Consider the following 114,429-nt stretch of genomic DNA (forward strand, 5'->3'; position numbering starts at 1 on the left):
ACCGCCTGGCACGAAACGTCATGATGTTTTTTGACCGGGGCATGCGCGATCCAGATCTCATTGCAGCCGTCGCCGCCAACCGGGAAATCAGCCTCGAATTCAGGGACATCACCGAGGACAGCTCCAGACCAACAATGCGCGAAAGGGTGACCGCCGGACAGATTGCGGCGGCCTTGAGCGAGAACGACGGCAATTCCGGAAAAGAGGACGACCAACCGGAAAGTGTCAAGTAAATGGCCAGACCTGCAGCCACATGCGGGAACAAACCCACGCTCATTTGGATCGTCGTTTGGTTGCCACTATAATGAGATCACCGCCGCAAATGAACGATAATGCCGATGTTCTCGATGCTGCCGTCGTTGGCGCTGGCTGGGCTGGCCTTGGAGTCAGTTATTGGCTGGCACGAAAGGGCCTGCGTCACACCGTTCTGGAGCGGGGTCACATAGGTGAGACCTGGCGTACGCAGCGGTGGGATGCCTTCCACATGAATTCGCCCAACGTGCAGACCGTCATGCCCGGCGACCGCTACGAGGGCAAGGATCCAGAAGGTGTCCTCACGCGCGACCGGTTCGTCGCTCTCCTTGAGGACTTTGCCGGGAGAAATGGGCTGCCAGTAGAAACGGATACTGCAGTGAGCGAACTCGTGCAGGAGAATGGCACCTATCGGCTGAATACCTCGCACGGCGCGCTTCGAGCACGCAACGTGATCCTCGCAAGTGGCAACTTGAATCGTGCAGTACGCCCGGTCTCGTCAGATGCGTTGCCGCCTGACATTCACCAGATCGACGCTTCGGGCTATCGCTGTGCTGCCGATCTTCCCGGGGGGCGGTGTTGGTTGTCGGAAGCGGTCAATCAGGCGCGCAGATCGCGGAGGAACTGGGGCAAGCGGGCCGAACGGTCTTCCTCGCGACCAGCCGCGTCGGGCGGCTCCCAAGGCGTTATCGCGGGCGCGACATCATGATCTGGCTTGAGGAAAGCGGATTTCTCGACGTGCGGCGAGAGGAGGTCATTCGGCTTGCCGGTCGCATCCCGGCGCGTGGTGTGCTCGGGTCGGAGCACACGATAAGCCTTCAGTCGCTCGGCGCCCAAGGTATCGTGCTTCTTGGGCGATTGACCGGCGTTGCGGATGGCGGCCGCCTCTCGTTCGCAGACGATGCCGAAGCAAATGTTCGCTTTGGGGACGAAGCCTCCAACAATGCCAAACGCTGTATTGATGATTATATCAGCCGAGCCGGCATTGATGCACCTATTTCGGACACCGACCCGGCGGAGACTGTCGCCTGGCGTCAGCCGGATCCCGCCGTCCGTTCGCTCGATCTTTCCCTGTCCGGCGTCACGAGCGTGGTGTGGTGCACGGGCTTCAAGGGCGATTTCAGTTATGTGAAACTTCCCGGTGCGCTCGACGCTGCCGGACAGCCCGTTCACACGGATGGCGTGGGCGTCCTTCCCGGTCTCTACTTCGCCGGGCTGGATTTCGCCTCCACACGCAAATCGGGCATCATATTGGCGATTGCCGAGGAAGCACCTCGCCTTGTCGAACACATCGTCGCCACGCGACAGCCTGCAGCAACTATTGAGTGATGTTCTAACCTGCCTTGGTGACCGTCGGGATTTGCCTCAGATATTGGTGTATGGCCTGAACAACCACAGATCCCTCGCCCACACCGGATGCAACGCGTTTGACAGAGCCCGCTCGGACGTCGCCCACGGCGAATATACCAGAAGCTGAAGTCTCGAATGGCGATCCGCTCGAAACCACACCGGCCATGATACCGGTCTCGATGAAACCGGACTTGTCCAGTTTGATGCAGCCGTCCAGCCACTCCGTGTTCGGGGCAGCACCAATCATCATGAAGATATTCGAAATAGACCGGGTCTCATTCACTCCCGTCGATCGATTTGTCCACGTTACCTTGTTTAAGTATCGATCGCCGTCGATTGCAGAAATTTCGGTATAGGGATGCAACGAGATCTTGTGTGATTTTTCGATGCGTCGGACAAGATAGTCAGACATCGTCTCCTTCAAACTTGGACCCCGGACCAGAATGTGCAAATGCTTGACTGAATGAGACAGGAACATCGCCGCTTGTCCTGCTGAATTGCCGCCACCAACGACAATGACTTCCTGTTCCTGGCAAAGCTGTGCTTCCATGGCCGTCGCCGCATAGTGAATGCCCTGACCCTCGAAACGTTCGTAATTCAACAGCTCCGGCTTGCGGTAACGGGCTCCGGTGGCGACAACAATCGCTCGGGCCGAAACAGTCTGCCCGTCGTCGAGCACAACCCGATAGGGCAGCTTGCCGCAATCGATGGAGACGGCCATACGCGAGATGGCGAGACGCGCCCCGAACTTCTGTGCCTGAACCTGAGCACGACCGGCCAATGCCTGTCCCGATATTCCCGTTGGAAATCCCAGATAGTTTTCGATCTTCGAACTCGTACCGGCTTGCCCGCCGGGCGCTACCCCTTCGATAACGATCGTCTTTAGTCCTTCGGATGCGGCATAGACCGCGGATGCGAGACCTGCAGGGCCGGCGCCAACAACCAGCACATCATAGACATCGTTCGGGTCGATGCGTTCCGTCAGCCCTAAAACGTCAGCGAGTTGGCCTGTCGTCGGATTTTGCAGGACGGCTTTTCCTGGAGGAACAATGACGGGTAGCGACAGCGAGCAAATCTTGAGCGCCGTGACCATTTCCTTTGCATGCGGATCAACATCAGAGTCCACCAGCCTGTGCGGATAGCTGTTGCGCGTGAGAAATCGTTGCAACCTCAATGTGTCCGCTGCGTGGCTCGGCCCTATCAGGACAACGCCAGCCTGACCGTGCTTGATAAACCCGACGCGGCGAAGGATCAGCGCTCGTGTGATGATTTCACCGATATCAGGCTCGGCCGACATCATCCGCAGGAATGAACTGCGCTCAACGCGCACAAGCTGCGAATCCTCGCCCGCCCGAGCCGAGACAAGATTCTCGCGACTGTTGAACAGATCGAGTTCCCCGGTGAACTCCCGTTCTCCCTGCACGTTCAGAACCCTTGGTACACCGTCGTCGCCGAGATCGAGTATTTCGATCGAGCCTGACTTTATCAAAAAGAAATCAGTCTGACGTTCGCCCCGGCTGTACAAAATAGTGCCTTTGGCCACCTCGAAGTCAAACCCAAACGACGAAACGCGGTCCACCATGTCTTCGTCGAGACGCGGGAAGGTCTGGGCTCTGCGCGCGTAGGGATCGCTCGCGTCGGATGAAATGTCTCCGCTGAATTCTATCTGACTCATAACGGTACACTCTCGCTGATTTGCTATTTGCCAAGATGGCTGACGGGCATTATGGCCGTTTTCTTCTGCAGGGCAACGCAGCGCAGTGTTGTTTGGTGTCCGGATTCTCAGCCTGCAAACCGCGGCTCGGGTATACCTTTGATGCCAAGCCCTGTGATCGCGAAAAGGCTGCCGCGCAAGACGCCATCTCCCGGAAATCTTGGCAAGGGCGGCTTTGCCATAGATGTCACGTAGATGATGTCCAGATCCGGGCCGCCGAACATGATGCTCGTGACCTTTTTCACCGGCATATCGATGACGCGGTCCACGGTGCCATCGGGCCGATAGCGGACAACTTTGCCATCATAGACCTGAGCGTTCCAAAGACAGCCTTCCGCATCGACCGTCGAGCCATCGGCGGCACCACCTCTCGATGTGTCGATCTTGGTAAAGGTCCGGCGATTGGACACGTTTCCCGTCGTCTGGTCATAGTCATAAACCCATATCTCGCCCGACCACGAATCCGCAAAATAGAACAGGCTTCCATCGGGGCTCCAGCATGGACCGTTCGAAACGATGATACCATCGTCGAGCTTGTGCACGCTGAGGTCGGGATCGACACGGTAGAGCGCGCCGTTCGGACCGCTTTCCATCGTGTCCATGGAACCGGCGATAAACCTCCCCTGCTTATCGACCTTGCCGTCATTGATACGGTTTTCCAACTTATCCGGTTCGGGATCATGGATGAGCTCGACGTCGCCCGTCTTGAAATCGAGCAGATGGAATCCGCGCGCCAGTGAGACTATGGCGCCATTTCCATCCTTGCGCAGCGCCATCGAGCCGATTTTCATGGGTACATCCCACGAGCGGATTTCCCGGCCATCGGCTGTGGCGCGAAATATGCGGCCGTCGAAGCTGTCGATCCAGTAAAGCCGCTGTTGTTCGACGTCCCACAGCGGGCCTTCACCCAGCGTGGTCTTTACGTCCACCACCACATCGATTTTCATGTTTCCTCCCTCATCCCTTGAAACGCGGTTCCGGCAGACCGCGCACGCCAAGTCCATGGACTGCAAACATGCAGCCGGCCTCAAGTTCGCGGTGGTATTGATTGTTGAACGGCCGGGCCATCGACGTGACGTACGCGATGTCAAGCTCTGGGCCGCCGAACGTGATGCTCGTGGTTGATTGCACAGGCAGGCCGACAATACGGTCGATTACGCCACTCGGATCAAACCGGATGAGCCGTCCGGAATAAACCTCTACGCTCCAGACATATCCTTCCGCATCGACAGTCGCACCGTCGGGATAGCCGCGCAGACTGTCAAAGCTCGTAAACACGCGCCGCGACCCGACTGTACCCGATGATGTGTCATAGCTATAGGCGTAGATCGCTTTCTTGTGGCTGTCGGCGAAGTAAAGTGTCTTTCCATCCGGGCTGAAACACGGCCCATTCGAACAGATGATGCCCGTATCGAGCGTGTGCAGAGATAGATCGGGGTCGAGGCGAAACAGCGTACCCACCGGGTCACGTTCCTCGAAATCCATTGAACCCGCAACAAAACGTCCCTGGCGGTCAACCTTTCCATCGTTGAGGCGCGGCCGAAGCTCGCCCGGATGGGTCTCATGCAACAGCTCGACGGCACCCGTTTCAAAATCGAGTGTATGAAATCCATTGCGCAGCGAAACGATAGCGCCACCCTTTTCGCGCAATGCCAGCGAGCCGACCGGTTCCGGCAGGTTCCAGCCCTTGCGATCGGTACCCTTGGCATTGCAGGAGTAGACCGCAGGTGCGTAGGAATCGATCCAGTATAAGCGTTGTTCCTCGACGTCCCATAGCGGGCCTTCGCCCAGCTGATTGCGATCTTCGCTGAAAACTTCGATCCGCAGCATCCTGTCCTCCTAGAACGCGACCTTGTCGCCGCCCTTGAGTTGCAGGATCGCACGCGCATCGTCGGGCGTCGCCACTTCCATGCCGAGCCCTTCGATGATCTTGCGCGCGAGCAGAACCTGATCGGCATTGGACTTTGCCAGCTTGCCCTTGCCGGCCCAGAGACTGTCTTCAAGGCCGACCCGGATATTGCCGCCCAGCGCCGCCGCCTGAGCAGCAATGCGAAGCTGGCTCGATCCTGCACCGAGCACCGACCAGCGATAATTGTCACCGAAAAGCCGGTCAGCAGTACGTTTCATATGCGCGACGTCTTCCGGATGCGTGCCGATGGCGCCCAGCAGTCCAAAAACCGACTGCACGAAGAAGGGCGGCTTTACCAATCCACGATCGGCGAAATGCGCGAGATTATAGAGATGGGCGATGTCGTAGCACTCGAACTCGAACCGCGTACCGTTGTCGTAGCAGGTCGCAAGAATATACTCGATGTCCTTGAAACTGTTGCGGAATACCAGATCGCGGGTGGCCTCCAGATGCGGCTTTTCCCAATCGAACTTGAACTCCTTATATTTGTCGACGAGGTGATAAAGTCCGAAATTGATCGAACCCATATTGAGCGAAGCCACCTCCGGTTTGAAGGTTGCAGCCGGTTTCACCCGCTCTTCAACCTTCATGTAAGGACTGCCGCCGGTGGTGATATTGATGGCGGCATTGGTGTTCTGCTTGATACGCGGCAGGAATTTGGCGAATGCTTCCGGAGTTTGGTCGGGCTTGCCGGTTTCCGGATCGCGCGCGTGAAGGTGCAGGATCGCAGCACCCGCCTCTGCAGCCGCGAGCGCTTCCTTGGCTATCTCATCGGGCGTGATCGGCAGATAAGGCGACATTGTCGGCGTATGGATCGCACCGGTTATCGCACAGGTTATAATGACCTTGCCCTTCGTGCTCGAACCGCTTGTCACTCGTGTCGTCTCGCTCATTGTCCGAACTCCTGCGTTGATTTCTTCTTGTGCGCCGCAAGTGCCATGAGGCGCCGGTCACGCCAGACTTGACGATCGACCAGCTTTTCCTGCGGCAGCTTTTCGCGCCGGCCGGCCTCTACGGTTTCGAGCACATCGCCCGCCCAGTCGACGCGGCGTTGCATCTGGGGAAACAGCCGCTCGTAGATTATCTGGTAGCGCTCGACATAGTCGCGCACGCCCCCCGGTGCGTTGAGATCGATGGTCTCGAATGGGCCCATGAACGACCAGCGCAGGGCAAGTCCGTCACGAATACCGATATCGACATCCTCGACTGTCGCATATCCATCGGCCACGAGGCGAAAGGCCTCCTCGAGAAGTGCGCCCTGCATGCGGTTCATGATGAACCCGTCAAGCTCACGTTTCATGACCAGTGGTGCATGACCCGCCGCAATCAAGAAGGCGCGGGTCCGTTCCACGACCTCGCCCGAGGTCCACGGCGCCGGAACAACTTCGGCCGCAGGAATGAGATATGGCGGGTTGATCGGGTGAACGACGAGACAGCGCTGGCGGTTTTTCAGATGCTCAGTGAATTTCGATGGCAGCAAGGCCGACGTCGAACTCGCGATAACGGCCGACGCATCGGCATTCTCATCGAGGAGCGAAAACACCTTGATCTTTGTTTCGAGATTTTCCGGGGTATTTTCCTGAATGTGGATTGCGCCTTCCAGCGCCTTCACCAGATCCGTTTCAGCCACGATGCGCAACAGCACGGCTTCCGGTGAATGCCCGTTCAGCAGGTCGTTCCGCTCAAGATCGGCGAGCACATCTGCAATATAGCCGCGAGCCTTGGCCACGGCGTCCGGCGCTTGATCCCACAGGCTCACCTGATAGCCGGCGCGGGCAAAACTGATGGCCCAAGCTCTGCCGATGAAACCGCTGCCGATGATCGCTGTCTTTTGCATCGCTACCTCACAGAGTTTCGACATTGCCATCAACGCCGAGCGATTGGCCCGAAATGTTGATACCGGCATTGGAAAGCAGAAAGGCGACCATCGTTGCGACATCGTAGGGACTGACCATCCGCCGCAGCGAAACATTCTCAAGATAGCGCTCGGTCATTTCCTCATGCGAGATACCGAGCTGCTTCGCCCGGTTGCTGATGACGTTTTCAATGCGCGGTCCCTCGACAATGCCAGGCAGGATTGCATTGACGCGGATCGCATGCGGCCCGAGCTCCTTGGCGAGACTTTGGGTAAAACCGATCACCCCGAACTTGGCTGCCGAATATGGCGTACGAAAAGCATAACCGTGCTTGCCGGCGGCAGATGACATATTGACGATCGATCCGCCTCCGGATGCCTTGAGCATCGGTACGGCGCGCCGCGCACAAAGGAACTGTCCGGTCAGGCAGATGTCGATGCACCGGCGCCAGTCCTCCGTGCTGATCTCATCGACACCGCCAGTCGGACCGGCGATGCCCGCATTGTTGATGAGCGCGTCGAGACCACCCAGTGAAGAGGACACCTCCTCGAACATCCGGTCGACATCTTCTTCGCGGGAGACGTCAGCGAGCGTTGCGTGTGCAGGGGCGATGCTTTTCTGCGCCTCGCTCAGCAGCGATTCGGATATGTCGCAGATCGCGACGCGGGCACCGAGCCGTGAAAGGGTTGCGGCAATTGCGTAGCCAATACCGGAGCCCCCCGCCGTGACCAGCACCCTCTGATCGCGCAAACCACCCAAGAATTCTTCCGCAGATGCCGGTGCAATTTTATTCATCGTTCATCCTTTCCTAAGACCGCTTCTCGCGAAGCGCCATAACCGCACCAAGCACCACAAGGCCAAACAGGATCGCTCGCGTTGCATAGGGCAACGTCGTTCCCGCGAGAAACATTTGCAGTGCGGTGAGCAGCAACACCCCACCCAGCATGCCGAGATAATGACCACGTCCGCCGGTAATCAGTGCTCCACCAACCACCACCACCGCGATCGACGGCAGCAGATAGTCGTCGCCCATGCCAAGACTTGCTTGCCCCGAGAAGCCTGTGAGCAATACCCCAACAAGCCCGGCGCAAAGGCCGGAGAGCACATAGACAAGAATGAGTGTGCGACCGACGGCGATGCCCGAGAGCTGCGCCGCACGCAATCCGTTGCCGATGCCGTAAACCCTGCGTCCGAAGGCTGTTCGTCCGAGCAAGAATACGGCGGCAACGACAAAAAGCACCATGAACGGGACGACCGGCGTGACAGTCCAGATTTTTCCCGTCATGAACCAGCGAAGCATCGGCGATGAAAATCCCGCCGGCGTTCCTTGCGAATAGACCAGTGCGAAGCCCTGCAGGATGCCGTTCATAGCCAGGGTCATGACGATGGGTGATATGCCAAGCACGACGATACCGACGCCGTTGATAAATCCAATAAGGCAAGCGATGAGAAGAACCGCGGGCAGTGCGTAGACGAGAGCCGCGTCGGAACCATTGACGATACCCGCCAACAGGATACCCGCTATGCCGATAGTCCAGGGAACCGAGAGGTCGAGGCCGCCAGTCAGGATCACCGTCCCCTGCCCCAATGCCAGAATGGCGAGGAAAGTGGACAGAACTGCCAGCGAGTTCCAGTAGGTCGGGTTCAGGATTGCTCGGCCAAGCCAGAGTTGGGTCACGATGACTACGGCGAGCAGACACAAATATGCTGGCAGCGCATAGCGGATCGTCTCGCTGTTACGGGACAGGAAAGACGACACCACGGGTTTACCCTCGGCGGACGATGGCATTTTCATCCGCCGGTCAGTGCGATCGAGCTGCGAGGGCAGCAGGCCCTGACGCCATGCGCTGAACTGCGCTTGCGCACTGCGCAATTGCTTGGCAAGGGTCGAACTGTACGAGATCGATCCTGCCAGCACTGCAAGGATCAGGATGGTTCCTTCAGCAATGGTCGAATAGTAGGCCGACACATTCAAAACGAGGAGAATATTCACCACCATCATGAGGATATAGGCGCCGAAGACGGTGCCAAGTGGCCCGCCGCGTCCGCCGCCGAGACGAGTGCCACCAACGACCACGGCCGCAAACATCGACAGGAGCAGCGGATTGCCAACCAGTGGATCGGCGCTGCCCGTCTGTGCGCTGATGAAAACGCCAGCCAGGCCATAGCAGCCGCCGGCGATGACATAGACCAGGAATTTGGTGAGCTTGACCCTCACCCCGATTGCCGCAGCAGCGTCCGGATCGCTGCCGACCGCATAGATCGCGGTACCGAACCGCGTGTTCTTCAGCCAGAGCCATGCAAGCAGAACGACACCGATCACCACGAGAGGCATCGGCAGCCAGCCGGGTATGGCGTCACCAAGATAAAAGGTCCCAAGGTCAGGCGCGACGAAGCCGCCGGGCTTGTCCATTACCAGGAGCGTCAGACCCTGGATGATGAACATGGTCGACAGCGTGACCACGATGGGTTGCAACCGGAAGAACGCGATGAAAATGCCGTTGAAAGCGCCGGTCAGCATCCCAACGCCGATGCCGACGCAGGTCCAATACACCACGCTTGTCTGTGCCGCCGCCGGGTCCATGCCTTGCGCCAACACCACATTGACCAGCGAAATCACCGCCCCGGCCGACAGATCGAAACCGCCGGAAAGAACGACGATCGTTTGTCCGATTGCAGCAATCGCCGACGTTGCTCCGCCGCTTGAAAGGAACGAAATGTCGAAATAGCTGAGGGGGCCGCTGCTGACAAAATCTACCAAACCAAGCAGGCCGAGAAACACGGCGATGGCGATGAGTACGCTGCGTCGCTCAGGCGACATGCTGAACAGCGAAGTCCAGTTACGGCTCGTGGCAGTCGAGGTCGTTATCGTCATTCGGCGGCCTCTTTTGCTGCGCTGTCATGGCCCAGAGCTGGCCGCATGATCGAGGCTTCGGTCAATTGATCGCGTGAAAGCGATGCCGCAATTCGCCCATCATAAAGGACAAGAACCCGGTCGCATAAATGCACGAGCTCGGGAATCTCGGTCGAATGCAGGAGGATCGAACCTCCGGCGTCGGTGAAATTGCGCATCATGACGTAAAGTTCGTGCTTGGTGCCGACATCGATACCGCGGGTCGGATCGAACAGCAGCAGGATACGGCTTTGGGCGACAAGCCATTTGGCGATTGCGATCTTCTGCTGGTTGCCTCCGGAGAAAGCGCCCGCCCTGGTCCAAAGCGCGCGCTGGTCAACCTCGACAGTTCCGAAGGCAGAACGCACGGCCTGGCGTTCAAGATCACGTTGTATCAGTCCAAATCGTGAGAACCTGTCGATCACCGGCAAGGACGCGTTGAGCGTTCCGCTGAGCTTCAGGAACAGGCCTTCCGTCTTTCGGTCTTCAGGCACCAGCCCAATGGCAACGTTGGGCTTGAGCGCATCTGCAGGCGAACCAAACCGAACCCTGCGCCCATCGACGAGGATATCTCCGTGCGTCACCTGCGTCATGCCAAAGCAAGTCAGGAAAAGGTCGAGTTGGCCCATACCCTGCAAGCCGGCAACGCCGAGTATCTCGCCTTTCCGCAAATCGAAACTCGCATCGTGCAACTTGTGGCCGGCCCGCAAGTTGCGGACACCCAACACGGGAGCACCAAATGCGGCATCGCTTTTAGGCCGCGCCGGGAAAGTCTGGGCAATCGATCGCCCGACAATGCTCTCGATAACTTGGCCGTCGGTAATGGAGGCAACCGCGCACGTGGTTATGTGGCGGCCGTTGCGCAAAATCGTCAGCGTGTCACAGAAAGCGCGCACCTCGCGCATGCGATGCGTGATGAAAACGATGGTCGTCCCTGCCGCCTTCAGCTTGGCGATGATCCGGCCCAGCCATTCGACGTCACTGCCAGCAAGCGTCGATGTGGGTTCGTCCAGGAGAAGAATTCGCGGCCTGCGATAAAGCGCACGGGCAATCTCTATCTTTTGCTGGATGGCAAGATCGAGTGTGCCGACTTCAGCGTCGAGATCGACCGCAAATTCGAGCTCCTGCAAATGCCGGGCTATGGCGTGACGCGCTGCAGAGCGGCGGATCATGCCTGTTATCCCCATCGGCGCATAGGGCATCAACATATTGTCGAGCACCGTCAAATCCTTGACGAGCGTCATTTCCTGAAACGCGGTCTGGACGCCGAGCGCATGCGCCGCCCTTGGGGCATTGAGCGCTGCTCTATCGCCAAAGACCGATATGTGTCCCTCGTCGGGACGAAGCAATCCCGACAGCAATTTGACAATTGTCGACTTGCCCGCACCGTTTTCGCCGAGCAAAGCATGGGTACTTCCAGGCTCGATGCGGAAGGATACGCCATCGACGGCAACCGTGGCGCCAAAGGCCTTGCGAATATCGGTCACTTCAATGGCGGATTGTTCGAATGGAGAAGTCATTCCACCGGTCCTGCTCAATTCATCGGATCAGAGACGTTGCGCGGAACGATTGACATTCCGCGCAAGCATATCCTCAGTTTTCAGGCTGACCGACCAATGCTGCGTTGAGACCGATTTCAGGCGTCTTTTCCGAGAAGATCGAAGCAAACCAGCCTGGATTGGAAACGATTGATGGTTTGAACGCGTTGCAACCGTCTTTCATTTCCTGCCACGTACCTTCCTGGCAGAGCTTGATGGTCTCGTTGGTGACCAGAGGCAGCGGCAGTACAGTCTTCTTCGGCACTTCCTTGCCTTCGATCGCATCGACGGCAAGCTTCAGCGCCAGAGCGCCAGAATATGGCGGAGATGCATAGGAAATGCGTGGCGCGCCCATGGGTGCATAGGGAGGTGTCGCACCCTCTGCTTCGGTTCCTGCCGGCAGCATCTGGATACGGCCGCCATTCGACCCCTCGCCTGCACATGGAAGAAGCTGCTCGGGCTTCTTGCCTGCTTCGAGTTGCATCGAATTTGCGGTAAAGCAGCCGACCTGCATCCAAAGCCCGTTGATGTCGTCCCAGTTGCGGGTTGCGAGGATCTTCGAGAGTTCGGTGCGTGCGACGGCCTGGCTCCACATGCCAACCGCTTCACCGACGATCTTGATATCAGGATGTTTGGCGAAGACTTCCTTGGCTGCCTTGGTACGAAGATTGTCGACCGATGTTCCGGGCACGCCGGTAATCGCGATGATATTGCCCTTGCCATTTAGCTTCTTGACCAGCCATTCCGCTGTGACGCGGCCGGCCTCTTCCTGATCGATCGCTATATTATATGCGCAGGGCTCGGTGATCTCGCCATCATAGGCGAATACCTTGACGCCCTTATCGCAGGCATTTTTGACAACTTGATTGAGTGCGGTCGGTGAAATAGGGAAGATAACGATGGCTTCTGCACCGGCCTGGACCATGGCGTTGATTTGCTGAATCTGCCGCTGCGCATTGGGGCCGGCAACCTGGACCTGCAAATCCACCTTGTCAGCGTAGTTCTTGTGGGCAGCCATGGCCTTGACCATGTTGGCGGCCTCGGCCTGCCAGTCATTGCCGATAAAGCTCATGCTCAGAAAAATCTTGTGTTTTTCAGCAGCGTCGGCATGCCCGATCATAGCCATGCTAGACACGAGACAGGCGCAAGCGGCTGCGCGCCGGATGATTGATCCAATTCCCATTATAATTCCTCCCTGACACAGGAAAACATCTCCGAGCGGGCTCCTCTTCCCTCTCGTCGTTCCTGCAACCAATCGTAGCACCATTTGATCAAAGATCAATGATGAAATACCATTGATCGTGCATAAGATTTGTTAGATAAGGAGAAACGCTTGACGCGCTGTGGTGGACACTGCATTCCACGTAAAGGGGCACCCGCCGCGAAAAAGGTGATGAATGGCTGAAGCCGGTTACAGGAGACCAGGTGTCGAGATTCTCCCGCTTTCCAAGGAGACGCTGCAGGACCGCGTCTATCGCCAGATTGCTAGCCTGATACTTGAAGGCGGCATCGTACCGGGCGAAATGGTTCCTGTGCAGAGCCTTGCCGATGCCTTCGGCGTCAGCGCCATGCCTGTACGGGAAGCTCTGCGACGGCTGACGGCGGCCAATGCGCTGACCGTGGTTTCCGGGCGCTCCATCGGCATACCGCGGTTGAGCCGGGCCAAGCTCACGGATCTGCGCAATGTTCGTATCGAGATCGAAGCGCTCGCGGGCAAATGGGCTGCCGAGCGCATCGAAGACAGTGAGCTCGCGACACTCCGCTCGCTGTTGAAAGCACTGGAAAAAGCCAACGCCTCCGGCGATATCAAATCATACCTGCGGGCGAACTACGCGTTCCATTTCTCGATTTACCGGGCGGCCGGGTCGGAGAGCATTCTCAACATCATCGAGAATCTTTGGCTGCAGGTCAGCCCGTACTTCAACATGCTCCACGATTCCGGCAATTACACCAAAGCCAACGAGCACCATCAGTCGATGTTCACCGCGCTATGCGCTCACGATGGCGAGGCGGTTAAAACAGCCATTCAGGCCGATATCGATGCCGCCTATGATGTGCTCGTGGATTTGGTGAGCTGAGCCGGCATCGCATCTTGTAACTGTTACGTACTTCTTGGCATCACCGCCGTAGCTAATATCTCGCCCATAACCGGGAGAATAGCGATGGCCAAGGTACCAAAATCCAGCAAGCCCAATATTCTTTTCATAATGGCCGATGATATCGGCTGGTTCAATGTCAGCTGCTACAACCACGGCATCATGGGGTATCGAACCCCAAACATCGATCGCATTGCTCGCGATGGTGCCATGTTCACGGACTTCTACGGCCAGCAGAGTTGCACTGCTGGACGGGCTGCCTTCGTCACGGGACAAGCACCAATCAGGACCGGTCTGACGAAGGTTGGTATGCCTGGAGCGACGCTGGGCCTTAGTGCCGAGGATCCGTCGATTGCACAATTCCTGAAGAACCTCGGCTACGCCACCGGCCAGTTTGGCAAGAACCATCTTGGCGACCGCAACGAGCATTTGCCGACAGTGCATGGTTTCGATGAGTTCTTCGGCAATCTCTATCACCTCAACGCCGAGGAAGAGCCCGAATATACGGACTATCCGAAGGACCCAAAGTTTCGCGAGAAGTTTGGCCCGCGCGGTGTCCTCCGGTGCAAGGCGTCCGACAAAGACGACAAGACCGTCGATCCAAAATACGGCAAGGTCGGCAAACAGGTTATTGAAAACACTGGTCCGCTTACGCGCAAGCGTATGGAAACAGTGGACGAGGAGTTTATGGGGGCGGCCCTCAACTTCATGGAGCGAAAGACCAAGGAAGGTGGACCCTGGTTCTGTTACATGAACACCACGCGCATGCACGTCTTCACGCATCTCAAGCCATCGTCGGTCGGCAAGACGGGGCACGGCCTCTATCCGGACGGCATGGTGGAATTGGACGGCTACGTCGGCCAGTTGCTGGACAAACTCGAGAAGCTTGGTGTCGCTGACAATACCATCGTCGTCTTCACAACTGACAATGGCGCCGAGGTCCTGTCGTGGCCGGATGGCGGCGCGACACCCTTCCGGGGTGAGAAAGACACCAATTGGGAAGGTGGCTGGCGGGTTCCGTGCGTTATGCGCTGGCCAGGAGTCATCAAGCCTGGCCGTGTCATCAATGACATTTGCTCGCTACAGGATTTCATACCGACTTTTGCCGCTGCCGCGGGTGAGCCCGATCTCGTCGCAAAAGTGAAGAAGGGATACAAAATCGGCACCAAGACCTTCAAGGTTCATCTCGACGGCTTCAACCTTCAGCCCTTCCTGTCCGGAAAAGAAAAGGAATCCCCGCGCAAGGGCTTCCTCTATTGGAGCGACGACGGTGACCTGATGGCGCTGCGGATCAACCAGTACAAAGTGGTGTTTAGCGAGCAGCGAAGCACAGGGCTCGATGTCTGGCGCGAACCATTGTCAAAGATGCGCATTCCAAAGCTCTTCGATCTTCGTTCCGATCCCTTTGAACGAGGCGAAGAGAGCAATTTTTATTATGCGCAGTGGTTCGCCGAGCACGTCCCCCTACAATATGCCGCACAGGCAGTCGTTGCCGAATGGCTTGAAAGCTTCAAGGAGTTCCCGCCACGCGCTAAGCCGGCGAGCTTCACAGTGGACCAAATCGTGGAGTCGCTGATGCCGAGAGGTTGAACGACAAGGCGGAGGAGGAAAACCAGCATCTTTAACAAAATCGACTAAGATGCTGGTTTTAAATGGTGGGCACAGTAGGGATCGAACCTACGACCCGCTGATTAAGAGTCAGCTGCTCTACCAACTGAGCTATGTGCCCGTCAGCCGTTTGGCGGCGACAAGTGAGGGCTCTATAACGGGGCAAATCTTGCCTGTCCAGCCCTTCTTGAAAACTTTATGACGGCTTTGCACCGGAACAACGTCCGGTTGAGGACTATACAAACAGCCGGCCTTCCGCGACCCTGATTGCCGAGCCCCCAATGCGTCCCCCGGTCAGCTTCTGGTCGACGATATCCAGCTCGAGCTGCAGGCGCGATGGCCTTCCCATTTCGTATCCCTGTTCTATCGACAGGCGCAGGACGCCATCCAGCGGTTCGTCGAACGCATGAATCGCACCGGCAAACGCCGCCGTAGCAGAACCCGTCGCCGGATCTTCATAGGTGCCCTCATCGCTCACGAACATGCGCGAGTGAAAATGGCTGTCATGCAGCATTGTTTGGCGGCAATAGGCATAGACCGGCAGCTGGCGATGGCCGATGGTCGGCGCCACGTCCTTCATCGCGATCTGGTTGATAACGATGCGCCCGGCCGCCTCGAGTCCATGCACCGGCACCAGCATGAAAGGTACGCCCGCGTCCCAGATACTCGGAACATGATTCTCGAAGCCGATTTCCTTTGGCTCGAGCCGCAACGCGTTGGCGATGGCGATCTTGTCGTACTTGTAGGGAATCTCCTGCGGCAGCTTCGGCAGATCGAACTCGGCAAACGCGCCGTTTTCATTTAGTTTGACGCCGCAGCGGACAGGTCCCACCTGCTCCTCCAGGATGATCAAAGCATCCTGGGTACCCTTGACTTCGCCAAATCGATTCTGAGCCAGGGCAACTGCGGTCCCGACGGTCGGGTGTCCTGCAAACGGCATTTCATAATCGGGCGTAAAAATACGCGCCCACGCCGTATGCGCCGGGTTCTTTGCGGGCAGCACGAAAACAGTTTCGGAAAGATTGAACTCGCGCGCGATCCGCTGCATGGCAGTATCGTCGAGGCCGTCGGCATCGTGCACGATCGCCAGCGGATTGCCCGCCAGCACCTTGTCGGTGAAGACATCATAGACCTCGTAGCGGCGACCGGCCATTTGCTTTCTCCTGACTAGAGCCCGTTTGGAAAGTCGCTGCGGTGAGGCATATGACGTGGTTTTTGAGAACCGGGCGGAGCGTACTTTAATGTACGTGAGCACCGGAAGCGCAGAAAACCATGTCAGATGACCGCCGCAGTAGAGTTAACGTTCGGAGAAAAATAGAGTAAGGGAGTGTCCGTACAAGTCAAACCTTGTGACGGTGACATTCAGCCTTGGCGAAAATGCCAGTCGGCAAATGTGCGAAACGTCCAGGGCGTCGCCTCGCCCATTTGTCCCGCAGCGGAAATCGCCGTGATGTCGTCGAGCTCGGAATCCTCTTCGGCGGCGATGTGGCCGCGAATATGCTTCAGCAGCTCCTCTCCACTGGCATCGAAATAGTGACGCCGGAACAAAGCGATGCTGCGGCTGGCAGTGACAAGGTATAGCTGATCGTCGCGCCTTCCGGCCCCTGAGAGCTTGACGCCGGTTTCCTCTTCGACTTCCCGGTGCATGTTGCCGTCAATATCGATGAAGTCGCCCGCCACATCCTCTTCGTCGAACGAACCCGCCGGAAAATAGATGCGGCCGGCTGCCGATGTCGAAGCGGCCATACGCCCGGCGATCAGCTTGTTATCCCCTGAAACGATCACACCGACGGCGAAAATATGCCAAGGCTTCACGTTTCTTGCATCGGCCTTCCAGTGCATCATCGTCGCAAATCGCGTGCGATGATAACGCGCCTGAAACGCATCGTCCGCCACTCCCGCCTCTTCAGCCATGAAGAACGGCCCATTGAAGATGGCAGGATTGGCTGCCGTCGCGCTGACCCAGCCAGCAGCAATTGCCGTCTCATTTGAAATTCCATATTCAAGTGGTGCGCTGTCAATGCGGATCACCGCGTTATGGAGCGGGATGACGGTCTTCTCTGGAATATCATGCATTAGGTCGCGACCCACTCAAACCATACTCAAAGTTACGGAAACCGGGCAATGGTCGCTGGCCTTCGGGCGATCCCAGCCGATACGCGGAAAAAGCTCCACCTTCTGATCGGGCGGAAAGATCGTCCGGTAAGGCTGACCACGGCGGATAATATCGGGTATCGCATCTGCATTGCTGCGCACGAGTGCCGGTGAGGCGAGAATATAGTCGAGCTGACACAGATGCCGCTCGTCTGGTCCCCGTGTGTGATAGAGCGTCCAACGGTCCATCACCGGCCGCCGTTCCACCAGATTCTCGCAAAATCCGTCGTTCAGCAGAATGTCGAGACTGCTGATTGGCTCACTCACTGGCGCAAAGGTATATCCAACCAACGAATCCCCGCCGATGACCACTCTTTCGCGATAATCGTTGAAGTCGCCGCAGATCACCCAGCGCTTGCTCGCCGCGCCGCCGCTTGTCGCAAACTTGTTCTCGATGATCCGCCGGACCGCTGTCGCTTCCGCCACCCGTACAGGCATGGTGGATGCGCGCCCGTCCATGCCATTGCGCGGTGAGCCCATCGACTTGAAATGACTAACGAAAAGCGTCAGCGGCTTGCCGCCGATGCGCACGTCGATTTCCAGGCAATCACGCTTGAAGATACGTTCATGCGGCTCGATGCCAAGCAAGGCAAGTTCAGGATTGTGAATACCGAGATCGTTGTAGGTGAGATGCGCGTGACTGGTCATGGCGACAAATTCGATGGGCTCGCCGTAACGGGTCTGATCCCGCATTAACACCGCGACGTCGATGCCACGGCTGTCATTGCCTTCGACCATATATTTGTGGCGGTAGCCCTCACCGACCATCTTGAACAGATAGCCGAACTCGAAGGCGTTCAACGCGCCGATATTATCCACCTCCTGCAGGCAGAGAATATCCGCATGGGTTTCGGCGATCGCCAGCGCGGTCAATTGCCGCGTGTCGTCTGCGTAGGCAATCGCCCGCCCCTGTTCAAGCTGCCGGTATTGTTCCTCATCCTCTATCTGGAACAACTGCAACGTCCGGTCCTTGTTGAGATTGTTCTTGAATCCCGAAAAATCGAAACGATTCATGAGGTTTTCGACATTGAAGGTGGCAATACGAACGGACATGCGGAAACTCGAATGTTTGAACCATGTGACGGGAACGACGTTCCGATTGACGAGAACCTAGCCGTATTGACTGGCTGCCACCAGTGGCGATCCGCCCAACAAAACCTTATATAGAGGTTATCAAAGCGGGACGAACAACAAATGAAAGCCTTGAAGATCATACTTGCGGCCCTGGGCTTTATTCTGACAACCCAGCTTGTCAGCGTATCCGCACAGGAAATCCGGGGCTACCGCCCGACACCGCGCGGGCTCGATACGGTCCCGAGAAAGCCCTACATTCCGGGCAGCGGCACCCCGTCCAATCCTGCTTTGCGCGACTGCACCGGATCGGCCCGCTGCTATGATTTTCGCGTTCATCGCCCCATCGGCCCATCCGGCCGAACACAGGTTCAACGCTGCCGCGATCAATACCAATCCTATCGGGCTTTCGACAATACGTATCAGCCTTTCACCGGCCCGCGCCGTCGCTGCGACTTGTGAGCAAAGGGCAGGCTCGCAAAACAAAAGGCCGGTGGATCGCTCCACGGGCCTTTTGTTCCAATGCGGGTTAAGACCGTTTGAGAATTCGTCCCGGTGAGTCAGCTGATGTGGTTTTCGAGAACCGGCGCGCAGCGGACTTTTGGGTCCGTGAGCACCGGAAGTCGAGATAATTGCATCAGATGGCCATCGGGGCGGATTGGCATAGGTCTTTTTAGTTTTTGGCCTTGTCGACGAGCTTGTTGCTGCCGATCCACGGCATCATGCCGCGCAGCTTTTCACCAACTTCTTCGATCTGGTGCTTGTCGTTGTTGCGACGGATGGCCTTGAAGCGCGATGCGCCGGCCTTGTATTCCTGCATCCAGTCGGAAGTGAACTTGCCCGTCTGGATATCGGTCAGGATGCGCTTCATCTCGGCCTTGGTTTCGGCAGTGATGATGCGTGGACCGGAAACATATTCGCCCCACTCCGCGGTGTTGGAGATCGAGTAGTTCATGTTGGCGATGCCGCCTTCATAGATGAGATCAACGATCAGCTTCACTTCGTGCAGGCATTCGAAATAGGCCATTTCCGGCGCGTAGCCAGCTTCAACGAGCGTCTCGAAACCGGCGCGGATCAGTTCGACCAGACCGCCGCACAGAACGACCTGCTCGCCGAAAAGATCGGTTTCGCACTCTTCGCGGAAATTGGTTTCGATGACGCCGGAACGGCCGCCGCCAACGCCGCATGCGTAGGACAGAGCGAGGTCATGTGCGTTACCTGACGCATCCTGATGGATGGCGATGAGGCAAGGAACGCCGCCGCCCTTCTGGTATTCGCCGCGAACCGTGTGGCCTGGGCCCTTTGGCGCGATCATGACCACGTCAACCGACTTCTTCGGCTCGATAAGACCGAAGTGCACATTGAGACCGTGGGCAAAAGCGATCGCTGCGCCGTCGCGGATATTGTCGGCAATGTGATCCTTGTAAATGTCTGCCTGCAGTTCGTCCGGGGTCGCCATCATCATGAGATCGGCCCATTTCGCGGCATCCGCCACGCTGACGACCTGGAAGCCATCGGCTTCCGCTTTCTTGGCAGTCGCCGAACCTTGGCGAAGCGCGATGCGCACGTCCTTGGCGCCGCTGTCCTTCAGGTTGAGTGCGTGGGCACGGCCCTGCGAGCCATAGCCGATGATGGCAACCTTCTTCGATTTGATAAGGTTGATGTCCGCATCGCGGTCATAATATACGCGCATCGATTTATTCCTTCCAATGTGAGGACTTAGTGGCCACCTTCGGCCGCTTCCGTTTGAGCTCCGTAAAGAGCCAGAAACTGTTGTGTCGCTCGAAGCGAATCCCGTTCGATCGACGCATCAGTCAATTCCAGCCGGTCGCCAAGCAGCAACCGGATTTGCACGTCCCGGACAACCAGTCCGAAAAAGGTGCGAAACGCTTCATCTGTTTCGTAAAAATGCAGCAGACCGGTATCGCGACCAAGCTCCAGTAATGGCTTGAGCCGGCGAGCCATTGCAAAGGGGCCGTTCTCTAGAACGATGACACCGAGATCGTGCTTGTCGCTGCCGGCATGACCAACGGCCACGCGGTTAAGCGCCACGGAGATGGTCCCGGAGAGGACATGCAGCCAATCTGAGGCAAAACGCTGGAGACCGGCGGTCAGCGAGGCAAGGTCGAACGCCTCAGGATTAACCGGGACAGCCCTTACCTTCGAAGCCTGCCATTGAACAGTCGCCGTGAGCAGCCCATCACGGTCGCCGAACCACTTGTAGAGGCTTTCCTTGGAACAGCTGGCGCGACGCGCGACGCTGGTCATCGTCAGCGTGTCACCCGCTTCGACCAGCAATGCAAGCGCAGCATCGAGAACGTCCTTCTGACGCTCCGTCAATGCGTTCTCGCCAACGTCGACCGCTAATTGCACCTTCAGCTCCCTTGCCGTACCGTACCGTACGTTACGGCAGCGGTTCTAATACGGCGTGAGGTATTTGACAAGGCCAAAACGGGACAATTTCTCGCTCTACCCAAATCAATTCTTTCATAAGAAAGTTCGGAACCCGCACAAGAATACCCCAAAATGGAACAAGAAAGTGCGAATCCGGAACAAGAATCTCAACCATCAATTGATATTTTGGTGTGCCGGGTAGAATGGATGCCCGTACTAGATGTTGACCTGCGTACCGATCTCCACAACGCGGCCGGTGGGGATCTGGAAGTATTCGGTCGCATCGCTGGCTGTCCGGGCGAGCGCAATGAACAGCCGGTCCTGCCAGCGCGGCATTTCCGATCGGGCTGAAGCTTTCAAGGATCGACGCGACAGGAAGAAAGAAGTCGTCATGATATCGAACTTCCATCCCTGCTTCCGGCAGATCGCAAGTGTGCGCGGAATATTGGGGCGTTCCATGTAACCAAAGGTCAGAGTAACGCGCATGAAGAGGTCATTTATAGGCTCGATACGCACCCGTTCGCTCTTTTTTACCAAAGGGGTCGGAGCGGTAATCACCGTAAGAATAACGTTATTCTGATGCAACACTTTGTAATGTTTGAGACTGTGCATCAGCGCTGTTGGCGTGCTCTTTGGATCACCCGTCAGAAAAACAGCAGTACCTGGTACGAGCGTTGGCGGGTTCTCGGCCATTTTCCTCGAAATGAGATCGAGCGGCACTTCGCCCTTACGGGTTTTTTCGAACAGCTGACGGCTGCCCCGCACCCACGTGAACATGATCAGGACGACCAGCAATGCGACCACCAGCGACGCCCAACCGCCATCTACAACCTTGATGAGATTGGCGCTAACAAAGGTTAGATCGATGATGAGGAAGCAAAGGGTCACCGATATTGCCACCCACAAGCGCCACTTCCAAATTCTGCTCATGACGATGAAAAGCAAGATGGTAGTGACCAGCATGTTCCCGGTTACGGCTATACCATATGCGGACGCGAGATTGGACGACCGCTCGAAACCAAGCACCAAAAGGACCACGACCAAGCCAAGCAGAACATTGATGCGCGGCAGATAGACTTGGCCGGATAATTTCTCTGACGTGTGCTCGATGTTGAGGCGCGGCAAAAGATTGAGTTGCACAGCCTGCCGCGACAGCGAGTAGGCACCGGAAATAACCGCCTGACTGGCAATGACAGTTGCCATCGTGGCGAGTAGCACCATCGGCAAAAGTGCCCAGTGCGGAAACATTTCGAAAAATGGATTCTTTGCTGAGTCACCGTTCGCCAGAATAAATGCGCCTTGCCCAAAATAGTTCAGCAGAAGACAAGGGAAGACAATCCACATCCAGGCCGTCGCGATCGGTTTGCGACCGAAATGGCCAAGATCGGCATAGAGGGCCTCTGCCCCCGTAACAGCAAGAAACACCGTGCCGATTGTAGGGAATGCCGTAACCGGATTATCTATAATGTATTCAACGGCATAGACAGGATTGACGGCAGCAAAAACACTCCAGTCATCGGCAAGGTGCCATAACCCAAAGAACCCGATAGCGAGAAACCACAGTAGCGTGATCGGGCCAAAAATGGTCGCGACACGCGCAGTACCAAAGCGCTGAACGGAAAAAAGGGTTAGAAGGATCACCAGAGTGATCGGCACGATGAACGGCGTCAGCCGCGGTGTGACGATCTCAAGGCCTTCAACGGCCGAAAGCACCGAAATTGCCGGCGTAATCACCGCATCGCCATAAAACAGCGATGCGCCAACGATTCCAAGGGCCAGAATAAGCTGCGGGCGAGTCTTGAAGCTCGCCCGTGCCAAAGCCATCAGAGACAGGATACCGCCCTCGCCGTCATTGTCGGCGCGCAGAACAAATAGGATATACTTGACGGTTACTATGAGGGCCAGCGCCCAGAAGATCATTGAAACAACGCCAAGAACGTCAGTGCGGCTCAACGTTCCGTCGAGCGAGGCCGCATGCAACGCTTCGCGAAAGGCGTAGATCGGACTTGTGCCGATATCACCATAGACGACGCCGAGGGCACCAAGAACAAGAACCGGAAAGGCCTCTTTATGATGCGGTTCCGATTCATGAACGACGGGACCGTTATCACAGTTCTCGTCATCCAATTGTTGTTCACTCATACAGGTTTTCCCTCGCTCTGACAGCGTGGGCGGACGAGTTAGTCGTGTTGCACCGCAATATCAATCGCCATTTTTTCATATCTGTTCGCCCGTGATATGCAAAAATGCATAGCAAAGCAAATCCTGCACCCGAATCAAAGGGCTAGGCTTGAAGCGCATTGAGAAATCTTTCCACAGCACCAGACATCCCGTGCACCAAAGCGTCTGCTGTAAGCCCATGACCGATAGAAACCTCAACAAGATTTGGCATTTTTTTGACCAAAGCCGGTAGATTGACGACCGTCAGATCATGCCCTGCATTCACTGCAATCCCTGCTTTTGCCGCCGCCGCGGCGGTCGATTCCAGCTTTGCGAGTTCGCTGGCCTCTAGGCGCGGATCATCGTACGCGCCTCCATAGGGGCCAGTATAAAGCTCAACCCGGTCAGCGCCAAGCGCCTTGGCCATGGCAGGCATATCGGGGTCGGGATCGATGAACAATGAAACGCGAATACCTTCAGCTTTGAGGCCGGAGATGATTGGCCGGAGGAATTCCGCATCGCGTTCCAAATTCCAGCCATGATCGGATGTCGATTGCGCCGGATCGTCTGGTACCAGCGTCACCTGCTCTGGTTCATTCGCGGCGACAAGGCCCAGGAACTCCCGCGTAGGATATCCTTCGATATTGAACTCCGCCTGCGGAAACTCATCGTCGATAAGCGCTCGAATTGCCGGCAAATCGGAAAAACGGATATGTCTCTCGTCGGGGCGCGGATGCACCGTCAAACCGGATGCGCCCGCCGCCAAGGCGATGCGTCCAAGACTAATGATGTTGGGCCAAGGCAGATCGCGTCTGTTGCGCAGCATCGCGATCGCATTGAGGTTGACGGAGAGTGATGCGGTCATGATTTAACCCATACGCGGAAGCACTGGTGTCTTCTTTACAGCAGAAACGCGACATAAAATAATGCTATTTCATCTAAACTCAAAGATTGAGTCCTCTGGTTCATCGCACGACGGTCAAGCGTTCTGCGGCCCGGGTAATTGCGGTATAGAGCCAGCGTTCACGTGTATCGCGAAAAGCATAGCTTTCGTCGAAGAGCACGACCTCATCCCATTGTGATCCTTGCGCCTTGTGGGTCGTCAGCGCATAGCCGTAGTCGAAATCGTCAAACCGCTTCTTCGTCTGCCACGGTATTTCGGCGTCCGGATCATCGAATTGAGATTTCAGCAGTTTGATCTTTGCGACGCCCCTCCCCGGCTCCTCATCCTCTGGAGCGACCAAAAGATTGATCCCCGGTTTCACGGTTTCCCGCGACGAGGTCATGACCTTCCATAGCGAACCATTGAGCAGGCCCTTTGCGGGGTCGTTGCGCAGACACACCAATTTGTCGCCAGCCTGTGGAAAAGACGCGGAAAAACCCTTCAACTCTCGCAAGCGCTGATTGTAGCGCCGGCGCGTGCGGTTGGTACCGACGAGCACCTGGTCGGCACCGAGCACCAATTCCTGTGTGACGTCCGTCTTTGAAATTACCTTCGCGGCGCCAAAATCGCCGAATGTGAACTCTCGGCCCTCGCGTACATCAAGCGCCAGACGAATGATGGGATTGTCACGCGCTTGCCGGTGAATTTCGCTCAGGAGATAATCCGGCTCGTGTTCGGTGAAAAAACCGCCGCCGGAAATCGGCGGCAACTGACCGGGGTCACCCAACACAAGGATTGGCGTGCCAAAGCTCATGAGATCCCGTCCCAATTGCTCATCAACCATGGAGCATTCGTCGACGACGATAAGCTTGGCCTTGGACACCGGACTTTGACGATTCAAGGAAAATGTCGGAGCAATGCTGGTTTTGCCAGTGGCCTCATTCTCGACCGCCTCCTCACCCCGCGGTCGATAGATCAACGAATGCAGCGTGCGAGCATTGGCGGCGCCTTTGGAACGGAGCACCTGTGCTGCCTTGCCAGTAAAAGCTGCAAACTGAACGTCACCCTCGATATGCTCGGCAAAATAACGGGCAAGCGTCGTTTTACCAGTACCGGCATAACCGAAAAGCCGAAAAATCGGGCTGCGCCCGTCTTTCAGCCATTTTGAAACCGCCCGGAGCGCTTCATCCTGTTGTGGTGATAATTGCATAATCCTGAGTGACAGGATTCGCCGTCAAAGGGCAAGGAAAATGGACGCGAGGAGCATTAGACTTAAGGTCAGGACCTATAGGTTATCCGGGTTTCCCGGCCGTATCTGTCCCTCGCCAATGCGGCCGAATTGTTGATTCGTCATACGAAAACGATCGCCATTGACCTGCAACGTCCAGCAGATCTTTTGATCCTCGCCCTCATAGGACAAGCAAAGATTGTCATTCTCAAGGGCCCACTCGCCGGCATAGGGCATGCCCTTCGTTGCAACCTCTTCCGGCTTGCAGCATTGGATCATCTTACCGCGAGACTTGCCATCCGGGCCGAGGAATTCAGTGAAATTGAAGGGCGGCTCAGCTTTGACTTCGCCGGTAAGGGTTGCCCCGGTGATGACTTTGCGTAGATCGTCTTCGTTCGGCGTCGACCACGAAGTGTCTTGTGCCGAAGCGCGGCTGGTAAACAACATGAATGTGGAGACCAGTAGTGTAGCGAGTGAGCGTATATGCATCTCAGGATCGGTCCGGATCATTTTCGAGGCGGATGGGTTGGCCATGCGGTGTCGCGTGAGCAGCGCGCTGCCAAGCCCCGGCCAATTGATCGATATCATGGCTATCCGCAACATTCTTGGAGGCAATGAGCGACTCCAACGCCTCAAGCCAGCAACTATAGTAGTCACTAGCATCATCCAGCGCGCCAGGGTGTTTCAGTTTGCCGGAAAGCGTGGCCGCCCACTCCTCCCAGGTGAACAACCCGCGGTCGTGGAGGGCAACCGCCATTGCAAAGGCTTCCGCCTGCCAAGGTTCGGCAAATACCGGACCGTCACCGCTCGCGGGGAGTCCGCGCGAGTGAGTGATCAGCTCACGCAGGCTCAAGATAACTCTCCCAGGCATCAATACTGACGGTCAAAATAGGATCGGCTCCATCGCCCCATATCTCAGGCGCGGTAAAGACCACTGTATAAACATATTGGGGGTTCTCACCCTTGCCGTGAGCATTGGAATCCGGAAAAACAAAGCCACCACGGACAGCTTCGATTACCCCCAACTTGCCATGCGCATAGCGCGGCAGTCGCGTATGCGTTTCCGGATTGAAATTATGGGTACGGATGCGATCGCTTGGCTGGAAGCGCGGCTCACCTGCCACGGGGCGATCGCAAGGGCCACCTTTCGCAAGGGCTGCCGCGACATTTTCCGCTTTCAAAACACGTTTTGGCTGAGTTCCTTTGCCAAGCGAGCGACCTTCATCGAGTTCCTGTGGCTGGACAAATCCGTGGCGCTTAAGCAGGATCTCCAGCGCCTTGGCCCATATTTCATAATAGCTGGAAGTGTAATAATCCGCGGGGTGCAGGCTCTCGCGCGCATGACGGCTCTCGTCGATATTCCAGTGCCCCATCGCGCCAGCGGCGATTGTCATGCCCATTGCCCGTTTTTCCCAATCGGCATGAAACAACGGCTCATTTTTTTCGGGCGCAACAGGGCCAAAACCCATCTGCCCGCCAAGATCCTGCGGCCCGTTCATGCTGCCTCCGGTGCGAGCGCCAGCCCCGTTCCGATCATTGAGTCGCGTGTGACGAGCCGGGCAAGCTGTTCTTCACTCAGGCCTTCGCTACCTTCCGGGCGCATGGGCACGACCAGGTAACGCAATTCGGCAGTCGAATCCCAGACACGAATTCTGGTCGTTTCAGGAAGGATCACATCAAACTCGACCAGTACGCCACGCGGATCAATAACGGCCTTCGACCGATAAGGTGGCGATTTATACCACACGGGAGGCAAGCCGAGCACCGACCATGGGTAGCACGAGCACAGCGTGCATACGACGAGATTGTGCGTGTCCGGCGTATTGAATACTGCCTGCATATGCTCGCCCTGCCGCCCGGTATAACTCAGGGACTCAATTGCTGCTGTTGCGTCGCGCTTCAGCCAATCCGCATACTCTGGATCCGACCAAGCTTTTGCGACAACCTTCGCTCCGTTGCGTGGACCAACCTTCGTTTCGTACGTATCGACGATCACATCGATCGCTTGCGGGTCGATCAGGCCCTTCTCCGTCAAAATCGTTTCCAAGGCGCGCACGCGCGCAGCCATGGGATCAAGCTCATTATCGTGATGGTGGTCGTCATGGTCGTGTGGCATGGAGAAAATCCTATGCGCCAACAGCGGTCGGCGCAAGCTTACTTCAACATTGGCCACAAGGTGGCCACGAGCAGAACCGCCATTGTGATGTTGAACCATTTAAGTCTCACTGGATCAGCAAGCCAGCCGCGCATGATCTGCCCAAAGGCTGCCCAGCTCGAAACGGATGGAATATTCACGATCGCAAACGCGATCCCCACGATTAAAACCGTCGTAAAATAAGCTTGCGGCGACGTATAGGTTGCCATAGCGGTCACAGCCATCACCCACGCTTTCGGGTTGATCCACTGGAATGCGGCAGCTTCCAGGAACGTCATCGGTCGTGCCTTGCCGTCAACGGCCTTCAGAGAGCGGGACATGGCGATCTTGTAGGCGAGATAGATCAGATAGGCACCGCCCGCAAATTTCAGCGCCGTATAAAGAAGCGGAAACGTCTGCAGCAAAGCGCCAAGTCCCAAACCCACCCCAATAAGCAAAGTAAAGAAACCCGAGCCAATACCGAACATGTGGGGAATCGTGCGTTTGAAGCCGAAATTGACGCCCGATGTCAGCAGCATGAAGTTATTTGGTCCCGGCGTTATCGACGTGACGAAAGCGAACACCAGTAGGGTCAGAAAAATCTCGAGTGTCACTACGATACCCACCCCTGTGAAAAGAGGCACTCATAGGGTCTGGCGATACTTGGCTCAAGGGCGGACTTGTCAGGGATACAATTGAGTATCCCTGACAAGAGCACTAAAGCTACATTCCCATGGGACCGCGGTTCATGGCGGCAACCCCTGTCCGGCAAATCTCGACGAGGCCAAGCGGCTTCATGATCGCGATAAACTGGTCAATCTTCGAACCTTTGCCAGTGATCTCGAAGATGAAATGCTCCGTCGTTGCGTCTGTCACCTTGGCATGAAACGCATCGGCCAGACGCAATGCTTCATTGCGATGCTCGCCAAGGCCGGCGACCTTGACCAACGCCAGTTCGCGCTGGATTGGCCCGCTCTGGCCAAGTTCATCTGCACGCACAGACAAATCCACCACACGGTGCACAGGCACAATGCGTTCCAGCTGGTGGCGAATCTGGTCCAGAATGTGCGGTGTGCCGCGCGTCACGATCGTGATGCGCGACAGATGCTGTTCATGCTCGGTCTCGGAAACCGTAAGGCTTTCAATGTTATAGCCCCGTCCGGAGAATAGGCCAATCACGCGTGCAAGGACGCCGGGCTCATTATCGACCAGGACCGATAGAACTGTCGTGACAGGTAGTTCAGTCTCCTTGGCAATGAAATATGCCGAACCGGAGGCTAGGTTTTGAGCGTTCATTTGTTATTTTCTCCGGTTTGCTTAAACGAGCTGCCTGCCCTTGGCATCAATGGCGTTGGCGACTGCATCATCCGTAGCCTCGTCGGGCAAAAGCATCTCATTGTGAGCCTTGCCGGAAGGGATCATCGGGAAGCAGTTGGCGAGATTAGCCACGCGGCAATCGAAAAGTACCGGCTTTTTGACGTCGATCATTTCCTGAATGGCATCGTCGAGATCGCCAGGCTTTTCGCAGCGAACACCATGACCGCCATAGGCCTCCGCCAGTTTGACGAAATCGGGCAAGGCTTCCGTATAGGAATGCGACAGGCGATTGCCATGCAGCAGTTGCTGCCACTGGCGGACCATTCCCATGTACTGGTTGTTCAGGATAAAGATCTTGATCGGCGCTTCATACTGAACAGCAGCACTCATCTCCTGCATAGTCATCTGCACCGAAGCGTCCCCAGCGATGTCGATAACCAGCGAGTCAGGATGCGCGATCTGCACACCCAACGCTGCTGGCAGGCCATAGCCCATCGTTCCGAGACCGCCTGATGTCATCCAGCGATTGGGCTTTTCGAAATGATAGAACTGCGCCGCCCACATCTGGTGCTGGCCGACTTCGGTCGTGATATAGGTGTCGCGATCCTTGGTCAGTGCGTACAGCCGCTCCAGCGCATATTGCGGCATGATCACGTCCTTGTTGCGCGTATAGGACAGAGATTTCCGTGAGCGCCATCTGTCGATCTGCGACCACCATGCATCGATCGCCTTTTCGTCAGGCTTTGTCGAAGAGGCACGCAGAAGGCGAATCATGTCTTCGAGCACGTGGGCAACATCGCCGATGACCGGAACGTCAACCCGAACCGCCTTGTTGATGGAAGACGGATCGATATCGATGTGAATCTTCCGGGAATTTGGCGAGAAACCGCTGATGCGGCCGGTAATACGATCGTCGAAGCGCGCACCAATATTCAGCATGACGTCGCAATCATGCATCGTCATATTCGCTTCGTAGGTTCCGTGCATGCCCAGCATGCCAAGCCAATTCTTGCCGGATGCTGGATAAGCGCCAAGCCCCATCAATGTCGAGGTGATCGGAAAATTGGTGAGCTCGACGAGTTCCCGCAGCAATTTACTTGCTTCGTTGCCGGAGTTGATGACACCGCCCCCCGAGTAGATAACAGGGCGTTTTGCCGTCAGCATCAGAGCAACAGCCTGCTTGATCGCCTCGATATCACCTTGGATCTTGGGATGATAGCTGGTGCGCGGTGAGACTTCCGGCGGCGTATACATGCCGGTTGCAAACTGAACATCCTTCGGAACGTCAACGAGAACTGGACCGGGACGCCCTGTTTTGGCAACGTGGAATGCCTCATGCAGAACACGCGCAAGATCGTTGACATCTTTCACCAGCCAATTGTGCTTGGTACAAGGGCGGGTGATACCGACAGTGTCGCACTCCTGGAAGGCATCCGAACCGATCAGGCTCGTCGGGACCTGTCCACTGATACAAACCAGCGGAATGGAGTCCATCAGTGCATCCTGTAGCGGCGTAACCGCATTGGTTGCGCCGGGCCCTGATGTGACCAGCATTACGCCGACTTTACCGGTGGACCGGGCATAACCCTCCGCGGCATGACCCGCACCCTGTTCGTGCCGGACCAGAATGTGGTTGATCTTGTCCTGTTGGAAGAGTTCATCATAGATCGGAAGCACGGCGCCACCCGGATATCCGAAAATATCGGTTACCCCCTGATCAATGAGTGCCTGGACGACCATCTCGGCACCAGTCATTTCACGTCGTTGCGATGGTCGGCTGTCACTATCCTGCTTGTCTGCTTTCATCGGTCTCTTCCCGTCTATTCTGCGGCTCTTGGCCCTTCAGAAGGTGTCTGCTCTAACTGAAATGTTGGAAATAAAAAAGGCCCCCGAAGGAGCCTGTGTATCGCGCATGGGAGCTTTCGCCGGGTGCTTACTACACCCTGCCCATGCGCGATCCCACGACGATAAGAACTGTTTTCATGGTCGCGGACGATAGTTAAGCAAATTCCATACGTCAACGGCAAAAATGCAAATCAAATCGAATGACCAGCACTGAACCTGAAACCAGTCGAAACAATTGTCACAATCACGCTAAGATAATCTCAATGCCTTCGAATTAGGGTGACCCGACAAGTCTTGTCAACACACTGTCATCAGTTCACGGAATGGTCGCCAACGATGAACGCTGAAGCCTTGCCGGCTGAACAACCCAGACCCTTCGTTCGCAATCGAACCGATGGGCACGTCATCGAATGCAACGGTGAAAAGGCCGTCATTTACGCGTTGACCGGGCCGTCTATCGCAGCATCGGATGACTACTGGACAGTCGGTCAATTGATTTCCATTCAAGTCGGAAACAGCCGCGTGGTTGGACTCGTCTATGAAGTCAACGCCCATGAAGCGCAATGGGTCGTTGAAGCCGACCAGAGCATTCGCATCCATGTCGAGCTTATCGGACAGGTCAATGAGCATGGTGATGGTTCGTTGACCTTTTCATCCGGCATCGCGAATTATCCGCACATGGGCGCCGTAGCACATCGGATTCGCGCGACAGATCTGGCAATTATTTACACAGCGAGCCTGAAGAACACCGTATCAGTCGGGCATCTGTCGCAAAATGCATCGATCCCGGCATTGATATCCATCGATAGTCTGGTTTCGCGACACTTTGCCGTCCTTGGCAGCACAGGCGTGGGTAAATCGAGCGCTGTTTCCCTGCTTTTGCGCAAGATCATAGCGCAGCGACCCGATCTCCGCGTACTGATCCTCGATCCTCACAACGAATTTGCAAGCGCCTTTCCTGATCATGCGATCTCGATCGATTACAATACTTTGGAATTGCCCTATTGGCTGTTCAGGCTGGAAGAGTTTGCAGAAGCTGTCTTCCGCGGGAGGCCGACGGTGCCAGCCGAAGTTGATGCCTTGCGCGATCTGATTCCGATTGCGCGGGAGCGCTTTGCCAGTTCCGAAGCGGCAACTGCCGCGTCGCTCCTCAAAAAAGACCGCGATTATTCGTCGTTAACCGCCGATACGCCGACACCATATCGGATGGCTGATCTCATCAAGCTGATCGATGAACGCATCGGCCAATTGGAAGGCAAGACGGATCGGCCGATCATGAAGGCGCTTCGGCAGCGTTTGCAGGCGCTGGTTGCTGATCCCAGATACCGCTTCATGTTCTCGGCCCCGACGACGATGGACACGATGCGCCAGACGATTGGCCACATTTTCCGCATACCCAAGAACGATCGTCCGATTTGCGTCTTTCAATTGGCTGGACTGCCATCGGAAGTGGTGAATTCCGTTGCCTCGGTACTCTGCCGTATGGCTTTCGACCTCGCGGTGTCGAGCGACGGCCGCGCACAGACGCTCGTCGTCTGCGAGGAAGCGCATCGTTACATTCCCGCGGATGCCAATGCGGGCTTCTGGCCAACGCGCCAGGCAATTGCCCGCATTGCCAAGGAAGGCCGCAAATATGGCGTCTATCTAGCTGTCATTTCGCAGCGTCCGGGCGAGCTTGATGCAACCATTCTTTCCCAATGCAGCACCGTGTTTGCCATGCGCCTCGGAAATGAGCGCGATCAGGAGATCATTCGGGGCGCCATTACTGGCGCATCGCAAAGCACGATTGGATTTCTGTCATCGATTGCCAATCGAGAAGCGATCGCTTTTGGAGAGGCGGTTCCGACGCCGATGCGCATGATGTTCGAGACAATTGCGCCCGACCAACTGCCGGCCGCACATATGACCAAAAGCCAGCAATCCATGCGACTGGGAGATTCTTACCTATCTCTCGACACGATCTTGATGCGAATGCGTCAGCTCAATGCGGCAGAAAGCACAAGCAGTCAGGATGATGCATTCGATGTGGTCGAAACTATTGGCCAGCCTGTCGCGAGCCAGAGGCACACAGTTCCCTTGGCTCAGGAGCCTGTCAGAACCCAGTGGCGCAATATCGATGCTGCAATCCGCAGAGAGGAACCGCCCAGGTCACAACCGGAAGCTACCGATCGGTTCCGTGCTAGCGACCTGATCCGCACATTCCGCAACGACAAGACCTGAGTCACGGATAAGGCAATCTTTCCCAGTCATCGCCGAGCTGGTTGCGGAACCATGTCATCTGGCGCTTTGCATATTGACGGGTAGCGATCGTCGCGAGTTCTGCGGCTTCCTCTGGATCCAGCCGATCGGCAAGAACCTCGGCAATTTCGCGCACTCCGATCGCCCTCATGGCAGGGAGTTCACTCGAAAGCCCTAATGATAGCAATGCCTTAACCTCGTCGAGGGCGCCGGTTTTCATCATGTTTTCAAAGCGTGATGCGATACGCGCTCCCAGCCATTTCCTATCGGGCTCGATAACAATTTTGCGCGCGGCTCCAGAGTCAATCAGCGATCTGCCGGTTGCCTTCTGCCATTCGACGATGGATCGACCCGACGCATCGATGACTTCGAGCGCTCTTACAATCCGCTGGCTATCGGTCGGACGCAATCTAGACGCCGCCAACGGGTCTTTCTCAGTGAGAATCGCGTGCAATTCCCCGGAGCCGAGCTCAGCATCCTGCTGACGCCAATGCGCCCGGATATCCGCAGCAATATCGGGCATTGCCGATAGCCCTCCGAGAAGAGCACGAAAATACAGCCCGGTACCGCCAACGAAAATCATAGTCTTTTCAGTTAGTTCTGGTCTGTTCAGTACATGTTCGGCATCCGTGAGCCAGCGTCCGGTCGAGTAGGCGATGCTCGGCGAAACATGCCCGTAGAGATAATGGGGCGCGGCTTTGAGATCGTCCGGACCTGGCCGCGCGGTCAGGAGGTTGAGGACATCATAGACCTGCATTGAATCCGTATTGACGATCACACCGCCTGTTTCGTCCGCCAAACGAAGCGCAAGCGCCGACTTGCCGCTTGCCGTCGGTCCAGCTATCAGGATTATCTGTCTTGTCACATCAACCGCCCAACCGGAAATTGCCCTATGCCCTTGATGGCCACGCTCATCGCCAATCCCGCCACTTCGGACCTTGTACCATCGCTCGGGATTAAAGCCTCGGCGGCGGTCAATGCAACAGGTCTTTATTGGCTGGCCGACGGTATTGCCTGTGACCTGTCCCTGAGGGACGGTACCGATGCTGCTGAAGCGCATCTTGAACTGGTCCGGGCTATCGACAGCGCGCCAATCGATATTGTCGTTCAAAATCAAGATACTAGGCGCAAGAAGATTTTGATTGCCGACATGGATTCGACCATGATCCAGCAAGAATGTATCGATGAACTGGCCGAAGAAGCGGGCCTCCGGGAAAAAGTTGCGGCGATCACGGCACGGGCGATGAATGGCGAAATCGCGTTCGAACCTGCGCTGCGTGAACGCGTCGCGCTGCTCAAGGGCCTGCCCTATACGGTAATCGACAAGGTGATCGCCAGCCGCATCACGCTCATGCCGGGTGGGCCGGAACTGGTGCGCACAATGAAAAAGCACGGGGCTTATACGTCGCTTGTTTCAGGCGGATTTACCGTGTTCACCCAGCGTATTGCCGAGATGATCGGCTTCAATGAAAACAGCGCCAACACCTTGATAGATAATGGAAAAGTCTTGACGGGAGAAGTCAAGGAACCGATCCTCGGACGTGAGGCGAAGGTTGCTGCGCTGACCTCCATCTGCCAGCGTTTTGGCCTTTCACCGCAAGATGCGATCGCGGTTGGAGATGGCGCCAATGACCTTGGCATGCTGCAACTGGCAGGCACAGGCGTAGCGCTCCACGCCAAACCGATCGTTGCCGAACAGGCAAAGGTGCGGATCGACCATGGTGATCTGACCGCCCTTCTCTATATCCAGGGCTATCGACAAACCGATTTTGTGGTCTGAATTCGCGTCGCCACAACCATTTTTCTCGCAATGGTGGAAAATCTTGCGCCAGAATCGACAACTCTTGCATCAGATTCGCACGTTCTTGTGCAAGATCAGGTAATTCTTGCGCAAACTTGCATGCGATCCTCAATCCGCTGAATGAAAAATGCCGCGGTTGAACCCAGCCCTTCAAATCAGTCCATTTGAAGCGTGACAAACCGCAGCTCGCCGGTTTTTGACGCCAGCATGAGCAGTGCATTCTTGCGACCCTCGTCGCGAAGTTTTTCGATCCGCGCCGCCACATCCTCCGGCGTTGAGACGGTCTCCTGCGCAATATCGACGATGACGTCGCCTGCCGCGATCCGCTTGTTGGCGGCGATCGAGCCGTTCTGCACTTCAGTCACAACCACGCCCTCGACCTCCTTGGCAATGCCGAAGGTCTTGCGGGTGGCATCGTCGAGTTTTCCAAGGCTCATGCCCAGCACGTCCACGTTCTGGGCGGCTCCGTCCTCGCCGGTTGTCTGGTCGTCCTTCTTTGCGTCCGCCTGATCACCGTCTTCCAGACGTCCGAGCGTGACCTTGACAGTCTGCTCCTTGCCCTTGCGGACAACGACGACATCGACTTCCTTGCCGATAGGGCTCTCGGCAACGACGCGCGGGAGGTCCTTGACGTTGTTGACGTCCCTGCCATCGAAACGCGTGATCACATCGCCGGGCAGAATGGCACCACCGGCGACCGGGCCGCCTTCGATGATCCCGGCAACCAGCGCGCCCTTGCTGGATGTCATGCCGAGGCTTTCCGCGATATCGTCAGTCACAGGCTGGATGCGCACGCCAAGCCAGCCACGACGCGCCTCGCCAAACTGGCGCAGCTGCGCGATGACGCCGGACGCAAGCTCGGCCGGAATGGCGAAACCGATACCGATCGATCCGCCGGTCGGCGAAATGATGGCGGTATTGATACCGATGACCTGGCCATACATGTCGAACAGCGGCCCGCCGGAATTGCCGCGGTTGATCGCAGCGTCGGTCTGGATGAAATTGTCGTAAGGACCGGAATTGATATCGCGGTTGCGCGCCGAGACGATGCCGACTGTCACGGTGCCACCGAGACCAAAGGGATTGCCGATGGCCATGACCCAATCGCCGATACGCGTCTTCGATGAATCGCCGAACTTGACCGCAACCAGCTTGTGCTTTTTCGGATCGACCTTGAGCACGGCTAGATCGGTCTTGGTATCCTTGCCGACAAGCGTCGCCTTCAGCTTTGAACCATCATTGAAATTGACTTCGATCTCGTCGGCATCGGCAATCACGTGATTGTTCGTGACGACGATGCCTTCGGCCGCATCGACCACGAAACCCGAACCGAGCGACTGGACCTTGTGCGAAGGATTGCTCTCACCAGGATTCTGCTTGCCGAAATATTCGTCGAAGAATTCCTGGAAAGGCGAGCCGTCGGGCACCTTCGGCATTGGCACCGGCCCCGATTCCCCATCCTGTCCCTTTACGGTCTGCGAGGTCGAGATGTTGACCACGGCATCGAGCAGGCCTTGCGCAAGATCGGCAACCGAGGCCGGCCCCTGTGCTCGCGGCTGCTGACTGTTCGGCACAATCGGAGCTTGCATCTGCGCCCGTGCGGCACCGACAAATGCAGGGTTGAGGCTTGTCGCGGTCAGCGCAATCAGCGCGGTAGCCGCGGTTGCGGAACGGAGAACGAGGCGACCAGTCTTGAAAAACATACGTTCGGGCCCTTATCGGAAACAGAATGATACAACAGAACGGCGAGAGGCGACATAAATATGACCGAGCGGCTATTGCAGCACTTATTTCAGATCAGTCAATTCAAGAGTTGATGAATTGGCTGAACTCTGGTGCGTGGTTCGACAAGCTCACCATGAGGGAGGCACGATATGATCGAGGACGAATCTGACGCTAGCCTCTTGGACTGACCTACTTTGCTCGCCCTAATTCTGACCGGGGGGCGGTAGCACATATGCTTTGTACTCTTCTAGGGGTGGCGGCGGCCCACGGTCATAGGTGTATCTGTCAACTAAAGATTGTCCGAGCAAACCAAAATAATCACTGGACTCGTCAACCGCCGTAAAGAAACGTTCAGTTTGTATTAACTTTCCCGTTTCTTTCGAAAACCATAGTTTGTTCATGGCTTTGGCGCCATTGCGCTGCCAATCGGCTTTGAAGACCACAGTATCACTTCCGTCCATGGTTTCAGTGCCAAGCTTAGAGCAACCTTGGAAGACCGGCCGCCCAGACTCGGAAATACGATCGAGCGTTTCACGCCTGTATGCGAGCCAAGATAGGTCTGGCTTGCGGACGTAGATGGTCAGGTCATAAAAATAGACCCAGCCCCGTAGCTTTCCACTGTCCTGACCCGCCCCTGTAACAGTTGAAACGATTTGATAGCGGCCCGTATTTACTGTGTGTTCGTAGGCCCCGTTGGGTTCAGCACATGTATTGTCATCTGCCTGTGCGCTTGCAATTCCAGCAGAAATGCAAAGCCATGCCCAAATCAATTTCATTAACTATCCCCCGCCCCATCTTCGTACTCCGAGTCAGCACTGCTACGAGTTCTGCGCGTCTGGTCAAATCTGCCCTGAATTTATCGCTTACTAAGTCGTCGACCTACCCTCAACGCCGTCAGTAAGTACAAGTTGGCACTCCGCGCGCGATAGTCGCGTCGAGCGGATAGCAATGGCGATGAACACTGCTAGCACCAAAAATTTACCCGTCGCGCGCCTTCCTCAATTCGGCAAGACGTTTATCCATCTCTGCAAAACCATTCGGTTGACCAGAAAGAAAGCGGTGGTGCATGGCAAGGCTACTATTCATTAGAATGCCAGCCACGCTGTCTAACGTAACCTCACATTCGCCATCACCCGTGAAGTTGTTAAGGACCAACTCGATATCGTTATCCCGCACCCTCATGTGTCGGTTCATGAGCGACCTGATGTTGTTGTGGCTCTCGCTGCAAAGCAAATTATAAACAGAACGATACTCATCTACCATATCTGCCTTTCCAAAGCGCTCGAAGGCCGACAAAGGATGGATGCCAGCAGCCCTATACTCTTCAAATGATTTCCGGTGGCTGTTTAGGCTCTCGACAACCACGTCATTATCGCCAAATCCGGCAAGAAATGCATTGTCACCGGCGATCCCTTCCTCGATTAGCTTCTTCCACTCCTTGTGGTATGCGGCATTCATGTTGTCGAGATATTTTTCATCCTTAAGCAAAGCACTCAGATCCACCCACGCTTCTAGAAGCGAGCGTAAGATGGCATCGGTTCCGCCTACTTTCCCGGCCTTCAAAAGAATTGCGACACTCTCTGACTGTTCTAGGATCGTAGCATACAGGCTAATCAGAACGCGCTGAATTTCTTGCCGTTTGTCAAATTTCAAAGATGGAACAAGCGTCATTGCTTTGGCGTGAAGGTCAAAAACGAATTCCAACATGCTGATGCATCTCCGGGTATCCCGCTCAACATTAGGGGAAAAGCCTGATTATGGCATGTTTGCCAGTCATTTTAGAGTATGATTCTGAATCGGCCGCATTGCCCCACAATCAAACCGATTGAGATCACGCGCTTCTGATGGCGACGCGAAGGACGCCATCCGAAAGCGGGTCGAGCACGCCACTGACGTTTTACTGTGCGTTCAGACTCTCGCCCAACTCATGTATCTCCCTTCCGTTGCGGTGGGTTGGGAGCAACGACTGGGCCGTAATTGTCGTGAAGGCGCCACCACGTGTAGGGATCTCCCTGAGGACGGCCGGGCGGCACGTCCTGCCAAGTCTCCTGCCGACCCAACGGCGTCATGACGAGAAATGACCAGACGGGGCCTATTTCCTCAATGCCGCGTCCATTCAGAAAGTAGGTGCGGAAAATACGCTCACCGCGCCGGATAAAGACATTGATGCCGAACATTTCTTCAACACCGAAATCTCGGGAGAATCGCTCATCGGGCAGCGAATAGAAAGGAATGTGGTTCCACCCCATCCGTTCGCGCAGGCTCTCGATCTTGTCGATAGGAGCAGCAGTGACGAAGGCCAGGGTCGTGTCGCGTGCTGCAAGATGGGCGGGATGAACGACGGTGTCGGCAACCAGCGAGCAACCGCTGCACGCCCCATCCGGCCAATTCTCGACATCGGGCGCATAGAAGAAACGATAGACGACTAGCTGTCGTCGGCCTTCGAACAGTCCCAGCAGATCCCTGTCGCCATTCGTGCCTATGAATTTGTAATTGCGGTCAACTTCGGTCACCGGAAGCAGCCTGCGCTTGGCGGCCAGGCGATCCTTGGCCTTCATCAGGGCCTTTTCCTCCACGAGCAGCTCCTCGCGGGCAGCGTTCCATTCATCTTGCGAAACCACATCGAAGTCGCCCATAGGTTCGCGCATAGACGGAGCCGGGACTCCGGGACCTTCTTGTCGAGCCATATTCTCCTCCGTTGAAAGCGTTGCATGTTTACATGCAACGGCTCAGCAACATGCGGGTTCCAAGGGATGATTTGTCTGCGGTTCGAGGCTTTACCATGCCTGAGCACAACCGCCTGCTTTCCACCGACGGGGTCCAACCGCAAGGTAGGTGGTGGATCAAATGATGACACTACGCATCAGATTGGTCCAAACTCGGGACGCCTACCCCCGAGCCAACCACACCACCCCCACGCCGACGGCGACGGAAGCGACGCCGGCGATGCGCAGGAAGCCATCCGGCTGTTCGCTGACATCGCGGGCAACACGTTTTGCAACGAGCGGGAAAAGGCCATAGAGCAGCCCCTCGAATACGAGGAACAGCCCTACGGCATCAATGAAATCGATCATGATATGAACCCGCCCCTATTGAGGGGCGGGAGCGGCGGGCGCGGGCGGCGTTGCGCCGGCGGGCGGCGTAGGACCGCTGACCGGAGGCAGACCGCCATTCGAATCCTGGAAATAGCGGAAGAACTCGGAAGTCGGTGAAAGCACCATCGTCGTTCCTGTATTATCCAGCGCTGTGCCATAGGCCGTCATCGAGCGATAGAACGCGAAGAAATCCGGATCCTTGGAGAAGACATCGGCGAAGATACGGCTGCGCTCGCCTTCACCCTGACCTCGGGCAATTTCCGATTCCTTACGGGCTTCCGCGATGATTTCGACAACCTGGCGATCGGCAATGGCCTTTATGCGCTGTGCCGCTTCACGGCCGCGGGCACGCAGGCGCTCGGCTTCCGCCAGACGTTCTGCCTTCATGCGGTCGAACGTCTGCTGCGACACTTCCTGCGTCAGGTCCGTCCGGCGAATACGCACGTCCGTGATCTGCAGGCCGAGCGATTCCGCATCGGGACGCAATTGCTGGCGCACTTCGTTCATCATGCCAGCGCGCTCGTCCGACAGGGCAGCCTCAAAGCCACGCAAGCCATAGACACCACGCAACGCCGCATCGAGACGCGTACGCAACCGGGCTTCGGCCAAGGTTATGTCGCCCGATACGGTCTGACGGAACTTGCGCGGATCGGTGATCTGGTAGACGAGGAACGCATCGACCTCGTAGAACTTGCCGCCCGAAACCTGAACACGGATATTGTCGAGTTCGAAGCTCAAGAGACGATCTTCGATCATCTGCACATTGTCGGCCTCGAGAAAACCGAAAGGCAGCTTGAAGTAAATGCCGGGATCGGCCTTCACATCGACGATCTGACCAAACCTCAGGACGATGGCCTGCTGGCCGGCCCTGACGACAAATAGTGACGAATAGGCCAACAAGGCGATGAACGCGATCAGGCCAACGAGAAGCGGAACACGATTCTGGTTCATGGCTTTGTCCCCTCTGTGGTGGTGGCGGGGGCAGGCTTACCGGTCAAACCCGGCAGCGGCAGATAAGGTATGACGCCTTGTCCGCTTTGATCGACGATCACCTTGTTCGAATCCTTCAGTACACGCTCCATCGTTTCAAGGAAGAGACGCTTGCGCGTGACTTCCGGCGCCTTGACATACTGGTCATAGACAGAGGTAAAGCGTTGCGCCTCACCTTCCGCTTCCTGGACGATACGGTTCTTATAGGCCGCCGCATCTTCACGGATCTGCGCGCCTTCACCGCGGGCCTGGCCCAGCTTCTGGTTGGAATACTGGTTCGATTCCTCGACAAAACGGTCTTCGTCCTGTTCGGCACGCTGAACTTCATCGAACGCGTCGGCCACTTCGCGAGGCGGCGCCGCGTCTTCGATCGACAGGGCATTGATCGCAATGCCTGCACCATAGTCGTCGAGCGTCTTCTGGATGATGCCGCGCACATCATTGGCGATGCCAGCACGGTTATCACGGAAGATATCCTGCGCCGGACTGCGGCCGACGATCTCGCGCATGGCGCTTTCCGAAACCTGCTGTACGAGGTTTTCCGGATTTTCGACATGGAACAGATAGGCGACGGGATCGGAAACGCGATACAGCACCGAGAACTGAACGTCGACAATGTTCTGATCACCGGAGAGCATCAGGCCTTCCTTGGCGCCGCGGGCGCCCTGCCCGCCAATGTTCTTCTGCTTTTCGACGATCTCGACCTTCTCATAGGATTCGATCGGCCAGAAATGGAAATGCAGGCCCGGCTCGGCGATATCAGGCTTGGGCTTGCCGAAACGCAGCTCCACGGCGCGTTCGTCCGGCTGGACTGTGTATATCGACTGGAAAAGCCAGAAAGCCACCAGCGCAAGTGCGGCCAAGCCCCAGATCGCCGGACTGCCGCCGGAACCACCCGGAAGCGCCTGACGCAAACGATCCTGACCACGGCGGAATATATCTTCGAGATCGGGAGGGGTCTTGCCTCCGCCACCTTGCGGCTTTTGACCCCAAGGGCCACCGCCGCCACTATTATTACCGCCGCCACCCCATGGGCCGCCGCCGCCGTTCTGATTACTCCAGGGCATTCCTACCTCTTAATTTGAACGAAAGCGCCACCCCGTGGCTTCCTCCCGCTAATCCAACTTCCCGTTTATAGGGATCGCAAGGCACGCTTTCAACGCGTGGCGAAGCTTTTCAAGCGGAATTGGTAAAAAGCCGAACGATTATGCCCATTTATGACGATAATTTGAGGCCGCAATCATGGGCCGGAACAAATCAGCCGCGTTCGTAGATGACAAACCGCGTTGCAAAATTGTCTTTTTCACCCGCCGGAAAATCCTCGCTGGAAACCTCAGTCCATACCTTTGGATCGATGGGAGGGAAAACGACATCGCCTTCGACTTCGGCCAGGACCCAGGTGACATACAGCCTGTCGGCGCGGTTCAACGATTGGCGAAAAATATCGCCGCCGCCGATAATGCAAATCTCGTCGACCTTGTCGGCCCCGGCATGGCTTCCCGCAATCATCAGTGCCTGATCGATAGACCTGGCGGCGATGACACCTTCCATGGAAAAGGCAGGATCGCGCGTGATGACAATGTTGGTCCGGCCGGGCAACGGCCGCCCAAGCGAATCCCATGTCTTGCGGCCCATGATGATGGGCTTGCCCATGGTAGTGGCCTTGAAACGCTTCAGATCCGACGACAGCCGCCACGGCAAGCCATTCTCACGGCCGATCACGCCATTTTCGGCAATCGCAACAACAAAACTGATCATGAGTATCCATCCGTTTCAAACAAACATTCGCCCGCAAACCCAAACGCGGATCCTATACCGCGATTGGCGCCCTGATGCTCGGCTCGGCGACATAATCTATCAGATGGAAATCGTCATATTTGAAGGCAAAGAGATCGGTAACGTCCGGATTGATCTGCATAGTCGGCAAGGGGCCGGGTTTGCGCATCAATTGCTGTTTCGCCTGCTCGAAATGATTGGCATAGAGATGGGCATCGCCGAGCGTGTGAACGAAATCGCCGGGCTTCAACCCGGTGACTTGCGCCACCATCATCGTCAGCAATGCGTAGGAGGCGATGTTGAAGGGTACACCGAGGAAAATGTCCGCCGAGCGCTGGTAGAGCTGGCATGAGAGCTTGCCATCGGCCACGTAGAACTGGAACAGGCAGTGGCAGGGCGGCAACGCCATCTCATCGACCAAGGCCGGATTCCATGCCGAGACGATCAAACGTCTTGAATGAGGATTTTTGCGTATCTGATTCAAAAGATTCGCAATCTGGTCGATATGCCGGCCATCCGGAGCCGGCCATGAGCGCCATTGGGCGCCGTAGACGGGGCCGAGGTCGCCGTTCTCGTCGGCCCACTCGTCCCAGATCGTGACGCCGTTTTCCTTGAGATAGGCGATGTTCGTGTCGCCCTTCAGGAACCACAGAAGTTCATAGATGATGGATTTCAGATGCAGCTTTTTCGTCGTCAGCATCGGAAAACCGGCGGCCAGATCGAAACGCATCTGATAACCGAAAACGGACCGCGTACCGGTACCGGTGCGGTCGCCGCGATCGGCGCCCGTATCGAGCACATGCTGAAGAAGATCGAGATAAGTGCGCATAATTTCTTTTAGCAGATTCGGCTGATTAAACACTTAAACTTGTGCGTGATCCACAGGGCTGCCAAGCCCAAATCCATGCACCTAATGAAAAATCCCCGGTGATTCGCCGGGGATGATTCGGATTTGCCGATTGAAATTGATCAGAGCTTGCCGAGAGCGCCGAGGGCCTTGGCGGTCAGGTAATAAAAGGTGACGCGGCTCTTCGAGCTGTCCGCCTTCATGGCCGCGCACACGGATTCGATGGCGGCGTCGGCCTTGGCGGTATCTGTGAGACCGAGCTTCTTTTCGACCCAATTGGTGCGAACACGCTTCAATTCGTCCGGATCTGTGCAGGAAACCAGCGAAGAATCCCTGTTGCGCAGAGCAATTCCGAGATGTTTGACGATTTTCGCGACAGTCGCCTCATCGGCAGCCGCATCGTAATGACGAACATCCTTTAGATAGTCACTCATCGAAAAACCCCCTGATTGCTAGGCTCAATGCGCGGCATTGCAACCTCCCTGACAATGAAGACATCGCACAAACTGGCAGATGCATGAGGCGATGGCTTTCTAGACACCCTTGAAACATTCCCCAGCAACAGTTCCAAGTCAATCCACTCTTTCAATTCGGCTAAACAGCTCCTATATAAGAGCTGCTGGCTTCGGCCAGCTATGGTGATAAACGGACGATGTAATAAGCTTATTGGACCCGGGGGCGGTACCCGGCGCCTCCACCAGAACGCAGCAGGTTTTGCTGCTTTGTGGCGGGGGCGAAATAGGATCGACAAGAGTGTAAAGATCGAACTTTTGCCCGGCATTGTACCACCGTTATCGGGCTAACCTAGTAGTTGCAAACGACAACTATGCGGAAGCACGTCTCGCCGCTTAATGCGGTGCGATAGCTTCAAATTAAGTCCTAGGGGTTCGCACTTCTAGGCGGGGTTCGGAGGCACCTGGCAACAGAAGCCTTCACTTCTCCCCTCCCATTTCGCTTCCCCTCGCCCCTTCCTGCTCAGCCTCAAGCAAGACTTGACGCGCGCTTTATTGCGGCGTATAAAACCAAATAGTTAAATAACCGAATGGTTCAGCATAGAATGACAACCGATCGTCTCGATAACATCTTCTCGGCACTGGCAGACCCGACGCGCAGGGCAATCCTGGCACGTCTGGCTCTGGGCACGACTTCGGTGACGGAACTCGCCGAACCGTTTCGCATGTCCGGACCAGCAGTATCGAAGCATCTCAAGGTGCTCGAACGCGCCGGGCTCATCATTCGCGGCCGCGAGGCGCAATGGCGGCCATGCAGTCTCGACGCGGCTCCGCTCAAGGAAGTGAGGGACTGGCTCGAACATTACCGGCGCTTCTGGGAAACCAGTTTCGACCGGCTGGAAGAATATCTGCAGGAGGTTCAGACAAATGGAGATCACGATGGCACAGACCAACGTTGAAACGAACGCCTCAGCCGGTCGCGTTCTGACCATAACACGCATCTTCAACGCGCCGCCCGCGCTGGTTTTCGATGCCTTCTCCGATCCAAAACGCATGTTGCAATGGGTCGGCCCGCGCAATTATCCGGCAAGCTACGTTGAATCGGACCTGCGGGTTGGCGGCAGATGGCGCGCTTGCCTCGATAGCCAAGCAAGCGGCGAGAAGCTGTGGCATGGCGGCGTCTATCGCGAGATCGTGCCAGGCAAGCGCCTCTCCTATACGTTTGCCTGGGATCAGGAGAACGGCAGGCCAGGCCTCGAAACGCTCGTCGACATCAATTTCGAAGGCCAGAATGGCAAGACACTGATGACATTCCAACAGAGCGAATTCGATACGCCTGAAGATTGCGACGGTCACCGGGAGGGCTGGAACAGTACCTTCGACCGGCTGGAAGAGTTGCTCGCCCGGGAATGAATCGATTTCCCAATGAAGCATTCCGCAACAGGAGGAAGCAATGCAACATGAGATCGTATCACGCGATGAGTGGCTAAGGGCGCGGCTGGCGCTACTTGCCAGGGAAAAGGCTTTTACCAAAGCCGAGGAGGAAATGAGCGCACGACGGCGTGCCCTGCCTTGGGTCAAGGTCGAGAAGGAATACACCTTCGATAGCCGCTCGGGCAAAATGACGCTCTCGGACCTCTTCGATGGACGCAGCCAACTTTTCATCAAGCATTTCATGATGGGACCGGGCCAGGAACAGCAATGCGTCGGCTGTACACTGGAGGTAGACCATGTGGAGGGCTTGCTCGAATATCTTCAAAACAACGATGTTTCCTATGTAGCGGTCGCGCGAGCGCCAATTGGAGAAATCGAAACACTGCGCAAGGCCATGGGCTGGCGTTTTCCTTGGGTTTCATCGTTCCACAGCGATTTCAATTATGACTTCAACGTGTCATTCACGCCGAAGGAAGTGGCTGGAAGGAACGCTTACTATAACTTCGAGACCACCGATCCAGGCCTGGAGGACCTGTCCGGCGACAGCGTTTTCTATAAGGACGGTGACGGCCAGATTTATCACACCTACTCGGCCTTCAGCCGTGGCGGCGAGCAATTCCTTGGTATCTACGGATATCTCGATGCCGAAGGGCCGCAACGAGACCGGACCGCATTATGATCTCGTTGATTGGGCGCGGCCGAGGCCGATGTACGGCAAAGGCGGCACGGTTGGCGATAATGGCCGTTATCACGCGGCCGACTGTGCTTGTTCAGCCCATACATGAGTGAGGCCGATGTGCTGCGCGCTCACTGCGTTACTCATAGCCTTGGTCACGGCGTGGCGAACCCGGTTCGGAGCCCTCTTGGACTGGCGGCCACGTGCGCGAACGGCCGCAACCTTTGGGGCAGTTGCTATTGCCCTGATCGGAGGTTCGGCCCTAGCGGCAGAACATATCTCCCACTACGTCGCTCGCGCCCATGCAAACGAGCGGACAGTCCTCGCCGAATTCATTGCTCAACCGATTTGCCGTGGACGCAATTGACCCGGTAGCACTGGAACTCAGTGCCAGCCCCGACTAGTCTCGCCAGCAGAAACACCCCAATCGCGATTTCCCCTCTTTGCCTAATGGTGCAGGCATTCCGGCCTGTGCTCTACGACGCCCGGCATCATCTCGCCGGGGTCCAGCGGGAGACACTCCATGCAAAGAACCAACCAGAACTTCTTCATCCTTACCGGCGGTCCGGGTTCGGGCAAGACCACGCTGTTAGATGCTCTTGAAGAACGCGGTTATACTGCGTCTGTAGAAGCGGGACGCGCTATCATACAGCATTGCTTGACAATTGATGGTGCCGCCCTTCCATGGAAGGACCCAGCCCTGTTTGCTGAGTTGATGCTCTCATGGGAGTTGCGCTCTTATGATCTGGCGACACAACACTGGAACACCGTCTTCTTCGACAGAGGTTTTCCGGATTTGATCGGCTATCTGCGGCTTTCAGGGATTGCCGTGCCAAGCCATTTTCAACGGGCCGCACAACTGTACCGCTACAATGATCGCGTCTTCATTCTTCCTCCCTGGCCCGAGATCTACGCACAGGATACCGAGCGCAAACAAACTCTAAACGAGGCCGAACGAACGTATCACGCCATGGTCAGAGCATATGGCGATGCCGGATATGATTTGATCGAGGTCCCCTGCGTGCCAGTTTCGGCACGGACTGATTTCATCCTGGAGAAGCTGAAAAGATGAAAAAGGCCCGGAACGATGTCCCGGGCCTTTTCGCTTCGCATCTGATGGAGGGATCAGAGTTCTTATTCTGCGGCGGCTTCCGCCTCAACGACGCGGCGGCGAGCGATCGTTGTCTGCGTGACGATCAATGCACCGACGGCGCAAAGAGCGATGCCCGCCGCCATCGGCAAGGCCGTGCCATCAAAGAACGCGCCGGCAACACCCATGGCGACAGCGGCGGTAACGAACTGCAGCGTCCCCATCAACGCCGATGCCGTGCCGGCGATTTCACCGTGATCTTCAAGCGCAAGCACACCGGTCGTCGGAAGGACAAGCCCGAGGAAGCCGTAGCCGATGAAGAGGAAGGTCGCCATGACCGGCAGCTGATTGAAGCCAAGGCTCATGACGACGACCATCGCAACCATGGCCAGCGAAAAGCCTGTCACAGCATTGCGCATCACACGAACGAGGCCGTAGCGAGCACCAAGCCAACCCGTCAGCTGCGAGACAGCAAAGAACGACACGGCGTTGATAGAGAAGGCAAAACTGTATTGCGTCGGCGTCAATCCGTAGTGGTTGATCAGCACGAAGGGCGAGTTGGCCAGATAGACGAGAAAGCTGGACAGGCCAAGACCACCGATGAAGGTGAGCGTCAGGAAGTTGCCATCCTTGAACAGCAGGCGATAGGCCGCCATGGCGCTGTCGAAACCGCTTTCCGCGCGGGCGTCCTTGGTCCGCGTTTCTGTCAACTGCGTCGACAGCAGGATCAGCCCGAGAAACGCAGCGATCGTCACGGCCCAGAATACCCCTCGCCAGCCAAAGAGCACGATGACGGCACTGCCTGTCAGAGGAGCAAGGATTGGCGAGATACTGAAAACGAGCATCAGCAGCGACATCAGCCGTGCGGCCTGTACGCCCGTATGCATATCGCGAACGATAGCGCGAGGAATGACCATGCCAGCGGCACCGCCGATACCCTGCAGAAAGCGGAATGCGATCAAGGTCTCGACATCGCTTGCCAGCGCACAGCCGATGCTCGCGACGGCGAACAAACCGATGCCCATGTAGAGCGGCGCCTTGCGGCCCCACATATCGGAGATGGGCCCATAGAAGAGCTGGGCGACCGCAAATGGAATGAAGAAGGCCAAGAGGCTCATCTGCACGGCATTGTTTTCTGCGCCGAGGTCCTGTCCGATGGAAGGCATCGCGGGAAGATACATGTCGATCGCAAAGGGACCGATGGCTGTCAGAAGGCCAAGGATGAGGGCACTACGAAAGAAGGAGCTTGTCATGATGGTGATCTTTCAGAAAACCGCGGCGCAAAAACCGGATTGTCTTCGCGCCAGCTCTCAGGAGGGATTCAAACTGATTTTCGGGGGCCGATATGAATGCGCGAGCTTGGGAGGATAGCGCATCAACAGGGCAAAAGCCGTGTCAACAAATTTGGACACAGATGTCAAACTAGACACCATTGTCTAAAACGTCAAGACGCATTATCTTCTGTCCATGAAAAATCGCAACGAACCAAGAGCCGGAATGGGCCATACCCAGCGCGGTCAATGCGCAAAACGCATTTCAATATTGGATGCCGCCGCCGAGGTGTTTTGTCGTGAAGGTTTTTCAGGAGCGAGTATCGACGAAATTGCCGTAGAGGCCTGCGTTTCCCGCCAGACCATATACAACCACTACCGCGAAAAGGAAACTCTGTTCACCGCGGTTGTCGAGGATGTCATGGACCGTGCCAACGCCATGCTGTTTTCGATATTATCAACCTTTCCAGACAAATCGGATCATCTTGAGGACGATCTGACAGCCTTTGCTGTTCGTCTCACGAAAAATTGCCTGTGCAATCAGGATGGCAAATTCCTGCGCAAACTCGTCCAGTCGGAGGGCGAGCGTTATCCGCACCTGTTTGAAACATGGCGCCAGCATGGCCCCGGCAAGATCGGCACGGCTCTGGGAGCTCTTTTTGCACGCCTCAGTCACAAAGGCGTGCTGCGGATCGACGATTTCGACCTTGCTGCCCGCCAGTTTCTTGCCTTGGTCAACGCCGATCTGCAAATGATCACGCTGTTCGGCGGTACGCCGACCGATGAAGAACTCGAAAGCGCTGCGCGCAACGCAGTGCAGACTTTCATCCGCGCCTATGCAGGGCCTGCAAGTGAAACGGCGCCGCGAACACCTGCCCTTGCTGTCGTTGGCTGATCTGAAGTTGATATTTTCATCTTAAAATTCGCCGCAAACGACGTTTAAGTTGTATTTTACGTTCGTCAATTTTTCCGACGAACGTTAAATTTTTTTGTGCGGCAGACAAGCGGTCGCAATTCCGCTAGCCATGCGCCATAATGGTTGAATGATGTTAGCCATCTCCGCTTGACAGGGAGGGGTGAATCCATGGGATAAGAGTGCATGCCACAAGATATGATCCGCTACGATATACTTGCCCAGGAAGCGCTTCGCGGCGTTATTCGTAAGGTGCTTGGCGAAGTCGCCAAGGCAGGTCTTCCCGGCAACCATCATTTCTTTGTCACTTTTCTTACCGGTGCGGCAGGTGTTCGCATATCGTCGCGTCTGCACGAAAAATATCCGGAACAGATGACGATCGTTTTGCAACATCAGTTCTGGGATCTGCAGGTTACCGACGTGCTTTTCGAAGTCGGGCTCTCCTTTGGCGATGTACCCGAACGTCTTGTCGTCCCCTTCTCGGCGATTCGCGGCTTCTACGACCCGTCCGTGAATTTCGAACTGGAATTCGATGTCGAGGTCGAAGAGGCAGTTGGCGATAATGATCAAGGCATAACCAGCATTACTCCGATCCCCCAAACCGACAAGCCCAAGCTTGCGACGCCCAGTACCAAGCCGAAGCCACCGGTGAAGACGGTGAAAAAGCCGGTCAAGGCTGGTGGCGACAAGTCAGATACCGATGGGACCGGAGACAAAGCCACCGCGTCCGTGGTGTCGCTGGATTCTTTCCGCAAGAAGAAATAGCTTGGCTATGGCCGAGATCGTCAATCTTCGACTGGTCAAGAAGCGCAAGGCCAAGGACGCTGCGGAGAAGACCGCAGCCGAAAACCGGGTCCTGTTCGGACGGACCAAGGCCGAGAAGCAATTTGACCGGGAAGCCAATCGCAGGAAAGCACGCTTTCTAGACGATCACCGCCTTGAAACAAAACCCTCCTCCACAGAAGACGATGCGGACGCTAAGTGAGCGGTGTCCGTAAACGTTCGGTCACCATTCGCGGACACCGCACGAGCTTTTCGCTCGAAGACCCTTTCTACGACATCATGATTTCGATCGCGACCAGCCGCGGCATGACACTTGCGGGCTTGATCGCCGAAATTGACGAAAGCCGTGATCGCAACTCCAACCTGTCATCGGCGCTACGCATCTATGTGCTGGACTGGGTGAGGAACGACAACAATAATCGGCGATAGCCAACTGTTTTGACTCATCAATCGCCTGCGGAAAAAAATTCGCAAGCCATGTCGGAACGGCAAACCCTCGTTCGTCTTATAGATAGTGCAAACCGCTATGAAAGGGAAAAACGATGCCTGCCAAACAAAAAATCACCCCCTGCCTTTGGTTCAATGGAAACGCCGAGGAGGCAATCGATTTTTATATGTCCATTTTCGAGGACAGCAAGATTCTCACCAAGATGAACTGGGGTAAAGAGGGTGGATCCAAGGAAGGTTCGCTGCTCGTTGCCACTTTCCAGCTTGCAGGCCAGGAGTATATTGCCTTGAACGGGGGGCCGGAATTCCAGTTTTCCGAGGGTATTTCGCTCTCCATTGACTGCAGCACCCAAGAGGAAGTGGATAGACTGACGGAAAAGCTGACGGCCGATGGCGGGCAAATTCGCCCCTGCAGCTGGGTCAAGGACAAATTTGGCCTTTCATGGCAGATCGTTCCCACTATTCTTCCCGAAATGCTGCGGGACAAGGACCAGGCGAAAGCCGACCGTGTCATGGCAGCGATGATGAAAATGTACAAAATCGACATCCAGAAGATCAAGGACGCCTATAACGGCACCAGCGATTGAGGGCGTTACTGAATCTTCGGGTCCAGGGACTTCGGCTCGAGCGTTTTCAGGAACTCATCGACTGACTGCTTGTCGAGCACTCCAGTGCCCTGCGGCGCTGCTGCAGCGCCACCCGGTCCGGGTGGCGTTTGCGTCTGTGGCGCAGCCGGGGCTGGTGCCGGTTGCGATTGTTCGATCGCTTTTTGTGCCGCCTGCTCGGCTGCACGTCTTTCCGCCAAAGCCCGCTGCTCTGCGGCGAGCCTTTCAGCTTCGGCGCGTTCAGCAGCTGCACGTGCTTCCTGTTCGGCCTTGAGCCGGGCTTCTTCGGCAAGCCGCACACGCTCATTCGCGCGGGCCTGATAGAGTTGCACCTCGCGGCGCAGACGCTGCTTTTCGACAAGCGCGGCCTGCATGGTTTCCACGCGCTGCTGTTCGCGCTCCAGGGTGCGCTGGGTCAGGAACTGTTCAAGCGGTTGCCGGTTCAAAGCCAATTTTGGATTGTCCAACGGACCGGCCAGACTGAACTCGACAAGCGGATCGGCTCCGGCAACCACGGCCTTGCCGGGATCGAAGGTAAAACGCCCTTGCGATGCAATACTCATGTTGGAAAAATTGAGCCGCAGATCAGCAGCCAGCGTTGCGGCTTCACTTTGGAGCTGGAATGTCGAGGTCCGCGCCATGCCGCCGGCAATCGTGAAGGCAAATTCCGCAGCGCCGGCATTGAACGTGCCCTCATGCAAATATTTGCCAATGGTGGCAGTCACGGCTGCGGCGGCGACCGGTCCCTCCATCGCGTCCGCCGCTTGAAGAATGGGCTTCAGCGCGCCAGGATTGATTGCGTTGATCGCAAGATCCGCGACCGAGACCACGCCCGAACCGGCGACAGATTCCATCATCTCGGCGATCGAAGTACCCGTCGCATTGACGGAGGCCGATATCTTCGCCTTGCCCTTCAGCGGCGTCTGGTCTTCATCGGGCTTGTAGAGGGCCTCGAGAGCCGTCTGGTCGAGCGTGAATTGTCCGGTCGCAAGACCGGTACCGCTGGTATTGCGCAATTCGAACATACCGTGGACCTGGCCGCCAAGCAGATCACCTTTTACATCGTCGAGACGAAGCGAGCCGTCTTTCAGGATAGCAATCGTCTGGAATTTGCCCATCGTGCCAAGAATCCCCGCCGGGGCCTCCGCGGCATTGATTTTCACGTTGAAATTTACCGGAAAAAGCGGTGCGGCCGCGAAGTTCTCCGTCGGCCAAACATTGCGACCCTCAGTTTCGAGCGCATTCGTGCCCAGCATGAATTGCGCCAATGACGGAAGGTCGAGCTGTGCGAGCGTCAGATCGCCTTGCGCCGCCGGTATGCCGTTCTCGACATCGAAGCCCAGTCGGCCAGCGATCTTCCTGCCGCTCACTTCGCCGCTCAAATCGGGCAAGGTCAGCTTACCCTTCGAAAGCTGGAAACTGCTTGCGATGTCCACGGGCATGCCATTGCCAAAGCCGGGCAATGAATAACCTGCCGTTGCGATATATGATTCGAGATCTGCTGCCTTGATCGAGGCGCGGCCCTCGCCGCTCAGCTCGCCGCCAATGTCCCGAAAACTGCCGTCGACAAGCGCCTGTCCATCCGAGGACTTCAGCGAAAGCTGTGTCTGGAGGCCATCCCTTTCATTGCCTTTCAGCGCGAGGTCGGCCTCCAGTTCGCCCGCCATGCCGAGTGGCAGCGCCGGGAGCCCTATCAATGCCATCAGCGTCTCCGCCTGTGCGCTACGCGCATCCATCGTCAGCTCAAGCGAGCGCAACTTGTCGGCGCTTTCCGTGGTCGTGCCGGAGAGGGTTACGTCCATCCCCCCGGTTTTACCGGCTGCACTCAAAGAGAACTCGGATCCGCCTTTGCCATGCAAAGTGTTTGCAATGACATTGAGATTGGTCTCCTCGAAGAGACCCGGAAACCGGGCGGCGTTCTCGCTCAAGGTCCTGATGAACGGGAAATCCGGAAACCTCTCGGTCATCGCCGCAATAAAAGGGGCAAGATTATCGGAAAGAATGGTCGAGTCGAGCGAGCCTGAAGGTTCGGCCTTGAAGGGCGCAAGCTTGCCGGTCGCGGTTATGGTGGTACCTGCAACATTGCCGATTGTCAGTCGATCAATATCGAAAACGCCGTCGCGCAGGCGGAAAGCCGTGTCAAGAGTTTCCGCGACCAGCCGGTCATGTGTGACGGGCCCCGCCTTCAGATGCACATCGAGATCCTGGCCGCGCAACTGCGGCGAACCGTTTGCGGATGGCGTTCCAGTATTGCCGAAGATCGCCGCAAAAGCCTCCAGCGCATCGGCGTCGAGCGCCCCACCCTCAAGCGTCAGTTGCGTGAGCGGCAGGGATTCGCCTTTGGCGCTGCGTACCAGCGAGCCTTTGAGCGATGCGCCGCCAAGTGCCAGTTCGAGATTATCGACCTTCTGCAACTCGTCATGCAGGCTCACATCGCCGGAAAAACCGGCTCCGGGCAAGCGCCGGATCGACTCGTCAACGGAATCCGTCAGCCATGCGGCGAGTCCCGAGGGCTGACGTGACGCGATCAGCAGCCGCCCGTCAAAGCCAAAATCGTCCCCGACCTGCAATGTACCCTTGGCTTCAAACTGGGTACGCCCTGGCAGTTCGGCCTTGACCTGATTGATCTGCCAAGCCCCGTTCGACGGCGCCGCATCGATGGTTACCGAGCGGATCGTCGTATCACCCGCGACGATCGCAGGAAGTTTGAGGTCGATCGTGCCGGGAACAGTCGGTATTGGCAGTTGATCCATCAGGCGCCGGAACACACCCATCCGTTCCGATGCGGTGGCCGGTTTGGGCGTCGTGCCTTTGGCTTGTTCATTCTGATTGGCAAACGTGACCTGCTGTCCGTCCGCCTTGATTTCAAAACGCGGATCATTGCCGTAATCGAAAAGCGCGTTGCCATTAACGATGTAGGGATCGTCCACAGTCCCCTGTTCCATGCGAAATTCGGGGATGTTGATCTTGGCGTGATCGGCTTCAAAACGCCCGGTGACGCGAACGCTGGAAAGCAGCGGCTTTTCGGTTTTCCCGGCAGTCTTGGCACCGTCGGCCACCTCGTCAGCCGAGCGAATGTCGATATTGCCGGCATATTTCAGCACACCTTCATTCACGGTCAACTCGCCGTCTGTCTCGAATGCCGCCGGAATCCGGTCGGGCGAAACGCGTGCATGGACGTTGAGCGTCCCATCTGGCTTCACAGCGCCCGTCGAAGCGGAGACAGCCGTCTTTGCGCCGTTGAAAAACAGCGTTCCATCAAATTTCCAGGGCCCGGACAGGTCGGTTGCCGACAATGACGCGTTAAGGTTTCCAATCGTCCGGGTGGTTCCTGTCGAGGCATCGCGAATGACCACCGAGCCATCTGTGATGCGCATATCCTCCAGCCTGACCTGCGCCGAGTGGAACGGCGCGCGCGGCCGGATCGCCCAGTCGATGACGCCGTTCTTGTCGATGGCCACCTTTGCCGTCGGCTTCTCGATCCGCATGTCGAAGATCAGGATTTCGCCACGCACGAATGGCGCAAGCTCAGCATCCATCGAAAACTTCTCGATCGTCATCACCGGCTCGGAACCCGGATCACCGACCTTGACATCGGAAAACGTCACAGACGGAAACGGCAGGAGCCGCGCGCTGGCGCTGCCTGCAACTGTCACAGGGCGCCCGAGCAGCGCCGAAGCTTCGCGCTCGAAGGAGGAGCGGTAACCGGCCCAATCGACAAAGTAAGGCACAACCAGCGCTGCTGTCAGCACCAGTACCAATAATCCGCCGATAAATACGAACAGGCGTGCCAGTGTCCTACTCCGATCCTATGCCGCGAAGACAACTGCGACGCGACCTGCTGTCGTCTTCCGGCGCGCGGGGCCGACGACAATCTGTACATCGCGCCCGAGGCGTGTCAGGCACTCGAGCATCTTCGCTTCACTGATGCCTCGGAACTGTCCGCGTAGCATCAGGGACAGTTTCGGCTGTGTAAGACCAAGCACGTCAGCGGCCTGCTGCTGGCTCCATTTCCTGGCTTTGACAATTTCGCCTATCTTGGTTGCCAGCTGTGCCTTTACAAGCATTTCGTCCGCATCATCCATTGCAAGATCGGCATAGATGTTACCGCTACTTTCCTTGATCTCAGTCACTCCGCTCTCCTTTGGCATGTGCTTCCGCCACTTTCAGTCGTTCATGTATCACATTCATGTCTGGTTGCGGTGTCGCGATGCCCTTTGTCGATTTTTTCTGAAAGCAATGAAGGACATAGACAGCGTTATCAAATCTCACAGTATAGACTGCTCTAAATGTAGCATTGCCCGCATCCTCGACTATCTCCAGAACACCTGCCGAACCGAAGCCCTTCAGCGCCTTCGTCTGCTTATGTTTCCTGCCTGTTTGGGCAAGGTGCAATGCATAGCCGAACGTATCCTGCACCTGCATTGGCAACTTATCAGATCCTTCTTCGCTGACCCGATCCAGAACAGCTTCTTCATACAAATGTCCTAAATCAAGGCTATACCTAAATGGGTATAAACATGCAATATCCATCACCGAAAACTTTCGATCATCGGTGAATTTGTAACGCTCACACAATGGTTTAGCGCCCGGAATCAATCTGCGAGCCTATAGACGTAAGATCTTGCCGGGATTCATGATATTATCCGGATCGATTGCGCGCTTGATCGCTTCCATCACGTCGACAGCACCGCCGAGCTCTGCCCGAAGGAACTTGATCTTGCCTTGGCCGATGCCGTGTTCACCCGTGCAGGTTCCATCCATGGCGATCGCCCTCAGATTGAGGCGCTCGACAAAGGCCTCGACCTTCTGGATCTCGGCCGGGTCCTTCTCGTCGAAAAGCACGAGCACGTGGAAATTACCATCGCCGGCATGACCGACGATGGGCGCTATCAGCCCGCTCTCCTCAATATCCTTCTCGGTCTCGACGATGCATTCCGCCAAGCGGGAGATTGGCACGCACACGTCGGTCGAAAGCGACTGCTTTCCAGGCGCGAGCGTCATGCAGGCGAAATAGGAATTGTGACGCGCCGACCAGAGCTTCTCACGCTCTTCTGCATTGGCTGTCCATTTGAATTCACCGCCGCCATTGGCAGCGGCAATTTCACCGAAGAGTTCCGCCTGCTCGGCCACGCTGGTTTCGCTGCCGTGGAACTCGAGGAAGAGATAGGGTGCAGGCTCATAATCCAGCTTGGAATAGGCGATCATCGCCTGCATTTCGAGCTGATTGACCAATTCGATACGCGCGACCGGTATGCCCATCTGAATGGTCTCGATCACCGCGTTGCAAGCGCTTTCAAGATCTGGAAAAGCGCATATTCCCCCGGAAATCGCTTGCGGAATGCCATAAAGCTTCAGCGTCAATTCCGTGATGATACCAAGTGTGCCTTCCGACCCGACGAGCAGACGTGTGAGGTCATAGCCTGCCGACGTTTTCTTCACCCGCTTCGACGTGGTGATCAGGCGTCCGTCCGGCATCACTGCCTTCAGTGCCAGCACGTTCTCGCGCATCGTGCCATAGCGCACGGCATTGGTGCCCGAAGCCCGCGTCGCCGCCATACCGCCGAGGCTGGCATTCGCGCCGGGATCGATGGGGAAGAACAAACCGGTGTCGCGTAGATATTCGTTGAGCTGCTTGCGCGTAACCCCCGGTTCTATAACGACATTCAAATCTTCGCTGTAGACCTTGAGAATGCGATTCATACGCGAAAGATCAATGGAAATGCCGCCGGCCGGCGCATTGACATGACCTTCGAGCGAAGTGCCTGTTCCAAACGCGATCACCGGAACGCCCCATTCACTGCACAGGCGCACTATCTCCTGAACATCCTCGGCGGACTCAACGAAAACAACCAGATCCGGCGCCTGGTTCGGCACGTAGCTCGTCGTATGCGCGTGCTGTTCGCGAATGGATTTGCCAGACTGCGCATTATCGCCGAAGCGTTTCTTCAGAATAGAAACAACCGTCGCGATACCGTTTTCGTTGCGCAGCAAAGCGCCCGCATCTGCCAATGCCATTCCAGTTCCACCCTTCAATATACGTCTTCACGCGTGCATTTTCGGGGAATGCACACGACTTGTCCAGTTGTAACTCTGTGTGATTACCGTGGCGACTTCCCGCATGCGAAAAGGCGGGATCTAATTGTCGTCGTCATCCTCATCATCGTCTTCGCCCGGCTGCCAATCGGTGACGGGGATGAAGCGCTCCTGCTCGCCGGTCTTTTCGAACACACTGCCGACAGGTGCATCCAGAAGCGGAATGATGCTGGGATCGTAATTGGCGATGGTATTGACCTCGAAGATGCCGCTATTGTCCGGGTCTTCCATATAGTCGTCGCTCTCGAAACCGGAGAGAAACCGCCAACCGCTATCCATCTCGTTGTCAGGATCCTCGCGGTACATGAAGCGTACCGGATAGCCATCGATCGTGATCGTATCCGTCGCAATGCAACCGCCATAGTTGCGGATCAATGGCCGTATCTCGTTCTTGGTGAGTCGGTAGCTTTTCTCCATGGCCAATTTTAGTTGATCGTCAGGGATTTGGCTAGTTTTCGAAAACGATCAGAAAACTTGTCCTTCTCGCTACTCCGCACGATCAGGATGGCGCGCACGTAACGGCTTGTTTCAAAACGAGCAATTTGTGCAACGTATAGCGCATCTCCGCTGGCAGCATCCTTGGCACTCCCGTCGATCTCGACCCATTCGGCGCCATTTTCTTCAGAGCTCGTCTCGTTGTCCGACTGCACGTCCTTGATACCGGTCAATGAGGCAAATGCCTGTTTGGCAAAGGACATCCGCGCCGATGCTTCCGGCGCAGTATTGAGATTGGATGCAATGATGATGATGGGCTGCATCGAGTTTGCCGCGACATCATTCGGGCCCTCGGTCAAAAGAAAAGTCGCCCCTGCTATCACGCGCACCGGGCGAAACCCGGCCGTATCGGACACCTTGAACGGCAAGGCAGCGACCTGCTCTTCGAGGCTCGGCGGGGTGCGGATCGTGATGGTGCGCAGGGCGGTTTCGACATCCGCATCGGACAAGCCTCCCTGGACGCCGTCGGGTATTTGTACCGTCACCATGGCAGTTGTCGTCTTGGCACCGACCAGGACCACCCATTTCCGGTATTTGATCCCAGCTGCGACCTGGCTGCCGCGAATGAGTTTTGAGACCACAGCGCCTTCGACAGGCCAATCTTCCGGTTGGCCAGCCTCGATACCGGTCGCGCGCAGACCATCGGGATTGAATTTTGCCGCGAGCTCAGCATAGGCGTCCACCGGCAGTTCCGTCAGAACGATCGATGTACCTTTGGCGGCATCTTCGAACCCGCTGAAATTGGTAGACAGGACCAGACCGGGAGGAGGCACGAGCCCGACACCGGAACCGCCGGGAAAAACCCGCTCTTGTGCAAGGCCCAACTGGACGCTTGCCAGCAAAATAAGCGCAACGCTTAAGGCGAGGGTAACAATTCGCATCGGGTCATTCCTTCTTTCAAAAGAAGTAGTGGCCTTAGAACGGTCCCGCAAGCTTTTGGTTTCGCTTTTGTTTTTCGTAGTCCTCACGCCAGATTCTTCTGGAAGAAGGCTACCGTCCGGCTCCAGGCGAGATCCGCCGCTTTCTTGTCATAGCGGGCTTCCGACGTATCATTGTTGAAAGCGTGGTTCGCGCCATCATAAATATGGATCTCGAAGCTCTTGCCGTTTTGTTCGAGAGCCTTCTTGTAGGCATCGATACCTGCATTGATCCGTGTATCGAGACCGGCATATTGCAAAAGCAGCGGGGCCTTGATTTTGGCAACGTCCTCGGCTTTTGGCTGACGGCCATAATACGCCACACCGGCGCCGAGATCGGGTGCGTTGACGGCAAGATCATTCACCATGCCGCCGCCCCAGCAAAAGCCGACGACGCCGACTTTGCCGGTGGTCCCTTTGTCCTGCTTGAGATATTCGATGGTCGCAATGCCTTCTGCAATCGCAGTTTTTGGGTCGAGCGCTCCGATCATATCCCGCGCCTTGTCCTCATCGCCGGGCGTTCCACCAGATGCGGAAAGCAGGTCCGGCGCCAGCGCGACAAAACCTTCGAGCGCCATGCGGCGGGCAACGTCACGAATATGCTCGTTCAAGCCGCGATTCTCATGGATGACGATGACAGCCGGGAGCTTGCCCGAGCGTTCGGCCGGGCTTGCCCGATATCCCTTGATGTCTCCTGCGGATGACGAAAAAACGATGTCCTTGGTGCGAAGCCTTGGGTCATCGACAGCTATGATTCCGGCCTGTGCGGCATTTGCCGCCAGCATCGGGGCGATGACGGCGGCAGCAGCGCCGGAACCCGCGAGCTTGGTCAACTTTTCCATGAAGGCGCGGCGGTCAAGCGACAGGTGGGTATATTCGTCGTAGGCCTCGACCATCGCTTGGGTGATTGTCGGCTTGTTCATAACTGTTTCCTCTAGGGCCAGGACTCATTAATCTGGTCGAAATGGTAGGCGGCCATTTGTTCGGATACAAGGAGCAAAGGCGAAGGCAATGTTTATCCATTGTCGAGCCTTTGCGACGACGTTGCCGGGCAAATGGACCCTATCCTCCGGACGCCGAAACGGCTGCAAGCTGCAGTGTCGAACCGCTTGGACGGGGGGAAGACCCCGCCCATCGCAACTCTCCTCGCATCTTCTTGCCGTTTCAGACGCCATTTCAATCATATTAATGGGTCCTGACCCTAACGTGGAGGACGAGGCGCGCGTCCCCCGCATCAGCCCTTGGCGCGATGCGAAAGGATACCGGTTGAAAGGGCAACGCCAAGTCCGGTGATAAGTGCTGCCACAATCTCCCAGACGCCGACCGGCTCGTCAAGGAATATGGCACCGCCAAGGGCAGCCAGAACCGGCGTCAGTGCACTGAAGGCGGCGGCCTGGCTGCCACCAAGGGAACGGACGGCAATGCCGTAGGCCAACATCGCGGCAAGACCCGACAGGACACCCTGGCTCAGGAACTGCAAACCGAGTTCAGGCAGTGGGACCTCGAGAATCGTGGAGCCGAAGGTGAGCGCGAGGCCAACGTGAATGAGGAAAGACCAGACCGCGATCAGCGCACCGCCCTGCAGTGCGGTCAAACCGGAGCGCTTGAATGCATGGGTATAGCCGGCCCAGAGCAAGGCACCGAGCGGCAGGAAGACAAAGCTGACCCAGGTGATTTCATGACTGTTCAGGGCAAGTACGAGAAGGATGGCAAGACCGGCGACGATTGAGCCGAGGCCCAGCCAGCGCGTGAGATCCGGCCGCTCGCCGAACACAACGACACCAATCAGCGCGGCAGCAAGCGGCATGGACCCGCCGAGGAGAACACCGACGGCCGAAGCGGGCGTCGAATGGATGGCGTAGGTGGTGACCTGAAAGAACAGCGCACCAGCACCACAGACCATGATCGTCAGAAGGGCGAGCGGAACGTCGCGAGGGATAAGTCCTGTCTTCAACCACACCGGTGCGAGGACCAATGCCGGAACACCGTAGCGGATGAGGCCAAGATCGATCGTGCCGAGATGCGTGCCGCTACTGTGGCGAGTGGCAATGATCCACGTCGCCCAGATGAAAACGGTGACCAGCGCACCCGCATAGCCGGTGGCGAGGGAATTGGATTTCCTGAATTCTGGACTGAGAGCAACCATCGGAACTTCCTTTCAAATTGCCCGAACATCTTCGGTTGAAAGGCAGGATAGCGCCGATGGCATGAGCATGTCCTTGCAAGTTGATGCTACTATGGATACACTTTCAGCAATATTCGGTAAGTTTCATAGGAGTATTAGGCGGTTTATGCCAAACCTGGACAAATTTGATATTGGGATACTCGAAGCGCTGCAGGAGGATGCACGGGCGACCAACGTCGAGATAGCCGAAAAGGTGAATCTTTCGCCCTCGCCTTGCCTGCGCCGTATCCGCAATCTGGAAAAGGCCGGGGTCATCCGCGGTTACCGCGCGGATATTGACCGCAAGGAAGTCGGCCTCGGCTTGACGGTGTTCGTTGAAATCAAGGTCGGGCAGCACAGTCGCGAAAATTCGGACGCGCAACAGGCGGCGCTCATTGCCATGCCCGAAGTGACAGCCGCATTCCTCATCTCCGGGACTGCGGATTTTCTCGCCGAGGTGGTTGTCGAGGATCTGAGCGCCTATGAGCGGTTTCTCACCGAAAAGCTGTTGCTGCTTCCGGGCGTCGCGGACATCCGTTCGAATTTCGCCATCCGCACCGTGAAAACGGGAGCTCCCCTGAAGCTCCCGCAACGTTAAAAACGTCAACTATCATGGCAGGGTATAGGCGATGACATAGTCACCGGGTTTTGTCCCGACAGAACCGTGCCCGCCGGCGACCATGACGACATACTGCTTGCCGTTCAAAGCGAAGGACATGGGCGTCGACTGGCCACCTGCCGGAAGGCGTGCTTCCCAAAGCTGCTTGCCGCTCGTGACATCATAGGCGCGCAGGTAATCATCCACGGCAGCACCGAGGAAAGCGACGCCACCGGCGGTGATCATCGGACCGCCAATACCCGGAACGCCGACCTCGAACGCCAATGGCAGCGGCGACGAATCCCGAACAGTACCATTGCGGTGTTTCCAGGTGATCTTGCCGGTGCGCAGGTCGGCCCCGGCCACATAGCCCCATGGCGGAGCCTGGCAAGGCAGGCCGAGCGGCGAAACGAACGGCCCCATGATGACCGCATAGGGTGCGCCCTCATTGCGATTGAGGCCCTGCTCACTGCCCTTGGTGTTGTCGCCCGGCGGCGGAACATCAGCACGCGGCACCAGCTTTGAGGTAAAGGCAAGATAGGTCGGCATGCCGAACATGATCTGGCGCCCGGGATCGACAGCAATGCCGCCCCAGTTGAACACGCCGAAATTGCCCGGATAAATCAGCGATCCCTGTAGCGATGGCGGCGTGTAGCGGCCTTCGTAGCGTAGCTTGAGGAACTCGATGCGGCATGCCAGCTGGTCGAACATCGATACGCCCCACATATCCTTGCCCGTCAAACGCTGCGGCATGAAGCTGAGAGCAGATACTGGCTGTGTCGGAGCGGTATGATCCCCCTCGATGGCACCTGTCGGCGCCGGGACTTCCTCTATCGGCAGGATAGGTTCGCCAGTACGCCGGTCGAGAACGTAAATGTCACCCTGCTTGGTCGGCCCGACGAGTGCTGGAATGGCGCCCGTTGCGGTATTGATATCGAGAAGCGTCGGCTGCGCGGGAACATCCATGTCCCAGAGATCGTGATGAACCGTCTGGCGTACCCAACGCAATTGACCGGAATTCAGGTCAAGCGCAACGATCGACGACGAGAATTTCTCGACATTTTCCGATCGTCCCGCACCAAGCTGGTCCGGCGTTTGGTTGCCAAGCGGCACGAAGAGCAGCCCAAGCTTTTCATCGGCGCTTGAGACCGACCAGCTGTTGGGCGAATTGTGGGTATAGGTCTGGCCCTCCGGCAGGGGCGTCGTCACGTCGGGATTGCCTGAATCCCAATTCCAGATAAGCGCCCCCGTATTGATATCGAAGGCACGAATGACACCAGATTGTTCCTGCACCGAGTAGTTGTCATTGACCGCGCCGCCAACGATGATTTTGCCGGCGGCGACGACGGGAGGTGATGTCGAATAATAATAGCCGGCGGGATTGTAGGGCATACCCTTTTCGAGGTGCAACGTGCCTTTGTCGGCGAAGGAGGGGCAGATCTGGCCGTTTGCCGCATCAAGGGCAATCAATCGCGCGTCTGAGGTCGGAAGATAGACCCGTTCCGCACAAGGTTGGCCGGGCTGCAAAGCCGGATCGGCATAGTAGGAGACGCCGCGGCATGTCTGGTGCTGGCGATCAGGATTGAGCCCGACATTCGGGTCGAACTTCCACTTTTCCTTGCCCGTCGCTGCATCGAGCGCGATGGCCCAATTGTGCGGCGTGCAGATATAAAGTGTGTCGCGCACTTTCAGGGGTGTCACCTGATAGGTGGTTTCACCGACATCATCGGGGAGTTTCACATCGCCGGTCTGGTAGGTCCAGGCAACCTGCAAACTATTGACGTTGTCTGGTGTAATTTGCTTCAGCGGCGAATAGCGCTGGCCATAGGGTGTGCGACCATATTGGTGCCAATCATCGGCGGGAACGTTGCCGCCAAGATCTGGCTCGGTTGCGATAACCTCCTTGCTGAGCTCGCCTGTGATCTGCTTCGGATCCCCAATCATGGAGTAGCCGGCAACAACAAGTGCGGCGAGGACGCTAAGAAGCAGCGGAACGGCCGGCCCCCACGAAGTGCGCTGTGCGCCAGTGCCGGCATTCAATCCACGGCGAATCCACGGCGTCAGCAACCACAGCCCGAGCAGGATGATGGCACCGCCGCGCGGCGCGAGCTGCCACCAGTCAAAGCCGATCTCCCAGATAGCCCAGCCAAGCGTACCGATCACCAGGATCGCGTAAACAAGCAACGCCGAGGCGCGTTTCCGGAAGAGAAAATAGGAGGTTACCAGGAAAGCCAGCCCAGCGAGGATATAATACCAACTGCCACCAAGCACCGCGAGCCAGACACCACCGGCACCCAGCGCCGCAGCGATCAAGAGGAAAACAACGGCTGTCAGAGTGATTGCCATGGGGCGGGGGTCCTTTTCCAAGCTCAATCAGGATCGAATGATCTCTGACATGCGGCTGCGAACGTGCCGGCGGTTGTCAGGGTGTGCTCAAGTCAAAGAGTCGTCTCAATCAAAATGGGTATGCCGTAAATCCAAAGGACGCAATATCACTCGGCCTATATTTCAACTTCAAGTTTAGGTGTAGAAGATTGTGCCTAAGCCCACCCGTTCTCTTTTTGTATCGCATTTTTCTGGTTTTTCGGTACCGAATCACTACATTGGGTTCAAATGTCCGGATTACCTGACGATATGCCGTTTTTTGACGAAGCTGATATGCCGCCGCGCCAGCCTTCGGGCATAGCTGCGCGTGCTATGCAAGCGCGTGGTGCGCCACCCTATCTCAGCGGGCTCAATCCTGAACAGCGACTGGCGGTTGAAACGACGGAAGGTCCGGTGCTCGTCCTGGCTGGTGCCGGTACGGGCAAGACGCGCGTTTTGACCTCCCGCATCGCGCATATCCTTTCGCTGGGCAAAGCCTGGCCGAGCCAGATACTGGCGGTGACCTTTACCAACAAGGCTGCCCGCGAAATGAAAGAGCGTATCGGCGTTCTGGTTGGCGGTGCAGTCGAGGGCATGCCATGGCTCGGCACCTTCCACTCGATCGGCGTCAAGCTGCTGCGGCGTCATGCGGAATTGGTTGGTCTCAAGTCCGATTTCACCATTCTCGACACGGATGACGTAGTTCGCCTGATCAAGCAGATCATCCAAGCCGAGGGCCTCGACGACAAACGCTGGCCCGCCAAGCAGTTTGCGCTCATGATCGATGGCTGGAAGAACAAGGGTCTTGGCCCTTCCGAAATACCGGAAGGCGACGCGCGCGCCTTTGCCAATGGCAAGGGCCGCGAGCTTTATAGCGCCTACCAGAACCGCCTGAAGACGCTGAACGCCTGCGACTTCGGCGATCTGCTCTGCCATCCGATCCGCATGTTCCGCGCCTATCCGGATGTGCTGAAAGAATATCACGCGAAGTTTCGCTATATCCTTGTGGACGAGTATCAGGACACCAACACCGCGCAATATATGTGGCTGCGGCTGATCGCGCAGGGGTCGAAGAATGTCTGCTGTGTTGGCGATGATGACCAGTCAATTTATGGCTGGCGCGGCGCGGAAGTGGACAATATCCTGCGCTTCGAGAAGGATTTTCCCGGCGCGGTTGTAATCCGGCTGGAGCGCAACTACCGCTCGACGGCGCATATTCTCGGCACTGCCTCGTTCCTGATTTCGCACAATGAAGGCCGTCTCGGCAAAACCCTCTTCACCGATGCGGCCAATCCTGAAGATGCGAAGGTCAATGTGCACGCCTCGTGGGACTCCGAAGAGGAAGCCCGCGCTGTCGGCGAAGAGATCGAGCAGGCGCAACGCAAGGGCCACAATCTCAATGACATTGCGATCCTTGTGCGCGCCTCGTTCCAGATGCGCGAGTTTGAAGACCGTTTCGTCACGCTCGGCCTGAACTACCGGGTGGTCGGCGGCCCACGATTTTATGAACGTCTCGAGATCCGCGATGCGCTGGCCTATTTCCGCGTCGTAGCGCAAGGCGCTGACGATCTCGCGCTGGAACGCATCATCAACACGCCCAAGCGCGGCCTCGGCGAAGCGGCGATCCGGCAGGTGCATGATTATGCGCGGGCCCGCGACATCAGCATGCTCGACGCGGCGGCCGACCTCGTCCAGACGGAAGAGCTGAAGCCCAAGCCGCGCTCAGCCTTGCGCGAGGTGGTGGAAAATTTCCAGCGCTGGCAGGGGCAGATCGACACGACCCCGCATACGGAGCTCGCCGAGAAAATCCTCGACGAATCCGGCTACACGGCCATGTGGCAGGCGGATCGCTCCGCCGAGGCACCGGGACGGCTGGAAAACCTGAAAGAACTGATCCGCTCGATGGAGGAATATGAGTCACTGCGCTCTTTCCTCGAACATGTGGCACTGGTCATGGATGCCGAGCAGAACGAGAACCTCGATGCCGTGAATATCATGACGCTTCACTCGGCCAAGGGTCTTGAGTTTGAGACAGTCATCCTTCCAGGTTGGGAGGAAGGCCTGTTTCCGCACCAGCGCGCGCTGGATGAAGGCGGTCGCTCTGGGCTCGAAGAAGAACGCCGCCTCGCCTATGTCGGACTGACGCGCGCCAAGAAGAACCTGCATATCTGGTTCGTTTCGAACCGGCGCATCCATGGCCTGTGGCAATCGACGATCCCTTCCCGGTTTCTCGAAGAGCTGCCGGAAGCGCATGTCGACGTGGTGGCGGGCGGCGATAGTTACGGAGGCTATGGTGGCCGGGGCGGCGGTTACGGCCAATCGCGCTTTGATCGCGCTGACCCGTTCGAAAACACCTATTCGACGCCTGGCTGGCAACGCGCCCAGCAAAACCGCTCCGACGCGACCCGCAACAATTGGGGCTCGCGCTCCGGCGCAAAAGTGGAGCGCATCGGCTACGGCGAAACGGATTCCGTCCTCGGCGCAGGACGTGGTTCAGTGAAGGGCCGCACGATCGATGGCGAACTGGTGGCAAAATCCGTCAGCGAAACGCCCTCGAATTTCGATGTGGGCGACCGCGTGTTCCACATCAAGTTTGGCAATGGCAACGTCTCGTCGATCGAAGGCAACAAATTGACGATCGATTTCGACAAGGCCGGTCAGAAACGCGTGCTGGATAGTTTCGTTAAAGGGATTTGAGAGGTCTAACCAGCCAAATCGTCCAGAGTTACGTTTAGGAGCTCAGCAATGCGCTTCATAACGGATAGCGAACCATCCTTAGCTCCATTTTCAATTTCAGATAGATAGGGCTGAGAGATACCAGCGGCCCGCGCCAAGGCCACGGCAGTCATCCCGCGCCACTTCCGAAAGACGCGTACCGGATTTTGGCCAGCCACCAAAGCCGATACAATATCTTCGGGGAAAGTCTCCTCTTCACCACTCGCTATTCGCGCACGAATGTCCAACGCTTCTGCAAGCTCCTTTAGCGCCTCGCTATTTGCTTCCAACAAAGTAACATCAAGGCGCGAAATGATATCTTTTATCGCGATAAAATCGCCTTCTGCGATCATTGCATACCGCTGATCACTGCCCGGCGGCGTAATGTAACTTACCTTCAGATCGCCCATTTCACTTCCTTCAATAATAAACGCCGCCGCGAGGCCCAATTCTTACAATTGTCAGCACATTACCGCTCTCATCGAAAATGATACGCCAATCCCCAACCCGCAAACGCTTCAAACCCAACCCATGCAACACTTTTACATTGTTCTGTAAACTGGTCGGGTCATTCGCGTAGGTTCGAATTTTCAACAGGATCCGCTCAGCTTCATTTCGCGGAATGCGCCGCAAAAATCGGGATGCCTGTTTGCTATAAGCGATATTATTCGGCATATATATTACCAATAGCTATAAAATGCAAGGAAATTTGAAGATCGACTACGTGGCGCGTTCTTCAACCAATCGCACGCTGTCTATTCGGCTGGAAAAGTCCCCCACCCCTCACCCTCGCCTTGAACGTTTCCATGTCCCACGCCGGCCCCGGGTCTGACTTGCGGCCGGGGGCGATATCATCATGACCCATGATATCCTCGACGGCATATGCGCTGCAGATGGCTTGCGCTAGCGCAATCACGGTCTCGATCTGGGCGCTCGTAAATACCTCCCAGCCGCAATCGGGCACACCGAATTTATGGCGGGCTTCGATGACTTTCGAGCCATCAACGGCTACTCCGGTCCACGAGACCCAGCCTCCAGCACGCTTGTCAAGCGGTCCCCAGTTTTCGATTTCTATGCCGATAGCCGAACTGTTCAGCCCCGAATATCTGGTACCGCCCTTCCCCGTCCACTGGCTCTTGCCGGCATGCCAAGCCACAACATTGAATGGCACGCATTGCGTGACTGACCCATCGCGGCGGACAACGAGATGTGCCGAAACATTGGCTGCTTTTTGCGAAAAATACCTGGCGATATCGGCGTCCGGTCCGCTCGCGGTGTAGTGAATGATCAGAAATCTGGCTTTCAATTCGCCGCCAATGTTAGGCGAACCGACGAAATTCACATTCGAAGTACCCGTGTCGAGCCTGTGGTTTTTAATGCTAAAATTCATGATCAAACCCTTCAAATAAAAGCTCGATCCATCCTGCGATAAATAAGATTAAATTCCTATTAGCCAATGGTATGAGATTGTTTGCCAAATCGGGAACGACAAGATGATTACTCTGGCTTGCCCTTGGTCCAGTTGACGTTCCCAGCAAAGAGCGGGACTGTCGAGATCGAGGTTTTGGCCGAGCCATCCTGAACCTGCGTGGCATGGGCAAGATAAATGAGCGTGTTGTTTGGCTTGTCGTAGATGCGCGTAATAACGAGCTTCTTCCAGATGAGGCTGGTACGCTCGGAAAAAACCCGCTCGCCACCTTCGCCAAGCTCGATATCAGCGATGGTTATAGGACCTGTCTGTTGACAGGCAATCGAGGCATTGGACGGATCCTCGAACCAGTTGCCTTTCTGCAGCCGGTCGATCATGCCCCGCGAGAACGATGCAAGATGGCACGTAACGCCTTGCACCTTCGGATCGGTGACGGCATCAATGACGATATCATTGCCGAGCCAGTCAACACCGACCTTGCCGACTTCTTCGGCCTGAGTGGGCAGGACTGCGGCGCCTAGAAGGGCCAGTGCAGCAAGGGTGCGCTTCATCAGAAAACTCCCGAGGGTTTGACGTTGGGGCAAAACTCAGTTGGATACTGCGCGGAATGATTGCAAGCAAAACCGCGAACGGTGTTTAGAGCATTCCGTTTTTAATCGAGTCACTGCAATGCTCTAACTCTTTGTTTTTACGCAATTCCGGACGCAAAACCGGTTCCCACTTTTGCTGGAATTGCTCTAACGTTCCCATTTCGCCAGGAAATACTCGATGCCGAGTGACTGAATGTCCGGGATGGCTTCGAATAGCGTTTCCGGAGGCCAGTCCCACCAAGCAAGTCGCTGCAGGCGCGCGGCAATCTCTTCGGGGAAGCGAAGGCGGATCAGCCGGGCCGGATTGCCTGCGACGATCGTATAGGGCGCGACATTTTTGGTCACCACAGCGTTGGCGCCAATGACTGCGCCATGACCGATCTGGATTGCCGGCATGATCACCGCGCCATGGCCGATCCACACATCATGGCCGATCCCGACGCGTTTCGCTTGCCGGCGCGCGCGAAAAACGTTGTCGATGCCTTGGTACTTGAAAAATTCGTTGGGCCGGTAGCTGATCTTGTGCGTCGTCAGCCGCTCCATCGGGTGTTCGAGTGCGTTGATGCGAACGTTCGCTGCAATCGAGCAAAACCGCCCGATATCGGCATAGATTCCCTCGCTATGCCGTTCGAAGTAGGTAAAATCACCGGCGGTCACATCGCGCAGGACAACGCGCTCGCCAACTTCGGTATATTTGCCGAGCTTGACGCCTTTCAGCTGCGCGGATGGATGGATGCGCGGCTGGTCATTCTGGAAGCGCGGATCGTCGTTATCGGCCATGATCTTTCTCAATTGTTCAGCCAACTCTTTTGCACAAAAAGTGAACCCGAGCCAGATCCGTCAATAAAATCAAGTCGGTTTGGCTGCCCAGTCCTCGATTCACACGAATTTTGCAAGAATGCGAGCAAGTCAGCCATTAAGGGTAAATGGGCTAGCTGGTGTCGAGCGCCAAAAAAATATGAAATAGTATCTGGCATGTCCAATGCTGCTGAAATCGACCATCACTTGCGCAACGCCTTGATGAGCGTTCTATGCGGCAAGCTACTCGCAGTCCTGAGCTTTGGCCGTCGCATCGAAAGCATCATCGTCACCGACCATCCCTCATTGAAAACCGCCCCCGTCGATTTTGGGCCGGGCGGCTTTGCGAGCTTGTCGTTCGAAGAGCGAACTTTTACGGAATTCTGCGGCTATATCGCCGGGGCGCAGGTATCGGGAAACAGCCTGAAGCCGTCCGACTTTCCCGATGCCGAAAGGCAGGCCTTCGCACGCGCCGAGAAAATCCTTGCCCGTTTCGGCGATGAAAAAATGGAATTGCTGATCAGAAAACTATGCGGCATGCGCGAGCATGGCACGTATCCCTTGCGGTCGTTGACGAGTTGAAACGATGGCTCGCCATCTGTTCGCGTCCGACAAACGCGGGAGCCCGGAGAAGTCCGTATTTGCTTGGTTTTTCATTGTCAGACGACCGTAGCAAGTACCGGTCACTTGTTTGCATAAACCCAAGCGAAATCCTATAATCGAACCATGAAAACGTCATCCTCCATCAGTACACCGAGAATGGTGCTATATGCTGCTCTTGCGCTTGCAGCATCCATAGCTTCGGGGCTCACCTTTGCTGCGTGGTTCAACAAGGGCGATTCCATCTTCCTTTCTCTCATCAATGCGGGATTGGCCTGGTGCATGTAGTGCTTGGCAGTCCCTGAGTAATCATCCATGAACAAACGTCTGCTGCCTTTTTTGATCGTGGCGATTGCGCTTCTTGCCGGGGCTGCCGGCTGGATCACCTTCCAGTCGTCACGCCAGACGACGACCGGCAATCAGGGGCCGTTCGGCACGTCCTTCCAGCTTACGACGATGAATGGCGAACCGATCACGGAGGCGGCATTCCGGCAAAAGCCATCCGCCATATTCTTTGGTTTTACCCATTGCCCGGAAGTCTGCCCGACGACATTGTTCGAGCTTGACGGCTGGCTCAAGAAACTCGGCACGGAGGGCGCAGACCTAAACGCCTATTTCGTCACGGTGGACCCGGAGCGGGACACTGTCCCCGTGATGAAATCCTATGTCAGCAATGTGTCTGACCGGATCACGGGCGTGACAGGCGATCCCGACAAGATCGCAGCCATGCTGAAGGGCTATAGCGTCTTTGCGCGCAAGGTTCCCGTCGAAGGCAGCGACTATACGATGGACCACACCGCCTCGATCTTTCTTCTGGACAGCAAAGGCCGTTTCTTCGGCACCATTGCCTATGGCGAAAATCCTGATACGGCTGTCGAGAAACTGAAACGCCTCGCCAAAAGCTAGATTTCACGCCAGGGCGGACTGCAAACGGCGTTTTTCTGCGCTCCGGTGCTCACGTACCAAATGTACGCTGCGCTCTGGTGCTCGACAATCACCGTTTTCGCCTCGCCCTGAGATGAACTCGACACACCCTAAAGCAGAGAACTTTTTTGAATGACCACCCAGACCCGCCTTTTCGTTACCGCCGGCAAGATCGAAGCCGAGCGTATCTTCACCATGCTCGAACGTGAATTCGAGGACGATGGTCTGCCGGTCGCCAACGCCGAAATCGACGAGGATCGTGAAATATTCGAGGTTTCGGTCTATACATTCGAGCCCGACGAAATCGAGACACGCATTCGCGATGTTCTCGGCAGCGACACCTTCGGCCTTGAATTGAACCGTGAGCAGGTGCCGGACATCGACTGGGTCGCGCATTCGCTGGAAGGGCTGAAGCCGGTGCGCGCGGGACGCTTTTTCGTGCATGGCTCGCATGATCGCGACAAACGCCGCATCAATGATCTCGGCATCGAAATCGATGCAGGACAGGCATTCGGTACAGGCCACCACGGCACCACTTCCGGTTGTCTCGACATGATCAGCCAGGTCATCCGGCGCGAACATCCGCGCAATGCACTTGACCTTGGAACGGGCAGCGCTGTGCTTGCCATCGGCATCGCCAAGCTTGCGCCCATCCGTATTCTGGCGACGGATATCGACCCGGTCGCAGTCGCGGTGGCGCAGGAGAATGTGGTGAAGAACGGCGTTGCCGCCCGGATACAGACCGAAACCGCAACGGGCTTTCATCATCCGGCAATGCGCGCCGCCGCGCCTTTCGACCTCATCGTCGCAAACATCCTTGCACGGCCGCTGATGCAACTCGCCCCTGAAATGTGCAAACACCTCGCTTGGGGTGGTTCGCTCATCCTCTCCGGTATTCTCGAAACGCAACGGGAGAAAGTCCTCGCCGCCTACCGCGTCCAGGGCCTGTTTCATATGAAGACACTGCGCCGCGAGGGCTGGGTTACCCTGCATTTGAAAGCTAAAGCCGCGTATTAGAACCTTTTCGGAGTGGCATTGCCACATTCCAATTGACAGTCGCGATCGATTATAGGAATATTTTCTTTTTAAAGGATTTATTTCATGAGAGATTACGAATATGACCTGTCCCAAGTTTACCACCACAGATTTCGCGTTGAGGAAGCCGCCGCTGAACTGAAAGCGATGCGGCAAGCGCCGCCAAACACCTATCTGCCGAAAGATATCCGGGGAGCAGAACTCGGCTACGATTTCTGGCGTAGCAGGCTGCGTATCACGGAGGATATTTTACGAAGGTTTCACCCTGACCAGCCACGCGTACCTGCGGGTAATTCCGATGGCGGGCAATGGACCGATGGCGGTGGTGGGTTTGGCTCTGGCCGATCCAGCTCATCTGTCGATCCTATCAAAACCGGCGCGACGGCGGATGCTGCTACCAATAGCCAGCCTGCCACAACCGCTCCCGCGAAGGGGCCTTCGACCGGTTCCTGGATTGGCGAGGCGATGCGCGCTGTACGCCCACTTGTGCGCAGGATTCCCGGAGTATCGGCCCTTTCTGAAATCATCGACGGCATGGATTGGACCGATGACATCGACAGCCAGATTCAGGAATACAACCGGCTGGCTACGGAGATTGGACCCGACACCACCCTGATACCCGTTATATCGGCGCGCGCCCGTTCCTATTCGCTCGACAAGGATACGACGAAGGTAGCCGTTGGAACTCTGTCACGTGATGAGGTAATAAAGTACTGTCCGAACTACCTGACAGTGCAGGAACTGCTCAATCAGGCGACCGAGGAGGTCGACGCGGCTTCGAAATTTGATTCAATGGCAAATCGGGGCACACGTATTCACGCTCGGGCCGCGCAGAAAGTCGAGGCAATAGGGAATCCAAATTTGTTGGCGGAAATGTCCCTCCTGAAATCGGCGGCGACGGCCGAGGATAGCGTTGCATCGGGCAATAGTAGTGGCCCCTGGGTTAGATACGGCATGAAAGGTACGATACGAATAGACGTGTATGACGGGGCGTCCGAAAAGCTTGTCTGCGTCTATGATCCGAAGACCGGAGACAACGAAATCACGTTCCCCCGGCTCGACGAAATCGGGGGCATTGTGGCCCGCAACTTTGGCGAGGGCATGCAATTTTTTGTCGTCGGCATGAGACCATTCGAATGACGACAATCGCCCACGTCCGCCAGGTCGTCCAACCTCTCCTCCAGCGCCACGCGGACCTGGCGCTAGTCGGGCGCTATCTCCTTATCACGCCGGTGCATCACTTCACCCGCGGCATCATCATCGACCGTGGCAGCGACCCGAAACGGTTCGTTCCATCGACCAGCGTATCGTTGATATTCGATGGTTCGACTGTCGAAGGCATGGGCTGGGGAATGCGCCTTGCATATTTTTCGTTCGAGGGATTAGACGATGACCTGGCGAGACAGAGAAAGGCGGATCCGAAATTCATTCACTGGATGATCGACAACCCACCCAGCCTCGAGCGTCTGGTGAGAGTTATGGACGTTGCGTTGGAGACCCTGCGTTCCATCGTAACGCTTGATCAGATGATCGAATTTTGCGCACGGCCCGAGAATAATCTGATGCCGTTAAGCGTCTATCCCTATGCACGACTGCTCATGGCCGTTGCCACCGGCGATCTCAATGAGGCAATCGAAATCATCGACGCAACGCTGATGAAACCCAGGGAAATTCGGCGGGCCATGGACGTGTTCTACCCTACATTCTATCCGGCGCTGGTGGCCCGTGACCGGCAGGAATTGGCGCGAATCCTGCATGAGCTCGAAGCGAAAACGGTCAAAACCCTGAACTACGGCAAAGTCTGGGAACCAACGCCCTTTCCGCTGGAGCTATAGGGAACTTGGAGTTGGGTAAAACATACCTGCACAATCATTCTAAACGCCTGTTTCAGCGATGCCAATCGCCCGAGCCCTCGCGAGCCCGTAACTTTGTCATCGGCTTGAGACCGTTCGAATGACGACGATCGCCCAGGTCCGCCAAATCGTCCAACCTCTCCTCCAGCGCCACGCGGACCTGGCGCTAGTCGGGCGCTATCTCCTTATCACGCCGGTGCATCACTTCACCCGCGGCATTATCATCGACCGTGGCAGTGACCCGAAACTGTTCGTTCCATTGACCAGCGTGTCGTTGATATTCGATGCTTCCGCCCGACTAGGCATGGGCTGGGGAACGGACCTTGCGTATTTTTCGTTCGAGGGACTAGACGATGATCTGGCGAGACAGAGAAAGGCGGACCCGAAATTCATTCACTGGATGATCGACAATCCACCGAGCCTAAAGCATCTGGTAAGAGTTATGGACGTTGCGTTGGATACCCTGCGTTCCATTGTAACGCTCGATCAAATGATCGCATTTTGCGCGCGGCCCGAAAACAATCCGATGCCGTTAAGCGTCTATCCCTATGCACGACTGCTCATGGCCGTTGCCACCGGCGATCTCAATCAGGCAATCGAAATCATCGACGCAACGCTGATGAAACCCATGGAAATTCGGCGGGCCATGGACGCGTTCTACCCTACATTCTATCCGGCGCTGGTAGCCCATAACCGGCAGGAATTGGCGCGAATCCTGCATGAGCTCGAAGCGAAAACGGTCAAAAACCTGAAATACGGCAAAGTATGGGAACCAACGCCGTTTCCGCTGGAGCTATAGGGAACGTCGAGTTGAGTAAAATATATCTGCACAATCATCCTAGACGCCTGTTTCGGCGATGCCAATTGCCCGAGCCATCGCAAACGCGCAACTTTGTCGTCGGCATGAGGCCGTTCGAATGACGACAATCGCCCACGTCCGCCAGATCGTCCAGCCGCTCCTCCAGCGCCACGCGTACTTGGCGCTAGCTAAAGCGTCATACTAGCGCCTTTCGGGATGGCATTATCAAATTCCAATTGACAGTCTCAATCGATTATAGGAATATATTCTTTTTAAAGGATTTATTTCATGAGAGATTACGAACATGACCTGTCCCAAGTTCACCACCATAGATACCGCGTTGAAGAAGCCGCCGCCGAATTCAAAGCGATGCGGCAGGCGCCGCCCAATTCCTATCTGCCGAAGGATATCCGGGGAGCAGAACTCGGCTACGATTTCTGGCGTAGCAGGCTGCGTATCACGGAGGATATTCTACGAAGGTACCACCCCGATCAGCCACGCGTACCGGCGGGAAATTCCGATGGCGGACAATGGACCGATGGAGGTGGAGGATTTGCCTCTGATCGATCCAGCCCATCTGTCGATCCGATTAAGACCGGCGCTACATCGGCTCGTCCGCGTAGCAACAACGATCTTGTCAAACCCGTATCAGATTCAGATCAAGGGCAGCGCCGCAATCTTGAATTCAACGAAAGTCAGAAGGCTGAGCTCCGAAGGAAGATCGGCAGCGGAAAAGGAGCGTATGTCGAATCGTACAAATATCTGCATCAGCAAGTTCAAAATCGTCTGCAAAACCCTGGTTTGAGTGTTGCAGAGCGCAAAGAATTGGAAGCGAAGGAGTTCTGGCTGCGCAAGGCAGGAGAAATCAATGCCGACGATCCGAACAGTCAGGGCAATTTCTTCATTCGCAGCGTCACAGGAAATGGTTTGCGCTTTGACGACAAACCGGCCGGTCCTGAGAAGATACAGGGAAATTCCAATCGCATCGGAGCGTTTGTGATGAAGGATGTTTTGGAGACAGGTCAAATGCCGTCCATGCAACGGATCATTGCCAATGATGCCCTTTCCGTAACGGACGAAGAAGGAAGGCAGACATTAGGTGGCTGGGGCGGTTCATTCAACTATTGGGATATGCCTTTATCAAGTAAGCCGGGTGATACGGTGGGTGACCGTATTTCCAATAATCCCTCGGAGTATGAGAAATTCATTTCGGTGAACGCCAGGGCGCTTGCGGACACTGTTCGCAAATTCCGACTTGACCGTTACCCGGAAAATTCCGCCGAAGCGATAGTACAAGGACTAAACGCGCAGGTGCCGGCAAAAATCAAATTGCAAATCATCGATCGCGCACTTGATGGAATCAATGGCGAGCGTGGCGGTTTTGCCGGAGATCCTTATGATATCGATGGCTATCACCCTCGTTTTAACGATGATGACAATGTGGTCGGCTGGTTTTCACGGGATAAACGTCTCAAGGAAATCGACGTCACCGACGGCTTAAAAATCAACGAGCTCAATACGCGTTATAACATTCGCCAAAGCAAAGGAGAATTTCACCCCTGGCAAAATGCGGATTAGAATGAATGTTGACCCAGCTTACGACGAACGTCGCATTGTCTATGTGACGTTTGTCAATCAGAGTGCGGTTCCTGTTCAGGAGAAGCCAATGCTCAAGACTCTGGCCATCTGCTATGCGCTGATGACATTGTTATTTGGCATAGCTTTTTTTTCAAGCATTGCGATGGCCACGGAAGTCTATCCCTGCAAACCGGATATTGATCCAACACCCCCTGGATTTGGCATTCAGGAGTTGGACCCAAGTTATCCAGTTGAATATCGCTTGCAAGGTGGTCAAATATTTCGCATTCCCTATGGTTATGGCTTTCGAGCCAGGGCCGAAGATGTGAATTGCCATCCGGAAACAAGCCGCTTCCGTTTTTCGTTCTGGATGCCGGATTTGCGGTCCCCGCAAAAAGACCCACTCGGTTTGGCCGAAAGCAGACCAAGGGAAGACAATCAGGCTGTACCGGGCCAGAACCAATATATCGTTCTGGTGCGGTTTGTCGAACGGGCAACAGATGCCGATTATGCCGACAGCAAATTACCGTCGCGCTGGTTTCGGAACTGGATTGATCTGTTCGAACAACGTTACGTGCTCAGACCGGCGCATGATGGCTTGCTACAGATCATTGAAACAGGTCGTTCGTCTCTTTTCGATCCCCCGGTTGTATCGACGCAGTATATCAATTTTGAAGACGACAAAGAGGAAATATTTGTCGACTGCGAGGTGGGGGGAAGCTGCCGACTCAACATCTATTACAGCGATCTGCAATTGATTTTGAGGGCGGAGATTCCTGGTGATGCCTTTCCCCAATGGCGGGCGGTCAAAGACGGCGCCCGCACTTTGCTCGAACGCTGGATGGTGAAGTAGCAATCCAATGTTCGTTCAGGACAAGCATCTGAACCCCGATTAAATCGGTTGCCAAATGCACTCCTCCATTGCGCGTCTGAAAACGGGAGGCTAGGTTCCGACCCTATCATTGGCGCATGATCCTTGTTCAAAAAATCGCAAAGATTTTTGGGTCGTACGCTAAGCAAAGAGGTCCAGATTCCAATGTTCCAGTCGTTTGAGGTCACAAGCAATCCTGCTACCGGAGGGCCCCGTGTCGCCAAGCTGCGCGCTGAACTCGAAAACCTTGGCCTCGATGGTTTTCTTGTGCCGCGCGCCGATGAACACCAGGGCGAATACGTGCCTGCCCGCGCCCGCCGCCTGGCTTGGCTGACGGGTTTTACCGGCTCTGCCGGCGTTGCTCTGATCATGAAGAGCAAAGCCTATCTGTTTGTCGACGGGCGCTACACGTTGCAGGCAGCAGAGCAGACCGACCCGGAAGTCTTCACGATCGAAAGCCTTGTCGACACGCCACCTCCCGTGTGGCTGCGCAATGTCGACAAGAAGCTCACCATTGGGTTCGATCCCTGGCTCCACACGATCAGCGAAACCAAATCTTTGCGCGAGGCTCTGGAGAAAAACGGCGGTACGCTCGTTGCAGTCAAAGACAATCTTGTCGACATGATCTGGGACGACCAGCCTGCCCCGCCACTGGAAGCCGTCACGATCCAGCCGGAGAAATATGCCGGCAAGCTGGCGAGCCAGAAGCTGCATGAACTGGCTGAAGCCGTTGCCAAAGCCAAAGCCGATGCGACGATTCTCACGGATCCATCCTCTATTGCCTGGGCTTTCAATATTCGCGGCAATGATGTCAGCAACACGCCCCTTCCCCTCGCCTTCGCGCTGATTCCGGCATCGGGCGAACCGCTGCTTTTTATCGACAAGCGCAAGCTGCCAATCGAGACGGAAGCCTATCTCACCCAGCTTTCAACGTTGCGCGCCCCTTCAGCATTGGAGGGAGACGTCGCGGCCTTTGCCGCTGAGAGCAAGACTGTGATGCTCGATCCGGCGCTGACAGCAGAAAAGCTGCGTCTGATCATCGAAAAAGTCGGCGGCAAGGTCGTGGATGGCCTCGATCCGGCTCGGTTGCCACGCGCGCTCAAGAACGCGGTTGAGCTTGAGGGCGCACGCAAGTCGCATGAGCGCGACGGCGTAGCAATGGTATCCTTCCTTTCCTGGATCGATAGCCAGGCGCCGGGCACAATCGATGAGATCATCGCGGCGACGAAACTGGAAGAAACCCGCCAGACAGTGGCGGAGAGCTTCCAGATGCCGCTGGAAAATCTCTCGTTCGACAGCATTTCGGGGGCTGGACCGAATGGAGCCTTTGCGCATTACCGTGTCAGCACAGCGTCAAACCGCACATTAGAGGACGGTGAGCTCTATCTGATCGACAGCGGCGGCCAATATCGCGACGGGACCACCGACATCACCCGCACGCTGCCGGTCGGCAAGCCTTCAGATGATATGAAGCGCAAATTCACACTGGTGCTCAAGGGCATGATTGCCATTTCTACTGCGCGCTTTCCGAAGGGAACACGCGGTATGGACATTGATGTGCTTGCCCGCATTGCTCTGTGGAAACAGGGATATGATTATGGCCATGGTACCGGGCACGGCGTGGGTTCATTCCTGTCTGTGCATGAAGGGCCGCAGAGCATATCGAAGCGCGGCGTGCACGAACTGCTGCCCGGCATGATCCTTTCCAACGAACCCGGCTATTACAAGCCCGGCACTGGCGGCTATGGCATCCGCACCGAGAACCTGTTGATCGTCACGGAGCCGGAAGTGCCGGAAGGCGGCGACATCGCGATGATGGGTTTTGAGACGATTACGCTCTGCCCGATCGACAGACGGCTGATCGATGCCAGCCTGTTGATCCGAGAAGAGCTTATTTGGCTGGACGCCTATCACGCGCGAGTTCGCGAAGCGCTGCTGCCGCACACACATGGCCCGGCGCGCGAATGGCTGGTCGCCGCGACCGAGCCCTTCGGTCATGAGAGCTAGTTTGTAGTCACGAGAATTGGCGCAGCAGGATGATCACCGCTCCGCCGGCGAGGAACATGGTCAGCGCATTGAAGCGCAGCGCCACAAGACCGGCGAAGGCAAGCGCGATCAATCCGCGCCAGTCGGCTTCTGCCGCGGCAGGTGCAACAAGCGTCGTCAAAACCGCGGCAGGCACCGCATTGAGCGCTACTTCGACGCGAGGATGAATGCGCTCGAAGCGCGACAGAACCAGATGACCGCCGATACGCGTCAGGAATGTCAGAACCGCACCGGCGATTATGATCCACGTGATCGAGGACATCAGCTCCGCTCCTTCGCTGGTTTGGCGACAATCACAGCCATCAGAATGCCAGCAAGAGCGCCAATACTGACATGCCAGGGCGAGCCAATCGTCTTATAGGCAATGATTGAGACTACGGCGCTGGCGATGACGATCGCCGCCCAGTTATCGCGCTTGCGAAAGCCCATAACTAGCCCAAGAAAATAGATCGGCAGCAGCATATCGATTCCAAGAGCATGCGGGTCGGATATCAGATTGCCGAACAGACCACCGATCCAGGCTTCCGTGACCCACATCACGTAAATCGGCGTGGCGACGCCAAGGTACCAGATGAAAGTCACGGGTTTCCCGGATTCCGCGCGCTTCTCGGTTTCCGCGTATTGTGGATCGGTCAAAAGGAAATAGCTGAGAGCGCTCTGGAGCGGTTTGAAGTGGCCGATACGCCGTCCCACCGCCGCCGAATAGAGCACATGGCGGAAATTTACGGCGAAAATGGAAAAAACGATCAGCCAGGCAGGGACATTGTGGCCGAACAGTTCGATACCGACCATCTGGCTTGCACCGCCAAAAATCGCGGCGCTCATCAGCACGGCCTGGAACACGGTGAACCCATTGTCGACGGCCAGCGCGCCAAACAACAGCCCGAACGGGGCAGAAGCTATCATGATGGGCAGGCCTTTGGCGAAGCCTTCCCAGAACTGGGTGCGCGCACGGCCTGGATCGGCGGGAACCGATTGCCGTTGATATATTTGTTCGTCCATTGGTCTGCTCTAGGCCAGCTTCAACTGGCTGTCACGTCACATTTGTTGATTGATACCATCAATGTCACTGCAGTGATCGTGAATGCATCGGTCCTTGTCAGGCGATTTTGCCACGATTATTTTGCATCCACGAGACAAGGGAGACCAAAAATGCCGCATATAATAGAACGCGATGTCTGGGCGACTGATCCCGAGAATTGGCAAGGAGAGGTCACGGGCAAGCCTTACGGAACCAACGTCTCGGTGATTTTCAACCATCAGGAGCGCGTTGGCGCCGGGCCGCGGTTACACAAACATCCCTACACAGAGACATTCATCATCCGCAAAGGTCATGCACGATTTACCGTCGGGGATCAAATCATCGATGCCCATGAAGGTCAGATCGTCGTTTCGCCCGCCAACACGCCGCACAAATTTGAAAACCTCGGGCCGGGCACGCTGGAGACAATCGATATCCACGCCAACGAGGTGTTCGTAACCGAGTGGCTTGAATAGAATGTTGATCTCCCCCCACATGGAGGGGAGATCAGAGGCATCTAACTCATTGTTTTGACGCAATTCCGGGCGGAAAACCGGTTCCCACTTTTCCTGGAATTGCTCTAGAACTTCTGCGTGAGAGATACGCGGAAACTGCGGCCAACCTCCGTATAGCGATCTGCTATTGCAGGCGAAATTGAATCCGGCACATCGAGCGCATTCCAGTACTTGGTATCGAAGATATTGAAGATGCCGGCCTGAAGTTTCATTCCCTTGGCGAATTTTGGTTCCCACCAGAGAGTGGTATCGACAAGCGCATATCCCGGAGCCACGAAACCGCCATCGCTGACCTTGTCACGGCGCGAGGCCATGGTCAGCGACACGTCACTACCCCATTCCTCTACCGCATATCCCAGCCCGACGATCGCACGAACCGGCGGCACCGAATTCAGGTATTCGTCATTCTCGGTATCCTTGCCTACTGTCCACGCGACCGAAGCCCAGGTGCGCCAATGGTCGGCAAAGTTCACGTGGCCACGCAGTTCTGCGCCATAGATCTGGACGCGATCAAGGTTGGCATAACCCGTGATACCGCCGACCGGGAATTCGCCGCCAGGAGGCGCGATCGTCACTTCCTCGATGAAGTTGCGGTAGTAATTGTTAAAGATGCTGCCGCCAAATCCATAGGTCTCGTTTTCGAGTTTCGCGCCAATTTCAAAACCATTGCTGGTTTCGGGCTTTAGATCAGGATTGCCGATTCTGGCGTAGGAGCCGGGCGCGCCGTAGTTCTGAAAGAGTTCAAGCGCGGTCGGAGCACGGAAACCCTGTGCCCACTGAGCGTAGAAGTCGAGGTCCGGGGCAGCGTGCCACGTTGCGCGGAGCTTCGGAGAGAAGCGCGAGTCGCTGTTGGAGGAAGGTATCGTACCGTCGAAATTGGGACCAGCCTCATAAGCAGCAGTCGATTGCGGGCGATGATCATACCAGTCAAAACGTCCGCCGGGTGTGATTGTCACACGGCCATTCAGGACGTCGATGTCATCCTCGGCATAGAGACCTACTGCGAGAGATTCGACGTCTGGCATATCGGATGAATTCGAATGCAGCATCCGGCATGATTGCGGACCGAAAGGTTGTGGAATCGTGGACCAATCGACATCGGGACAATTGTCGACGCCTGCTGAATATTGGTGCAGGTCCTGGCGGTAGATTTCTCCGCCGACACGGAACGTGTGTGTGAGGTTGCCGATCTCGGTGCTTTTCAGAACATTGCCGGTGAGGCCGTAACTGTCCTGCTTCAGCTCATTGTCACGCGTATAGATGCCGGAGGGATAGCCGTAGAAGAATGGATCTCCGCGAATTATTCGCGCCCGACTATCAGGCAAACGAACGCCGTCCGTTGTCTTGGTGAGGACCTGCTGCTGCCAATAGGCTATCGCATGCGCCTCATCGATCCAGCCGGTCTTGTCAGGCGAGATATAGTCGTAACTCGCAGATATCCGCTTGCGCTCGACATCGTCTCCGGATTCGAGACTTCCTCGAACGTAGCTTGCCGTCGAACCGATCTTGTCATCGATGTCCGCATCGCGCTTGAAGTATTCGCCGGTTATGCCAAACCGATGGCCGCCATCGACGTTCTGATAAATCTTGGCGAGAAAATTGCCTTGGTCGAAGTCTAAAGGATTGGCTTCGGTTCGCGTTGCGCCATAGCCCCCAACGTCGCCCATATTTTCGAATTCATGGCCTTGCCTATAGCCGCCCTGGATCAAAAATTCCGTATCGTTGGCGCGCGCAGCGACGGCGGCATTGGTACGCCAGCTCCGGTCGGCACTGTCATAGACGCCCTTGGTTATAGCACCCCAATTGCGTCCGTCCGTCAAAAGGTCCTCCGGATCAAGCGTCTGCAGCTGCACGACCCCGCCCAAAGCGCCCGAGCCATAACGGCTGGAATCGGCGCCCTTGGTAATATCGATCGCCGAAAGCCCATCGAAATCCACCGCGTTCAAACCGCCCGAATTGCTGCGCGGGTCGGTCAGCCACGGCACACGTATGCCGTCGATTGTCGTCAGGACGCGATTCTGATCCAGGCCCCTCAGATTGATGCTGTTGTTTTGCGTATTGAAATTGACGCCGGCATCGACGCGGCGCCCAAGATCCTCGAAACTCTCGACCATGCGCTCCTGAATTTCTTGCCGGTCGGTCACGGTGGTCAATGGGGATTTTTCACCCTCGGCGGCTTTCGGCCGGGCGCCTTTTACGACGATTGTTTCGAGTTCGATATTGTCACCAGTGTTTGTGGTGTTTTGCGCCATCGATGCGCCGGTGCTCAACCCAAACATCACCAATGTACTGGCGCCGCCACACATGAGGCGCGCAAGCAGAGTCTTCTTAGCCATGTCCCAGTTCCCCAAACCCAAAAGAGAATGCCTGGCTGGCTTACGTCACACGCAAATATCGTTGTGGGTCAGTGGCTTGCTGAGCTAATAAACAGCGCGTGTCCACGCCGTACAAATGTTCACTACTAAAACTATACTATAAAAGTCAACATTAATTAATTACACATTGTCACAATCTGGCATTCGCCATTCGAACCTCGGCAAAATGATATGAATCAGGAGGTTGCAGTGCCCTCGATAGCCCTGCCCCAATCGATCAGCGGCTTGGCGCGCACCGCAAAATCGAGAAGATCATCCGCAAGCTTTGGCGAAGTGATATCGGCGGGACCGATCGCATGGCGGACGACGAAATTCCGGTTGCGAAGCGCTTCTATCAAATCAGCATCCGTGACCGATTCAAATCCGCGCGGCGTGCGCTTCAATGCATCCGTATCTTTCATCGCCAGCCGATTTTTCTTGAGCGCCTTGACCATGGCGCGATAGTTTTCCGGCTTGTCGACGATGGCCTTGCGCATCGCGAGCAGGAGTTCCGGCTTCTGCTGCCACCATGCGACAGCGGCGTAACAGCCGCGATAATCTTCGTGGCCGATGCAGACATAGAAACAGCCGCTTTCGGCCCACTTCGTGCCGTCTGGCGAAAGAAGCGCGGACAAGTGGCGGTTATACGGGCTCTTGTCCTTGGAAAAGCGCACATCGCGTTTGATACGGAATTGCGACTTCTTGCGATCGCCCCTGAAGGGGAGGCCCGCCTTCGCGAACCGGGCTATCAGATCTTCGACAAGATCGCCCAGCGGTTCGTAAAGATGAGTATCGAAAATATCCTTGTTCTCCAGAAACCATTCTCGGTTCTGGTGGAAATCGAGCGCTTTCAGAAAGGGCAACGCCTTGTCGCCAAAGCCTTTGAAAACCACGTCGCTCATGCGCCCACCAGTGTAAACCAGGAATCTTCGTCGATCACTTCAATGCCGAGAGTCTGGGCCTGTGCAAGTTTCGATCCCGCGCCGGGGCCTGCCACCACAAGATCGGTTTTCTTGGAGACGGAGCCCGCCGTCTTGGCGCCATAACGTTCGGCCATTGCCTTGGCCTCGTCGCGTGACATCCGCTCGAGCGACCCGGTAAAGACGATGGTCTTGCCTGCCACCGGCGAGTGGCTGACGGTTCTGACTTCTTCATCGAGCGGCGTGACCTCGGCAAGGAGTGCATCGAGAGCGTGGCGGTTGTGCTCCTCGGCATAGAAATCGACCAGCGCCTCCGCAACAATGCTGCCGATACCCTCCACTTCGTTCAACTCGCGCCACGCATCGTTGCCCTTGTCGGCTTTGTCCCGGGGCGATTCCGCGGCCATGGCTACGCTGGCAAGCGCATCGTAGGAACGGTAGGCTCTGGCGAGCCGCTTGGCATTGACCTCACCCACATGGCGAATGCCAAGCGCGTAAACGAAGCGGCTGAGCGAAACTTCGCGCCGGTCGTCGATCGCGTCATAAAGCTTCTTTACCGACGTTGCGCCGAAACCATCGATGTTTTCGAGCTTCGCCAACGAAGCCGCCTGACGCTTCTTCAAGGTGAAGATATCGGCAGGCGTGCCGATATGCAGCGCCGGATCCTCCGATTTGAAGAAGAACTCCACCTGCTTCTCGCCTAACCCCTCGATATCGAAGGCGTTGCGCGAGACGAAATGCCGGATACGCTCAACCGCTTGTGCTGGGCAGATCAACCCGCCCGTGCAGCGCCGCACCGCCTCACCTTCCTCGCGTACGGCATGGGAACCGCAAGCCGGGCAAATATCCGGGAATCTATAGGGTGTCGTTCCTCGCGGCTTGTCGGCGACGATATCGACAATCTGCGGGATGACATCGCCGGCACGTTGCACTACGACCGTATCGCCGATGCGCAGGTCCCGCCCCTCGCGGATAGGCTGGCCGTTCTGACCGATACCCTTGATGTAATCCTCGTTGTGCAAGGTCACATTGGTCACGACCACCCCGCCAACCGTGACGGGCTCAAGCCGCGCGACCGGTGTCAGCGCGCCGGTGCGGCCAACCTGAATGTCGATGCCCTTGAGGATCGTCATCGCTCGCTCAGCCGGGAATTTATGCGCGATCGCCCAGCGCGGGCTGCGGGAGACAAAGCCGAGACGTTGCTGCAGCGCCAGATCATCAACCTTGTAGACCACGCCATCGATATCGTAGCCGAGCAGCGCCCGCTGTTCCTCGATCTGGTGATAGTGCTTCACCAGTGCTTCTACCGTCTCGAACCGTTGCATCAGCGGGTTGACGCGGAAGCCATAGGATTTGAACGCTTCGACCATGCCCATTTGCGTCTTGGCAGGCATCTCGCTGACCTCACCCCAGGCATAGGCAAAGAATTGCAGCGGCCGCGAAGCAGTGATCGTAGGGTCGAGCTGGCGCAGGGAACCCGCCGCCGCATTGCGCGGATTGGCGAAAATCTGCTTGCCGTCCTTGGCCTGCCGCTCGTTCAACGCTGCGAAATCCGCGTGGCTCATATAGACCTCGCCGCGCACCTCCAGCACCTCCGGCGGTTTGCCGCTGAGCACATTGGGGATACTCGCAACTGTCCGGGCATTGAGCGTGACGTTTTCGCCTGTGGTTCCGTCGCCGCGGGTTGCCGCCGTCACCAGCCTGCCGAGCTCGTAGCGCAAGGAAAGCGACAGCCCATCGATCTTGGGTTCCGCCGTGATGCCAATCTTTGCGTCGGCTCCAAGCTTGAGAAACCTGCGGATGCGGCCGACGAAATCCTCGACATCGCTGTCGTGAAAAGCATTGTCCAGCGACAGCATCGGAATTGAATGGGTGACTTTGCCGAACTTTTCCGAAGCGACGGCACCGACTTTGTTCGATGGCGAGTCTTCACGCTTCAGATGCGGAAAACGCTGTTCGATTGCGAGATTCCGGCGCCGCAGCGCATCATACTCGGCATCCGAGATGATCGGGGCGTCTTCCGTATTGTAGCGGTAGTCATGCTGGGCAATCTCGGCTGCAAGGCGGCCAAGCTCCTCAGTGGCATCCGACTCGCTTAATTGTTCTACGGGAATATCTGCCATGTTTTGTCCGACGCTGAGAATACGGATTCGGGCGGGAGATTAGCTTAAGAGAAATGGAAAAGCATCGTTGAAAGTACGTATCCGACGTAGCTGCAGCCAGCTCCTGACATCACGTTAAATGACAGCAGCGTTTTCCCGGAGCAACCGCACTGCTGCGGCGCGCGCTTCGTCGGTGACACTGGCGCCAGCCAGCATGCGGGCGATTTCTTCCTGCCGGTCGCCGGTCTCCATCGCCCGTATGGATGTCGCCACGCGGTCATTGCCGGCAGCGGCCTTGGCGATGAGGAAATGTGTCTGAGCTCGCGCGGCTACCTGCGGCGCATGCGTGACGGAGAGAACCTGAACGGTGCCCGCAAGCCGCCGCAGACGCTGGCCAATGGCGTCGGCGACCGCACCGCCCACACCTGTGTCGATCTCATCGAACACCAGCGTCGGCGCCGAGCCGCGATCGGCAAGGGCTACTTTCAGCGCCAAGAGGAAACGCGAGAGCTCACCGCCGGATGCGACCTTCATCATCGGACCGGCGCGAGTGCCCGGATTGGTCCGCACCCAATATTCGACAGTGTCGATCCCATCCGCTGTGCGGCTCTCTGCATCAGTCGTCATCTCGACGATGAACTCGGCGCGCTCCAGTTTCAGAGCGGGCAGTTCCGCCATGACAGCCTGTTTCAAATGTTCGGCAGTCTCGTGGCGGTCTTTTGAAAGTGCGAGAGCGGCCAGATCATAGGCGTCGCGTGCGGCCTGCGCCTCTTTTTCGAGCGCTGCCAGCCGCTCGGCTCCCGCGTCGATATCGGCAAGGTCCGCATCCATCCGGTCACGCAGCGCCGGAAGGTCATCGACGGCAACGGAATATTTGCGCGCGGCGGCACGCAACGCGAAGAGCCGTTCCTCCGTTTGCTCAAGCACACGCGGGTCGAAATCGATGGCGCGGATCGCCTGCTCAATGCCATTTTGCGCCTCCGCTAGCGCATTCAGGGCCTCGTCGATGGCCTTGACGACCGGCTCCAGCAATTGTGGGGCCTCTGGCACCTTGCGTTCCAGCCTTCGGACGAGACTTGCGAGGGAAGGTACGGGAGACGCGTTGCCGGACAACACCTCATTGGCATCGTTGACATCGCCCGCGATCTTTTCCGAACGCATCATGTCCGTGCGCCTGATCGCCAGCGTCTCTTCTTCCAGCGGTTCCGGATCGAGCTTTGCAAGTTCTTCGACCGAGGCGCGCAGATAATCTGCCTCGCGTGTCGCCGCTTCCACCTTGGCACGGTGGCGGACCAATGTGTGTTCCGTATCGCGCCAGGTCTTGTGAAGTGTACGCACAAGCGCCGCCTTGATTTCAAGGGCTCCAAAGGCATCGAGCAAGGTGCGGTGGATATCGAGATCGACAAGCGCACGATCGTCATGCTGGCCGTGGATCTCGACAAGTCTGCGTCCAAGTTCTTTCAGCAGGGTGACGCTTGCCGCCTGATCGTTGATGAAAACGCGACTGCGGCCATCGGCATTCTGCACACGGCGCAGGATGATATCGCCATCGTCGTCAATGTCGTTCTCACGCAGCAGCGCGCGAGCCGGATGGCTCCCCACCACATCGAAGACTGCGGTAACTTGACCCTGTTCAGCGCCATGACGCACGAGCGAGGCATCGCCGCGCGACCCCAAGGCCAGCGACAAAGCATCGAGCAGAATGGATTTACCTGCACCTGTCTCGCCCGTTAGCACCGACAGACCTTCGCGAAACTCGATGTCGAGCCGTTCAATCAGAACTATATCGCGGATCGACAGATGCGAAAGCATGGTTGCTCAGGTTAGGGTTTCTTCGTTTTTACGCAATTCCGGACGGAAAACCGGTTCCCACTTTTCCTGGAATTGCTTTAGACGCCGTCTTTACCACCAGTGATAGCTTCTGCGGCTTTGGATAGCCATGAGCCGGCGTTCTGCCGAGGTTCAAGCCCGCCACTTTGCAGCAGTTTGTAGCTGTCTTTGTACCACTCGCTGTCCGGATAATTCTGGCCGAGAACCGCGGCCGCTGTCTGGGCTTCATTGGTGATGCCCAACGCGTAATAGGCTTCAACCAGGCGGGCCAAGGCTTCCTCCACCTGGCGTGTGTTCGAATATTGTTCGACAACGCCGCGGAAGCGCTTGATCGCCGCCAGATATTCCTTGCGTTCGAGATAGTAACGGCCGACCTGCATTTCCTTGCCGGCGAGCTGATCGCGGCCGAAGCGGATCTTTTGCTTGGAATCCTCGACATATTCTGAGTCGGGGTAGCGTTCGACCACCTCGTTGAACGCAGCAATCGAGCGGCGAGTCATGCTCTGCTCGCGTGTCACATCGGGGATCTGGCGGTAATAGCAAAGACCGGTGATGTAATAAGCGTAAGCCGCCTCCGGCTGCGTTGGATAAAGCGCAATGTAGCGCTTGGTCATGGCAATCGACTCGTCATATTTGCCTGCGCGGTAATTGGCGAACGCGCCCATCACCAGTGATTTGCGGGCAAATTCCGAATAAGGATGCTGGCGGTCGACAGCATCGAATTTCTTGGCGGCCTCATCGAGGCGGCCGGAATTCAGATTGGCCAGAGCCTGGTTATAAAGAACGTCTGCAGGTTCGATCGTGTCGACATATGCATTGAGATCGATGTCATCGTCCTTCGAGGCACAACCGGAAATTGCAATAGCGCTGGCGACTGGAAGGAGTAGAAAGGCCATCCTGGCCTTGCCCCCAAAGCCTTTACTTATCGACATTCTGCTATTCGCCATGCTGTTTCCGGCCCCATATATTAATTTAAGAGCGATGATTGCAAACCCGATATCACGTTTGCATCCCACACTCTAGGCATAGTCAATCTACCGTCGGTTGGGCGGTCATAAACCACAAGCGACGAGAATCAGCAATCTTATTGCCATGTAATCGTCCAATTTTGTGGCGGAGCCGAAAATGAACTGTAAATCCCTAAGATTCGCTTATTTTGTTTCAACTACGCGTTTTCAAGCAACTGGGCTTCACCATTACTGAAAGACCATTCATCCCGGCTTGAAGTGCTGATGATTATCATGACGTCCTCCGGTCGGACGCCGGGCGCTTCGCTGAGCTGCTTGACCAAGCGTTTGTAGAATGCCTGCTTCGTTGCGGCATCGCGAGGTCTGCCGATGGTAATCTCGAACACCATGAAGTCGTCTGAACGCGGACCGCCAAAATAATTGCGGTCGAATACGAACTCTCCTGGGCGATGCTGCTGAATGGCCTGGAAACGATCCGCAAGCGGAACATTGAATGCTTCGACCATGGCTTGATGCAGGCTATCGGAGACGGCCTTCAGATATTCTGGGGATTTTCCTTCAAGAAGCGAAATGCGGGTAAAGGGCATGGAACCATCCTTTCTCGATAGGTTATGCAATCAGTTCAAAACGATTCAGCAAACTACCTGAAAAGCCTCCATTTGAAGAAAAATTTGATTCATGAAGAGACAGAAAATCGATTCTCGATCCGAAAAACCGATTCATTGTTCACCAACTCTACGAGAGTCCGAAACGCTGCTCTGCCTCTGACCGCGGGAAATAGGATCCGTGTAAGGGCTTTATGGCAGTTTCAGTCAATTCGAAGTATACGCGATTTTTTGGACGTATTCCCCTTCAATAAGGAGACGGTCCGAAATCTCTTGACCAGAGGGGCTTGCCGCCAAGGCTACCCTAAAAGGGCTTCTCGATGGCAAAGAATTTAGCGTTGCGCACGGAGCCTCAAAAACCGGCTGTCGCTTTGACTCTAAATCTGAGACACGATGCGCTGGACGTCATTTCTTGCCTTTAATTATGAGATTTCGCCGCCGTCGGCTCGGTGCCACTCAATCCTGAAGGGACCTGACCTTTGCGCTAGTCGCCACGCAATGTGGTCGACTGCTGCAATCAAGCGGGGCTCCTTCTGATAGCTTCTGGGCCGCCGCGATGGCCGCGAGGGAGAAGAGCCGGGCCGTCTGATTGAAGCTCTGTAGTGCGAATGCAAGAGCCCCGCGGACATTCTTGATTGCCATGGCAAAGGTGACGGCCCACATGGCGCACCGTAGACGAACGGTGCCATTGCCGCTTGCTCGAGCAGCCCTGCCCCGATGCGGGCACGACGAAGCAGCTTTTCCGGAAGAAGCTCACTGTTAGCGCCAGACCGTCGCCCTGCTGACGCCGAGTTCCCAAAACGCGTCGCGAATGCCGCTTTCCACACTGCCGGAGCCAGTGAGGTGGCAAAGAAACCCGCCGCACATGATGATGTTGGAGTGCCCCAAGATTGAGCGCGGTAGCCTCGTATATACCCTTCTTGGCATCGTTTAATGCCTCACTTCGTATGCCTAGAAAACGTCTGGTCAAGTTGGATCGAAATAGGCCTGTGATCCTGGGTGCACCGGGACAATTCCGCTCGGTGCGTCGGCAGGTGTGGGGAGTAAGTCTTGGTGCTCCACCAATGTGTGGGCTACGAGGTAAGAGTGGCGTGCCACAAAATCCGTCCGGCAGACCAGGACGTGGCTTCCGAACGAGACAATGGACCTTAGCGGCACGTTGCGAATATCGGTGAACGGTGCCTTGGCGAGAAAGAGCGCCTCGGCGCCGTCCTTCGTCATGATACCAATATCCTGTTGATGTGTGCCGATGAGCACGCCGATACGCCTCGTGTCTTCAGCACGGACCAGCCTGGAGCGCGAGGCAGGTAGAAAGCGCGCCAGAACATCGACCACCGATTGGGCGATAGCGGTGGCTTTGCCGTCATCGCGCTGGCCGATGATCAGAAGGCGGTATTTTCGGTAGGTCTTCGTCAGGCCGTCCGGTTCCATATCGGCGAACAAAAGCCCGGCAGGGCCTTTGTGCTTGTCGGTGGCCATGATAGCCGGCGTATATCCGGTCAGCACAGATACGGCCAAACCTGTTCCCAGTGTCAGCAAAGCGCGCCTATCCATCCTCATTGCTCCTTGAACACGTCGCGATTGAGGATCGCCGTAACACCCATGTTCGGCACATCGACGACCTGCGCTATATTAAGATCGACGGCCACACTGGTCAGCACGTAAGCCTGTTCGGGAGTTAGCCCTTTCGTCTTGACCAGAAAATCAATCATGTTGAGCGTGGCATTGCGTGCTGCGAGGGTTAAATCCTCCGAGAGATTGGCAAGTGGCGCAATCTTTTCGCCGCCAAGATAGGTGGCAAACACCGGCAACTCACCTTCGGGCTTAAGCGACAGCCCGGAGATCGCGTAGAAACTCGATGGAGCGAGGTCCTTGAGCTGCGAGCCGCCTTCGAAATGCACAGTCGAAAGCAGCGAAGCGCCGCCCTTGGTCACTTTGGCCTTGAGTGTTACCCTGCCCCCCATCTCGATCGCGGTGCCAGCGACCTCGCCGCCGCCCATAGCGAAATGAACGTCGCCGGCAAAGAGTCCGCAGCCATCGATGAAGCAGGGGAAGTGCAGCGTGGTGCCAACGACAGTTTCCTTGGAGTCAATATTGCCGCCATTCTCGCGCGGCGGGACGGTCCGCACGCACTCATCCTTGTTTGTGCCATCGACGCCGCAGAGATCAGCCGGCAGGGCATCGACCGGTTGCGGTGTCAAGACGGCCCCGCCTGCATCTGCCAGCGCCTTCTCCCGCTTCAGCCATTTGTCGAGCTCGGGCTTGTCAGGGAGTACGCCCACGGTGCCCATGAACGCATTCATCGGGACCGAAATTCCCGGCATGTCCTTCGAATGCGCTTCAAGGCGATTCAGCTCCCAGTGAACGATGTACGGTTCGGTAAATACATCCCGTAAGAAACCGAAGCCCGGCACGATCGTGGTCGTACCGAAATCATCCGGCGCGATGTCCATTACCGTCACCTCGATGGAGTCGCCTTTCTTGGCTCCCTCAATATAGACAGGGCCGGTCAGCGGATGGCAACGGTCGAGGTCTACGGCCGCGACGTCTTCGGGCGTCGACAGGAAATTCAGGTCAGAATCAAGCCCGTCGCGGGTTTCAAGTATGAATGTCTGGCCGGGCTGTACATGGGCAACAGGCTTCACCGCGTAATGAATGCGGTTGAAGCAGTTCGGATCATCTTTGCAATGTTCGCCTGACTTTGCCACGACCACCGGCGCCGGACCTTTGACGTCGCTAGTATCGGCGAATGCGCCGCTGCCATTGCCCATAAAAAACAGAGCGGCCATAGGCATGGCCCAAACAAAGTTGGATTTCATTGGAGGTCGGCGCTGAAGCCGCACTTCTCCGAAATTCTTGTCACCTGCAGGCGAAGTCTTTGCGTAGTGTGTATGATTATTCATCACTAAAATCCTTGTATTGTATTGTGAGATCCGCGTTTCGTTAAGAGAACGATGAGCCTTCACAAAGTTGGATTATTTGACGTCTACCGGGCGTTCGCTGGCACACTCCGATCGACCTGCTGAGCGCGGGGATAAAACGAAGAGAAATACTCTTGCAGCGCCTGGTCTGTCCTGGTTCTGGTTTCCGCTACGGCATCCGGACCTGAACCTGTCCCTTGAACGGAGAAGAAAGTCAGATCATGCAGTCCGACCATGCCCAGAATGGCTTTTAGATACGGGGTTAGAAAATCCGGTTGACGCGCGCGCTCCCCAGAAAATCGTCCGCCCGAGGCTATGGCGACAAAAACGGGACGGTCGCGCAGCGTGCCTACTTTTCCTTCCGCGGTCATACTGAATGTCCGGCGCGCTCGAACGATATGGTCGATCCAAACCTTCAGGGTGGCGGGTACCGTCAAATTGTGCATGGGCGTGCTGATCACCACAACGTCCGAGCTCTCCAGTTCCAGAATGAGCTCTTCAGACCGGGCCATCGAAGCTTCCTGGGATACGTCCGCGGAGGATCCTTGAGAAATAGCGTAGTCTTCATCGACGGGCGGTATGGTGCCGCCACCGATCACTCGATTTACCAGGATAGCCGTGGGCTCCTTCTGAAGCATGAAGCCGATGATTTTCTGGGAGAGCCGATAGCTCTCGGCGGCTTGCCCGCGAGGGCTGCAACTAACATGCAAGATTTTCATCATCTATCCATTTCCGAGTTCTGCTAGGTTTTTGCCGCTCACGCCCGAACTCTGCACGACAGATTTGAAGCACGAATGGAGCATTCATCCTACAAACCCAGTGGCCAGCACCAAAGGTCCATGAATGGAAATTAGAACTGAACCATGAGTGTGCACTATGGTACAGTGGCTTTTAACTCATCTGGAAAATTGACTGGCCCATGACCCACGCGAAGACCAGCACCATCTCGCCGTTGGATCCAGCGGCCGCCGCACCTTTCTACCGACAGATCTACGATCGGTTTCGCACCGCCATCGCCAGCGGATTGTTGAAGCCGGGTGACCGGATACCCTCGGCACGGGCGCTGACCAAAGAATTGGGTTTGGCAAGAGGGACTATTGAGGCAGCATATTCCTTGTTGGCCGCTGAGGGGTACATTGAAGCTCGCGGCCAGGCGGGGACCATTGTGACACCAGGCCTCAAACCGCAAACGCCTATTCCAAGCCCGATGCCCCCGTCCAATAGCGGCATTGCTGCCGTTAGTTTTCGTCCGGATTCCATTCTGCCGTTTCAAATGGGCCTGCCTGCCTTGGATGCGTTTCCTCGAAAGATCTGGGCGCGGTTGGGTGCGCGGTGTGTGCGTGCCATGCAGCCATCTGACATGGTCCACCCCTCAGTATACGGCTTGCAGGTACTACGCGCCGAGATCGCCGCATATCTCCAAATTTCGCGTGGTATTGCCTGCTCGCCATCTCAGGTATTCGTGACATCGGGATACCGTCATACCATTGAGTTGATTGTTCACGCGTTGTTGAAGGCAGGAGATCGCGTCTGGCTTGAAAACCCCGGATACCCGCCCACACGAGAAATCCTGGGACATATGACTATTGCAGCCATCCAGGTGCCAGTAGATCGGGAGGGCGTGGTCATTTCCGAAGGAGTTAAAGCGGCGCCACGCGCGCGCGCGGCTGTGGTCACGCCTGCACACCAAAGTCCGCTGTGCGTGTCTTTATCCCTACCCCGGCGTTTGGCGCTATTAGATTGGGCCGCGCGAAATAGAGCATGGGTCATTGAAGACGATTACGACGGAGAGTATCGATATGTTAGTCGTCCCCTGCCCGCATTGAAGAGCTTGGATCGTGATGGGCGGGTCCTTTATTCAGGCACCTTCAGCAAGGTGCTTTTTCCGGGCATTCGGCTTGCCTATCTTGTTGTGCCGGAAACGGAAATCGAGCGGTTTGAGCAAATCAGCCAAGCTTTGGCAGGGGGCAGCCCCCAGCTTACTCAAGCCATGGTCGCTGCCTTCATAACGGAAGGCCATTTCGCGCGCCATATCCAGCGAATGCGCAAGCTTTATGCCGAGCGTCGGGAAGTGACAGCAGCGGGCCTGGAAAGCGTGCTCGGGAAGCACATGCGAATTGATTCCCAACCGGGGGGAATGCACCTCATCTTGCGATTGCAGGCCCATCAGTCAGATCGCCTGCTTTCTGCGCGCATGCGAGAAGACGGCCTGTACGCCGAAGCATTAACGGATTGGACGATGGCTGACGATGGAGCATCGGCCTTGCTTCTCAATTTCACGAATATTGTCTCTCAACGCGTGGCCGAAAATCTCGGGAAACGCATCTTGAAGCTGATTGAGGGGCAGTAGCCGGTATAAAGACAGGCCCCCCTCATGCCATAGCACCCAAGATGGATCATGGACCTTCTAAGGCAGATCAAGACGCAGCACGATAGAGTCCTTCGACCGTAAATTTAAGGATTCGTCATGACCATGGGCCAGTATGTTGAGGTTAGAAGTATCGAGCAGCTCACAGATATCAGTGCGTGTCACGCCGTTTTGATGGAGTTACGCCCACACTTGACAGATACCGATTCGTTCGTTCGACAAGTTATGCGTCAACGTGAACAGGGATTTCGTTTGTCAGCAGCGTGGTGTGACGGTCGAATTGAAGGGGTCATCGGTTATCGCTTGCAGGAAAATCTGTTGTATGGGCGATTCGTCTATGTTGACGACCTGGTGGTACATCAAAAGTATCGAAATGATGGCATTGGAGTAAAACTACTTTCTGTAGCGCGCGCATATGCACGAGAATTAAGCTGCGGACATTTGGTCCTAGATACGGGTTTGCACAAAGCACTGGCTCAGCGTTTCTATTTTCGCCAGGGACTGCTCGCTCATAGCATGGGTTTTTCCGAGACACTCTTTAACGAAAATACTGCGGTGTCGGCCGAGGACGTAAGTGCTGTGCAGCTAACGTATTAAGCGATTTAATTGCCATGGCATTGACCCCTGTGGTCGGGTTTCCCTCAAGATTTGGTGCAATCAGCACCAGTCGTATCCGTTCTGCCGATCCTCTGTGCAGCTCTGACGCTCTGCCTCCGCACATTCCCTTGGTAGGGGCAGTGGAGCTGAGAACTGAGAGGATTATGGCCCAGTACTGATGACGGATCATGGACCTTCTAACATAGACCAAGATGCAGCACGATGAATTCTTGATCTAGCAAACATAAGGATTCGTCATGAGTAATCGCATCGACTATGCCAAAGCTTCACCTGAAGGTTACAAGGCTTTCGGAGGGGTTTACGTCACAATTCAAAAAAGTGGCCTCCCGAAACAACTGATCGACCTTGTGTACCTTCGAGTTTCGCAAATAAATGGCTGCGCATATTGCATCGACATGCATTCGCGCGACCTTCTCAAAAATGGCCTGACGGTAGACAAGCTCGTATTGGTACCGGTATGGCGCGATGCGGGTGACGTATTCAGTACCCGCGAACGCAGCGCGCTTGCCTGGGCGGAAACCGTAACGCGCGTGGCCGAAACCGGCATTCCCGATTCTGACTATGAAGCGGCCGCTGCCGAATTCGGCGATAAAGAACTTGCTGATCTAACATATGCGATCGGCTTGATGAACGCCTTCAACCGGTTCGGAATTGGCTTCCGGTCGACACCCGCTGCTGCTGGCAAAGCTTGAATACCCCATGGGCGGGAGCTTGACCCATAGAAATCTCCAATGGTCAGTTCTCACCTCTTCAAGGAATGGCTGGTTTGAAAGCTATCCCAGGGATTGAACCCGAGGTGGTTCGGTTGCCTGATAATAGAACCCTCGACCGGCCACAACGCTGGCGAAATCAACGAACGGATCCGACTATGGCATGGGTACTACTTAGTATCGCGGGAATCATCGAAATCGCATTCGCCTTCTGCATGAAGTGGTCTGACGGTTTCACGCGATTGATACCAGCACTGCTTACCGTCGCCACCGGCCTGTCGAGTGTCTTTCTTCTGTCGCTCTCGCTCCGCACGCTGCCAGTTGGAACCGGCTACGCCGTCTGGACCGGAATTGGCGCGGCGGGCACCGCCATTATGGGAATTGCCGTGCTGGGAGATTCAGCCGAACCGTTGAGGATACTCTGCATTCTTCTCATTTTGGCAGGCGTTATCGGACTCAAGCTGGTTTCGGGAAACTAAAGATGAGCGGCACCGGCGGACGACACGTCCATTATAACGTGAAAACGGTATACCGGTTTCACGTTCCAGCGCGCCAATCCCTGTTCGTCTACCTCCCAATATCTCTGTCAACAACATGGAGTTAGCATATGACTACCGATCCTTTGTTTACCGCCACGCACCTCGGCGCCCTGTCCCTGAAGCACCGTATGGCGCCCCTGACCCGACTGCGCTCGCGGCAGCCGGGCGATGTTCCCAACGCACGGAACGCTGAATACTATGGGCAGCGGGCGAGCGACGGCGGTTTGATCATCTCCGAACCGACCGACATTTCGCCGACAGCGCGTGGCTACCCTGGCGCGCCTGGTGTCTACTCCGGTCAGCAGATCACTGGTTGGCAGTTGGTGACCAGCGTTCTTCATCGATCGCAAGCGCAATCAGATCCGGCAACCGCACGCCTTGCATCGATAATGCTGCAAGCGGTGCACAATGCGATACCAGCATACTGAGAGGTTTCAGATCGCCCAGGGCGCGAAGACGGGAGCGTTGACGGCGACAAGCGATGCGCCGCGCGATTGGCCGCGTTTACCAGCCATTTCGACGATCTCGAACGCCGTATGATCGGACAGGAGCGCGCGGAGCGCCGCAGCATTCAGCCGGTGCCCGCCGCGATACGAGCGGAAGCAGCCAATGAACGGCGCGCCAGCGAGGGCAAGATCGCCGATGGCGTCCAGTGCCTTGTGACGGACAAACTCATCCTTGTAGCGAAGGCCACCCGGATTGATGACGGAGTGATCATCGCCGATGACCAGCGAATTATCGAGTGATGAACCCAGCGCCAGGCCCGCAGCCCAGAGCTTTTCCACGTCGCGCATGAAACCGAAGGTGCGAGCCCGTGAAATTTCCGTGCGGAAAACCGTCTCATCCATATCGGCGGCAAATTTCTGCCGGCCGATGACCGGCGTCTCAAAATCGATTTCGACCTCATAACGCGTTCCATCATAAGGACGGAACTCGGCCCAGGATGCCCCGGCCTCGATGCGCGATGTCTTGAGGATACGGATGAAACGGCGCTTCGCCGCTTGCCGCACAAAACCGGCCTGCTCGAACGCGTCGAGGAACACCGATGATGTTCCGTCGAGAATTGGCACTTCCGGGCCATTGATCTCGATGACCATGTTGTCGATGCCCGAACCGGCGATGGCTGCCATGACGTGCTCGACTGTGCTGATTGTCACCCCTGCCCTATTGGCAAGCGTGGTCGACAGGTCGGTCGTCCCGACTTCAGATACAAGCGCCTTGATCTCGTGGCTGGTGCCACTTCCGTCGAGCCTGTGGAACACGATGCCCGTATCGGGATCGGCTGGCACGAAGGCAATCGTCACCGGCGCACCGCTGTGCACGCCAGCTCCTGAAAGCGTTGTTCGCTCGGCAATCGTTGTCTGGTAGTCGCGCAATTGAAACCTCGTGCCCATGTACCGCGCCGGATCGTCCATCAGGTTTTCGACATTAACTTGCGGCGCTGCACGCTTCTGGAATCAGCATCGCTCATCGTTATTTTGCGGCGCAAGATACAGTCGACATCCCATGAAGCAAAATCACGGTTTCGCGACGTTTGTAACGAAACCACTACGCCATCAGCTAAGTCGTTTCTTTGGCCTTTCAATGGCTTGAAAGAAAAATTCCGCCATTGAGGCAATGGCGGAATTCATATCCTTTAACAATCCGTGATCAGATCAGTTGGCCTGACGGCGAAGGAAAGCCGGGATTTCAAGCTGATCGTCTTCGGAAGCCTGGCGCGCCTGTGGCTGAACGCGGCCCTGCTCGTCGAGCTGTCCACGGCGTGGCGCATAGATCGACGCGTCTTGCGAAAGCGGCCGGCGCTGTTCGACCGGACGCATTGCGGGTTCACGCGGCTGCGCTGGTTCTAGCCGGGCGGTGTCGTCTTCGCGGCGGGTCAAACCGGCAGTGAGGCGCTTAAGAAGACCCATCGGCCCACGGTCTTCCTGGCTGTCATAGGAAGGCTCACGATTGTTCTCACGGCTTCCCATCTCGCGGGCGTTGAGTTCTGCCTGAACCACAGGCGGGAAGTCAGCGACATTCGGCATGCGCGGGGCAGCCGGCTGCGGTGCCGGTGCCGCCTGCATCTGTGGCTGCGGGGCAGGCTGATGCACTGGAGCCTGGGGCGTGGCAGCGAAGGGAGCATCAAAGACTTCCGGCGCCGGAGCCTGGAAAATGCGGCTCTGTGGACGGAATTCCTCGGCGGGCTGTGGAGCACGCTGCACCACCTCCTGCTCCGCAGCGCGGATCGCATCGGCTACAGGGTCCGCTACCCGTGCGGCCGGCTGCTGAACAACCGGACGTGCATTTGTACTTGCGGCGGCCTGCTGCGCTGGCTTGGCAATGGGCTTCAGAGGCTGGCGAAATTCGATCGGCGCGGGCGCCGACTCTCCAATCTGCTTATCGATGCCAGTTGCCACGACAGAAACGCGGATGATGCCTTCAAGGCTTTCGTCGAAGGTAGCGCCGAGGATGATATTGGCATCCTGGTCAACTTCCTCACGGATACGAGTTGCAGCCTCATCGACTTCAAAGAGCGTCATGTCGCGACCACCGGTGATCGAAATCAGCAGACCCTTGGCGCCACGCATGGAGGTTTCATCGAGCAGCGGATTGGCAATGGCAGCTTCCGCGGCAGCCATCGCGCGGCCATCGCCAGATGCTTCACCGGTCCCCATCATCGCCTTGCCCATCTCGCGCATGACCGAACGAACGTCGGCAAAGTCGAGATTGATCAGGCCTTCCTTCACCATCAGATCGGTGATGCAGGCAACACCGGAGTAGAGAACCTGATCGGCCATCGCAAAGGCATCGGCAAAGGTCGTCTTGTCATTGGCAATGCGGAAGAGGTTCTGGTTCGGAATGACGATGAGCGTATCGACGTTCTTCTGCAGATCAGCAATGCCCATATCGGCGGTGCGCATGCGGCGCTGACCTTCGAAATGGAAGGGCTTGGTGACGACGCCAACAGTCAAAATACCCTTTTCGCGCGCCGCCCGGGCTACGACTGGTGCGGCGCCGGTACCGGTGCCGCCACCCATGCCGGCAGTGACGAAGCACATGTGCGTGCCCTGGAGATGATCGTTGATCTCGTCGATGCATTCTTCGGCTGCTGCGCGGCCGACTTCCGGCTGCGAGCCTGCTCCAAGGCCTTCGGTCACGGCGGCACCAAGCTGAACCAGACGTTCAGCCTTCGACTGCGACAGCGCCTGTGCGTCGGTATTGGCCACAACGAATTCAACACCGCGCAAACCGGCATTGATCATGTTATTGACCGCGTTGCCACCACCACCGCCAACACCGAATACGGTGATCCGTGGCTTAAGCTCGGTAATGTCCGGCTTTTGCAGATTGATACTCATTTGTTTCGTTCCTTTTCGTCTCTACCGCCTCGCCGCTGCGGTGTTTTTTTGGGTTTCCCCGCCTGCCCATTCTACGAATGGGCTGTTTCAACTCGCTACTGCGACCTTTACGCGTCCCGAAGGACGCGCGGCGCAGTAGTCAAAAACTCTCTTTCAGCCATTGGCCGATACGCTGAAAACGCCCACCTGTGCCTGTCATCAAGGAAGATGAACCAGCCTTTACAGAACGCTCTTCAATTCCTGCCACTTGCGGATAAATCAGAAGACCAACCGCTGCAGAGAAAGCCGGACCCTTGGCAGCCTCGGGAAGCCCCGTGACACCAAGAGGACGGCCAATACGCACATTGCGAGCCAGAATGCGGCGTGCCGCCTCCGGCAATCCCGCCAACTGACTGGCGCCGCCCGTAAGCACCACGCGCTTGCCGACAATCTGGCCGTAGCCGGACTGGTTGAGGCGGTCACGCGCGAGTTCCAGCGTTTCCTCGACTCGGGCACGTATGATGCGGGTCAGAACCGCGCGTGGATATTGATTGGGAACATCGCGTGCATCGTTGCCGAGCGGCGAGACACTGATCATGTCCCGGTCATCGGCAGCACTTGGCAGGGCGGAACCGTGCATGACCTTCAGACGCTCCGCGTCGTCCATATGGGCGGAAAGGCCGCGCGCAACATCCATGGTCACATGATTGCCGCCAATGGCAATGGCATCTGCGTGGATGAATTTGCCTTCGGAGAACACGGAAATCGTTGTTGTGCCGCCACCCATGTCGATGCAGGCCGCGCCCATCTCGGCCTCATCATCGACGAGTGCTGAAAGACCACTGGCATAGGGCGTTGCGATCATCGCCTCGACAGACAAATGACAGCGATTGACGCAGAGCTCAAGATTGCGCAGCGGCGCTGCGTCGGCGGTCAGGACATGCATTTCGACGCCTAGCGTATCACCGATCATGCCAAGCGGATCACGAATGCCGCGTTCACCATCGAGCCCGTAGGCGATCGGTAGCGAATGCACGAGATGACGTTCAGCGGCGAGCGCCTGCTTGGCACCGGCTGCAAGCACCCGGCGGATGTCCGACTGATCAACCTCATGGCCGCCGAGATTGATGCTGGCGGAAAAGCTCTCACTCTTCAGGCGGCCCGCCGAAATATTGACGATCATCGAGTCGACCGTGAGACCCGCCATACGCTCCGCGGCATCGACGGCAAGACGGATCGCCTGCTCGGCTGCATCCAGATTGACGATGACGCCTGACTTGATGCCGCGCGACTTCTGGTGGCCAATTCCCAAAACTTCGATGCGATGTGTACGGCCTGGCAGATGCGCGCTTTCCTCACGCGGACGCAAACGCGCGATGATGCAGCAGACCTTGCTCGAACCGATGTCCAGAACTGTCAACGAGCGCGTCCGCTTGGCGGATGGCGCTCCTGTCGATGAACCTTTTCCGTTCAGAATACTCATGCACGCTTCTCCGAACGCTTGGGCGCCTTGTCACGGGCCTTCAAATACTCAACACGCTGTACCATTGCTTCCGGCGTCAGCCTGACAACCACGCGGTCCGTCAGGCGCATATCGACCGATGCAATATCGCGAGACAGAAGCCCCGCCTTGCTGTCCATATTGGCCAAATCAGTCAGGGCTTGGTCGATGCGGGATTCCGGGAGCATCAGGCTCACGCCGTTCTTCAGCACCAGATCCCAACGGCGATCTCCGACCCGCTGATAGGCCTTTACCTCGGCGGCGATTTGCGGGAAGGCAGCCATCTGCGTCAGGAGAAGCTTTGCCTGTTTGTCAGCACCGGCGCCTATGACAACCGGCAATGAAGCACTGCGACCGCCACTGAAAGGTACGATCATGCGGCCATCGGCATCGATCACCGAAAGCTGGTCGCCATTCTGCCACACCGCCAAGGCGGTGCGCTCGTGGATCGAAATCTGGATCGTGTTCGGATAGACCTTAAACACATCGACGGATTCGACCCAAGGCAATCCAGCTACAGCCTTTTGAGCATCAGCAGCACTCAAGCCGACCAGCGATGTCTCGCCATCAAGACCAAGAGCGCCGAGAACGTCGATTTCAGACGTTTCCTTGTTGCCGACGACCTTCACATCTTCAATGGCGAAGCCGAACGTCGAGGTTGTAACTTTGACCACTTCGGGCGCATGACCGCCAAGGATCGCGCCGTAAGCACCAGTCAAAGCCAGAAAAGCCAGGGCACCGAATGTCCCAACATGGTTCGGAATGGTGACTTCGCCTTCGATCGTGCGCGCAAGAACGCGAACGGGCTTGCGCAGGATTTTTGGCAGGACGATCCGGAAACGGCCAAATGCCGCCGACCTGCCCGAAGACACCGGCACAGCACCCCGCGGGTGCACATTTTTGCCCTTCAACGCAAACACGATGCGTCCTCCACCATCCAACTCAACAATTCACCGAAGGTATGCCCCGCAGCTTTGGCGATATCAGGCACGAGAGAGGTGGGAGTCATGCCTGGCTGGGTGTTGACTTCCAGCCAGATCAGCTCGCCATCTTCGGAAAAACGGTCGTCGTAACGGAAGTCCGACCGGCTAATCCCTTTACATCCAATTGCCTGATGCGCCTTGAGTGCCAGTGTTTGTATTTTTTGGTAAATTTTTAGTGAAATTTTAGCGGGAACCTCATGATTTGATCCGCCTGCAACATATTTTGAATCATAATCATAGAACTGGTGTCCAACCGGGATGATTTCACATACGCCAATGGCTACATCACCCATGACGGCACAGGTCAATTCGCGCCCATATATGTAGCGTTCGACCATAACGCTATCGCCATACTTCCACTCTGCAGAGGTGATGATCTGCGGCGGATGCGACTGATCCTCCTTGACGATGACGACACCAAAACTGGAACCCTCACTTACGGGCTTCACGACGTAAGGCGGCTTCATCGGATGCCTTGAGGTAAAGTCCAGGCGGTTCATGGTCTTGGCTTCAGCCACGGGAATACCAGCCGCTTTGGCGACGATCTTCGCCTGCTCCTTGTTCATCGCGAGAGCAGATGCGAGCACGCCTGAATGCGTGTAGGGAATTTCGAGATATTCCAGAATGCCCTGGATGGTGCCATCTTCGCCGAACGGCCCATGCAACGCATTGAAGGCGACATCAGGCTTGAGTTCTTGCAACACACTGGCGATATCGCGAGTAACGTCGACGCGGGTTACGGTATAGCCCTCGGCCTCCAAAGCATCGGCGCATGAATTGCCGGATGACAGCGACACCGGACGCTCCGATGAAAAGCCACCCATCAGCACCGCAACATGCTTTTTCGCCATGAAGGCAACCCCTCGAACACTTCCCCATCAAAGCTGAAAACAGACATGAGTCCGCGTACATCCGGCGGCCGGGACCGCAGATACCCGAGACTGGCAAAACCAGCCGACTCAAATCAGTTAACGCTTGTCCCTAAAGAATCAGAGAGTTGATTCGCTGACAAGTCCCCAATGATTCAACAATGGAAATTCAGGTAAAAAAATATGTCAGGAGGGGCAGATCATGCGGCGCGAGCAGCTGCCTCGATCGCGTCGGCTACCCATTCATTGAGACTTTTGTTTTCTGCAGCAGCTGCCAAGACGGCAGCTTCGTGAACTTCCGCAGCAAGGCGTACATTGAAACGACCAGAGAATTCTCGAAATGGAGGAATGCCTTTCTCAGCACACATCTCAAGAAAAACCTTGAGCGACTTACGACCCTCGACAATCAGATCATCGACGCTCCTCGCGTAAAAATCGGCCCCACCGGACAATCCGAGAAATTCTCCACGGATCATGCCGATTTCCGGATCAAGCGAAACGACCGCTTTGTGACCGTCGATATCAATCACATTTTTCATGGCTCCACTCCATGGCTTTCCAGCCATTTTCTGATGCTCGCAATTGCACCCTTGTCTGTATCCGGCGACGGATGCGGGCGGTGAAACCCTCGAACTTCGCCAAATGAAACGACACCGACACGCGAGCCTTCTCTTTCGCTGACTTCAGCACCGAGACCGACAAACAATGCTTCCACATCTACCCAGCGAACTGAACCACTGACTGGACGAGCGAAAATCTGCACCAAGGTAATATGGTGTTTACGCTTCATAAATTGAGTACCATTTTTCAGTACCATTCACAAGCAATGAACTATTTGAAAAAAGCTATTTGATCCACATCAAAGCAGCTGGCCCATGAATTCGTGGACTTCATGACCCGGGCGGAAAAGCCCAAGGCGCTTTATTTCCCAATGCAGGCGAATACCCGAATTCTGCACGACCCGCGAACGGATGGTTTCGCCAAGCGTCTCGAGGTCATGCCCCGAAGCAGTGCCGGTGTTGATCATGAAATTGCAATGCATCGGTGACATCTGAGCGCCACCGATCATCAGTCCGCGCCCGCCGGCTTTGTCGATCTCTTTCCAGGCAGAGGAGCCTTCAGGGTTCTTGAACGTCGAACCGCCAGTCTTTTCCCGGATGGGTTGCACCGTTTCACGGTGCTGCTGGACGGCATCCATCGCTGTCTGGATTTCCCCGCGATCACCCGGAACGCCCTCGAATAGCGCCGAAGTGAAGATCAGATCATTTGCCGCGCCAGAATGACGATAGGCGTAGCCCATGTCGGCGTTTGAAAGAATTCGAACCTCGCCCTTGCGATCAAGGGCACGCACTTCCATCACACGTTCACGCGTTTCAACGCCGTTCGCACCGGCATTCATGCGCAGAGCGCCGCCGATCCCGCCAGGGATACCGTGATAGAAATGAAACCCGGCGATGCCCGCCTCCAAAGCCGCAGCAGCCACACGCTTGTCTGGCGTAGCAGTGCCCGCGCGCAACTGCGTATCGCCTACAAGCTCAACCTCGCCGAAGCCTTTGGCCGACAGGCGGACGACGAAACCCGGAATACCACCGTCGCGCACCAGGAGATTGGAACCGATGCCGACGACGAGGATCGGATATTCTGGCGGGACAGCTTTGAGGAATGCTGACAAATCGTCCTCGTCCGCAGGCTGGAACATGACTTCGGCAGGACCACCGGCGCGAAACCACGTAACCTTTTCCATGCCCATATTGGGTGTCAGCCGTCCGCGCAGACCAGAGAACCGATCTCCCAGCTTTTTCAGCAGAGCCTCGCCATCAATAAGTGGAGACATCATATCCTTCCCGTCCGAACCACCCCTGTCGGAACAACCGCCAAATCTAGAGCGCTGCGAGTTCCTTTGGCAAGGCATAGGCCCATTGGGTAATGTTGCCCGCCCCAAGAAAGATTACGAAATCATCCGGCTTGGCGATCTCTGCGATCAATGGAGCCACCTCTTGCGGTCCCGCGATATAGCGCGCGTCACGGTGTGCGGCGGTCTTGATACGCGAAACCAGCGCCTCTGAGGTCACGCCCGGAATCGGATCTTCGCCAGCCGCATAAACAGGCGCCAGGACAACCGTATCGGCATCGTTGAAGCAAGCTGCAAACTCATCGAACAGGCTGGCTAGACGCGTGAAGCGATGCGGCTGCACGATGGCGATCACGCGGCCCTTTGCGGAATCCCGCGCCGCCCGCAATACCGCTTTGATCTCGACTGGGTGGTGGCCATAATCATCGAATATCTCGACACCCTTCCATGAACCGGTATGGGTGAAGCGGCGCTTGACCCCGCCGAAGGATGACAAGCCCTTCTTGATATCCTCGGGCGAGATGCCAAGCTCATGCGCTACGGCAATCGCCGCTGTGGCGTTGGAAACATTGTGCCTGCCCGGCATCGGCAGGCGCAGTCCTGTAATCTCGGTGATCTCACCTGTCTTGCGCTTGGCGATATGAACATCGAAACGCGAGGCAGCGCCGTCAACGACGAGATTGACGAAACGAACATCCGCTTGCGGATTCTCCCCATAGGTGATGACCCTGCGGTCCTCGATCCGCGACACCAGCGACTGTACTTCCGGATGGTCCAGGCACATTACACCGAAACCGTAGAACGGCACGTTTTCAACGAATTGCCGGAAAGCCTCGCGAACCCTGTCGAACGTTCCGTAATGGTCGAGATGCTCGGGATCGATGTTGGTGACAACCGCCACATCAGCGGGAAGCTTCAGGAAGGTGCCGTCGCTCTCGTCTGCCTCGACGACCATCCAGTCGCCCTCGCCCATGCGTGCGTTGGTACCATAGGCGTTGATGATACCGCCATTGATAACCGTCGGATCGAGATTGCCCGCATCGAGCAAGGTAGCCACCATGGAGGTGGTCGTCGTCTTGCCATGGGTGCCGCCGATAGCGACGGCCTTGCGGAAACGCATCAGTTCGGCCAACATTTCGGCGCGGCGGACGACCGGGAGCAGCTTCTCTCGGGCCGCGATGAGTTCAGGATTGGATTTCTTGATAGCGGTCGAGACGACGACGACTTCAGCATCGCCAATGTTCTCAGCCTTGTGGCCTACATAGATATCGATGCCCTTTTCGCGCAGACGCTGCACATTGGCGCTGTCGGCCTGATCGGAGCCTTGAACCTTGTAGCCAAGGTTATGTAATACTTCGGCAATACCACTCATGCCGATACCGCCGATACCGATGAAATGAACGAGGCCGATATTGAGCGGCATCTTCATGGACGCACTCCTTTTTTGAAATCTTCAATCCGTTGACCGGACGCAATAGCTTCTGCAAGGTCCGCAAGCAACCTTGTGGCTTGAGGTTTGCCGGTTGTGCGGGCTTTTTCCGCAATAAATGCCAGACGGGTCGGTTCACTCATCGCACTTGTCAGGATGGACGCAATGCGCTCCGGGGAAAGCTCGGACTGTTTGATAACGTCCGCTCCACCTGCAGCCTGGAGCGCCGCTGCGTTCGCCGCCTGATCATGATCAAGGGCGTGCGGGAAGGGCACAAGAATAGCTGGCCTGCCGATGGCAGCTATCTCGGAAACCGTGGACGCACCTGAACGGGAGAGAACGAAATGGGATTCGGCGATGCGGTGCGGCATATCGAGAAAGAATGGCGCAACCTCTGCCTTGATGCCGAGCGATTCGTAAGCGGAGCGGACATATGACTCGTCTTCAGAGCGCGCCTGCTGCGTCACGACAAGACGTGCGCGATCTTCCGGCGCCAGCAGCTTGATGGCAGCAGGCACGGCAGTAGAAAAGTATTGGGCGCCCTGACTGCCGCCAAAAACCAGAAAATGGAAGGGCTGGTGCGCTTGCGAGGCTTTATAAGGCTTCCCGACTTCTGCCAAGACTGCCGGGCGCACTGGATTTCCGGTGGCGATTGTCTTTTGTGCAAATGGTCCACCGGTATCGGTCAAAAAGCCGCCAGCAATTGCATTGACACGGGCAGCCAGTGCCTTGTTGGCACGTCCCATCACTGCATTCTGCTCGTGGATGAGTGTCGGTATTTTCATGCCGCTCGCCGCATAGAGCGGTGGCAGTGTTGGATAGCCGCCAAATCCGGCAACCAGCTTTGGCCGAAATGTCCGGAAAAACTTGCGGGAATCGAGATTGCCGAGCCAAAGGGTCCAGAAGGTCTTTGCCAAGGCAACCGGATTGCGCCCGGCAATAGTGGCGGATCTGACGACATGTATCTGCTCGGCTGGAAAAGCGCCCGTGAAGCGTTGTGCACGTTCGTCGGTCGCCAGATGGATATCCCACCCGCGCTCTATCAATTCATGTGCAAGCGCTTCAGCCGGGAAAAGATGCCCGCCAGTTCCCCCGGCAGCGAGAAAAATGACCCCCTTGGACATCGATCAGGTGCTACCTAACATCGAATGCATTTTCGAATTTGCCAATGTTGCGGAACGCCGTGCCTCGGGGCGGCGGCGTGTCAGCGCAAGCAAAAGCCCTGTCGAAATTGCCACCGCGATCAGTGATGAACCCCCGTAGGAGATGAATGGCAGCGTCATGCCCTTCGCGGGCATCAGGTGCAGATTGACCGACATATTGATGATCGACTGGAACCCGAACAGGATCACCAGACCCGATACGGCAAGGCGGGTGAAATCATCGCGTTCTTTCAGGGCGATCGACAGACCGCGGATAACGATAAACGCAAAGATCAGCACGATCAGCAGGCAGAGGGCAATGCCATATTCTTCAGCAGTCACCGAAAATATGAAGTCGGTGTGGCTGTCGGGAATGATACGCTTGATGGTGCCCTCGCCCGGACCCTGACCGAACCAGCCACCCCGGACAATTGCCTCACGCCCGGCATCGACCTGGAAAGTATCGCCCTCGCCGGTCAGAAACCGGTCGATACGGCCGGCAACGTGCGGAAAGACCGTGTAGGCACCGAAGAACCCGCCAATTGCCAGGACACCGAGGAGAATAATCCAGAACCATGGAACACCGGCCATGAAGAACATCGCGCCCCAGGTAACGGCGGTCAGGATGGTTTGGCCAAGATCGGGTTGTGCAACCAGCAATGCTGCAACCACGGCAAACAACACCATAGCGAAGAAGTTACCGGGAATGTCCTTGCGGCGTTCGTTTTCGGCAAACAGCCACGCACAGATGATGACGAAGGCCGGCTTCATGAATTCGGACGGCTGAATTGATACGCCGGCAAGTGAGACCCAACGCCTGGCACCCTTGACCTCAATACCGAAGAACAGGGCGCCGACCATAGCCACGAGGGAAATACCGAGCATGATCATGGCAAAGCGCCGGATTGTCTTTGGCGCCATGAAGGAGACTGCGAACATCACCATGACCGCCGGCACCATGAACAGCGCCTGCCGCTTGACGAAGTGAAAGCTGTCGAGGCCGATACGCTCGGCTACCGCGGGGCTCGCGGCGAAGGATAGCAAAATGCCCAGCCCCATCAGAGCCAGACAGGCGGCGAGGAGAAACCGATCGATTGTCCACCACCAATCGGCAACGGGACCACGGTCAACACGACTAACCATTAGCTTCTAGCTCCCATGATTGGTGCAGCGCCCTCAAGCGCAAGGACGGCGGAGCGGAATGCGTCGCCGCGCTTTTCAAAGTTCTGAAATTGGTCGAAACTGGCACAGGCCGGCGACAGCAGCACCACGGGTTCACTCGAACCGTCCTTGGCGGCATCACGCGCGGCATGATCTACGGCTGCGCCGATTGTGCCGGATATCTCGAATGGTGCGGCGTCGCCTAGCGTTGCCGCAAATTGCGGCGCCGCCTCACCAATCAGATATGCCTTGGCTATGCGTGGAAAAAAGCCGGACAGCGAAGCGATCCCGCCTTCCTTTGGCAAGCCTCCAGCGATCCAGTAAATCCGCGGAAACGATGACAAAGCCGGCGCAGCGGCTTCCGCATTTGTAGCCTTGGAATCGTTGACGAACAAGGTCTTGCCAAGCCGCGCGACCTGCTCCATGCGGTGAGCGAGACCAGGAAAGGTTTTCAGCCCCGCATTGATTTCTTCTGCCGTGAGACCGACCGCGCGGCAGGCAGCGAAGGCCGCAAGTGCATTTTGTGCGTTGTGTTCGCCGCGCAGCGACCCGATGCCCGCGAGCGATGCAACAACTGTTTCATCGCCCTTTCTGGCAAAGACCAGTTCGGGGCCGTTGGCAAAATACCCATCGCGAATGGCTAAGCGTTTTGAAATGCGAATGACGGATTTGCCTGTCCGCTCCAGCCGGTCGGCGATTGCGGCTGAAAAGCTGTCATCCACGCCGACGATTGCGATTTCACTACCGGCGACCAGACGTTCCTTGATCTCGGCATAGTGCTGCATCGTGCCATGACGGTCGAGGTGGTCCGGCGTCAGATTGAGCAGGATACCTGCGGTCGGATTGAGCGAAGGCGCGAGATCGATCTGATAGGAAGAGCATTCGACAACATAAACGCGTGCATCTGTCGGCGGCTCCAGGGTCATGACTGCCGTGCCGATGTTGCCGCCAAGCTGCATGTCACGACCAGAACTCTTGATGATATGAGCGATCAGCGCAGTTGTGGTCGATTTGCCGTTGGTACCGGTAATCGCAATGAAAGGGCTGTGTTTGTGGGCCAGGTTGCGCTCGCGCACGAAAAGCTCGATATCGCCGATGATCTCGACGTCTGCTGCCCTTGCGAGATCCACCGTCCAGTGTGGTCGGGGGTGAGTGAGCGGCACGCCGGGCGACAAAACAAATGACGAGAACTGCTTCCAATCGACCTGACGAAGATCGGCTGTATCGATTCCCGCGCTTTGCGCGCGTGCCACACTCTCCGGATTATCGTCCCAGGCTACAACCTTGGCTCCGCCCGCGATGATCGCCTGCGCCGTCGCAATGCCCGAACCGCCGAGTCCGAAGAGCGCGACGGTCTTGTCCTTCATGGAGTGGGCAGCGATCATGCAAGAACCTATCTCAGCTTAAGTGTGGAGAGGCCGATCAGTGCGAGGATCACGGCAATGATCCAGAAGCGGATCACGACCTGGCTCTCCGTCCAGCCCTTCTTCTCGAAATGGTGGTGAATAGGCGCCATCAGGAAGACGCGCTTGCCCGTCATCTTGAACGATGCCACCTGGATGATAACCGACATCGCCTCCATGACGAACACGCCGCCGATAATAGCGAGGACGATCTCATGTTTTGTGGCGACTGCAACCGCGCCGATGAGACCGCCGAGGGCAAGCGACCCGGTGTCGCCCATGAAAATGGCGGCAGGGGGCGCATTGAACCACAGAAAACCAAGTCCAGCGCCGATAACCGATCCGAGTACGACGGCCAGCTCACCCGTGCCTGGCGTGAAGTGAATCTGCAGATAATCGGCAAAAATCGCATTACCTGCGAGATAGGCGATGACGCCGAACGAAGCGGCCGCGATCATCACCGGAACTGTCGCCAGACCATCCAGACCGTCGGTGAAATTCACCGCGTTGCCGGCGCCGACCATGACGAACGCAGCAAAGGGAATGAAGAATATGCCGAGATTAAGGATGAGTTCCTTGGCAAACGGGAACGTCAGCGAGGACGAGAATGGCTCCTGCCCTGCCCGCATGATGGCAAGGCCGGCTACGGCAGCGACAAGGAATTCGATGCCGAGACGTGCACGCGCCGAAAAGCCCTTGAACGACTGTTTACTGACCTTGAGATAGTCATCGTAAAAGCCGATCGCTCCGAAGAACAATGCGACCAACAGAACGATCCAGACATAGACGTTCGACCAATTTGCCCAAAGCAGCGAAGAAAGGACAATGCCGGTCATAATCATCAGGCCGCCCATTGTCGGCGTTCCGGCTTTTTTGAAATGGGTCTGCGGACCATCGGCGCGGATAGGCTGGCCGCGTCCCTGCCGAATGCGCAGCGAGTCGATAATGCGCGGGCCAAACAGGAAAACAATCAGCGCAGATGTGATCAGCGCCCCGCCGGTTCTGAACGTGATATAGCGGAACACGTTTAGAAACTGGATATGTTCCGCCAGACCGGCGAGGTAGTACAACATGTGTTAATTCCCCGTACACGCAGGCTATTCGGCAGGACCGAGCGGCTCTACGGTGTTGTATTTGTGCAGGAGCGTTTTCACGATCTGCGCGAAGCCGGTCCCCTTGGATGACTTGACCATGATCACGTCACCGGCTCTGATGGTGTTCAGCAATTGCGGTTGCAATTCGTCTACGGTCTGCCTGTATTCGGCATGAAATTCAACCGGCATGGCCGATTTCAGCGCTGCCATCTCCGGTCCGCCGAGAAAAACCATGTTGATTGGATTGGCCAGGATTACCGAAGATAACTCGGCGTGCAGCTTGGGAGCCTGCTTGCCCAATTCCAGCATGTCGCCAAGAACCGCAATGCGCCGTCCCTTGCCATGAGGCGTTGCGGCCGCCAATAGTTCGATTGCCGCGCGCATCGATGCGGGATTAGCGTTGTAGCTTTCGTCAATCAGTGTGAATGTTCCATTGGCGATCTCGAGGAGATGACGCGCGCCGCGACCGCTCTCCGGCCGCAAGGACGCGAGCGCCAGCGTTACCTTGGTCATGTCCGCGCCTGTCAGGTGTGCGGCACCGAGGACTGCAAGTACGTTCTGAACCATATGCCTGCCTGGAGCACCGATTTTGACGACAGCTTCCTCGCCCGCAAGACGCGCCGTCAAACAGGAACATTCGTCGTGAAGTTTAAGCTTCATCAGGCGGTAGTCGGCACGCGCATTCTCGCCAAAACTCTTGATGTGCTCGACGCCCGCATCGTGCGCCAGTTTTTCCAAAAGTTTGAAGTGCTTGTCATCGCGGTTGAGCAACGCATAGCCGCCCGGTACAAGTCCTTCGAAAATCTCGGCCTTGGCGATGGCGATTTCCTGTAAATTTTTGAAGTGCCCGAGATGTGCAGCAGCAATCAGCGTAATCAACGCGACGTGCGGGCGAACCATTTTGACGAGCGGGCGTATCTCGTCGGCATGGTTCATGCCGATTTCAAAGATGCCATAGTCAGTGTCCGCCGGCATGCGCGCGAGCGTTAGCGGTACGCCCCAGTGATTGTTGAAGGATGCTGCAGAAGCATGCACTTTTCCGGCTTGTGCAAGAACATGCCGCAGTGCCTCTTTGGTGGTTGTCTTGCCAACCGATCCTGTGACGGCCACGATCTGCGCATGCGAGCGTTCCCGCGATGCAATGCCCAGCCGGGTCAACGCCGCCAACACATCATCAACGACGATCATCGGCGCTTTCAGTTTTCCGAGCGCCGGCAGTTTTGCTTCGGCGACCACGAGGAGTGCAGCCCCAGCTGCAACAGCGGCCGTTGCGTAGTCGTGGCCATCGAGCGCATCACCCTTAATGGCAAAGAACACTTCGCCAGATTGCAAGGTGCGCGTATCGATGGAAATTCCGGTGATCCCTTCGGGCAATTTGCCGACGGGCCTTCCATTCATCGCTTCGACCATCGCATCGGAAGTCCAGAGCAGGCTCATGCGTCCTTCTCCCGCGCCAGCCGGTCTTTAAGCGCCTGGGCAACTTCGACGTGGTCAGAAAACGGGAGCACAGTATCGCCGATGGTCTGGCCTTCTTCGTGTCCCTTGCCCGCAACGATCAGCGTATCGCCGGTCTTCATCATGGCGACGGCTTCCTGAATCGCCTCGCGGCGGTCTGCGATTTCGCGGGCACCGGGAGCAGCGGCGAGAATTTCGGAACGGATGGTGGCAGGAACTTCGGAACGCGGATTGTCATCGGTGACGATGACCACATCCGCGAGGCGTGTTGCGATTTCGCCCATCATCGGGCGCTTGCCCTTGTCACGATCACCGCCGCAGCCGAAAACCACGATAACACGGCCCGTTGTGAACGGCCGAACTGACGTCAGCACATTTTCGAGCGCGTCGGGCTTATGAGCATAATCGACATAGGCAGGAGCGCCGTCTTCGGTCGCACCAACAAGATCGAGCCGTCCCGGCGCACCCTTCAACCGCTCAAGCCCGCGCATTGCAGCTGCGGCAGGTACACCCGTGGCAATCGCGAGGCCCGCTGCCACCAGACCATTGGCCACCTGGAAATCACCAGCGAGCGGTAGCGTAATCTCAAAGATCTCGCCGGCGATGTGCACTTCAACGTGCTGGCGGAACCGCTCGTGCTCGACCCGCTTCAAGGTGATGAAATCGCCCTTACGGCCAACGGTCAAAACCGTACAACCAGCCTGCTCTGCCGCGGCGATAGTGGGTTTGGAGAACGGATCGTCTGCAAAGATGATTGCCGGTGCGCCCTTGGGCAGAAGCTCTGTGAACAGCCGCAGCTTCGCCGCATGATACTCCTCGACGGTCGCATGATAATCCATGTGATCGTGGCCGAGATTGGTGAAGGCTCCGGCCACAAGCCGGACGCCGTCGAGCCGGCGCTGGTCGAGACCATGAGAGGAGGCCTCCATCGCCGCGTGGGTTACGCCCTCTTCCACCAATTCGCGCAGCAATTTATGCAGTTCGACCGGATCTGGTGTCGTCAGCGAACCATAATCATCGCGCTTCGGTGAGACGACGCCAGTGGTTCCGATGCTTGCCGAAGCAAAGCCCGCCTGCGCCCATATCTGACGCGTGAATGACGCGACGGAGGTTTTGCCGCTGGTGCCGGTAATGGCAACCATCACATCTGGCTGTAGTTTGTAGAAACTGGCGGCGGCCAGTGCCAATGTCCTGCGTGGATCATCGACATAAATGATGGGTACGGAGACATTGCCAAGCTTTGCTCCGCGCGACGTCACGATCACGACGGCACCGCGCGCCACCGCATCGGCAGCATAGGCGACGCCATCGGCCTTCGAGCCCTTCAATGCAGCAAACAGAAATCCACGCTCAACCTGACGGGAGTCCGACGTCAGGCCACGGATTGTCTTCTCTCCGAGTTCGGAGATAGCCAAGGCTGGTATGCCGTTCAGATCTTTCAGTTTCATGGCCGGACTGGACCCATCTTCACTTTAAAAACCATCGAACACGCGACGATATGATTCGCGTTCTACCGTTATTGATCAAAATTAACCATCAATGGAGCGGATTCTTGTTCTTCGCGGAAATCTGGCTGAACCCCGAGAAACGATGCCGATCTGCGAATAATATCTGCAACCATTGGTGCTGCGTTAAAACCTGCCGTAGCGCCGACCTTGCCTATCTCCGCCTTGGGTTCATCGATAATTGTCAGAACCACATATTCTGGCTTGTCGATCGGAAAGGCTGCGACAAAGGCGTTGAAGCGTACGTCGCTGGAGTAGCGGCCATTGATCACTTTTTCCGCAGTACCCGTCTTGCCACCAACTCGATACCCGGGAACCGATGCCCGGTTGCCGGAGCCACCAGAGCCTTTCTCGGCGTTCAGGCGATAAAGATAGCGCATATCCTCGCTGGTCTTTTCACTCACCACCTGTTTTGCGACCTTGTTTGCCGCTTCGATCGTGCGGGGCAGGAAAGTCGGTTCAATGAGCTTGCCGCCATTCATCAAGGCGGCTGCACCAACCGCCGTCTGCAATGGTGTCGTTGCCATGCCGTGACCGAAGGCTATCGTAATGGAGTGTACCTTCTTCCAGACCTTCGGCTCCATGGGCCGTGCGACTTCGGGCAATTCCGTCTGCATTCGATCAAGCAGGCCCATGCGGTGCAGGAATGCACGGTGTCCTTCGATACCAACAACGTCCGCTTCCTTGGCCGAGCCGATGTTCGAGGAGTAGATGAAGACTTCCGGCATGGTCAGGATGCGATTTTTCCCGTGGAAATCGCGGATCGTCTGTCGACCGATGGTGATCGGGCGTCTCGCATCGAACGTACTCTGCAGATTGACCTTTCC

The 114,429-nt window shown here is 56.5% G+C and carries 110 protein-coding genes, 1 tRNA gene, 1 other RNA gene and 1 pseudogene (2 of these 113 running past the window's edge); 35 read left to right on the top strand and 78 right to left on the bottom strand.

The window, feature by feature from the left end:
* From PHA01_RS08870 to PHA01_RS29255, 3 genes are all read left to right on the top strand, one after another.
* A protein-coding gene (locus PHA01_RS08870; protein ID WP_271894623.1) for a hypothetical protein crosses the window boundary here: on the top strand, positions 1-233 show its 3' portion. It extends 121 nt beyond the left edge of the window; the window shows 233 of its 354 coding nt (coding positions 122-354); its start codon lies off the left edge, out of view; its stop codon occupies positions 231-233.
* An 89-nt stretch (positions 234-322) separates the two neighbouring features.
* A complete protein-coding gene (locus PHA01_RS29250) occupies positions 323-961 on the top strand; it encodes an NAD(P)-binding domain-containing protein (protein ID WP_334312009.1) in 639 nt (212 codons plus the stop codon).
* On the top strand, positions 958-1,581 hold the full coding sequence (locus PHA01_RS29255; RefSeq protein WP_334312010.1) for a hypothetical protein: 624 nt from the start codon (positions 958-960) through the stop codon (positions 1,579-1,581). The genes PHA01_RS29250 and PHA01_RS29255 overlap by 4 nt, the downstream gene beginning before the upstream one ends.
* Positions 1,582-1,585: 4 nt before the next feature.
* Here the strand turns inward: PHA01_RS29255 and PHA01_RS08880 are convergent, their stop codons facing one another.
* The 9 genes from PHA01_RS08880 to PHA01_RS08920 form a co-directional block, all read right to left on the bottom strand.
* Complete coding sequence (locus PHA01_RS08880) at positions 1,586-3,277, bottom strand: FAD-dependent oxidoreductase (protein ID WP_271894625.1); 1,692 nt, start codon at positions 3,275-3,277, stop codon at positions 1,586-1,588.
* 107 nt (positions 3,278-3,384) lie between these two features.
* Entirely contained in the window at positions 3,385-4,263 is an 879-nt protein-coding gene (locus PHA01_RS08885; protein WP_271894627.1) for an SMP-30/gluconolactonase/LRE family protein, read from the bottom strand.
* 10 nt (positions 4,264-4,273) lie between these two features.
* Positions 4,274-5,146, bottom strand: a complete 873-nt coding sequence (locus tag PHA01_RS08890) for an SMP-30/gluconolactonase/LRE family protein (RefSeq protein WP_271894629.1) — start codon at positions 5,144-5,146, stop codon at positions 4,274-4,276.
* A gap of 9 nt (positions 5,147-5,155) precedes the next feature.
* On the bottom strand, positions 5,156-6,118 hold the full coding sequence (kce, locus tag PHA01_RS08895) for a 3,5-dioxohexanoate:acetyl-CoA acetone transferase (RefSeq protein WP_112528777.1): 963 nt from the start codon (positions 6,116-6,118) through the stop codon (positions 5,156-5,158).
* Positions 6,115-7,062 carry a 3-hydroxyacyl-CoA dehydrogenase gene (locus PHA01_RS08900; protein WP_271894632.1) on the bottom strand — a complete coding sequence of 316 codons (948 nt, stop codon included), beginning with the start codon at positions 7,060-7,062 and terminating at the stop codon, positions 6,115-6,117. Before PHA01_RS08900 ends, kce begins: the two co-directional genes overlap by 4 nt.
* 7 nt (positions 7,063-7,069) lie before the next feature.
* The gene (locus PHA01_RS08905) at positions 7,070-7,876 is read right to left on the bottom strand and encodes an SDR family oxidoreductase (RefSeq protein WP_271894634.1); all 807 of its coding nucleotides are present in this window, start codon (positions 7,874-7,876) and stop codon (positions 7,070-7,072) included.
* Positions 7,877-7,889: 13 nt separating this feature from the next.
* Positions 7,890-9,902 carry an ABC transporter permease gene (locus PHA01_RS08910; protein ID WP_271895054.1) on the bottom strand — a complete coding sequence of 671 codons (2,013 nt, stop codon included), beginning with the start codon at positions 9,900-9,902 and terminating at the stop codon, positions 7,890-7,892.
* A gap of 50 nt (positions 9,903-9,952) precedes the next feature.
* Complete coding sequence (locus PHA01_RS08915; RefSeq protein WP_271894636.1) at positions 9,953-11,494, bottom strand: sugar ABC transporter ATP-binding protein; 1,542 nt, start codon at positions 11,492-11,494, stop codon at positions 9,953-9,955.
* Between the two features lie 73 nt (positions 11,495-11,567).
* Complete coding sequence (locus PHA01_RS08920) at positions 11,568-12,695, bottom strand: sugar ABC transporter substrate-binding protein (RefSeq protein WP_271894638.1); 1,128 nt, start codon at positions 12,693-12,695, stop codon at positions 11,568-11,570.
* A 214-nt stretch (positions 12,696-12,909) separates the two neighbouring features.
* Here PHA01_RS08920 and PHA01_RS08925 point away from each other — a divergent pair, with 214 nt between their 5' ends.
* Together PHA01_RS08925 and PHA01_RS08930 are read left to right on the top strand one after the other, a co-directional pair.
* A complete protein-coding gene (locus PHA01_RS08925) occupies positions 12,910-13,590 on the top strand; it encodes a GntR family transcriptional regulator (RefSeq protein ID WP_271894640.1) in 681 nt (226 codons plus the stop codon).
* An 84-nt stretch (positions 13,591-13,674) separates the two neighbouring features.
* A complete protein-coding gene (locus PHA01_RS08930; protein WP_417020939.1) occupies positions 13,675-15,198 on the top strand; it encodes an arylsulfatase in 1,524 nt (507 codons plus the stop codon).
* 63 nt (positions 15,199-15,261) lie between these two features.
* On the opposite strand, the gene PHA01_RS08935 is transcribed toward PHA01_RS08930, so the two are convergent.
* The 4 genes from PHA01_RS08935 to PHA01_RS08950 all read right to left on the bottom strand — a co-directional run bounded on the left by PHA01_RS08935 (position 15,262) and on the right by PHA01_RS08950 (position 18,423).
* Positions 15,262-15,337, bottom strand: a tRNA-Lys gene (locus PHA01_RS08935).
* A gap of 114 nt (positions 15,338-15,451) precedes the next feature.
* Complete coding sequence (locus PHA01_RS08940) at positions 15,452-16,369, bottom strand: PhzF family phenazine biosynthesis protein (protein WP_271894642.1); 918 nt, start codon at positions 16,367-16,369, stop codon at positions 15,452-15,454.
* 209 nt (positions 16,370-16,578) lie between these two features.
* Entirely contained in the window at positions 16,579-17,292 is a 714-nt protein-coding gene (locus tag PHA01_RS08945; RefSeq protein ID WP_271894644.1) for an NUDIX hydrolase, read from the bottom strand.
* 15 nt (positions 17,293-17,307) lie between these two features.
* Positions 17,308-18,423 carry an endonuclease/exonuclease/phosphatase family protein gene (locus PHA01_RS08950; protein ID WP_271894646.1) on the bottom strand — a complete coding sequence of 372 codons (1,116 nt, stop codon included), beginning with the start codon at positions 18,421-18,423 and terminating at the stop codon, positions 17,308-17,310.
* A gap of 141 nt (positions 18,424-18,564) precedes the next feature.
* Between PHA01_RS08950 and PHA01_RS08955 the strand changes: the two genes are divergently transcribed.
* Positions 18,565-18,903 (top strand): BA14K family protein, encoded by a 339-nt coding sequence (locus PHA01_RS08955; protein WP_271894648.1) that lies wholly within the window; start codon positions 18,565-18,567, stop codon positions 18,901-18,903.
* Between the two features lie 211 nt (positions 18,904-19,114).
* Here PHA01_RS08955 and ilvC read toward each other — a convergent pair whose 3' ends face one another.
* The 12 genes from ilvC to PHA01_RS09015 form a co-directional block, all read right to left on the bottom strand.
* The gene (gene ilvC / locus PHA01_RS08960) at positions 19,115-20,134 is read right to left on the bottom strand and encodes a ketol-acid reductoisomerase (protein ID WP_271894650.1); all 1,020 of its coding nucleotides are present in this window, start codon (positions 20,132-20,134) and stop codon (positions 19,115-19,117) included.
* A 26-nt stretch (positions 20,135-20,160) separates the two neighbouring features.
* Positions 20,161-20,814 (bottom strand): TetR/AcrR family transcriptional regulator, encoded by a 654-nt coding sequence (locus tag PHA01_RS08965; protein ID WP_271894652.1) that lies wholly within the window; start codon positions 20,812-20,814, stop codon positions 20,161-20,163.
* A gap of 237 nt (positions 20,815-21,051) precedes the next feature.
* A complete protein-coding gene (locus PHA01_RS08970) occupies positions 21,052-22,977 on the bottom strand; it encodes a potassium transporter Kup (protein ID WP_271894653.1) in 1,926 nt (641 codons plus the stop codon).
* 142 nt (positions 22,978-23,119) lie between these two features.
* Positions 23,120-23,860, bottom strand: a complete 741-nt coding sequence (locus PHA01_RS08975) for a pyridoxine 5'-phosphate synthase (protein ID WP_271894654.1) — start codon at positions 23,858-23,860, stop codon at positions 23,120-23,122.
* Positions 23,861-23,960: 100 nt separating this feature from the next.
* A complete protein-coding gene (locus PHA01_RS08980) occupies positions 23,961-25,088 on the bottom strand; it encodes an ATP-dependent DNA helicase (protein ID WP_183663480.1) in 1,128 nt (375 codons plus the stop codon).
* Between the two features lie 75 nt (positions 25,089-25,163).
* Positions 25,164-25,595: a hypothetical protein gene (locus PHA01_RS08985; RefSeq protein ID WP_271894656.1), complete on the bottom strand. Its 432-nt coding sequence runs from the start codon at positions 25,593-25,595 to the stop codon at positions 25,164-25,166.
* A gap of 1 nt (position 25,596) precedes the next feature.
* Entirely contained in the window at positions 25,597-25,959 is a 363-nt protein-coding gene (locus tag PHA01_RS08990) for a nitrile hydratase accessory protein (RefSeq protein ID WP_271894658.1), read from the bottom strand.
* A complete protein-coding gene (gene nthB / locus PHA01_RS08995; protein WP_271894659.1) occupies positions 25,946-26,605 on the bottom strand; it encodes a nitrile hydratase subunit beta in 660 nt (219 codons plus the stop codon). The genes PHA01_RS08990 and nthB overlap by 14 nt, the downstream gene beginning before the upstream one ends.
* Positions 26,602-27,222, bottom strand: a complete 621-nt coding sequence (gene nthA, locus PHA01_RS09000) for a nitrile hydratase subunit alpha (RefSeq protein WP_271894660.1) — start codon at positions 27,220-27,222, stop codon at positions 26,602-26,604. Before nthA ends, nthB begins: the two co-directional genes overlap by 4 nt.
* Before the next feature lie 38 nt (positions 27,223-27,260).
* Positions 27,261-27,854: a LysE family translocator gene (locus PHA01_RS09005; RefSeq protein WP_271894662.1), complete on the bottom strand. Its 594-nt coding sequence runs from the start codon at positions 27,852-27,854 to the stop codon at positions 27,261-27,263.
* Positions 27,855-27,963: 109 nt separating this feature from the next.
* Positions 27,964-28,536 carry an acetolactate synthase small subunit gene (gene ilvN, locus PHA01_RS09010; RefSeq protein WP_112530013.1) on the bottom strand — a complete coding sequence of 191 codons (573 nt, stop codon included), beginning with the start codon at positions 28,534-28,536 and terminating at the stop codon, positions 27,964-27,966.
* A 21-nt stretch (positions 28,537-28,557) separates the two neighbouring features.
* Positions 28,558-30,363 carry an acetolactate synthase 3 large subunit gene (locus tag PHA01_RS09015; RefSeq protein WP_271894663.1) on the bottom strand — a complete coding sequence of 602 codons (1,806 nt, stop codon included), beginning with the start codon at positions 30,361-30,363 and terminating at the stop codon, positions 28,558-28,560.
* A 375-nt stretch (positions 30,364-30,738) separates the two neighbouring features.
* On the opposite strand from PHA01_RS09015, the gene PHA01_RS09020 reads away from it, so the two are divergent.
* Entirely contained in the window at positions 30,739-32,622 is a 1,884-nt protein-coding gene (locus PHA01_RS09020) for an ATP-binding protein (protein ID WP_271894664.1), read from the top strand.
* 1 nt (position 32,623) lies between these two features.
* Here PHA01_RS09020 and miaA read toward each other — a convergent pair whose 3' ends face one another.
* A complete protein-coding gene (miaA, locus tag PHA01_RS09025) occupies positions 32,624-33,505 on the bottom strand; it encodes a tRNA (adenosine(37)-N6)-dimethylallyltransferase MiaA (protein ID WP_271894665.1) in 882 nt (293 codons plus the stop codon).
* Positions 33,506-33,532: 27 nt separating this feature from the next.
* On the opposite strand from miaA, the gene serB reads away from it, so the two are divergent.
* On the top strand, positions 33,533-34,420 hold the full coding sequence (serB, locus tag PHA01_RS09030) for a phosphoserine phosphatase SerB (RefSeq protein ID WP_271894666.1): 888 nt from the start codon (positions 33,533-33,535) through the stop codon (positions 34,418-34,420).
* A 176-nt stretch (positions 34,421-34,596) separates the two neighbouring features.
* On the opposite strand, the gene PHA01_RS09035 is transcribed toward serB, so the two are convergent.
* From PHA01_RS09035 to PHA01_RS09080, 10 genes are all read right to left on the bottom strand, one after another.
* Positions 34,597-36,030, bottom strand: coding sequence for a Do family serine endopeptidase (locus PHA01_RS09035; protein ID WP_271895058.1), 1,434 nt, complete (start codon positions 36,028-36,030; stop codon positions 34,597-34,599).
* Between the two features lie 339 nt (positions 36,031-36,369).
* Complete coding sequence (locus PHA01_RS09040) at positions 36,370-36,942, bottom strand: hypothetical protein (protein ID WP_271894668.1); 573 nt, start codon at positions 36,940-36,942, stop codon at positions 36,370-36,372.
* A gap of 202 nt (positions 36,943-37,144) precedes the next feature.
* Positions 37,145-37,873 (bottom strand): DUF5677 domain-containing protein, encoded by a 729-nt coding sequence (locus tag PHA01_RS09045; protein WP_271894670.1) that lies wholly within the window; start codon positions 37,871-37,873, stop codon positions 37,145-37,147.
* 218 nt (positions 37,874-38,091) lie between these two features.
* A complete protein-coding gene (locus PHA01_RS09050) occupies positions 38,092-38,853 on the bottom strand; it encodes a DUF899 domain-containing protein (RefSeq protein WP_271894671.1) in 762 nt (253 codons plus the stop codon).
* Positions 38,854-39,054: 201 nt separating this feature from the next.
* Positions 39,055-39,240: a DUF2065 domain-containing protein gene (locus PHA01_RS09055; RefSeq protein ID WP_271894672.1), complete on the bottom strand. Its 186-nt coding sequence runs from the start codon at positions 39,238-39,240 to the stop codon at positions 39,055-39,057.
* A 15-nt stretch (positions 39,241-39,255) separates the two neighbouring features.
* Positions 39,256-40,212 carry a protease modulator HflC gene (gene hflC / locus PHA01_RS09060; protein ID WP_271894673.1) on the bottom strand — a complete coding sequence of 319 codons (957 nt, stop codon included), beginning with the start codon at positions 40,210-40,212 and terminating at the stop codon, positions 39,256-39,258.
* A complete protein-coding gene (gene hflK / locus PHA01_RS09065; protein WP_271894674.1) occupies positions 40,209-41,318 on the bottom strand; it encodes an FtsH protease activity modulator HflK in 1,110 nt (369 codons plus the stop codon). Before hflK ends, hflC begins: the two co-directional genes overlap by 4 nt.
* A 190-nt stretch (positions 41,319-41,508) precedes the next feature.
* On the bottom strand, positions 41,509-42,009 hold the full coding sequence (locus PHA01_RS09070) for a dihydrofolate reductase (protein ID WP_271894675.1): 501 nt from the start codon (positions 42,007-42,009) through the stop codon (positions 41,509-41,511).
* A 52-nt stretch (positions 42,010-42,061) separates the two neighbouring features.
* The gene (locus PHA01_RS09075; protein ID WP_271894676.1) at positions 42,062-42,856 is read right to left on the bottom strand and encodes a thymidylate synthase; all 795 of its coding nucleotides are present in this window, start codon (positions 42,854-42,856) and stop codon (positions 42,062-42,064) included.
* A 140-nt stretch (positions 42,857-42,996) separates the two neighbouring features.
* Complete coding sequence (locus PHA01_RS09080) at positions 42,997-43,308, bottom strand: DUF2853 family protein (protein ID WP_210000530.1); 312 nt, start codon at positions 43,306-43,308, stop codon at positions 42,997-42,999.
* 145 nt (positions 43,309-43,453) lie between these two features.
* On the opposite strand from PHA01_RS09080, the gene ssrA reads away from it, so the two are divergent.
* The 5 genes from ssrA (at position 43,454) to PHA01_RS09105 (ending at position 46,508) form a co-directional block, all read left to right on the top strand.
* Positions 43,454-43,811: a transfer-messenger RNA gene (gene ssrA / locus PHA01_RS09085) on the top strand.
* Between the two features lie 120 nt (positions 43,812-43,931).
* Positions 43,932-44,285 carry an ArsR/SmtB family transcription factor gene (locus PHA01_RS09090; RefSeq protein WP_224508515.1) on the top strand — a complete coding sequence of 118 codons (354 nt, stop codon included), beginning with the start codon at positions 43,932-43,934 and terminating at the stop codon, positions 44,283-44,285.
* Positions 44,266-44,739 (top strand): SRPBCC family protein, encoded by a 474-nt coding sequence (locus PHA01_RS09095; RefSeq protein WP_271894677.1) that lies wholly within the window; start codon positions 44,266-44,268, stop codon positions 44,737-44,739. Before PHA01_RS09090 ends, PHA01_RS09095 begins: the two co-directional genes overlap by 20 nt.
* A 40-nt stretch (positions 44,740-44,779) precedes the next feature.
* On the top strand, positions 44,780-45,439 hold the full coding sequence (locus tag PHA01_RS09100; RefSeq protein WP_271894678.1) for a DUF899 domain-containing protein: 660 nt from the start codon (positions 44,780-44,782) through the stop codon (positions 45,437-45,439).
* A gap of 520 nt (positions 45,440-45,959) precedes the next feature.
* A complete protein-coding gene (locus PHA01_RS09105) occupies positions 45,960-46,508 on the top strand; it encodes an AAA family ATPase (RefSeq protein ID WP_271894679.1) in 549 nt (182 codons plus the stop codon).
* 62 nt (positions 46,509-46,570) lie between these two features.
* Here the strand turns inward: PHA01_RS09105 and PHA01_RS09110 are convergent, their stop codons facing one another.
* The gene (locus PHA01_RS09110; RefSeq protein WP_271894680.1) at positions 46,571-47,779 is read right to left on the bottom strand and encodes a multidrug effflux MFS transporter; all 1,209 of its coding nucleotides are present in this window, start codon (positions 47,777-47,779) and stop codon (positions 46,571-46,573) included.
* 214 nt (positions 47,780-47,993) lie between these two features.
* Here PHA01_RS09110 and PHA01_RS09115 point away from each other — a divergent pair, with 214 nt between their 5' ends.
* The 5 genes and pseudogenes from PHA01_RS09115 to PHA01_RS09135 all read left to right on the top strand — a co-directional run bounded on the left by PHA01_RS09115 (position 47,994) and on the right by PHA01_RS09135 (position 50,527).
* A complete protein-coding gene (locus PHA01_RS09115; RefSeq protein ID WP_417020940.1) occupies positions 47,994-48,692 on the top strand; it encodes a TetR/AcrR family transcriptional regulator C-terminal domain-containing protein in 699 nt (232 codons plus the stop codon).
* Between the two features lie 204 nt (positions 48,693-48,896).
* Positions 48,897-49,311 (top strand): annotated as a pseudogene (locus tag PHA01_RS09120) (SspB family protein); the annotation flags it as partial.
* A gap of 171 nt (positions 49,312-49,482) precedes the next feature.
* The gene (locus PHA01_RS09125) at positions 49,483-49,695 is read left to right on the top strand and encodes a DUF4169 family protein (protein WP_271895061.1); all 213 of its coding nucleotides are present in this window, start codon (positions 49,483-49,485) and stop codon (positions 49,693-49,695) included.
* Entirely contained in the window at positions 49,692-49,922 is a 231-nt protein-coding gene (locus tag PHA01_RS09130; RefSeq protein WP_271894683.1) for a ribbon-helix-helix domain-containing protein, read from the top strand. Before PHA01_RS09125 ends, PHA01_RS09130 begins: the two co-directional genes overlap by 4 nt.
* A gap of 113 nt (positions 49,923-50,035) precedes the next feature.
* A complete protein-coding gene (locus tag PHA01_RS09135) occupies positions 50,036-50,527 on the top strand; it encodes a VOC family protein (RefSeq protein WP_271894685.1) in 492 nt (163 codons plus the stop codon).
* A 5-nt stretch (positions 50,528-50,532) separates the two neighbouring features.
* Here PHA01_RS09135 and PHA01_RS09140 read toward each other — a convergent pair whose 3' ends face one another.
* The 8 genes from PHA01_RS09140 to PHA01_RS09175 all read right to left on the bottom strand — a co-directional run bounded on the left by PHA01_RS09140 (position 50,533) and on the right by PHA01_RS09175 (position 60,199).
* Positions 50,533-54,339, bottom strand: coding sequence for an AsmA family protein (locus tag PHA01_RS09140; RefSeq protein WP_334312014.1), 3,807 nt, complete (start codon positions 54,337-54,339; stop codon positions 50,533-50,535).
* A 15-nt stretch (positions 54,340-54,354) separates the two neighbouring features.
* A complete protein-coding gene (locus PHA01_RS09145) occupies positions 54,355-54,678 on the bottom strand; it encodes a helix-turn-helix domain-containing protein (RefSeq protein ID WP_271894687.1) in 324 nt (107 codons plus the stop codon).
* Positions 54,671-55,078, bottom strand: a complete 408-nt coding sequence (locus tag PHA01_RS09150; RefSeq protein ID WP_334312015.1) for a type II toxin-antitoxin system RelE/ParE family toxin — start codon at positions 55,076-55,078, stop codon at positions 54,671-54,673. Before PHA01_RS09150 ends, PHA01_RS09145 begins: the two co-directional genes overlap by 8 nt.
* A 75-nt stretch (positions 55,079-55,153) precedes the next feature.
* A complete protein-coding gene (locus tag PHA01_RS09155) occupies positions 55,154-56,563 on the bottom strand; it encodes an FAD-binding oxidoreductase (protein ID WP_210000494.1) in 1,410 nt (469 codons plus the stop codon).
* Between the two features lie 120 nt (positions 56,564-56,683).
* The gene (locus PHA01_RS09160) at positions 56,684-57,058 is read right to left on the bottom strand and encodes a DUF2185 domain-containing protein (RefSeq protein ID WP_112530052.1); all 375 of its coding nucleotides are present in this window, start codon (positions 57,056-57,058) and stop codon (positions 56,684-56,686) included.
* Positions 57,059-57,066: 8 nt separating this feature from the next.
* A complete protein-coding gene (locus PHA01_RS09165; protein ID WP_271894689.1) occupies positions 57,067-58,017 on the bottom strand; it encodes a hypothetical protein in 951 nt (316 codons plus the stop codon).
* Positions 58,018-58,100: 83 nt separating this feature from the next.
* Positions 58,101-58,976, bottom strand: coding sequence for a dienelactone hydrolase family protein (locus tag PHA01_RS09170; protein WP_224508532.1), 876 nt, complete (start codon positions 58,974-58,976; stop codon positions 58,101-58,103).
* A gap of 311 nt (positions 58,977-59,287) precedes the next feature.
* Positions 59,288-60,199 carry a DMT family transporter gene (locus tag PHA01_RS09175; protein WP_271894690.1) on the bottom strand — a complete coding sequence of 304 codons (912 nt, stop codon included), beginning with the start codon at positions 60,197-60,199 and terminating at the stop codon, positions 59,288-59,290.
* A 145-nt stretch (positions 60,200-60,344) separates the two neighbouring features.
* On the opposite strand from PHA01_RS09175, the gene PHA01_RS09180 reads away from it, so the two are divergent.
* Positions 60,345-60,815: an Lrp/AsnC family transcriptional regulator gene (locus PHA01_RS09180; protein ID WP_112530060.1), complete on the top strand. Its 471-nt coding sequence runs from the start codon at positions 60,345-60,347 to the stop codon at positions 60,813-60,815.
* A 12-nt stretch (positions 60,816-60,827) separates the two neighbouring features.
* Here the strand turns inward: PHA01_RS09180 and PHA01_RS09185 are convergent, their stop codons facing one another.
* Complete coding sequence (locus tag PHA01_RS09185; protein WP_271894692.1) at positions 60,828-63,161, bottom strand: glucose/quinate/shikimate family membrane-bound PQQ-dependent dehydrogenase; 2,334 nt, start codon at positions 63,159-63,161, stop codon at positions 60,828-60,830.
* Positions 63,162-63,428: 267 nt separating this feature from the next.
* Between PHA01_RS09185 and PHA01_RS09190 the strand changes: the two genes are divergently transcribed.
* Positions 63,429-65,876: an ATP-dependent helicase gene (locus PHA01_RS09190; protein WP_271894693.1), complete on the top strand. Its 2,448-nt coding sequence runs from the start codon at positions 63,429-63,431 to the stop codon at positions 65,874-65,876.
* A gap of 5 nt (positions 65,877-65,881) precedes the next feature.
* Here the strand turns inward: PHA01_RS09190 and PHA01_RS09195 are convergent, their stop codons facing one another.
* From PHA01_RS09195 to PHA01_RS09215, 5 genes are all read right to left on the bottom strand, one after another.
* Positions 65,882-66,304: a helix-turn-helix transcriptional regulator gene (locus PHA01_RS09195; protein WP_271894694.1), complete on the bottom strand. Its 423-nt coding sequence runs from the start codon at positions 66,302-66,304 to the stop codon at positions 65,882-65,884.
* 10 nt (positions 66,305-66,314) lie between these two features.
* Positions 66,315-66,569: a type II toxin-antitoxin system RelE family toxin gene (locus tag PHA01_RS09200; RefSeq protein ID WP_271894695.1), complete on the bottom strand. Its 255-nt coding sequence runs from the start codon at positions 66,567-66,569 to the stop codon at positions 66,315-66,317.
* Between the two features lie 61 nt (positions 66,570-66,630).
* Positions 66,631-67,284: an N-acetylmuramoyl-L-alanine amidase gene (locus PHA01_RS09205; protein WP_271894696.1), complete on the bottom strand. Its 654-nt coding sequence runs from the start codon at positions 67,282-67,284 to the stop codon at positions 66,631-66,633.
* Between the two features lie 107 nt (positions 67,285-67,391).
* Positions 67,392-67,874, bottom strand: a complete 483-nt coding sequence (locus tag PHA01_RS09210; protein ID WP_271894697.1) for a CreA family protein — start codon at positions 67,872-67,874, stop codon at positions 67,392-67,394.
* A 186-nt stretch (positions 67,875-68,060) separates the two neighbouring features.
* A complete protein-coding gene (locus PHA01_RS09215) occupies positions 68,061-68,693 on the bottom strand; it encodes a DapH/DapD/GlmU-related protein (RefSeq protein ID WP_271894698.1) in 633 nt (210 codons plus the stop codon).
* 195 nt (positions 68,694-68,888) lie between these two features.
* On the opposite strand from PHA01_RS09215, the gene PHA01_RS09220 reads away from it, so the two are divergent.
* The 9 genes from PHA01_RS09220 to PHA01_RS09260 all read left to right on the top strand — a co-directional run bounded on the left by PHA01_RS09220 (position 68,889) and on the right by PHA01_RS09260 (position 78,378).
* Complete coding sequence (locus PHA01_RS09220; RefSeq protein WP_271894699.1) at positions 68,889-69,293, top strand: hypothetical protein; 405 nt, start codon at positions 68,889-68,891, stop codon at positions 69,291-69,293.
* Positions 69,294-69,626: 333 nt separating this feature from the next.
* Positions 69,627-70,217, top strand: coding sequence for an SCO family protein (locus PHA01_RS09225; RefSeq protein WP_271894700.1), 591 nt, complete (start codon positions 69,627-69,629; stop codon positions 70,215-70,217).
* 150 nt (positions 70,218-70,367) lie between these two features.
* On the top strand, positions 70,368-71,252 hold the full coding sequence (locus tag PHA01_RS09230) for a 50S ribosomal protein L11 methyltransferase (RefSeq protein ID WP_271894701.1): 885 nt from the start codon (positions 70,368-70,370) through the stop codon (positions 71,250-71,252).
* Positions 71,253-71,336: 84 nt separating this feature from the next.
* Positions 71,337-72,410 carry a hypothetical protein gene (locus PHA01_RS09235; RefSeq protein ID WP_271894703.1) on the top strand — a complete coding sequence of 358 codons (1,074 nt, stop codon included), beginning with the start codon at positions 71,337-71,339 and terminating at the stop codon, positions 72,408-72,410.
* Positions 72,407-73,105 (top strand): hypothetical protein, encoded by a 699-nt coding sequence (locus tag PHA01_RS09240; protein WP_271894705.1) that lies wholly within the window; start codon positions 72,407-72,409, stop codon positions 73,103-73,105. Before PHA01_RS09235 ends, PHA01_RS09240 begins: the two co-directional genes overlap by 4 nt.
* 118 nt (positions 73,106-73,223) lie before the next feature.
* A complete protein-coding gene (locus tag PHA01_RS09245) occupies positions 73,224-73,922 on the top strand; it encodes a hypothetical protein (protein WP_271894707.1) in 699 nt (232 codons plus the stop codon).
* A 288-nt stretch (positions 73,923-74,210) separates the two neighbouring features.
* Positions 74,211-75,500, top strand: a complete 1,290-nt coding sequence (locus tag PHA01_RS09250; protein WP_271894708.1) for a hypothetical protein — start codon at positions 74,211-74,213, stop codon at positions 75,498-75,500.
* Positions 75,501-75,588: 88 nt separating this feature from the next.
* A complete protein-coding gene (locus PHA01_RS09255; RefSeq protein WP_271894709.1) occupies positions 75,589-76,353 on the top strand; it encodes a hypothetical protein in 765 nt (254 codons plus the stop codon).
* A gap of 183 nt (positions 76,354-76,536) precedes the next feature.
* Positions 76,537-78,378, top strand: coding sequence for an aminopeptidase P family protein (locus PHA01_RS09260; protein ID WP_271894710.1), 1,842 nt, complete (start codon positions 76,537-76,539; stop codon positions 78,376-78,378).
* A 7-nt stretch (positions 78,379-78,385) separates the two neighbouring features.
* Here the strand turns inward: PHA01_RS09260 and PHA01_RS09265 are convergent, their stop codons facing one another.
* Together PHA01_RS09265 and PHA01_RS09270 are read right to left on the bottom strand one after the other, a co-directional pair.
* The gene (locus PHA01_RS09265) at positions 78,386-78,679 is read right to left on the bottom strand and encodes an AzlD family protein (RefSeq protein WP_112530090.1); all 294 of its coding nucleotides are present in this window, start codon (positions 78,677-78,679) and stop codon (positions 78,386-78,388) included.
* Positions 78,679-79,419 (bottom strand): AzlC family ABC transporter permease, encoded by a 741-nt coding sequence (locus tag PHA01_RS09270; RefSeq protein ID WP_271894711.1) that lies wholly within the window; start codon positions 79,417-79,419, stop codon positions 78,679-78,681. Before PHA01_RS09270 ends, PHA01_RS09265 begins: the two co-directional genes overlap by 1 nt.
* A 150-nt stretch (positions 79,420-79,569) precedes the next feature.
* Here PHA01_RS09270 and PHA01_RS09275 point away from each other — a divergent pair, with 150 nt between their 5' ends.
* Positions 79,570-79,914, top strand: a complete 345-nt coding sequence (locus PHA01_RS09275; RefSeq protein ID WP_271894712.1) for a cupin domain-containing protein — start codon at positions 79,570-79,572, stop codon at positions 79,912-79,914.
* A 104-nt stretch (positions 79,915-80,018) separates the two neighbouring features.
* On the opposite strand, the gene PHA01_RS09280 is transcribed toward PHA01_RS09275, so the two are convergent.
* The 9 genes from PHA01_RS09280 to PHA01_RS09320 form a co-directional block, all read right to left on the bottom strand.
* A complete protein-coding gene (locus PHA01_RS09280) occupies positions 80,019-82,289 on the bottom strand; it encodes a TonB-dependent hemoglobin/transferrin/lactoferrin family receptor (protein WP_271894713.1) in 2,271 nt (756 codons plus the stop codon).
* Positions 82,290-82,504: 215 nt separating this feature from the next.
* Positions 82,505-83,209 carry a DUF2461 domain-containing protein gene (locus PHA01_RS09285; protein ID WP_271894714.1) on the bottom strand — a complete coding sequence of 235 codons (705 nt, stop codon included), beginning with the start codon at positions 83,207-83,209 and terminating at the stop codon, positions 82,505-82,507.
* Positions 83,206-85,350, bottom strand: a complete 2,145-nt coding sequence (gene ligA / locus PHA01_RS09290) for an NAD-dependent DNA ligase LigA (RefSeq protein ID WP_271894715.1) — start codon at positions 85,348-85,350, stop codon at positions 83,206-83,208. Before ligA ends, PHA01_RS09285 begins: the two co-directional genes overlap by 4 nt.
* Before the next feature lie 114 nt (positions 85,351-85,464).
* Positions 85,465-87,141: a DNA repair protein RecN gene (gene recN / locus PHA01_RS09295; protein ID WP_271894716.1), complete on the bottom strand. Its 1,677-nt coding sequence runs from the start codon at positions 87,139-87,141 to the stop codon at positions 85,465-85,467.
* A gap of 77 nt (positions 87,142-87,218) precedes the next feature.
* Positions 87,219-88,055 (bottom strand): outer membrane protein assembly factor BamD, encoded by an 837-nt coding sequence (locus PHA01_RS09300; protein WP_210000402.1) that lies wholly within the window; start codon positions 88,053-88,055, stop codon positions 87,219-87,221.
* 269 nt (positions 88,056-88,324) lie between these two features.
* Complete coding sequence (locus PHA01_RS09305; protein WP_271894717.1) at positions 88,325-88,714, bottom strand: tautomerase family protein; 390 nt, start codon at positions 88,712-88,714, stop codon at positions 88,325-88,327.
* 984 nt (positions 88,715-89,698) lie between these two features.
* The gene (locus tag PHA01_RS09310) at positions 89,699-90,286 is read right to left on the bottom strand and encodes a hypothetical protein (RefSeq protein WP_271894718.1); all 588 of its coding nucleotides are present in this window, start codon (positions 90,284-90,286) and stop codon (positions 89,699-89,701) included.
* 2 nt (positions 90,287-90,288) lie between these two features.
* On the bottom strand, positions 90,289-91,635 hold the full coding sequence (locus PHA01_RS09315) for an acetamidase/formamidase family protein (RefSeq protein WP_271894719.1): 1,347 nt from the start codon (positions 91,633-91,635) through the stop codon (positions 90,289-90,291).
* Between the two features lie 83 nt (positions 91,636-91,718).
* Positions 91,719-92,375: an FMN-dependent NADH-azoreductase gene (locus PHA01_RS09320; RefSeq protein ID WP_271894720.1), complete on the bottom strand. Its 657-nt coding sequence runs from the start codon at positions 92,373-92,375 to the stop codon at positions 91,719-91,721.
* 197 nt (positions 92,376-92,572) lie between these two features.
* Between PHA01_RS09320 and pdxR the strand changes: the two genes are divergently transcribed.
* The 5 genes from pdxR (at position 92,573) to PHA01_RS09345 (ending at position 96,316) form a co-directional block, all read left to right on the top strand.
* Positions 92,573-94,003, top strand: coding sequence for a MocR-like pyridoxine biosynthesis transcription factor PdxR (gene pdxR, locus PHA01_RS09325; protein WP_271894721.1), 1,431 nt, complete (start codon positions 92,573-92,575; stop codon positions 94,001-94,003).
* A 117-nt stretch (positions 94,004-94,120) separates the two neighbouring features.
* Positions 94,121-94,618, top strand: a complete 498-nt coding sequence (locus PHA01_RS09330) for a GNAT family N-acetyltransferase (protein WP_271894722.1) — start codon at positions 94,121-94,123, stop codon at positions 94,616-94,618.
* Between the two features lie 257 nt (positions 94,619-94,875).
* The gene (locus PHA01_RS09335; RefSeq protein ID WP_271894723.1) at positions 94,876-95,331 is read left to right on the top strand and encodes a carboxymuconolactone decarboxylase family protein; all 456 of its coding nucleotides are present in this window, start codon (positions 94,876-94,878) and stop codon (positions 95,329-95,331) included.
* A gap of 176 nt (positions 95,332-95,507) precedes the next feature.
* Positions 95,508-95,828 carry an SMR family transporter gene (locus PHA01_RS09340; protein WP_271894724.1) on the top strand — a complete coding sequence of 107 codons (321 nt, stop codon included), beginning with the start codon at positions 95,508-95,510 and terminating at the stop codon, positions 95,826-95,828.
* A gap of 128 nt (positions 95,829-95,956) precedes the next feature.
* Entirely contained in the window at positions 95,957-96,316 is a 360-nt protein-coding gene (locus PHA01_RS09345) for an oxidoreductase (protein ID WP_271894725.1), read from the top strand.
* 6 nt (positions 96,317-96,322) lie between these two features.
* Here the strand turns inward: PHA01_RS09345 and lpxC are convergent, their stop codons facing one another.
* The 16 genes from lpxC to PHA01_RS09425 all read right to left on the bottom strand — a co-directional run.
* Positions 96,323-97,303 carry a UDP-3-O-acyl-N-acetylglucosamine deacetylase gene (lpxC, locus tag PHA01_RS09350; RefSeq protein WP_417020941.1) on the bottom strand — a complete coding sequence of 327 codons (981 nt, stop codon included), beginning with the start codon at positions 97,301-97,303 and terminating at the stop codon, positions 96,323-96,325.
* A gap of 240 nt (positions 97,304-97,543) precedes the next feature.
* Entirely contained in the window at positions 97,544-99,229 is a 1,686-nt protein-coding gene (gene ftsZ / locus PHA01_RS09355; protein WP_271894726.1) for a cell division protein FtsZ, read from the bottom strand.
* A 139-nt stretch (positions 99,230-99,368) separates the two neighbouring features.
* Complete coding sequence (gene ftsA / locus PHA01_RS09360) at positions 99,369-100,691, bottom strand: cell division protein FtsA (protein WP_114428601.1); 1,323 nt, start codon at positions 100,689-100,691, stop codon at positions 99,369-99,371.
* Positions 100,688-101,629 (bottom strand): cell division protein FtsQ/DivIB, encoded by a 942-nt coding sequence (locus PHA01_RS09365; protein ID WP_271894727.1) that lies wholly within the window; start codon positions 101,627-101,629, stop codon positions 100,688-100,690. Before PHA01_RS09365 ends, ftsA begins: the two co-directional genes overlap by 4 nt.
* Positions 101,617-102,543 carry a D-alanine--D-alanine ligase gene (locus PHA01_RS09370; protein ID WP_271894728.1) on the bottom strand — a complete coding sequence of 309 codons (927 nt, stop codon included), beginning with the start codon at positions 102,541-102,543 and terminating at the stop codon, positions 101,617-101,619. Before PHA01_RS09370 ends, PHA01_RS09365 begins: the two co-directional genes overlap by 13 nt.
* 218 nt (positions 102,544-102,761) lie before the next feature.
* Positions 102,762-103,100, bottom strand: coding sequence for a type II toxin-antitoxin system HicB family antitoxin (locus PHA01_RS09375; protein ID WP_262292772.1), 339 nt, complete (start codon positions 103,098-103,100; stop codon positions 102,762-102,764).
* A complete protein-coding gene (locus PHA01_RS09380) occupies positions 103,097-103,378 on the bottom strand; it encodes a type II toxin-antitoxin system HicA family toxin (protein ID WP_271894729.1) in 282 nt (93 codons plus the stop codon). The genes PHA01_RS09375 and PHA01_RS09380 overlap by 4 nt, the downstream gene beginning before the upstream one ends.
* A gap of 42 nt (positions 103,379-103,420) precedes the next feature.
* Entirely contained in the window at positions 103,421-104,395 is a 975-nt protein-coding gene (murB, locus tag PHA01_RS09385; protein WP_271895070.1) for a UDP-N-acetylmuramate dehydrogenase, read from the bottom strand.
* A 46-nt stretch (positions 104,396-104,441) separates the two neighbouring features.
* On the bottom strand, positions 104,442-105,842 hold the full coding sequence (gene murC, locus PHA01_RS09390; protein ID WP_271894730.1) for a UDP-N-acetylmuramate--L-alanine ligase: 1,401 nt from the start codon (positions 105,840-105,842) through the stop codon (positions 104,442-104,444).
* On the bottom strand, positions 105,839-106,966 hold the full coding sequence (murG, locus tag PHA01_RS09395) for an undecaprenyldiphospho-muramoylpentapeptide beta-N-acetylglucosaminyltransferase (RefSeq protein ID WP_271894731.1): 1,128 nt from the start codon (positions 106,964-106,966) through the stop codon (positions 105,839-105,841). Before murG ends, murC begins: the two co-directional genes overlap by 4 nt.
* A gap of 3 nt (positions 106,967-106,969) precedes the next feature.
* A complete protein-coding gene (gene ftsW / locus PHA01_RS09400; RefSeq protein WP_271894732.1) occupies positions 106,970-108,127 on the bottom strand; it encodes a putative lipid II flippase FtsW in 1,158 nt (385 codons plus the stop codon).
* Positions 108,127-109,530, bottom strand: a complete 1,404-nt coding sequence (gene murD / locus PHA01_RS09405; protein ID WP_271894733.1) for a UDP-N-acetylmuramoyl-L-alanine--D-glutamate ligase — start codon at positions 109,528-109,530, stop codon at positions 108,127-108,129. The genes ftsW and murD overlap by 1 nt, the downstream gene beginning before the upstream one ends.
* Positions 109,531-109,538: 8 nt before the next feature.
* Entirely contained in the window at positions 109,539-110,621 is a 1,083-nt protein-coding gene (gene mraY / locus PHA01_RS09410; protein WP_271894734.1) for a phospho-N-acetylmuramoyl-pentapeptide-transferase, read from the bottom strand.
* A 24-nt stretch (positions 110,622-110,645) separates the two neighbouring features.
* Positions 110,646-112,079 carry a UDP-N-acetylmuramoylalanyl-D-glutamyl-2,6-diaminopimelate--D-alanyl-D-alanine ligase gene (locus PHA01_RS09415; protein WP_271894735.1) on the bottom strand — a complete coding sequence of 478 codons (1,434 nt, stop codon included), beginning with the start codon at positions 112,077-112,079 and terminating at the stop codon, positions 110,646-110,648.
* On the bottom strand, positions 112,076-113,545 hold the full coding sequence (locus tag PHA01_RS09420; RefSeq protein WP_271894736.1) for a UDP-N-acetylmuramoyl-L-alanyl-D-glutamate--2,6-diaminopimelate ligase: 1,470 nt from the start codon (positions 113,543-113,545) through the stop codon (positions 112,076-112,078). Before PHA01_RS09420 ends, PHA01_RS09415 begins: the two co-directional genes overlap by 4 nt.
* Before the next feature lie 68 nt (positions 113,546-113,613).
* Positions 113,614-114,429, bottom strand: the 3' portion of a protein-coding gene (locus PHA01_RS09425) for a peptidoglycan D,D-transpeptidase FtsI family protein (protein ID WP_271894737.1). The gene runs 924 nt beyond the window's last position; only the last 816 of its 1,740 coding nucleotides appear in the window; its start codon lies off the right edge, out of view; it ends in the stop codon at positions 113,614-113,616.

Origin of the sequence: Candidatus Phyllobacterium onerii, from assembly GCF_028331445.1 — a bacterium.
Classification (GTDB): domain Bacteria; phylum Pseudomonadota; class Alphaproteobacteria; order Rhizobiales; family Rhizobiaceae; genus Phyllobacterium; species Phyllobacterium onerii.

Excerpts from the sequence above, each read along its gene's own strand:
- PHA01_RS29250 (WP_334312009.1), top strand. The coding sequence starts at position 323 with ATGAACGATAATGCCGATGTTCTCGATGCTGCCGTCGTTGGCGCTGGC.
- PHA01_RS29255 (WP_334312010.1), top strand. The coding sequence starts at position 958 with ATGATCTGGCTTGAGGAAAGCGGATTTCTCGACGTGCGGCGAGAGGAG.
- PHA01_RS08880 (WP_271894625.1), bottom strand. The coding sequence starts at position 3,277 with ATGAGTCAGATAGAATTCAGCGGAGACATTTCATCCGACGCGAGCGAT.
- PHA01_RS08885 (WP_271894627.1), bottom strand. The coding sequence starts at position 4,263 with ATGAAAATCGATGTGGTGGTGGACGTAAAGACCACGCTGGGTGAAGGC.
- PHA01_RS08890 (WP_271894629.1), bottom strand. The coding sequence starts at position 5,146 with ATGCTGCGGATCGAAGTTTTCAGCGAAGATCGCAATCAGCTGGGCGAA.
- kce (WP_112528777.1), bottom strand. The coding sequence starts at position 6,118 with ATGAGCGAGACGACACGAGTGACAAGCGGTTCGAGCACGAAGGGCAAG.
- PHA01_RS08900 (WP_271894632.1), bottom strand. The coding sequence starts at position 7,062 with ATGCAAAAGACAGCGATCATCGGCAGCGGTTTCATCGGCAGAGCTTGG.
- PHA01_RS08905 (WP_271894634.1), bottom strand. The coding sequence starts at position 7,876 with ATGAATAAAATTGCACCGGCATCTGCGGAAGAATTCTTGGGTGGTTTG.
- PHA01_RS08910 (WP_271895054.1), bottom strand. The coding sequence starts at position 9,902 with ATGTCGCCTGAGCGACGCAGCGTACTCATCGCCATCGCCGTGTTTCTC.
- PHA01_RS08915 (WP_271894636.1), bottom strand. The coding sequence starts at position 11,494 with ATGACTTCTCCATTCGAACAATCCGCCATTGAAGTGACCGATATTCGC.
- PHA01_RS08920 (WP_271894638.1), bottom strand. The coding sequence starts at position 12,695 with ATGGGAATTGGATCAATCATCCGGCGCGCAGCCGCTTGCGCCTGTCTC.
- PHA01_RS08925 (WP_271894640.1), top strand. The coding sequence starts at position 12,910 with ATGGCTGAAGCCGGTTACAGGAGACCAGGTGTCGAGATTCTCCCGCTT.
- PHA01_RS08930 (WP_417020939.1), top strand. The coding sequence starts at position 13,675 with ATGGCCAAGGTACCAAAATCCAGCAAGCCCAATATTCTTTTCATAATG.
- PHA01_RS08940 (WP_271894642.1), bottom strand. The coding sequence starts at position 16,369 with ATGGCCGGTCGCCGCTACGAGGTCTATGATGTCTTCACCGACAAGGTG.
- PHA01_RS08945 (WP_271894644.1), bottom strand. The coding sequence starts at position 17,292 with ATGCATGATATTCCAGAGAAGACCGTCATCCCGCTCCATAACGCGGTG.
- PHA01_RS08950 (WP_271894646.1), bottom strand. The coding sequence starts at position 18,423 with ATGTCCGTTCGTATTGCCACCTTCAATGTCGAAAACCTCATGAATCGT.
- PHA01_RS08955 (WP_271894648.1), top strand. The coding sequence starts at position 18,565 with ATGAAAGCCTTGAAGATCATACTTGCGGCCCTGGGCTTTATTCTGACA.
- ilvC (WP_271894650.1), bottom strand. The coding sequence starts at position 20,134 with ATGCGCGTATATTATGACCGCGATGCGGACATCAACCTTATCAAATCG.
- PHA01_RS08970 (WP_271894653.1), bottom strand. The coding sequence starts at position 22,977 with ATGAGTGAACAACAATTGGATGACGAGAACTGTGATAACGGTCCCGTC.
- PHA01_RS08975 (WP_271894654.1), bottom strand. The coding sequence starts at position 23,860 with ATGACCGCATCACTCTCCGTCAACCTCAATGCGATCGCGATGCTGCGC.
- PHA01_RS08980 (WP_183663480.1), bottom strand. The coding sequence starts at position 25,088 with ATGCAATTATCACCACAACAGGATGAAGCGCTCCGGGCGGTTTCAAAA.
- PHA01_RS08985 (WP_271894656.1), bottom strand. The coding sequence starts at position 25,595 with ATGCATATACGCTCACTCGCTACACTACTGGTCTCCACATTCATGTTG.
- nthB (WP_271894659.1), bottom strand. The coding sequence starts at position 26,605 with ATGAACGGGCCGCAGGATCTTGGCGGGCAGATGGGTTTTGGCCCTGTT.
- nthA (WP_271894660.1), bottom strand. The coding sequence starts at position 27,222 with ATGCCACACGACCATGACGACCACCATCACGATAATGAGCTTGATCCC.
- ilvN (WP_112530013.1), bottom strand. The coding sequence starts at position 28,536 with ATGAACGCTCAAAACCTAGCCTCCGGTTCGGCATATTTCATTGCCAAG.
- PHA01_RS09015 (WP_271894663.1), bottom strand. The coding sequence starts at position 30,363 with ATGAAAGCAGACAAGCAGGATAGTGACAGCCGACCATCGCAACGACGT.
- PHA01_RS09020 (WP_271894664.1), top strand. The coding sequence starts at position 30,739 with ATGAACGCTGAAGCCTTGCCGGCTGAACAACCCAGACCCTTCGTTCGC.
- serB (WP_271894666.1), top strand. The coding sequence starts at position 33,533 with ATGCCCTTGATGGCCACGCTCATCGCCAATCCCGCCACTTCGGACCTT.
- PHA01_RS09035 (WP_271895058.1), bottom strand. The coding sequence starts at position 36,030 with ATGCAAGCTCCGATTGTGCCGAACAGTCAGCAGCCGCGAGCACAGGGG.
- PHA01_RS09040 (WP_271894668.1), bottom strand. The coding sequence starts at position 36,942 with ATGAAATTGATTTGGGCATGGCTTTGCATTTCTGCTGGAATTGCAAGC.
- PHA01_RS09045 (WP_271894670.1), bottom strand. The coding sequence starts at position 37,873 with ATGTTGGAATTCGTTTTTGACCTTCACGCCAAAGCAATGACGCTTGTT.
- PHA01_RS09050 (WP_271894671.1), bottom strand. The coding sequence starts at position 38,853 with ATGGCTCGACAAGAAGGTCCCGGAGTCCCGGCTCCGTCTATGCGCGAA.
- PHA01_RS09055 (WP_271894672.1), bottom strand. The coding sequence starts at position 39,240 with ATGATCGATTTCATTGATGCCGTAGGGCTGTTCCTCGTATTCGAGGGG.
- hflC (WP_271894673.1), bottom strand. The coding sequence starts at position 40,212 with ATGAACCAGAATCGTGTTCCGCTTCTCGTTGGCCTGATCGCGTTCATC.
- hflK (WP_271894674.1), bottom strand. The coding sequence starts at position 41,318 with ATGCCCTGGAGTAATCAGAACGGCGGCGGCGGCCCATGGGGTGGCGGC.
- PHA01_RS09070 (WP_271894675.1), bottom strand. The coding sequence starts at position 42,009 with ATGATCAGTTTTGTTGTTGCGATTGCCGAAAATGGCGTGATCGGCCGT.
- PHA01_RS09075 (WP_271894676.1), bottom strand. The coding sequence starts at position 42,856 with ATGCGCACTTATCTCGATCTTCTTCAGCATGTGCTCGATACGGGCGCC.
- PHA01_RS09080 (WP_210000530.1), bottom strand. The coding sequence starts at position 43,308 with ATGAGTGACTATCTAAAGGATGTTCGTCATTACGATGCGGCTGCCGAT.
- PHA01_RS09090 (WP_224508515.1), top strand. The coding sequence starts at position 43,932 with ATGACAACCGATCGTCTCGATAACATCTTCTCGGCACTGGCAGACCCG.
- PHA01_RS09095 (WP_271894677.1), top strand. The coding sequence starts at position 44,266 with ATGGCACAGACCAACGTTGAAACGAACGCCTCAGCCGGTCGCGTTCTG.
- PHA01_RS09100 (WP_271894678.1), top strand. The coding sequence starts at position 44,780 with ATGCAACATGAGATCGTATCACGCGATGAGTGGCTAAGGGCGCGGCTG.
- PHA01_RS09105 (WP_271894679.1), top strand. The coding sequence starts at position 45,960 with ATGCAAAGAACCAACCAGAACTTCTTCATCCTTACCGGCGGTCCGGGT.
- PHA01_RS09110 (WP_271894680.1), bottom strand. The coding sequence starts at position 47,779 with ATGACAAGCTCCTTCTTTCGTAGTGCCCTCATCCTTGGCCTTCTGACA.
- PHA01_RS09115 (WP_417020940.1), top strand. The coding sequence starts at position 47,994 with ATGAAAAATCGCAACGAACCAAGAGCCGGAATGGGCCATACCCAGCGC.
- PHA01_RS09125 (WP_271895061.1), top strand. The coding sequence starts at position 49,483 with ATGGCCGAGATCGTCAATCTTCGACTGGTCAAGAAGCGCAAGGCCAAG.
- PHA01_RS09135 (WP_271894685.1), top strand. The coding sequence starts at position 50,036 with ATGCCTGCCAAACAAAAAATCACCCCCTGCCTTTGGTTCAATGGAAAC.
- PHA01_RS09150 (WP_334312015.1), bottom strand. The coding sequence starts at position 55,078 with ATGGATATTGCATGTTTATACCCATTTAGGTATAGCCTTGATTTAGGA.
- PHA01_RS09155 (WP_210000494.1), bottom strand. The coding sequence starts at position 56,563 with ATGGCATTGGCAGATGCGGGCGCTTTGCTGCGCAACGAAAACGGTATC.
- PHA01_RS09160 (WP_112530052.1), bottom strand. The coding sequence starts at position 57,058 with ATGGAGAAAAGCTACCGACTCACCAAGAACGAGATACGGCCATTGATC.
- PHA01_RS09165 (WP_271894689.1), bottom strand. The coding sequence starts at position 58,017 with ATGCGAATTGTTACCCTCGCCTTAAGCGTTGCGCTTATTTTGCTGGCA.
- PHA01_RS09170 (WP_224508532.1), bottom strand. The coding sequence starts at position 58,976 with ATGAACAAGCCGACAATCACCCAAGCGATGGTCGAGGCCTACGACGAA.
- PHA01_RS09175 (WP_271894690.1), bottom strand. The coding sequence starts at position 60,199 with ATGGTTGCTCTCAGTCCAGAATTCAGGAAATCCAATTCCCTCGCCACC.
- PHA01_RS09180 (WP_112530060.1), top strand. The coding sequence starts at position 60,345 with ATGCCAAACCTGGACAAATTTGATATTGGGATACTCGAAGCGCTGCAG.
- PHA01_RS09185 (WP_271894692.1), bottom strand. The coding sequence starts at position 63,161 with ATGGCAATCACTCTGACAGCCGTTGTTTTCCTCTTGATCGCTGCGGCG.
- PHA01_RS09190 (WP_271894693.1), top strand. The coding sequence starts at position 63,429 with ATGTCCGGATTACCTGACGATATGCCGTTTTTTGACGAAGCTGATATG.
- PHA01_RS09195 (WP_271894694.1), bottom strand. The coding sequence starts at position 66,304 with ATGGGCGATCTGAAGGTAAGTTACATTACGCCGCCGGGCAGTGATCAG.
- PHA01_RS09200 (WP_271894695.1), bottom strand. The coding sequence starts at position 66,569 with ATGCCGAATAATATCGCTTATAGCAAACAGGCATCCCGATTTTTGCGG.
- PHA01_RS09205 (WP_271894696.1), bottom strand. The coding sequence starts at position 67,284 with ATGAATTTTAGCATTAAAAACCACAGGCTCGACACGGGTACTTCGAAT.
- PHA01_RS09210 (WP_271894697.1), bottom strand. The coding sequence starts at position 67,874 with ATGAAGCGCACCCTTGCTGCACTGGCCCTTCTAGGCGCCGCAGTCCTG.
- PHA01_RS09215 (WP_271894698.1), bottom strand. The coding sequence starts at position 68,693 with ATGGCCGATAACGACGATCCGCGCTTCCAGAATGACCAGCCGCGCATC.
- PHA01_RS09220 (WP_271894699.1), top strand. The coding sequence starts at position 68,889 with ATGTCCAATGCTGCTGAAATCGACCATCACTTGCGCAACGCCTTGATG.
- PHA01_RS09225 (WP_271894700.1), top strand. The coding sequence starts at position 69,627 with ATGAACAAACGTCTGCTGCCTTTTTTGATCGTGGCGATTGCGCTTCTT.
- PHA01_RS09230 (WP_271894701.1), top strand. The coding sequence starts at position 70,368 with ATGACCACCCAGACCCGCCTTTTCGTTACCGCCGGCAAGATCGAAGCC.
- PHA01_RS09235 (WP_271894703.1), top strand. The coding sequence starts at position 71,337 with ATGAGAGATTACGAATATGACCTGTCCCAAGTTTACCACCACAGATTT.
- PHA01_RS09240 (WP_271894705.1), top strand. The coding sequence starts at position 72,407 with ATGACGACAATCGCCCACGTCCGCCAGGTCGTCCAACCTCTCCTCCAG.
- PHA01_RS09245 (WP_271894707.1), top strand. The coding sequence starts at position 73,224 with ATGACGACGATCGCCCAGGTCCGCCAAATCGTCCAACCTCTCCTCCAG.
- PHA01_RS09250 (WP_271894708.1), top strand. The coding sequence starts at position 74,211 with ATGAGAGATTACGAACATGACCTGTCCCAAGTTCACCACCATAGATAC.
- PHA01_RS09255 (WP_271894709.1), top strand. The coding sequence starts at position 75,589 with ATGCTCAAGACTCTGGCCATCTGCTATGCGCTGATGACATTGTTATTT.
- PHA01_RS09260 (WP_271894710.1), top strand. The coding sequence starts at position 76,537 with ATGTTCCAGTCGTTTGAGGTCACAAGCAATCCTGCTACCGGAGGGCCC.
- PHA01_RS09265 (WP_112530090.1), bottom strand. The coding sequence starts at position 78,679 with ATGTCCTCGATCACGTGGATCATAATCGCCGGTGCGGTTCTGACATTC.
- PHA01_RS09270 (WP_271894711.1), bottom strand. The coding sequence starts at position 79,419 with ATGGACGAACAAATATATCAACGGCAATCGGTTCCCGCCGATCCAGGC.
- PHA01_RS09275 (WP_271894712.1), top strand. The coding sequence starts at position 79,570 with ATGCCGCATATAATAGAACGCGATGTCTGGGCGACTGATCCCGAGAAT.
- PHA01_RS09280 (WP_271894713.1), bottom strand. The coding sequence starts at position 82,289 with ATGGCTAAGAAGACTCTGCTTGCGCGCCTCATGTGTGGCGGCGCCAGT.
- PHA01_RS09285 (WP_271894714.1), bottom strand. The coding sequence starts at position 83,209 with ATGAGCGACGTGGTTTTCAAAGGCTTTGGCGACAAGGCGTTGCCCTTT.
- ligA (WP_271894715.1), bottom strand. The coding sequence starts at position 85,350 with ATGGCAGATATTCCCGTAGAACAATTAAGCGAGTCGGATGCCACTGAG.
- recN (WP_271894716.1), bottom strand. The coding sequence starts at position 87,141 with ATGCTTTCGCATCTGTCGATCCGCGATATAGTTCTGATTGAACGGCTC.
- PHA01_RS09300 (WP_210000402.1), bottom strand. The coding sequence starts at position 88,055 with ATGGCCTTTCTACTCCTTCCAGTCGCCAGCGCTATTGCAATTTCCGGT.
- PHA01_RS09305 (WP_271894717.1), bottom strand. The coding sequence starts at position 88,714 with ATGCCCTTTACCCGCATTTCGCTTCTTGAAGGAAAATCCCCAGAATAT.
- PHA01_RS09310 (WP_271894718.1), bottom strand. The coding sequence starts at position 90,286 with ATGGATAGGCGCGCTTTGCTGACACTGGGAACAGGTTTGGCCGTATCT.
- PHA01_RS09315 (WP_271894719.1), bottom strand. The coding sequence starts at position 91,635 with ATGAATAATCATACACACTACGCAAAGACTTCGCCTGCAGGTGACAAG.
- PHA01_RS09320 (WP_271894720.1), bottom strand. The coding sequence starts at position 92,375 with ATGATGAAAATCTTGCATGTTAGTTGCAGCCCTCGCGGGCAAGCCGCC.
- pdxR (WP_271894721.1), top strand. The coding sequence starts at position 92,573 with ATGACCCACGCGAAGACCAGCACCATCTCGCCGTTGGATCCAGCGGCC.
- PHA01_RS09330 (WP_271894722.1), top strand. The coding sequence starts at position 94,121 with ATGACCATGGGCCAGTATGTTGAGGTTAGAAGTATCGAGCAGCTCACA.
- PHA01_RS09335 (WP_271894723.1), top strand. The coding sequence starts at position 94,876 with ATGAGTAATCGCATCGACTATGCCAAAGCTTCACCTGAAGGTTACAAG.
- PHA01_RS09340 (WP_271894724.1), top strand. The coding sequence starts at position 95,508 with ATGGCATGGGTACTACTTAGTATCGCGGGAATCATCGAAATCGCATTC.
- PHA01_RS09345 (WP_271894725.1), top strand. The coding sequence starts at position 95,957 with ATGACTACCGATCCTTTGTTTACCGCCACGCACCTCGGCGCCCTGTCC.
- lpxC (WP_417020941.1), bottom strand. The coding sequence starts at position 97,303 with ATGGACGATCCGGCGCGGTACATGGGCACGAGGTTTCAATTGCGCGAC.
- ftsZ (WP_271894726.1), bottom strand. The coding sequence starts at position 99,229 with ATGAGTATCAATCTGCAAAAGCCGGACATTACCGAGCTTAAGCCACGG.
- ftsA (WP_114428601.1), bottom strand. The coding sequence starts at position 100,691 with ATGAGTATTCTGAACGGAAAAGGTTCATCGACAGGAGCGCCATCCGCC.
- PHA01_RS09370 (WP_271894728.1), bottom strand. The coding sequence starts at position 102,543 with ATGGCGAAAAAGCATGTTGCGGTGCTGATGGGTGGCTTTTCATCGGAG.
- PHA01_RS09375 (WP_262292772.1), bottom strand. The coding sequence starts at position 103,100 with ATGAAAAATGTGATTGATATCGACGGTCACAAAGCGGTCGTTTCGCTT.
- PHA01_RS09380 (WP_271894729.1), bottom strand. The coding sequence starts at position 103,378 with ATGGTACTGAAAAATGGTACTCAATTTATGAAGCGTAAACACCATATT.
- murB (WP_271895070.1), bottom strand. The coding sequence starts at position 104,395 with ATGTCTCCACTTATTGATGGCGAGGCTCTGCTGAAAAAGCTGGGAGAT.
- murC (WP_271894730.1), bottom strand. The coding sequence starts at position 105,842 with ATGAAGATGCCGCTCAATATCGGCCTCGTTCATTTCATCGGTATCGGC.
- murG (WP_271894731.1), bottom strand. The coding sequence starts at position 106,966 with ATGTCCAAGGGGGTCATTTTTCTCGCTGCCGGGGGAACTGGCGGGCAT.
- ftsW (WP_271894732.1), bottom strand. The coding sequence starts at position 108,127 with ATGGTTAGTCGTGTTGACCGTGGTCCCGTTGCCGATTGGTGGTGGACA.
- murD (WP_271894733.1), bottom strand. The coding sequence starts at position 109,530 with ATGATCGCTGCCCACTCCATGAAGGACAAGACCGTCGCGCTCTTCGGA.
- mraY (WP_271894734.1), bottom strand. The coding sequence starts at position 110,621 with ATGTTGTACTACCTCGCCGGTCTGGCGGAACATATCCAGTTTCTAAAC.
- PHA01_RS09415 (WP_271894735.1), bottom strand. The coding sequence starts at position 112,079 with ATGAGCCTGCTCTGGACTTCCGATGCGATGGTCGAAGCGATGAATGGA.
- PHA01_RS09420 (WP_271894736.1), bottom strand. The coding sequence starts at position 113,545 with ATGAAACTGAAAGATCTGAACGGCATACCAGCCTTGGCTATCTCCGAA.